Here is a 107,908-nt window from a genome sequence, read left to right as displayed (position 1 = left end):
TTAATTAATCTTCGTCGTCCGACGCCACATCGGCAAGGTCGTCGAGCGGTACTGTATCGTCATCATCGTCGTCATCGTCGAGGATGTCGTCGTCCAGATCCACATCGACCGCGTCATCGTCATCGACCAGCGATTCGTCGTCGGCCTTGTCGCCCTTCTTGGCTTTGGCTGTGACCGCATCCTCGGCATCCGCCGCGATCATGCGCGACTTGGAATTGTCGACCTCGACCTCTTCGCCCGTGTAGGGGCTGATGATCGGATTCTTGTTGAGGTCATAGAAGCGCTTGCCCGTAGTGGGGCACAGGCGCTTGGTTCCCCATTCTTCGTTGGGCATGAAACACCCCTTTATAATATTGCTGTTGCGTGTAGATGATTCCGGCCAAGTGCCATATGAGGGGGGCACTGTCAAAGGCTTTGGCCTCTATCTAGGGACGTTGCTCCGGTAATGAAAGACCCTGTGCTGCCCGGCAACCCGCCGATTCCGCTGATCCTGCGCCGTTCGGCGCGCGCGCGGCGCATCTCACTGCGCATCTCGCAACTGGACGGGCGGGTGACCCTGACGATGCCGAAACGGCTGGCGGAGCGTGAGGCGCTGGCCTTTGCCGAAAGCAAGCAAGACTGGATTCGCCAACACCTCGCCGCGCGGGGCGAGGATGTGATCGTGGCCCCGGGGGCAGAGCTTCCGGTGGGCGGCAAGCTGCTGCGCGTCCGCGGCGGGCAGGGGAGCGGTGTGCGGATTGGCCCCGAAGAGATCCTCGTGCCCGGCCCGGAGGAAAGCCTGGGCAAACGTCTGGCCGCACACCTGCGCGAGGTGGCGCGGGACCGCCTCGCTGGGGCCTGCGATGATTACGCCGCGCTACTGGGCAAACCCTATGCCCGCATCACCCTGCGCGATACGCGCTCCCGCTGGGGGTCTTGTTCAAGCGACGGGGCGCTGATGTTCTCTTGGCGGCTGATCATGACCCCGCCCGAGGTGCTGGACTATGTCGCCGCCCATGAGGTCGCGCATCTGGCACAGATGAACCACTCCCCCGCCTTCTGGGCCGAGGTCACGCGGATCTACGGCGATTATCAGGCGCCGCGCCAATGGCTGCGCGACCATGGCGGCGGGCTGCACCGCTATCGATTCTAGGCCAGCGTTGCGAAACGCGCCTTCAGCAGCGCTTCGGCATATTCATCCTCGGCCGTGCTGTCATGCACCACGCCGCCGCCCACGTTCAGCCGCAGCCGCCCCTCTGGGTGACAGGTCGCCGTGCGGATCGCCACATTGAACTGCATCGCACCCGTGGGGGCGATCCACCCCACCGCGCCGCAATAGGCATCGCGCGGGGCCGGCTCCAAGGCGCGCAGGATCTGCATCGCGCGGATCTTGGGGGCGCCGGTGATCGAGCCGCAGGGAAAAAGCGCGTGAAAAAGGTCGGTCAACCGCTTTCCCGGCAAGACCTGCGCCGTGATGCGCGAGGTCATCTGGTGCAGGGTCTCATAGGTCTCGATCTCGAACAGTTTCGGCACCTCGACACTGCCCACCTCGGCGATCCGGCTGATGTCGTTGCGCAAAAGGTCCACGATCATCAGGTTCTCGGCCATGTTCTTTTCCGAAGCCGCAAGGTTGGCGCACAGCTTCGCGTCCTCCGCAGCATCCCGCCCGCGCCGCGCCGTGCCCTTCATCGGACGGGCGGTGAGCTGTCCCTCGGCGGTGAGCGCAAAGAACAACTCCGGCGAGCGCGACAACAGCACAGGCCCGCCAAGATCGACGAAAGCCCCATGTGCCACGCTTTGCCGCTGGCGCAGCCGGGCATAAAGCGCCGCTGGCGTCCCGGTATATCGCCCCTCCATCCCAAAGGTCAGATTGGCCTGATAGATGTCCCCCGCGCTGATGAAATCCTGCACTTCAGCAAAGGCGGCCTGATACTGTGCAAAATCCCAATCCGGCGTGAGCGCCGACAGGCTGGCATCACCCGCATCTTCGGCAAAACCATAGGCCTCGGGCGCATCAAAGACGCCAAAACGCAGCAGGGGCAGCCCGCGCGCCGCAGGCATCAACGCACGCAGCTTGTGCGAGCCGAGATAGCCCAACTCATAACTCGCATAGCCCGCCAACCAGGCGCCGCTTTCCTGCGCCGCTTCAAGTGCTGCAAAGGCCGCAGGCACCTCAGCCGGGGTATCGGCACTGATGATCCGCCGCGGCGCGGTAAAGGCCGTGCCGTGCCCCAGCGGGCCAGTGTCGAAAAGAACGCGCGGGCCAGCCATGGCGCGCCTTAAAAGTCCGCAGGCACGCGCATATCGCGCAGAGGCCGCACGATATCGATGGATTCCTGGTAGATCGGATGCGCCTTATAGGCGGCCAGCGCCTCGGCATCCGGGAATTCGGCATAGACGACCACATCCACATCCCCCGACAGCGCATCAACACGGGTGTTCTCGCAGATCTCGAAAGTCGTCGAATGCGGAATGTCGGCCAGTTTCCAAAGCCCCGCCACGATCGTCGGAATGTCCTTGGGGTCCTTGGCCGAGAAAAAGACCACATGACGGATGAAGTTTCGTTTGGTCACGGCGCGTCTCCTTAAGGCAGTTTGACCTCCGATAAATCGCCGCAAGGCCCGCGACAACGGGTGATCGCGTCTTGGCTGCAAAATGCCGCGCTTGACGGGTGGCCGCTTTGTGATCACAACCGCATCATGAACCTGACCCCACGCCCTGTTGAGGCCACACCACTGGCCCATGATCGTGTCTACCGCCGCCTGCGCGCGCGGATCATGCATGGTGATCTGCCGCCCGGCCACGCCCTCACCCTGCGCGGCATCGGCAAGGAATATGAGGTCTCGATGACCCCGGCGCGCGAAGCGGTGCGGCGGCTGGCGGCAGAGGGGGCGCTGACCATGTCGACTTCCGGGCGCATCTCCACCCCCGAACTCAGCAACGAGCGGATCGAGGAGCTGGCCGCTCTCCGCGCGCTCTTGGAGGTCGAGCTTGCCTCACGCGCCCTGCCACGCGCCCATATGGCGCTGATCGAGCGGATGCAGACGATCAACACCAATATTGCCGAGGCCGTGGCCCACCGCGATGCCGTCAGCTACATCCGCACCAATCTCGAATTCCACCGCACACTTTATCTGCGCGCCCAAGCGCCCGCCATGCTCGCCATGGCAGAGACGGTCTGGCTGCAACTGGGCCCCACCATGCGCGCGCTCTATGGCCGCCTGCGCCGGACCGAGCCGCCGCATTTCCACCGTCTGATCATCGCCGCCCTGCGCGCCGGCGATGAGCCGGGGCTGCGGCTGGCAGTGCGTTCGGATGTGACACAAGGTCTGCGCATGCTGGCCAGCTGATCCCGCCCATGGCTTGACAGCCGGGCAGCAGCGGCGCATCAAAGGCATATGGAAAAGACCATCTTCACATCTGTCTATTACCCCCGTTCCTGATCGGCGCGGCACCCATTCCCATATCCACAAGCCGCCACAGCGCGGCTCTGCTTGTCTCCCTGTGGTGATCACAGAAAGAGACGACATGCCCCCCATTCGACCCGCCGTGAAATCCGACCTGCCGATGGTGCTCGATCTGGCCCACGCGCTGGCCGCCTACCACGGCGACACTGCCACCGTGACGCGCGCCGCGCTGGAACGTGACTGCTTCGGCCCCAACCCGTGGGTCACCCTTCTGGTGGCCGAAGGCGCAACCGGCCTGCATGGCTATGCCGCGCTCTGCCCGCGGATGCAGTTGCAATTCGGCGCAAGAGGGATGGACCTGCACCACCTCTTCGTCTGCGACACGGCCCGCGGTCGCGGCATTGGCCGCGCGCTGGTCGAAGCGGCGCTGGACCACGCCCAGAGCCAAGGATGCAGCTATGTCACCGTAGGCACGGATACAAAAAACCGACGTGCGCAGGGCTTCTACCGCGCCGCCGGTTTCGATCAAATCACGCCTGATCCGCGTTTTCGGCGGCGGCTGGCTTAGGCCGCCAGCCCCTTGCGCCCCATCTCAAGGAACTTGGTCCGGCGTTCCTGAACCAGCGTCTTGCCGTCCTTGCCGTCAAGCTCCTTGAGCATCGCTTCAATCGACTTGCCCACGGCCTTGATCGATTCCTCGGCATGGCGGTGCGCCCCGCCCATCGGCTCGGGAATGATCCGATCGATCACACCAAGCGTCTTGAGCTCTTCCGCCGTCAAACGCATTTGCTCGGCGGCTTCGCGCATCTTCTCGCTGTCTTTCCACAGGATCGACGCACAGCCTTCGGGCGTAATCACGGAATAAACCGAATGCTCCAGCATAGCGACGCGGTTCGCCGTGGCGAATGCCACCGCCCCGCCAGAGCCGCCTTCGCCTACGATCACGCTGACCAAAGGCACGCCGATCTGCAGACATTTCTCCGTCGAACGGGCAATCGCCTCGGACTGGCCGCGCTCTTCGGCACCCTTGCCGGGATAGGCGCCGGGCGTGTCGACGATGGTGACCACCGGCAGGTTGAACTTGTCGGCCAGTTCCATCAACCGCACCGCCTTGCGATAGCCCTCAGGCCGCGCCATGCCGAAATTACGCTCAATCCGGCTCTTGGTGTCATTGCCCTTCTCATGGCCAATCACCACCACCGGCGTATCGTTGAACCGCGCCAACCCGCCCATGACAGCCAGATCATCGGCAAAGTTCCGATCCCCCGCCAAAGGCGTGAATTCGGTGAAAAGCGCCTCGATATAATCCTTGCAATGGGGCCGCTCCGGATGGCGCGCCACCTGACATTTCCGCCAAGGCGTCAAAGAGCCATAAAGGTCTTCGAGCATCCCGGCGGCTTTCTTATCCAGCGCGCGGGCCTCATCGGTGATGTCCATCTCTTCATTGGACCGGGCCAACGCCCGCAGCTCTTCCGCCTTGCCTTCGATCTCGGCCAGTGGTTTTTCGAAATCCAGATATTGGGTCATTGCATGCTCCGGCTTGTTGCCTGTGTATATGGAGCGCCGCGCGCCGGTTTGCAACGCGGGTTTGCAAGGCAGGCGAGCCCACGCCCCTCCCTCTTCATCCTTTTTCAAATACCCTCGGGGGGCCGGGGGCAGGGCCCCCGGCGGCTTGCCAAAAGCGCTCAGCCCCCGGAGATCATCTCGGACTGGCGTACGATCACCTCCGCCTGTTTGATGCTGGCGATATCCACCAACCGCCCCTTATAGACGGTGGCCCCTTCGCCCTTGACCTTGGCCTCTTCCATCGCCGCGAGGATTTCGCGCGCCTCGGCCACAGCCTCTTCCGACGGGGTGAACACCTCGTTGCTCAGCGCCACCTGCTTGGGGTGGATCGCCCATTTGCCGACCATGCCCAAGGTGGCCGAGCGGCGCGCCTGTGCGCGGAAACCCTCGTCGTCCGAGAAATCGCCGAAAGGCCCGTCGACGGGCAGCACACCATGCGTGCGGCAGGCGGCGACGATGGCGGCCTGCGCCCAGTGCCACGGGTCCGACCAATGCTTCTGCTCGCCGCGCTGCATATAGTAGTTTTCTTGCGTGCCGCCGATGCCGGTGGTCTGCATGCCCATGGAGGCGGCGAAGTCGGCGGCCCCAAGCGACATGGCCTGCAAACGCGGAGAAGAGGCGGCGATCTCTTCCACATGGGCGATACCGGCGGCGGATTCAATAATGACCTCAAAGCTAATTTTCTTCTCGCGGCCCTTGGCGGTCTCAACCGCCGTCACCAGCGCGTCGACGGCATAGACATCCGCCGCGCAGCCCACCTTGGGGATCATAATCTGATCAAGCCGCGGCCCGGCCTGCTCCAGCAGTTCCACCACGTCACGATACCAATAGGGTGTGTCCAGCCCGTTGATCCGCACCGAAAGCGTCTTGTTGCCCCAGTCGATCTCGGAAATCGCCTTGATGATATTGGCGCGCGCGCTGTCCTTGTCCGAAGGTGCCACGCTGTCTTCGAGGTCGAGGTTGATCACATCGGCATTCGACGCTGCCATCTTTTCAAAGATTGCCGGGCGGGAGCCGGGGCCGAACAATTGGCAGCGGTTCGGGCGGGCAGGGGCGGCAGGCTGAATGCGGAAGCTCATGGGGCACCTATGGGTAATTTTGTTTCATCAAGCGTCTTCATTCTGGTATGAAATTGCGCCCCCAATCGCAAGAAGGTTTTCGCAGGCGCAGCATTTCGAAGGGTTTGCCTGCAAAACCAAGCTGCGCACGAATTTTGCGCAGCCAACGGTAATTTGCGAGAATTGCTGCGCATTTGCATGCAGATGCGTCGACAACGCCACGCACTTGCGTATTCTCGCGCGCAATATGCGGACAAATTCAATGCCGGAGGCTTGCCATGATCAAAACCCCCTATCTGCTCTTTCTGGGCGACGCACCTGACTCTCTGTCCGCCAAGGTCGCTCAAGGCATCAAGGATTGGCGGCCCGACAATGCGGTCGGCCAGTTCCGCATGGAGGGCTGCAAGGCCGATCTCGGTCTGCAAGACATGACGCTGGCCGAAGCGCGCGAGGCAGGGGCCGAGACATTGGTCATCGGTGTCGCCAACCGTGGCGGTAAAATCAGCGCGGCATGGAAAGAGGTGCTGATTGAGGCGCTGAACATGGGCTTCGACATCGCCTCGGGCCTGCACAACCTGCTACGCAACGAAGCCGATCTGGTGGCGGCTGCCGAGGCGAACGGCACCACATTGCATGACGTGCGCGTGCCCAGCGTCGAATACCCCATTGCCGACGGCAAGAAGCGCAGCGGCAAGCGGGTTCTGGCCGTGGGCACCGATTGTTCGGTCGGGAAAATGTACACCGCCCTCGCGCTGGACGAGGCGATGCGCGAAAAGGGCATGAAAAGCACCTTCCGCGCCACCGGCCAGACCGGCATCCTGATCACCGGCGAAGGCGTGCCGCTGGATGCCGTGATCGCCGATTTCATGGCGGGATCGGTGGAATATCTCACCCCCGCCAATGACGATGACCATTGGGACATCATCGAAGGGCAGGGCAGCCTGTTCCACGTCTCTTATTCCGGGGTGACTATGGCGCTGATCCACGGCGGCCAGCCCGATGCGCTGATCCTGTGCCATGAGCCGACCCGGACCCATATGCGCGGCCTGCCGGAATACAGCCTGCCCAGCCTCGAAGCGGTGCGCGACATGGCGCTGACGCTGGCGCAGGTGCCGAACCCCGACTGCAAGGTCGTCGGTATCTCGGTCAACACCTACCATATGTCCGAGGCCGAGGCGGATGCCTATCTGGCCGAGGTTGAAGAGCGTCTTGGCCTGCCTGCGGTCGATCCCTTCCGCCAAGGGGCAGCGCGACTGGCCGATGCGCTGGCGGCGCTGTGACCATGCAGATCGATGTTACCGCAGATACCTTCAAACTGGCGCAGGTCTTTACCATCAGCCGCGGCTCGCGGACCGAAGCCAAGGTGCTGACCGTCCGCGTGACGGAGGGCGGCGTGACCGGCTGGGGCGAGTGTGTGCCTTACGCCCGCTACGACGAGACCCTCGAATCGGTCACGGCTGAGATCAACGGCCTGCCGGGCGATATCACCCGGCAAGCGCTCTATGATCTTCTGCCTGCCGGGGCCGCGCGCAACGCGGTCGACTGCGCACTGTGGGATCTGGAAGCCAAACGCGCAGGCAAGCGGGTGTGGGAACTGGCCGGGCTGACCGCCCCGGGGCCGGAGATCACAGCCTATACCCTCTCGCTGGACGAACCCGAGGCAATGCGCGCGCAGGCGGCGAAACATGCGCAGCGGCCGCTGTTGAAGATCAAACTTGGCACCCCCGACGACATGCCGCGGCTCGAAGCGGTGCGCGCCGGGGCGCCCGATGCCACCATCATCATCGACGCCAATGAGGGCTGGTCGGCTGAGGTCTATGCCGACCTCGCCCCGCATCTGGTCCGTCTGGGTGTGGCGCTGGTCGAGCAACCTCTGCCCGCTGGCGAAGACGACGCGCTTTTGGGAATGGAGCGCCCGGTGCCGGTCTGCGCGGATGAAAGCTGCCATGACCGCGCCAGCCTGCCCGGCCTCAAGGGCAAATACGATGTGGTGAACATCAAACTCGACAAGACCGGCGGGCTGACCGAAGCGCTTTCCTTGCGCGATGCGGCGCGGGCGGAAGGCTTCGAGGTCATGGTCGGCTGTATGGTCGGCTCGTCGCTCGCGATGGCCCCCGCGACGCTGGTCGCCCAAGGCGCAAAGGTGGTGGACCTTGACGGCCCGCTGCTTCTGGCCGAAGACCGCGACAATGCTTTGAAATTCGACGGCGCGGGCGTGCATCCCCCCGCCGCAGCGCTCTGGGGGTGACCATGCGAACTGTCTATGTAAACGGCGAATACCTGCCCGAGGATCAGGCCAGGATCTCGATCTTTGACCGGGGATTCCTGATGGCCGATGGGGTCTATGAGGTGACGAGCGTGCTGGATGGCAAGCTCATCGCCTTTGACGGCCATGCCGAGCGTCTGACCCGCTCGATGAACGAGCTCGACATGCGCGCGCCTGCGACGACCGAAGAACTGCTGGAAATTCACCGCGAGCTGGTGCGGCTGAACGACATCAAAGACGGGCTGATCTATCTTCAGGTCACGCGCGGGTCGGATGGCGACCGCGATTTCGCCTTCCCCGATCCCGACACCACCGCGCCCTCGCTGGTGTTGTTCACCCAGTCCAAACCGGGTTTGGCCGACAACCCTGCCGCCCGTGACGGCATCCGCGTGATCAGCATCGAAGACATCCGTTGGGGCCGCCGCGATATCAAAACGGTGCAGCTGCTCTACCCCTCGATGGGCAAGATGATGGCCAAGAAAGCCGGTGTCGAAGACGCGTGGATGGTCGAAGAGGGTTTCGTGACCGAAGGCACCTCGAACAACGCCTATATCGTCAAGGACGGTAAGATCGTGACGCGCGAGACCTCGAACAACATCCTGCATGGCATCACCCGCAAGGCGGTGCTGGAACTGGCCCGCGAAGCGCAGATGCAGGTGGAGGAGCGCAACTTCACCATCGAAGAGGCGCAGCAGGCGGATGAGGCTTTTGTCACTTCAGCCAGCGCTTTCGTGACGCCGGTGGTTGAGATCGACGGGGCCAAGATCGGCAGCGGCACGCCTGGCAAATTGGCGCCCCGTTTGCGTGAAATCTATCTCGAAGAGATGCGCAAAACCGCGATCTGAGTTTCAGAACCGCGATAGAACCAGCCCCGCCGCCACCAGCGCGGCGGCGGCGATGCGGGTGGGGGTGATGGCCTGCACCGTCAGGCCCAAAAGCCCCGTGGCATCGATCACCAGCGCCGCGCTCAACTGCCCGAGGATCAGCGCCGAGATCACCGTCAGCGCCCCCAGCGTCGGGATCGCCCAAAGCACCGACCAGACGTAGAAGGCCCCCAGCACCCCGCCCAGCAGTAAGACGGGCGAGGCCGAGGCCGCGCGGGACAGGGCGCTCAACTCGCCGCGCAGCAGCAAGACCCCCAACAGGATCGCAAAGCCGACGCCAAAGGACACCGCCGCCGCAGCGACCCCGCTGCCGATGTTGCGCCCCAAGGCGGCATTGATCGGGGTTTGCAGGGCCACGGCGGCCCCGGCGATGGCGACGGTGATAAGGGCAAGGATGGGGGTGTTCATGGCGGCTCCGCTCTGCTTGGCCCCAGCATGAGAGATGTCGCGCCGGGCGCAAGGGCTTTCGCAGCGAGCGCCCGCGCGGCTAGACTGGCGCAAAGAGGAGGCCGCGATGCGCAAAGAGATTGACCGGGCAGAGATGGAGGCCGCCGTGGGCCGTGAGTTGGGCGTCTCGCCGTGGTTCATGATGGATCAGGCGCGGATCGACGCCTTTGCCGATGTGACCGAGGACCACCAGTTCATCCATGTCGACCCGCTCCGCGCGGCCAAGACGGATTTCGGCGGCACCGTGGCCCATGGGATGCTCACCCTGTCGATGATGTCGGGCATGGCTTACGGCGCGCTGCCGGTGGTGGCGGGCACGAAGGCGTCGATCAACTACGGGTTCGACAGCGTGCGCTTCATCGCACCTGTGCATTCCGGCAAGCGGATTCGGGGAAGGTTCACGCTGGCCGATGCGCAAAGGCGGGGGCGGGGTGACCTGATGACCCGCTTTGCCGCAACGGTAGAGATCGAAGGGGCCGCGCGGCCTGCGCTCAAGGCGGATTGGCTTGTGCTCTATCAGTTCTAGGCGAAGCGCTTTCAGCGCGCTTGGCCAAGGCAAAGGCGGGCGCACAGGGGGGGCACGCCCGCTTTGTGGCTTCACTTAAGCGGGTTGCTCAACCCTTTCCGACATTCTCTTCAAAGGCCGTTTTGAACGCCTCTTTCTGGCTGTCGTTCGCATCGGTCTGATAGTTGGCTTTCCATTCGTCCATCGTCATCCCGTAGAACAACTCGCGCGCCTCGTCCTTGCCCATCTCGATCCCGCGTTCGTTAGCGGCCTCTTGATACCAGCGCGACAGGCAGTTGCGGCAAAAACCGGCGAGGTTCATCATGTCGATGTTCTGCACATCCATCCGATCTTCCATCAGGTGTTTCTGCAACCGGCGAAAGGCGGCGGCTTGCAGTTCGATCTCTTGTTGGCTGGGCATGACAGCTTCCTTCTCATATCACTGGACGGGACCGCGATGGACCGTCATTCTGATGAAACCTTTGACAGGCACTCATGGGGGCGCTAGGCCACCGGACAGGCGATGTTATCGTTAACATTCGCTCTGGGGACATAGGACACGAAGGAACAGATATGAGACGTTTGCGCAATGTAAAGATCGTGGCCACCCTTGGGCCAGCCTCTGAAACCCGAGAGGTGATCGCGGCATTGCACAACGCCGGGGCGGATGTTTTCCGCCTGAACATGAGCCACGGAAGCCACGAAGAGATCCGGGAAAAACACCGGATCATCCGCGATATCGAGAAAGAGACCGGCGGCGCGATCGGCATTCTGGCGGACCTTCAGGGGCCGAAGCTGCGCGTTGGTGTGTTCGAGGGCGACGGGCCAACCTTGGAAGAGGGGGCATCCTTCCGGCTCGACCTTGATGAAACGCCGGGTGATGCGACCCGCGTCTGCCTGCCCCATCCTGAGATTTTCGCGGCCCTTGAGCCGGGCGCGAGCCTGTTGGTCAATGACGGCAAGATCCGTCTCAAGGTGCGCGACTGCGGCCCGGATTTCGCCGATTGCGAAGTGGTGACGGGCGGTGTCATCTCAAACCGCAAGGGCGTGAACGTGCCTGACGTGCTGCTGCCGCTGGCCGCGCTTTCCGAGAAAGACCGCGCCGATCTGGAGTTCGTCTGCGAATTGGGGGTCGACTGGCTCGCCCTCAGCTTTGTTCAGCGGCCCGAGGATGTGACCGAGGCGCGCGATCTGGTCAGAGGCCGGGCGGCGGTGCTCTCGAAGATCGAGAAGCCCGCGGCGGTGGAGCGGTTCGAAGCGATCTTGGACGTCAGCGATGGCATCATGGTGGCGCGGGGCGATCTGGGCGTGGAGCTGCCGGTGCAGAATGTGCCGCCGATCCAGAAACGTCTGGTGCGCAAATGCCGCGCGGCGGCCAAGCCGGTGATCGTGGCGACACAGATGCTCGAATCGATGATCGAAAGCCCGATGCCGACCCGCGCCGAAGTCTCGGACGTGGCCACCGCGATTTACGAAGGCGCCGACGCTGTGATGCTGAGCGCCGAATCCGCCGCCGGGGATTACCCGCTACAGGCCGTGGCGACGATGGACAACGTGGCCCAAGAGGTCGAAGCCGATGCGACCTATACGCAGATCATCGAATCCTCGCGCACGGCGGATCGCACCACCGTGGCCGATGGCATCGTCGCCGCCGCGCGTGAGATTGCCGAGACGACGGACATCAAGGCGATTTGCTGCTTTACTCAATCGGGCACCACCGCCCTACTGACCGCCCGCGAGCGGCCCCGCGTGCCGATCATCGCCCTGTCGCCGCTGGTCAACACCGCGCGCCGTCTGGCGCTGAGCTGGGGCACGAATTGCATCATCACCGATGGGCATGACCGGTTTAAACTGGCCGTGCTGAGCGCCGCGCGGGCCGCCTTGTCAGAGGGGTATGCCGGGCCGGAGGATCATATCGTCGTCACCGCCGGTGTGCCCTTCAACGTGCCGGGCAGCACCAATATTCTGCGCGTCGCGCCCTGTGACGAACGTTTGATTTACGCCTCCGATCCAGAGTAGCCTTTCCCTGGATAGGGGGATGTTGCGTGGACTCTGACTTGGCAATGGTGGTGGGCATCGTTCTGGCGGTGCTGTCGGTCCCCTCGATCCTGTCTGCGGTGACCGACCGTCGGTCGCCGCGTGCCTCGGCCATCACGATCTTAATCGCGGGCGGGCTGATCGTCTTTGCGCTGCGCGAAAATCCGGGGCGCTATTCCTTTGAGAACCTGCCGGAGGTCTTCGTCTCGGTCGCGGCGGACTTCTTGCCCTGAGGGGCCGTGCGAAACCTCTTGCATCCCCGACCGAGCGCGCCTATACGGCGCATCTTAGCCTGCACGACCGGCCTCAAGTGGCATGCCGAGTCGTGTTTATACCGAACTCAAAAGACGGAGACGGAAATGCCCAAGATGAAGACGAAATCGAGCGCCAAGAAGCGCTTCAAGGTCTCGGCGACCGGCAAGGTCATCGCCAGCCAAGCCGGCAAACAGCACGGCATGATCAAGCGGACCAACAAGTTCATCCGTAACGCACGCGGCACGACAACCCTGTCGGAAGCCGATGCAAAGATCGTCAAGGGCTTCATGCCCTACGCCCGCTGATTAAGGAGAGCCGAGATGTCCCGAGTTAAAGGTGGTACAGTCACCCACGCGCGTCACAAGAAGATCATCAAAGCCGCAAAAGGCTACTATGGTCGGCGCAAGAACGTCTTCAAGGTCGCCACGCAGGCGGTCGACAAGGCCAACCAATATGCAACGCGTGACCGCAAGAACCGCAAGCGCAACTTCCGCGCCCTGTGGATCCAGCGGATCAACGCCGCCGTGCGCAGCCACGACGAGGCGCTGACATACAGCCGCTTCATCAACGGTCTGACGCTGGCGGGCATCGAAGTGGACCGCAAGGTTCTGGCCGATCTGGCCGTGCACGAGCCCGAAGCCTTCGGTGCGATCGTCAAGCAAGCGCAGGACGCGCTGGCGGCCTAAGCCAAGATTGCTTTGAATTTGCGAAAGCCCTGCCGGATGGTGGGGCTTTTTGCGTTTGGGGGATCTGCGTTTCGGGCCGGCGTGCGGGCCTTGCCACAATCTTGCCCCGATAATCCCTTGCCACGGCCTTGCCTGCTCCTCACCCCCATGGACAATCTGCCTCAACGACAGGTCACTGTGCAGCCTATCTGCACCGGTGCCGCAGCAATTGGCGCTGTTTGTCGGCAAGTTATTTGTAAAAGGTGGGGAGGTTTATGCCCGGAATTGTAATCAATAGGTTGGACGAAGACCCCCACGAGACGGTCTATGGTATTCGCGATGATACCAGTTCGCGCGGCGTCGATCTGGAGGGCGCGCGGATCACGCTGACCTATGCCGATGGCTCGGTCGAGACGCTGACGTGGCATGCGACGGATCCCTATACGAATGGCGCGGCGGTGGGCGAGGATACGCAGATGTCCTTTGGCTATGACTGGCACCATCTGGAGACGACCAAACCGCTCGCCACGATGGAGATCGACCTTCAGCCCGCCAGTTCCGTTTTCGACACCACCACCACGGCGGACGACGATCCAAACGGCGGCTCGACCCCCACCTCGCTTGAGGGGTTTCCCTTCCGTGTGGAGTCCGGTTCGCGGGATTTGGCCGGTGATCTTGAGGTGACCTATTCCGGCATCGTCAATCTGGCGGGCAGCCCGGCTGCGGGGGATCTTTTCACCACCATGACCGTCGATTTCTCAGACCTGCCCGAGGGCGGGTTATTGGGAAATTTGGCATGGAAGTCCGACATCGACACGATGCGCGAGGCGGGCGATCTGGTCTCGACCGGCGTGGCCTGTTTCGCGCGCGGCACGCTGATCACCACCGAGGCAGGCGATCTTCCGGTCGAGGCTTTGGCCCCCGGCGTGCGCGTGCTGACCCAAGGCCACGGCTATCAGGAACTCGTCGGGGCGCTGCGCCGTTCGGTCGGGGCGGGGGAGTTGGCGAAGAACCCCAAGCTATACCCCATTCGGATCAGTGCCGGAGCCTTGGGCGCGGGGCTGCCGAAGCGTGACCTCATGGTCTCAAGACAGCATCGCATGGTCGCGCGTTCAGGCATCGTCAAGCGGATCTGCGGCGCGATGGCCGTGCTCGTCGCCGCGATCCGGTTGACCGAACTGCCGGGGGTGCATGTGGATGAGGGCGTCTCACAGGTGGAGTATTTCCACTTGGTCTTTGAAAAGCATCAGATCGTTTATGCCGAGGGCGCGCCGAGCGAGAGCTTTTTGCTGAATACCGAAACGGTGAAAACCCTCGGTCAGGCGCAGCGCGAGGAGTTTGCGACGCTCTTCCCCGCTTTGGTTGAGGATGACGGCTTCGGCACCCCCGCGCATCAGATCCCAGCGGGCCCCGTGCAAAAGCGGTTGATTGCAAAGCACAAAAAAAACGGGCGCGCCCTGCTATCGGTCTAGGGTGTCGGGGTCATAGGGATTGTGGCTGGCGGCGGTCAGGTTGATTCCATCCTGTGCTGCGCGATGCGCAATCGCCTCTTCGCTGCGGTTCAGTTGCACCGCGATCACGCTGGTCGCCGTGCCCTCTGCCGCAAGAATGCGAAGCTGTCCAAGGTCTTCGGCGCTCCATGGGGCGCCGGTGCTGCGGTCATAATCTGCCATGTCGGAGGCTCCTTTCACGGGCAAAACACGACGCGCCCTGTGGCGGTTCCTCCCATGGGGGAGCGGGGGCGCGGACTTGCGCCCCCTCCTGCCGTCACTTCAAAAGCGCCAGCATCTCTTTCGCCGCTTCCTCGGAAGAGGCGGGGTTCTGGCCGGTGACCAGCTTGCCGTCGACCAGCACATAGGACGCCCAATCGTCGCTCTTGCTATAGTCGCCGCCGTTTTTCTTCAGCATGTCTTCGACCAAGAAAGGCACCACATCGGTCAGGCCAACACCCTCTTCCTCGGTATTGGTGAAACCGGTGACGCGCTTGCCGGAAACCAGCGGCTTGCCGTCGGCTTGGGTGTCCTTGAACACGGCAGGCGCGTGGCAGACGGCCCCCACGGGGCGGTCGGAGGCCCAGAAGGTTTCGATCAGGCGCTTGCTGTCGGCGTCATTGGCCAGATCCCACAGGGGGCCGTGGCCGCCGGGGTAGAAGATCGCATCGAAACCGTCCGCGTCCACATCGCCCAGCACTTTGGTCGAGGCCAGCGCCTGCTGCGCGGCGGCGTCGTCTTTGAACCGGCGGGTGGCATCGGTCTGCGCGTCTTCGCTGTCGCTGTTGGGGTCAAGCGGCGGCTGCCCGCCTTTGGGCGAGGCGAGGGTCACATCCGCGCCCGCGTCTTTGAAAACGTAGTAGGGCGCGGCGAATTCTTCGAGCCAGAAGCCGGTCTTGTTGCCGGTGTCGCCCAATTCGTCATGCGATGTCAGAACCATCAGGATTTTCATCAGTCTCTCCTTTCGGGGGAGGTTGGGCGCGCCGCTGGGGACAGGGCGCGCCGAGGGGATGCGGCCTAACGCTTTGCAGAGGTGGTGGTTCCGCCACGACGCCACAACCCCTACGGCTTGCATTCGAGGGGCGAGAGGGCTAGCAGGACGGGGTATTATTCCAAGGGCCTGTCATGGACGATCTGAAGCAAAAGTACCTGAGCCAAATCGCCAATGCTGGCGACGAATCCGCGCTGGAAGACATCCGGCTGGCCGCCGTGGGCAAAAAGGGTGAAGTGGCGCTGAAAATGCGCGAGCTTGGCAAGATGACCCCCGAAGAGCGGCAGGTCGCTGGCCCCGCGCTGAACGCGCTGAAGGATGAGATCAACTCGGCCCTCGCCGCCAAGAAGGCCGGCCTTGCCGATGCCGCACTGGACGAGCGCCTGCGCAGCGAATGGCTCGACGTCACGCTGCCCACGCGGCACCAGCGTCAGGGCAGCATCCATCCGGTCAGCCAAGTGACCGAAGAACTGACCGCGATCTTTGCCGAGATGGGCTTTTCCGTCGCCGAAGGCCCGCGCATCGACACCGATTGGTACAACTTCGACGCGCTGAACATCCCCGGCCACCACCCCGCGCGGGCCGAGATGGACACCTTCTATATGGCGCGTGCCGAGGGCGACGAGCGCGCCCCCCATGTGCTGCGCACCCATACCTCCCCGGTGCAGATCCGCACGATGGAGGCCGAAGGCGCGCCGCTGCGCATCATCTGCCCCGGCGGCGTCTACCGCGCCGATTACGACCAGACCCACACGCCGATGTTCCATCAGGTCGAAGGTCTGGCGATCGACAAGGACATCTCGATGGCGAACCTCAAGTGGACGCTTGAGGAATTCTTTGCCGCCTTCTTCGAGATCGACGGCATCAAGACCCGCTTCCGCGCCTCGCACTTTCCGTTCACCGAGCCTTCGGCCGAGGTCGACATCCAATGTTCCTGGGTCGACGGCCAGCTGCGCATCGGCGAGGGTGACGGTTGGTTGGAAGTGTTGGGCTCCGGCATGGTGCACCCCAAGGTGTTGCAGGCGGGCGGAATCGATCCGAACGAGTGGCAGGGCTTTGCCTTTGGCATGGGGATCGACCGGATCGCGATGCTAAAATACGGTATTCCGGATCTGCGGGCGTTCTTTGATTCAGACCTGCGCTGGCTGCGGCACTACGGGTTCGCGAGCTTGGATCAGCCGAATTTGCATGGTGGGTTGTCGCGTTAAACTGCGCATGGAGCCTGCGACGACCGCCGTAAAAACATCAAAATGCACCGCGTGAGGCATGTCTGATATGAAACTCTTTCGACACGAGAACCGCGAGAACAACGCCCGATCTCGCGCGCTTTATGCGAAGTTCGAGATTGCCTACACGCTTATCGATTTCTGCGCGGCTGTCTGTTTCGTTGTCGGCTCCGTGCTGTTTTTCTTCGAAAGCACGCAGACCAGCGCGACATGGCTCTTTTTGATCGGGTCGATCTTCTTTGCGGCCAAGCCTTGTCTGCGGGTGGTCCGCGAAATCAAACTTTATCGGATGGGCGACATGGCCGATCTGGCCAAACGTTACGAGAATTAGGGAACGATCATGAAATTCACCCTCTCCTGGCTCAAGGACCATCTCGACACCACGGCGTCGATTGATGAGATCACCTATGCCCTGACCGACCTCGGCCTCGAAGTCGAAGGCGTCGAGAATCCGGCGGCGAAGCTGGCCGACTTTACCCTCGGCTATGTGCAATCCGCCGAGAAACACCCCGATGCCGACCGGCTGAACGTCTGTCAGGTCGAAACCGACGAGGGCGTGATGCAGATCATCTGCGGCGCGCCGAACGCGCGGGCGGGGATTACCGTCGTTGTGGCCAAGCCGGGCGTTTATGTGCCGGGGATCGACACGACCATCGGCGTGGGTAAAATTCGCGGTGTCGAGAGCTTCGGCATGATGGCCTCCGAACGCGAGATGGAGTTGAGCGAAGAGCACGACGGCATTATTGAGCTGCCCTCGGGCAAGCCCGGCGACCGGTTCATCGACTGGCTGGCCGAGAATGATCCCGCGAAGGTCGACCCGGTGATCGAGATCGCGATTACGCCTAACCGCCCCGATGCGCTCGGCGTGCGCGGCATCGCACGCGACCTCGCCGCGCGGGGTCTGGGCAAGCTGAAGCCGCGCGATTGCGATGCGGTCGAGGGCAGCTTTGCCTCGCCGATCAGCGTCAGCATTGATGACGACACGCTGGACGGCTGCCCGGTGTTCTATGGCCGCTTGATTAAAGGCGTGAAGAACGGCCCCAGCCCGCAGTGGCTGCAGGACCGGCTCCGCGCCATCGGGCTGCGCCCGATCTCGTTCCTCGTGGACATGACCAACTTCTTCACCTTCGACCGCAACCGCCCGCTGCATGTCTTCGACGCCGACAAGGTCGCGGGCAACCTGCGCGTGCACCGCGCCAAGGGCGGCGAGGCGATCGCGGCGCTCGACGAGAAGACCTACACCCTGCAAGAGGGCCAGATGGCCATCTCCGACGACAGCGGCGTGGAAAGCATCGCGGGCATCATGGGCGGCGAGGCGACCGGCGTGACCGAGGAGACCGTGAACGTCTTTGTCGAGAGCGCCTATTGGGACCCGGTTCAGATCGCCTATGCGGGCCGCGCGCTGAAGATCAATTCGGACGCGCGCTACCGGTTCGAGCGCGGCGTCGACCCGGCCTTCACCCCCGAGGGGCTTGAGCATGCCACGCGGATGATCCTCGATCACGCGGGCGGTGAGGCCTCCGAGGTCGTGGTCGCGGGGCAGGTGCCGGACACGTCGCGCGCCTACAAGCTCGATACCGCGCGGGTGCAGTCGCTCGTCGGCATGTCGATCCCTGAGAGTGACCAGCGTGAGACGCTGACCGCGCTCGGCTTCCAGCTCGACGGCGACATGGCGCAGGTACCAAGCTGGCGCCCGGACGTGCAGGGCGAGGCCGATCTGGTCGAGGAAGTCGCGCGTATCGCCTCGCTGACGCAGCTCGAAGGCAAGCCCCTGCCGCGCCTGACCACGGGCGTGCCGCGCCCGGTGCTCTCTCCCATGCAGCGCCGCGTGGTGACCGCCCGGCGCACGGCGGCGGCGCTCGGCTACAACGAATGCGTGAGCTACAGCTTCATCGACCAAGCCTCGGCGGCGCTCTTTGGGGGCGGCACCGATGCGACGCGGCTGGAGAACCCGATTTCGTCGGACATGAGCCACATGCGGCCCGACCTGCTGCCCGGCCTGCTGCAAGCTGCCGCCCGCAATCAGGCCCGCGGCTTTGCCGACATGGCGCTGTTCGAGGTTGGCCCCGCCTTCTCCGGCGGGGAGCCGGGCGAGGAGCAGGTCATTGTCTCCGGTCTTCTGGTGGGCCGCACCGGTCCGCGGGATGTGCATGGCGCGGCGCGTGCGGTGGATGTCTATGACGTGAAGGCCGATGCCGAGGCGGTGCTGGCCGCCATCGGCGCGCCCGCCAAGGTGCAGATCCTGCGCGGCGCTGATGAGTGGTGGCACCCGGGCCGTCACGGCAAGATCTGCCTCGGCCCCAAGAAGGTTCTCGGTGTCTTCGGCGAGGTGCACCCGCGGGTTCTGGCGGCGATGGACGTGAAAGGCCCGGCAATGGCCTTCACCCTCTACCCCGCCGAGGTGCCGCTGCCGCGCAAATCCGGCGCCACGCGCCCGGCGTTGCAGATCAGCGACCTGCAGGCGGTCGAGCGTGACTTCGCTTTTGTCGTCGATGCCGATGTCGAGGCGCTGGCGCTGGTCAATGCCGCTAAGGGTGCCGACAAGACCCTGATCGAAGACGTCCGCGTTTTCGATGAGTTCATCGGCGGCAGCCTCGGCGAAGGCAAGAAATCCCTCGCCATCACCGTGCGCCTGCAGCCCAGCGACAAGACGCTGAAGGATGCAGACATCGAAGCCGTGGGTGCTAAGGTGGTCGAAAAGGTGACCAAGGCCACCGGCGGCGTGCTGCGCGGCTGAACCAAGGAAGGACGGAAGCGATGAAAGTCTATCTCTCCGGTGAGATCCACACCGACTGGCGCGAACAGATCACCGAAGGGGCCAAGGATCTCGACGTGACCTTTACCGCACCCGTCACCGACCACGCCGCCTCTGATGACTGCGGCGTGGCGATCCTCGGCGCGGAGGACGACAAGTTCTGGCACGACCGTAAGGGCGCACAGATCAATGCGATCCGCACCCGCAAGGCGATTGCCGAGGCGGATGTCGTCGTGGTGCGCTTTGGCGACCAGTACAAGCAGTGGAACGCGGCCTTCGACGCGGGCTATGCCGCAGCACTTGGCAAATCGCTGATCACCCTGCACGGCCCCGACCACGCTCATGCGCTGAAAGAGGTCGACGCCGCGGCGCTCGCCGTGGCCTCCGAGCCTGCGCAGGTGGTCGAGATTCTGCGCTATGTCTTGACCGGTACGCTGCCGGGGTGACGCGGCAGCGGGGCTAGCCGCGTTAAAATTGAACATCTATCAAGGGTTTAAGCGCGAATCGATTCGGTAGCATGCTGGACGCCGCTGCTTTGCGGACTAAACCTTCACTAGCTGGAGGTTCATCAGCCGTGATCTGCCCCCCGAAAGGCAGGCCATATCCGACCCCCGCTGCCGTGCCATAGTCGCGCGGCGGGTTAACTTTGGAAGGAGAAGGTCCATTTTAGCCGACACGCCCGCAGAGCAGGACGAGCGTCTAGAGACGCTCTATTCCTATGATATTCTTGATACCGAAGCCGAAGCGGATTTCGACGATATCGTCGAGCTTGCGTCCAATATCTGCGAAACGCCCGTCTCTCTGATCAGTCTGGTTGATGAAAAGCGCCAATGGTTCAAGGCGCGCGTCGGGTTCGAGCCGCATGAGACGGCCCTTGATCAATCGGTCTGCTCTCATGCCATTCTTGACGAAGGCTATACCGAGATTGCGGATATGGGGGCGGATCCGCGCACCTCGGACAATCCGCTCTATGTTGGCGACCCTCGGGTGAAATTCTATGCCGGTGCCAATCTTGTCGCGCCGAACGGCCAGCCGATTGGCACGCTTTGCGTGCTGGATACCAAGCCGCGGACCCTGAATGATTTTCAACGCCAAGCGCTGCAAACCCTGTCGCGCCATGTGATGATGCAGTTGGAACTGCGCAAGAAAATCCGCATCGAAGCGGCGCTGCGCGCCGAGATGGACCACCGGGTGAAGAACTCGTTCCAGACCATCGCCTCATTGCTGCGCATGGCGACGCGCAAGGTGCAAGACCCAGACGCCAAGGATGTGCTTGCCCTTGTCGAGCGCCGTTTCGGCGCGGTGGCATCGCTGCACAGCGAGTTGATGGGGCAGGGTGGCCGAAGCAAGGTGCAAACCACCTCCTATCTCGAACAACTGAACAAGCTTCTCGCCGCCAGCGCGCCGGACCACGTTACTATCTTTTGTGCGGCTGAGCCGGGCGAGTTGCAGGCCGTGCAGGCCTCAGCGCTCGGCATGATCGTGAGCGAATTCGTGGCAAATTCGATCAAACACGCCTTCGCCGGGGACCGGGCGGGGGAGATCAAAATCTCCCTACGGCGGCAGGAGGGGGCCGAGGGCTGGCTTTTGGAATGCCGCGACAATGGCTGCGGCCATGCCGGTGCCGTCTCGGGGGCCGATAGCACGGGGCTTGGGCGGATGTTGATGGCCACGGCAGCCGAGCAGTTGAACGGGCGTCTGACGACCGATTTCAGCCCCGAGGGCGCGCTTTTGCGGGTCTGTTTTCGGGATTGAACGGACGCGGGCCATAAAACGCGCGATTTACCGTAAAACTTTATTGACCGTTCTATATGCTAGTCCGCACTATCGACCGTGATGGCGGGGTTATCGGCGCGCCTTAGAATAGGGACAGAACTGTGATTCAAGAATTCAAGGATTTCATCGCCAAGGGCAATGTCATGGACATGGCCGTTGGTATCATCATCGGCGCGGCCTTCACGGCGATCGTGTCGTCACTGGTGGCGGACCTGATCAACCCGATCATCGGGCTTTTCACCGGCGGGGTGGATTTCACCAATAACTATGCCGTGCTGTCGGGCGATGTGCCCGCGACGGCTTCGCTAGAGCAGGCGCGGGAGGCGGGGGCTTCGGTCTTCGCCTATGGCTCGTTCCTGATGGCCGTGATCAACTTTTTCATCATCGCCTTCGTGGTCTTCATCCTGGTGAAGATGGTGAACCGGGTGAAGGCGGCTGCGGAAAAGCCGGATGAGGTGGCACCAGAGGTCAAGACCGGCCCATCGCAGCTCGATGTATTGCTGGAAATTCGAGACGCTTTGAAGACGCGCTGAGCGCTGCTTTCGAAATGGAAAGGCCCGCCAATCTGGCGGGCCTTTTGTTTGGCCGCTGACGTTCAGCCCGCGATGGCCTGATCCGCGGTGATGCTGTCGAGCCCGAGCGCTTCGCCCACGGCGGCATAGGTCAGCTTGCCCGCGTGGACGTTCAGCCCGGCCTTGAGGTGCGGGTCATCCGCGCAGGCCTGTTTCCAGCCCTTGTCGGCCAGTGCCAGCATGAAGGGCATAGTGGCGTTGCCAAGCGCGATGGTCGAGGTGCGCGCCACTGCGCCGGGCATATTGGCCACACAGTAGTGCATGATGCCGTCGACCTCATAAACCGGGTCTTGGTGCGTCGTCGCCTTGGAAGTCTCGAAGCAGCCGCCTTGGTCGATGGCCACGTCGACCAGCGCCGCGCCGGGTTTGAGTTCGGATAGTTGCGCTCGGCTGATCAGTTTGGGGGCCGCGGCCCCGGGGATCAGCACCGCGCCGATGATCATATCGGCTTCACGCGCCAGTTCGATGGTGTTGCCCGCGCTGGCATAGGCGGTTTTGAAGGTGCCGCTATAGATGTCATCGAGATAGCGCATCCGGGGCAGGGACCGGTCGAGCACGGTCACATCCGCGCCCATGCCCGCGGCGATGCGGGCCGCATGGGTGCCGACCACGCCGCCGCCGATGACCATAACCTTAGCCGGGCCGACACCGGGCACGCCGCCCATCAGCACGCCGCGCCCGCCATTGGCCTTTTGCAGCGTCCATGCGCCGACCTGCGGTGCCAAACGGCCTGCGACCTCGGACATCGGGGCCAGAAGGGGCAGGCCGCCATTGCGGTCGGTCACGGTTTCATAGGCAATCGCCGTGCAGCCCGAGGCCAGCAGGTCGTGGGTTTGATCCGGGTCGGGCGCGAGGTGCAGATAGGTAAAGAGCAATTGCCCTTCGCGCAGCATCTTGCGTTCGCCCGCCTGCGGCTCCTTCACCTTGACGATCATGTCGGCTGTGGCAAAGATTTCCTCGGCCGTGTCGATGATGCGCGCCCCGGCGGCGGTGTAATCCGCATCTTCGAAGCCCGCGCCGACCCCGGCCCCCGCCTGCACGATAACCTCATGCCCATGGGCGATGGCTTCTTGTGCGGCATTGGGCGTCAGGCCGACGCGGAATTCCTGCGGTTTGATTTCTGTCGGGCATCCGATTTTCATGGGGGGTCCTCCTCCTCCGTAGTGGGACAGGATTATCATATCCGCCGTGCATATCGCTGCGAAATTGGGGTCGCCAAGGGGCGCATCCTTCGAATATAATCGCGCTGGGTTGCTTCCTCACGCGAAAGTATTGCGCATATGGCCTTGGATGAGATTGATCGGCGTGTTCTGCGGGCTTTGCAGCGCAATGGGCGGATGTCCAATGCCGAACTGTCAGAGGTTGTGCATCTGTCGCCCTCGGCCTGCCATCGCCGTGTACAGCGGTTGGAGAAGGAAGGGTATATCCGCGATTATGTGGCCCTTTTGGACCCGCGCAAGCTGGATATGCCGACGACGGTCTTTGTTGAGATCACTTTGCAGGCTCAGGCCGAAGAGGTGTTGGAGGCTTTCGAGAAGTCGGTCTCGCGCATTCCCGATGTCTTGGAGTGTCACCTGATGGCTGGCACGGCGGATTACCTGTTGAAGATCGTGGCCGAGAATACCGAAGATTTCGCCCGTATTCACCGGCAGCATTTGGCGCGGCTGCCGGGGGTGGCGCAGATGCAGTCGAGTTTCGCGCTCAGGACGGTGTGCAAGACCACGGCGCTGCCGGTGTAGTTGGAAAGCCCGGAATCAAGGCCGTAAGGCCGCCGGGCAGCGCCAGACCGCCCGGACGGGTTGGCGCTTTTGCTGAGGTCGTGCCGTCCTGAGGTATTTCTCAAGCGCAGCTACCATAAACTGCCTAATTGAAGGGATTTCGAGCGCCTTCCCGCGGTCTGGCGCTGCCCGGCTCGGTTGCGCTCCCCCGCAAAACAAAACCCCCGCTGCCATGGGCACCGGGGGTTCTATATCTGTCGCGTGTCGCGGGGATGATTTACATCATACCTTCGCGTTGCGCTTTTTTGCGTGCCAGCTTACGGGCACGGCGGATCGCTTCAGCTTTCTCGCGCGCTTTTTTCTCGGACGGTTTCTCGAAATGTTGCTTGAGCTTCATTTCACGGAAAACGCCTTCGCGCTGGAGCTTTTTCTTCAGAGCCCGGAGGGCCTGATCGACGTTGTTGTCGCGAACACTAACCTGCATGTGGTTGTCACCACCTTTCTAGGATAAAGTTGCAAGGAATTGCAGGAAATGGGCCTATAACAGCCTATATCACGTTTGTCCACCCCATCACGCCCCGATAGGAGCCCGCCATGACACCGCCCAAGGCCGACCCAAAGGACCAATTGCTGGATGCCGCATTGATGCATGTGCCGTTTGACGGCTGGTCGCCCGCGACCTTCAACGCCGCGATCAAGGACAGCGGTCTGGACCCGGCGCTGGCCCGTGCGGTCTGCCCGCGCGGGGCGGTCGATCTGGCGGTGGCCTATCACCGGTGCGGCGATGCCAAGATGGTCGATGGCTTGGCGCAGGCCGATCTGTCGGCGCTTCGCTTCAGGGGCCGTATCACCAAGGCGGTGCGCCTGCGGCTCGAAGCCGGGGATCGTGAGGCGATCCGGCGCGGTAGCACGCTTTTCGCTCTGCCGCATCACGCGCCCGAAGGGGCGGGGCTGATCTGGGAGACGAGTGATAAAATTTGGACCGCGCTCGGCGATACCTCGGATGATGTGAACTGGTACAGCAAGCGCGCCACGCTGTCGGGGGTCTACTCGGCCACGTTGCTCTATTGGTTGGGCGACGCCAGTGAGGGGCATCAGGCGACATGGTCGTTCCTCGACCGGCGCATCGACGATGTGATGCAGATCGAAAAGCTCAAATCCCATGTGCGCGAAAGCCCGACGCTGAGCCGTCTGATGGCCGGGCCGAACTGGCTGTTGAGCCATGTCAAAGCCCCGCGCGGGCAACGTGACCCCGATCTGCCGGGCCGTTGGTCGCCGCCAAGCTGAGGCGCGCTGCGGGCTTCCCCGCCCGCGCGGCAGGTGGTAGGGCGGGGCACCCGGTTTTACCACAGGCACCCGATGACCAACGCGACCCTTCCGCTCATCGATATCGACAGCATCAGCTACACCCCCGGCGGCACGCCGGTGCTGCAGGGCGTGAGCCTGAGCTCCGATGCCGCGCGGATCGGCATCGTGGGCCGCAACGGCTCGGGCAAGACCTCTTTTGCGCGAGTCCTGTCGGGGCTGGTGGCTGCCGATGAGGGGCAGGTGCGGATTGCCGGGGTCGATGTGGCCCGCGACCGCCGCCGCGCGATCGGGGCGGTGGGCATCTTGTTCCAGAACCCGGACCACCAGATCATCTTCCCCACGGTGGAAGAGGAAATCGCCTTTGGCCTGCGGCAAATGGGCCAATCCAAGGCCGAGGCCGCGCGGGGCGTGGCGGCGATCCTTGGTCAATTCGACAAGCGCCATTGGGCGCAGGCATCGATTCACCAACTCTCCCAAGGGCAGCGGCAGTTGGTTTGCCTGATGGCGGTCTTGGCGATGCAGCCACGGGTGGTGGTGTTGGACGAACCCTTTGCCGGGCTCGACATCCCCACGCGGTTGCACCTCGAACGGGTTTTGGCGGGGCTGGACCTGACGCTGGTCCATATCACCCACGATCCGGCGGCGGTGGCAGCATACGATCACGTCCTCTGGCTAGAGCGCGGCGAAGTCGTTCAGCAGGGCAGCGCCCGCCCGGTGCTGCGCGCCTTTGAGACGCGGATGAAAGAACTGGGGGCGAGCGATGATCTCTCTGACCTCGCCGGTTGAGACTCGCGCCCATGGCTGGCCTGCCGGGGCCAAGCTGGGGGCGCTCTGCCTGGCCACGCTTCTGCTCTTCGGGGTGGAGGAGCCGGTTTGGCAAATCCTCTTCTGTGCCGGGATGCTGTTGCTCTATGCCCTGCCGGGGCGGGCCTTCCTGCGGGCCGGGTTGGGGCGTCTGTGGATGCTTTGGCCTTTCGTCGGGTTGATCCTGCTGTGGCATGTCTTGACCGACGATGCGGAGGCGGGGCTTGTGATCGCGCTGCGGATGGTCACCGCCGTGGGGCTTGCGAACCTCGTCACCATGACCACCAAGCTCAGCGATATGATGGGGGTGGTGCATTGGCTCGCCGCCCCGCTGCGCCGTGTCGGGCTGCGCACGCGGAGCCTTGAGTTGGCCGTGGCAATGGTGGTGCGTTTCACCCCCGTACTGGCGGCCAAGGGGCAGATGCTGTCGTTGGCGTGGCGGGCGCGGTCGCGCAGGCGGGCGGGCTGGCGCGTGGTGATGCCCTTCACGGTTCTGGCCATCGACGACGCCGAACATGTGGCCGAGGCGTTGCGTGCGCGGGGCGGGCTGTAATGCTTGACCGGGGCAGGGGGGTGGCCTAGGCAATGGGAAATTCAACCCAAGGATCCTTCCAATGGAACGCAATCTGACCATGATCGCCCTCTTTGCCGCGTTGATCGCGGCGCTGGGCCTGATTCCGAAATTCACGCTTGGCTTCGGCGTGCCGATCACGGCGCAGTCGCTGGGTGTCATGCTCTGCGGCACGGTGCTGGGCGCATGGCGCGGTGGCCTTGCGGCGCTTTTGTTCGTGGCGCTGGTGGCGCTGGGTCTGCCGCTTCTGGCCGGGGGCCGTGGCGGTCTGGGCGTCTTTGCCTCGCCGACCGTGGGTTTCCTCGTCGGCTTCCCGATCGGGGCCTTCGTGACCGGCTTTATCATGGACCAGTGGCGCAGTGCCCCGGTGGGTCTCGCGGCTGGGGTGTCGGCGGTCCTGGGCGGCATCCTCGTGGTCTATGCCTTCGGCATCTTCGGCATGATGATGACGCTGAACAAAACGCTGGTCGAGGCGACCCTGCTGGTCCAAGCCTTCATCCCCGGTGACCTGATCAAAGCCGTGCTGGCGGGGTTCATCACCTCCGGTCTGGCCAAAGCGCGCCCTGCAAGCCTGCTGTCGCGCAGCTAAACGATTGGCCCGCTCCCCAAGGGGCGGGCCGCTACAGCCGCATCAGCGCGGCAGAGCCGATCCCCCCGGCGGCGGCAATCGCCACCAAGCCGGTGCCCGATCCCCGCGCCACCAATTCATGCCAAAGCCGCACCGCATTGATCGCGCCTGATGCGCCAATCGGATGCCCGCGCGCCAAAGCGCCGCCGCCCCTGTTGACGATCCGCGGCGCGATCTCCGCGCCGGTGACGCAGGCGATGGCCTGCACGGCATAGGCCTCCATGATCTCGGCGCGGTGCAGGCCGCTGGCTTGCAATCCGGTGCGGCGAAAGACTTCTCCGATGGCCACCAATGGGGCCAGCCCCGGCTCTTCGGGGCGGCTTCCCTTCGTCGCCGCTGCGATGAGTTCGACTTTCGGCAGGGCGAGGTCCGCCGCCACCCGCTCTGACACGACGACGCAAAAGGCCGCGGCATCGGCGGCGACGGCGGCATTGGCGGCGGTGATGTCGCCGGAAAGCGCCTTGGCCCGGCTGCAAAGCGCGGGGGTGAGGCGGCGGGTGAAGGCATCGGTTGAGACGCCTGCGAGCGGCACCAGTTCCGCTTCGGTTGGGGGCTGTGCGCGGGCCTTCGCATGGCTTTCCACGGCCCAGTCATCCTGTTCTGCGCGGGAAATGCCTTGGGACCGACCAAGCGCCGCGGCGGCCTCCGCCATGTCGGGGTCGCGGTCGGGCCATGGGGTGAAGGGCGCTTGGGCATAGGCCTCAGCCGGGCGGCCATCGGCGAAGGTGCGGTAGCGCAGCGGCTGGCGAGAGTAGCTTTCGGCCCCGCCCGCCACGACGATATCGGCGGCCCCGGAAAGGACCATCTGCCGCGCCAGCGCCAGCGCATCCAATCCCCCCGCGCATTGCCGGTCGATGCTAAGCCCCGCCACCTGTTCGGGCAGCCCCGTGGCCAAAGCGATGCTGCGCGTGGGGTTGCCGCCGGGGCCGAGGGCGGTGCTGCAAATCACCTCGTCGACCTGCGCAGGGTCCAGCCCCGCGCGGCTGAGGGCAGCAGAAAGGACCGGCGCTGCAAGCTCGGGTAGGGAAAGATGTGCCAACGCACCGCCGCGCGGGGCGACCGGGCTGCGGCAGGCCGAGACGATATAGGCGCGGGTCACCTTTGGCCCTCCACCCAGTCCGAGAGGGCGCGCAGGTCGGGCTTGCCCGAGGGCAGCAGGGGCAGATCGGAGCGGAAATAGACGCGCCGGGGCGAGGTGAGGGGCCCGAGCGTCGCGCGGCAATGGGCAATGATCTCTTCGGCGGGCGGCTCTCCTGCCGGGGCTTCGACCACCGCGACCAGATGCTGCCCTCGCAGCGCATCGTCTCGGGGCAGAACCGCGCAGGGCAGGCCGGTTTCGGCGCTGATCACGGCCTCTACCGTTTCGGGGAAAACCATCTGGTCGGCGATCTGCACCATGCGCTGCCGCCGCCCCTTGATCCAGAGGTTGCCCTTGGCATCCAGCGCGCCCATCTCACCCACGGTCACGAAGCCCTCCCGCCAGCGGGTCTCATCGCTGTGGCCCAGTGCGTAGCCATCGAAGAGGTAGGGGCTGCGCACCCAGATCTCGCCCACGCCAGTTGCGGGCTGGCCTTCCTCATTCATCAGACGCAGCTCGACACCGGGGTAGGGGCGGCCCACCGCGCCTTCGGGCGTATCGGCATCGGCCAGCGTGATAAAACTTGTCTCTGCCGCGCCGTAGAAAACATGCACTGCCGCTTGGGGGCAGAGCCGCCCCACCGCCGCCCGGGTCGCCGGATCGAGCGCGCCGCCGCCGCAAAGGACCAAGCGCAGCGATGGCAGCGGGGCGGCGGCAGCGCGGGCAAGCAGGCGCAGCTGGGTCGGCGTGGCGTAAAGGATCGTCGCCCCGGCCTCGGCGATCCGCTCTGCCTGCCGCCGAGGGGCGTGATCCGCCAGCACATGCGCATCAAGGCCAAGATGCAGCGCTTCCAGCACCGCATAGAGCGATAGCGAATGGCTGAGCTGCCCCAACACGGCGACGCTGTCGCGGGGGGTAAGGGCGAAACGGTCGGTATTGACCTCAAAACTGGCGATCCAAGAGGCTTGGCTGCGGCGGACCGCCTTGGGCCGCCCCGACGCGCCGCCGGTGAGGGTGAGAAAGGCCGCGGGCGGGCAGGAGATGCCATCGGGCAGGGGGCGGTCGCTGAGGCAAAAGGGGGCCTGCTGGGTGATCGCTGTGGTGAGGGCGGCCAGCGCGTCGAAGGCCGGAGTGGCGGGCAGGGCGCGGAAGCTGTTGTGCTGGCCTTCGGGCGCGCGGGGCAATTCGCGCTCCCCTGCGTAAAGCCGCGCGGCCTTATGCCATTTGAACCTGCCTTGCCCGCGCATCCGCCTCTCCCTCTTCCGTCGGGTCTCAAATTCCGGGTGCACGCCCCGGGGCCGCCCGTTAGGCTGCGGCGAAACCAGACCCGAGGATACTTCAGACATGACAGAGACCATGCGTGCAATCGAAATCACCGAACCCGGCGGTCCGGACGTTCTGCAAGGCACCACCCGCCCGCGGCCCCAGCCGAAACACGGTCAGGTCATCATCAAGGTCGCCTATGCCGGGGTGAACCGTCCCGATGCGCTGCAACGCGCGGGCCGCTACGCGCCGCCCGCCACCGCCAGCGATCTGCCGGGGTTGGAGGCCTCGGGCGAGGTGGTCGAAGTCGGGCCGGGGGTGACGACGCTGGCCCCGGGCGATCTGGTCTGCGCCCTGCTGCCGGGCGGCGGCTATGCCGAATATGTCGCCACCCCCGCGGCGCATTGCCTGCCCATTCCCGAAGGCATGGGGCTGAAAGAAGCGGCTTGCCTGCCTGAGACCTTCTTCACCGTCTGGTCGAACCTTTTCATGCGCGGTGGGCTGAAGGCCGGAGAGAAAGTGCTGATCCACGGCGGCTCTTCCGGGATCGGCACCACGGCGATCCAACTGGCGCGCATCTTGGGCGCGCGGGTTTTCGTGACCGCGGGCACTGATAGCAAATGCGCGGCCTGTATGAAGCTGGGGGCCGAGGTTGCGATCAACTACCGGGATACGGATTTCGTCGATGTCGTGCAGGCCGAGGGCGGCGCGGATGTGATCCTCGACATGGTGGGCGGCAGCTATATCAACCGCAACCTCAAGGCCTTGGCCGAGGATGGCAGGCTGGTGCAAATCGCGTTTCTGCAAGGGGCCAAGCAAGAGGTGAACTTCGTCACGCTGATGACCCGCCGCCTGACCATGACCGGATCGACCCTGCGCCCACAGAGCGATTTGGCCAAGGCGCGGATTGCAGAGGAGCTTTTGCAGAATGTCTGGCCCCTGTTGGAGCAGGGCCGCGTCGCGCCGGTGATGGACAGCACTTATGACCTGTCCGAAGCGAATGACGCCCACTGCCGGATGGAAGCCAGCGGCCATATCGGCAAAATCGTCCTGAAGGTGGGCGGTGAACTGCAAGGCGGAGAAGATCAGTAAAACTTGAGACAGTAACGAATTGTTAACCAGTAATTCGTTTACTGGAGGCACGGGTGGCCGGGACGCTGACCACCCGTGTTGGAGAGAGAGCCGAAAGGCGTTGAATGCGGGGGAGGAAATTACGCCTCTCCCGCTTTCGCCAGACTATAGGCCCGGATGGGTCTAGCGCAGAGGGGTGAACAGCGCGTTATCAAGCGTGCAGTCCCGCCGAGCGTCCGGCCCGCAGGGGATGAACTCAAGCTCGCGGGACAGGCAGATGCGCGCCTCTTGGATGTGCCCTTGCTTGCAGGAGATGGTGATCCCCCGCGCGGTCAGGTCCGGGTTCGCTTTGAGGAAGGCTTCTTCCACCACCGCGGCGGGGAGGGACACGGTACGGTCGAGCTTGCGAAAGACCTCGGGGCGCTTGATGCGGGCATATGCCTCCCGCGAGAGGGCGAAGTAATCCGCCGGGTCCAACCCGCTGCAAGACCCGTGTTTCTTCCACTGGTGCCATGCCAAGCCACCGGTGCCCATGATATCGGCCATCGCCCCGGTCTGGGCACGGCTGGGCGGGCGGCGGCCGCTTTGGCAATAGGACGGGTATCCCCGTGTAAACTGGGGCCAGAGGCCATGCAGGGTCCAGCCGTGGTCTTTCGCGGCATCGCATTGCGGAGATTGCCGCGCGTCGCCGGTCAATTCGCACCAATTGGGCGACCATGACAGGGACATGACGTAGTAGTCGAATTCGCCCGAACGCTCCCCTTCGGCCAGCGTGGCGGTGGGGGCGATCAGCCCGAGGATCAGCAGACAGGCGCGCAGTGGCCGCATTGGGTCTTCCCTTATGACGTTTGAGCCAGTATACAGCGGCCAACTTCCCCGACAATGGAGACCGTTCTGCCAAGCAGGACAGCCTTTCAGGCGACGGGAAAATTGCGTTTTTAGGAGAGTGACATGGCAAAACCGATTATGGCCAAAGCCACCGCCGTCTGGCTCGTGGACAACACCACCATCAGCTTCAAGCAGATCGCCGATTTCGTCGGCATGCATGAACTCGAAGTGCAGGGCATCGCCGATGGCGACGTGGCGCAGGGCGTGAAGGGTTTTGATCCGGTTGCCAACAACCAGCTGACGCAGGAAGAGATTGACGCGGCGCAGGACAACCCGCTGCACAAGCTGAAGCTCAAGTTCAACGCTGCCGCCGAGGGCGAAGAGAAACGCCGCGGCCCGCGCTATACACCGCTCAGCAAACGTCAGGACCGTCCCGCGTCGATACTGTGGCTGGTCAAGTTCCACCCCGAGCTTTCCGACGGTCAGGTCAGCAAACTGGTGGGCACCACCAAGCCGACGATCCAAGCGATTCGCGAGCGCACGCATTGGAACATCGCCAACATCCAACCGATCGACCCGGTCGCGCTGGGCCTGTGCAAACAGTCCGAGCTTGATGCCGCCGTGCAAAAGGCTGCCGCGAAAAAGGCCGCCGCGGGCGAGGTGATGAACGACGACGAGCGCCGCAAACTCGTCTCGACCGAGCAGAGCCTCGGCATGGAGAGCGAGCCGAAAATCCCCACGGCCATCGAAGGGCTGGAAACCTTCACCCTCTCCGGCAACAGCACGGATGACGAGGAAGAAGAGAGCCACACCAAGGGCGATTACTCTGACGCCGACAGCTTCTTCTCGCTGCCCGACAGCACCGATGAAGACGATGAGGACGAAGACAAAGCCAAGGGCTAAGCACCTTCAAGGCGGTGTGGCGAAAGGAACTTTCGCCGTAAAGATGTGTTAGATGACAGGGCGTCGGGTATTCCGGCGCCCTGTTTTGCTTTGTAGAAAGGGCGCGACGCGCCGGGGGATGGATTTGGAAACGGCATTGGACTGGATGATCTGGGGGCTGGCGGGCTTGCTAATACTGGGCAGCCTGCTGCCGCTGAGCAAATTGCCCTTCGGGGCGATCCGCGGGCTGGCCTTTCCTCGGGAACAATTCCTCGGCTTGGCACTGTTGCTGGCAATCGGGTTCGCACTGTCGCAGGGGGTGACGGCACCCTCGGGCATGGCCGGGATCGCGTTGATGCTGGGGGTCGCCGCGCTTCACGCGCTTTACATCACCAAGTTCACCCCGCTGTGGCGCAAACAATCCTTGGCGGCCTCGCCCGCGTTGCGTCGCGCGACGGACCGGCATTTCAGCCTGCTGGCCGCCAATGTCAAAATGTCCAACCGCGACTATGGCAAGCTGATCGCACTGGCCGAGGCGCGGGTGCCAGATATCTTCATGGCGATCGAGGTGGATCAGGCCTGGATCGACGCGCTGGATGACGGTCTGGGCAAGAACTACGAACACCGCGTCGACGTGCCGCTCGACAATGGGTATGGGCTTTGCCTCATGTCGAAACTGCCGTTGTCAGAGGTCGAGGTGCGCGAGCTGGTCACCGAAGAGGTGCCCTCCATCCGCGCCCGGGTGCACCTGCCGGTGGGGGAGGATTTCCGCCTATACGTCGTCCACCCCGAACCGCCCGTGATCGAACATGACACCAAGGGGCGCGACAGCGAGATCGCCTTGGTCGGTATCGAGGCTGAGAAGGACCCGCTGCCCGCCGTGGTCTCGGGGGATCTGAACGATGTGGCTTGGTCGACCACGACCCGGCGCTTTCAGCGGCTTTCTGGTCTTTTGGACCCGCGGGTGGGGCGCGGCATGTACAACACATTCAGCGCGACGATGCCTTGGATGCGCTGGCCTTTGGATCACCTCTTCCACGATCCGCAGTTTCGTCTGCTAGAGATGGACCGCCTGGACAAGATCGGGTCGGACCATTTCCCGATGTGGTTCGTCCTCGCCATGGCCGAGACCGAAGCCGCCGAGAGCGACCCCGAAGAAACCGACCCCGAAGAAGAGCGGGAAGCCAAGAATATGATCAAAGAAGAACGGAAAAGAGACCGCGACCCCATCGGCAGCGATTGGGAAGACGAGGAAAACTAACAATTTGCCGTAGGGGCAATTTTACCCCTTGTACGAATCCAAAAACGGCGTATGTGGCGCGTTACAGACGCCAACGCACGCGCCTCTGGCCGGTCAGTTCCCACTCTGACTGACCCGCGTTTATGTAGCGACGGTAACGTCTCTTGAAACGACACGCGGGGAACCAGCCCCACCTGCTCTTTGGAGATGACCATGAATGCTACAGTCCCCGGCGCCCTGCGCGCCGCACCGTCCTTTCACGCCGACCAGGCTGCAGCCTATATCGCCGCCAACAGCTTTGACAAGCCCACGCTGGTGATCAGTCGCGACCGTGTGGCCGCGCAATATGACGCGCTGCACAAGGGCTTGGGCGACGCGCATATCCACTACGCGGTCAAGGCGAACCCGGCCCCCGAGATCATTCGTCTGCTGGTCAAGAAAGGCTCTGGCTTTGATGCGGCCTCGCGGGCCGAGATCGAACTGTGCCTGAGCCAAGGGGCCAAGCCCGAGAATATCTCTTTCGGTAACACCATCAAACGTGCCTCGGACATCGCTTTTGCCCATTCGGCGGGGGTGACGCTGTTTGCGGCGGATAGCGAAGCCGAATTGGACAAGATCGCCGCCCATGCGCCGGGCGCGCGGGTCTACCTGCGCTTGATCGTCGAAAACTCCATGGCCGACTGGCCGCTGAGCCGGAAATTCGGCTGCGCCGGTTCGGCGTTGCCCGCGCTGCTGAACCACGCGGTTGCCGTGGGCCTCGTGCCCTTCGGCCTGTCCTTTCACGTCGGCTCTCAAACCCGCAAGGCGGAGTTTTGGAACCCGGTGTTGGATCAGGTGGCCCCCCTGTGGCACGCCGCCCGTGCGGATGGCCATGACCTGCAATTGCTGAACCTCGGCGGCGGTTTTCCGGCCTTCTATGGCGAGGATATCGAAGGCTCCCGCGCCTATGCCGCCGCTGTGATGCGCGCCGTCAAAGCCCGCTTTGGCGACGTGCCCCAGGTCATGGCAGAGCCGGGCCGTGGTCTGGTGGCCGAAGCCGGGCATATCGCTGCCGAAGTCATGCTGGTCAGCCGCAAATCCGCGGATGATCTGCACCGCTGGGTCTATCTGGATATCGGTCGTTTCTCGGGTCTGGCCGAAACCGAGGGCGAAGCGATTCGCTATCAGATCGTCACACCGCATGACGGGGAAGAGACCGGACCCTGCGTTTTGGCCGGTCCGTCCTGCGATTCGGCGGATATTCTCTACGAAAAACGCCCGATCCACCTGCCTCTGGCCCTGCGCGATGGCGATAAAGTGATGATTCGTGCTTGCGGAGCCTACACAAGCTCGTACAGTTCGGTTGGGTTTAACGGATTTCCGCCGCTTGATGTGATCGTGCTCTGACAGCGCGATCTGCGTCGCCCCGGAAAAGGGCCGTCTGCTTTGGGAGGAGCGGGCGGCCCGCTTTGATTCTGGGGGTTAAAGCGACTTGCGCGCCTGCATCGCGGCGGTGATCGTCCCGTCGTCGAGGTAGTCCAGCTCCCCGCCAATCGGCACGCCTTGGGCGAGGGAGGTGAGCCGCACTCGGCCCTCCAGCTGATCCGCGATGTAATGCGCCGTGGTCTGCCCGTCGATCGTGGCATTGAGCGCGAGGATCACCTCTGTCACCCCTTCGGTATCGATCCGGTCCACAAGGCGCGGGATGCGCAATTCCTGCGGGCCAATGGCGTCGAGCGCCGAGAGCGTGCCGCCCAGCACATGATAGCGCCCTTTGAACACGCCAGAGCGTTCCATCGCCCAGAGGTCGGCTACGTCTTCGACCACGCAAAGCTCTCCGTTCGCGCGTTTCTCGCTGGTGCAGATGTCGCAGATGTCGGCGGTGCCGACGTTGCCGCAGTTCAGACATTCGCGTGCCGTGGCGGCGACGGCCTGCATCAGGTCGGACAGGGGGGTCAGCAAAAGCGCGCGTTTGCGGATCAGGTGCAGCACCGCCCGCCGGGCCGAGCGCGGGCCAAGGCCGGGCAGTTTCGCCATCAGCTCGATCAGGGCGTCAATGTCGCGGGTAGAGCTCAAGAATGGCACCTATGGGCGTTGAAAGAGGGGCGGGACCGGCCCGCCCCAACCGGGATCAGAAGGGCAGCTTCATGCCCGCGGGAAGGCCCATGCCTTCGGTCAGCTTGCTCATCTCGGCCTGTGCGCGTTCCGAGGCTTTGCTCTGCGCATCTTTGATGGCGGCGAGGATCAGGTCTTCGACCACTTCCTTCTCGTCCTTATTGAAGATCGACGGGTCGATATCGAGGCCCTTCAACTCACCCTTGGCGCTACAGGTCGCTTTGACGAGGCCCGCACCGGATTCACCTTCGACGGTGATGTTGTGCATCTCCTCTTGCAGCTCGGCCATTTTGCCCTGCATTTCCTGCGCTTTTTTCATCATCCCGGCCATATCGCCGAGGCCGCCTAATCCCTTGAGCATCTGGGTCTCCTTGTTGCGTTGTCGTTTATATGTGGCGCGGGGGCCGGGGGATCAACCGTCCTCGAACGGATCCCATTCGTCTTCGACTTCGGGCAGCGCCTCTGCCGTGGCGGCGGCGGCGATGTCTTCTGGGGTTCGGATCGCGGTGATCCGGGCCTTGGGAAACTGCGCCAGCACCGCCTGCATCATCGGATGGTCCTGCGCCTGTTTCTTCAGCGCCAGTTCACGCGCATCGCGGACCTGCGCGATGGTCTCGGCCCCGCCCTCGTTCACCAGCGACACCGCCCAGCGGTTACCGGTCCAGAGTTGCAATTTCTGCCCCAGCCGCTGCGCGAGATCGCGCGGCGCGTCGTCGGTGGGGACAAACTCGATCCGGCCGGGCTGATAGGCGGCAAGCTGCACGCAGGTTTCCACCTCAACCAGCAGTTTCACGTCGCGGTTCACGCGGATCAACTCGACGACATGTTCGAACGTCGGGAAACGCGCCAGCGCAGCGTTCAGGTCTTGCGCCAGCGCGGTGGTCTGCCCCTGCGGACCGGGGTTCGAGGCCATCCGCTGCTGCGCCTGTTGCACGGCCTGCGCGCCGGTGCTGCCCTGCGCGGCGACATTGCCCCCGCCGTTGCCGCCACCGCCAACGGGGCCGGGGGCCGGGGGCGGGCTGCTGTTTTGCAGCTTGCGCACCAGTTCCTCGGGCGAGGGCAGATCGGCCACATGGGTGAGGCGGATCACGGCCATTTCGGCGGCCATCATGGCGTTGGGCGCGGCGGCGACCTCGTCCAGCGCCTTCAGCAGCATCTGCCAGAGCCGCGTCAGCACCCGCATCGGCAGGGTCTCGGCCATCTGCTGGCCACGGGCACGTTCCTCAGGCGCGATGGTGGGGTCTTCGGCGGCATCGGGCGTGATCTTCACGACCGAGACCCAATGGGTGATCTCGGCCAGATCGCGCAGCACCGCCATCGGGTCGGCCCCATCGGCATATTGCGCCGAAAGTTCGGTCAGCGCGGCACCTGCATCGCCGCGCAGCACCATGTCAAAGAGGTCCAGCACCCGGCCACGGTCCGCCAGCCCCAGCATGGCGCGCACCTGTTCGGCCCCGGTCTCGCCCGCGCCGTGGCTGATCGCTTGATCCAGCAGCGAGGTCGCGTCGCGGGCGGAGCCTTCGGCGGCGCGGGTGATGAGCGCGAGCGCGTCGTCGGTGATCTCGGCATTCTCGGCAGTGGCGATCTTGCGCAGCAGGGCGATCATCACCTCGGGCTCAATCCGGCGCAGGTCGAAACGCTGGCAACGCGAGAGCACCGTCACCGGCACCTTGCGGATCTCGGTGGTGGCAAAGATGAATTTGACGTGCTCCGGCGGCTCTTCCAACGTTTTCAGCAGCGCGTTGAAAGCGCCGGTCGAAAGCATGTGCACTTCGTCGATGATATAGACTTTGTACCGGGCCGAGGCGGCGCGATAATGCACCGAATCGATGATCTCGCGGATGTTGGCGACGCCGGTGTTCGAGGCCGCGTCCATCTCCATCACGTCGACGTGGCGGCCTTCCATGATGGCGGTGCAATGTTCGCAAACGCCGCAGGGGTCAGTCGTCGGCCCGCCGTTGCCGTCCGGCCCGATGCAGTTCATCCCCTTGGCGATGATCCGCGCCGTGGTCGTCTTGCCGGTGCCGCGAATGCCGGTCATCACAAAGGCCTGCGCGATCCGGTCGGCGGCGAAGGCGTTCTTCAGCGTGCGCACCATGGCGTCTTGGCCAACGAGATCGGCAAAGGTTTCGGGCCGGTATTTGCGGGCCAGAACGCGGTAGGCGGATGTATCTGTCATGGTGCCCCAGATCGGATTCGGTCAAGGCCGTAAACTATGCGCTCCGCGCCGTGGCGTCTACCGTGCTTGCGGAAGGCTCAGAGCATCCAAAGGATCACCCCGACCCCGGCAGAGGCGAAGGCAAGCAGGATCGCCAGAACCTTCATGCGGCTGTTGGGCTGGGCATTGGCGTGATGGTCGCTCAGCCGCCTTTGGGTTTTCGCCGCCGACGCCTGCGCGGCCCAGTAGACGTAAAGCGCGGCAAGAATGAAGACCGAGGCCACGGCTTTCGCCACCCAAGTCGGCTCGAACTCCCCAAACACGGCGCGCAGACCTATCGCCACGGCGACAGCGGCCATGCCGGTGCGCATCCAGCCCGCAAAGGTGCGTTCATTGGCGAGAATCGTGCGGTCCTCGGCCCAGTCGGTGCGGTCTTCGGCTAGGTCATTCTTATCACTCATTGAACCAAACTGCGCCTTGCGCGTTCATGTGGCAATAGGCTTTGACAAAACGAGGGACGGTTCATGCGGTTGGGTGGAATTGGGCGGAGCAAGAATGTCATCCGACGCAGTGGAAAGGCCGGCAAGGCGGGGGGGCTTGGATTGGTCGGCGTCTTGGCAGTAATGGCCATCGGCTATTTCACCGGCATCGACGTGACGCCGCTGTTGACCGGCCAAGGCGGCGGTCAGGTCCAACAGTCCCGCCCGTTGAGCGACAGCGAAGACCCGCAGGTCGATTTCGCCGCCCGCGTGCTGACCACGACCGAACAGGTTTGGAGCCGGATTTTCCAAGAGCAATTGGGTGAAACCTATAAACCGCCCAAGCTTGTGGTCTTTGAGAATGTGACGCAAAGCGCCTGCGGCGGGGCCTCTGGCGCAACGGGGCCGTTTTACTGCCCGGCGGACAATATGGCCTATCTCGACACCGCGTTTTTCCGCACGTTGGACCAGCGTCTTGGTGCCGGAGGCGATTTCGCGGCGGCCTATGTGATTGCCCATGAGGTCGCGCACCATGTGCAGAACGAAATTGGCGTTCTGCCGCAGGTCGCCCGGATGCGGCAGCAGGCTTCCGAGGTTGAGGCGAATGCCCTGACCGTGCGTCTTGAACTGATGGCCGATTGTTTTTCTGGCATCTGGGCCTCGAACGTCGAAGGCTTGATGGAGAAGGGTGACCTCGAAGAGGCGCTGAATGCTGCGCGGATGATCGGGGACGATCATTTGCAGCGACAGGCCGGTCAGGTGCCGCAGCCGCATACTTTCACCCATGGCACGTCAGAGCAGCGCGCGCGTTGGTTCGAGCGGGGGTTTGAGAGTGGCCAGATTGCGGCCTGCGATACGTTTGAGGCGGATCGGTTGTGAGGCGATGCCCGTGGTGCCCACGGGCTGGGCGTCTCGCCTCTCGAATGCATCATTTATTTGGAGAAGCTACCCCTCTCATCGCTTCTGCGAAGCGACTGCCGGGGCGTTGCATTGCTGCGCAATGCAACTGTGGTGAGAGGCTGATAACGACCCAAGCGGAGCTCGTTACGGCTGCTTCCTTCCGGATCTGACCGGGTTGGCGAGGCGCTTGCCCGCACCAACCTCTCAAGGCCCATATAGGAGGGCATGGAGCGAAGTGCAAGCCTCACAAGCGGATCGCGATTTGGGCGAAGCCCGAGGCGGTCATGCCGCGCGGGGTGGGCGACAGATGGGCGATGTCTTGTAAGAAGGGCAGGGCCTCGGGCGAGGTATAGAGAACCGCCTGCGCCCCCGCTGCATCGAAGCGCCATGGCGGCGCGTCGGACCATGGGCACTCCTGCGGCGTAGCGAGAGCGGCAATTAGGGCGTCGGACAGCGGAAGCGGGCTGCGCAGGGCGACGTCATCCCCCGCCGCGCGGTCAAACCCGCCGCCGCCCGCCGCGCGGAACTGGTTGGTCGCGAGTAGAAACTTCTGGTCTGGCCTCACCGGTGCCCCTTGCCATGAGAGCGCAGTGACCCGTCTGCCGCGGGGGCGGCAGGGGTCAATGGCATAGGTAACGCCAAAAATTGTGTCGCAGTGGAACGGCGGGCGGCAGGGGTCGAGTAGCGGGCCGGGGGTGCTACCGAGCGGGGCAAACACCTCTGCCGCTTTTTCCAAACGCCGGCGCAGGTCGGCACCGGTGAGGCGCAGCGCCCAGACCGCGTTCTGATAGGGAAGCAGCCCGGCGATATGTCGGCGTTGCACTGCGCCCGGCGGGATATGCAGGAAATGCCCCGGCCCGCCGCGCCCGCCTGCCGTATGCGCCGCCGTGGCGGCGAGGATCGGGAGTTCGCTATCCGCCGTGCCCGCGACCCCTTGGCGGATCACCTCGGCCTGCGCGCGGGCGCTCAGCGCGTCGATGGGGGTGGGCATGGCGAGGGCAAAGTAGTTGTGCAGCGCGGTGTCGGTATGGCCGACCACCTCCTCCAGATGCCTCCGCACGCCGATGTGGCTGACCCGGGCCGCGCTCAGCACCGTGGGATCGGCCAGCGTTTGTGTGCTGTTGTCGCGCAGGTGGCTTTGATGGCCCGAGACCGTCCAGCGCCCCTGCGCATCCCGTTCAAGCGCCAGATCCAGCACCGCCAAATCGGACCCGCCAAAGCCCGGCATCGCCGCCGGACGGTCGGACAGCGTGCCGGCCTGCGTATCAACCCCCTCGCGCGGGCCATGGTCATCTCCGGGAAAACGAAGATGGGTGTGGCCGGTGATCACCGCGTCGATCCCGTCGATCTGGGCCAAAGTGCAGATGTCTTCCTCGGTGGTGATTTCACCTTCATGGGCGATGCCCATATGGGCCAGCAGCACGGTCAGATCGGCCCCCTCTGCCCGCAGCGTCAGGGCGGCGCTGCGCAGGCTTTCGAGCGGGCAAATGATCTCGGCCTCATTCTCCAAAACCTCGCGGTTCCAGATCGCGGTTCGGCCCGGCAGGACCGAAAGCAGGCCCACCCGCAGCCGAGAAGAGGGATGCCCCGCAACGGCAGGCAGCAGGCACGAGACGACGGCCCAACGGCGCAGCGGGCCGGGGTCGGTCAAATGCAGATTGGTCGAGATCAGCGGCATGTCCAGCGCCCCGGCCACAGCGCGCAGATAGGGCAGCCCATGGTCGAGGTCGTGATTGCCAAGGCCCAGACCGTCATAATGCAGATGGTTCACACAGGCGACAAGGGGATGCGTATGGGTGACCGGCATCTGCGCCAGTTGATCGCCCAAGGCATTGCCCTGCAACAGATCGCCATTGTCGAGCAGGATACAGGCGGCCCCCTGTTCCGCCGCCTCTGCCCGGGCGGTGCGGATCAAGGTGGCGATCCCGGCCAGCCCGTGATGGCCCACCGAACGGTCGCCCACATAGTCATGCCCCACGATCTGCATATGCAGGTCCGTCGTGGCCAGTATGCGCAGACGTGCCTCGGCCGGGATGCCACCCTCAGGGGGAACGACACCGGTCGAGGCATATGTGCTGCGCCTGTTCACTGAAAAGGTAAGTACTCGTTAAATTTTGCAACTTAAAGATGTTTTGATACGACCAGATTTCAACCGATCTGGCAAGGGGGCTTGGGATTGCCAATCTCTCATGTGCCGTGGCATGGCTGGGCAAAACGCCAAAAGCCTGTATCGGGCCTGTATCGGGAGAGCGCCATGCGTCACGCGGAGACGGTAACCTTTGGAGGCTCGGCCCTTGATCGGGCGGGGGAGATACGCGGCAATCCGGAAGCCTTGGCGCAGTTGCGCGCCGACCCGGCGGCGCGGGCGGTGGTCTTTTGGCGCGGCAAGCCGCTGATCGCGCCCGAACGCCCCGCCGCTTTGGCGCGATTGGCGATGGATCACCCCGTCTTGCAAGAGGCCGAAGGCACGGCGATCTTGCTGGGGCGCGAGGATGGGGCGCCGCGCTTTGCGGTCGATATCTCCGGCTGGGAACCCCCCGATCTGGATCAATCGCAACTGGGCGCGTTCCTTGACCCCAGCGAACAGCGCCATCCGCTTTTGGGCGATGACATGGCCTTTGCCGAGTTGCGCAGGGTGATGACATGGCTTGATCCGCGCGATGCCGAACTGGCGGCCAGCGGCAAGGCGATCCTCGGCTGGCACGACACCCACCGCCATTGCGCGCGCTGCGGCAGCGCCACCGATCTGGCGCAGGGTGGCTGGCAACGGGTCTGCCCAGACTGTGGCGGCGCCCATTTCCCGCGCACCGATCCGGTGGTCATCATGCTGATCACACACGGAAACTCGGTCCTCATGGGCCGCTCCCCCGGTTGGCCCGAGGGGATGTATTCCCTGTTGGCGGGCTTTGTCGAACCGGGAGAGACGGTAGAGGCCGCTGTGCGGCGCGAAGTCTTTGAGGAGGCGGGCGTGCAGGTCGGCGCGGTGAGCTACCTCTCCAGCCAGCCATGGCCCTTTCCGGCGTCCCTCATGCTGGGCTGTGCGGGGCAGGCGCTGAGCCGGGAGTTGACCATCGACCCGGTTGAGATCGAAGACGCGCTTTGGGTCACCCGCGAAGAGATGATGGAGGTTTTTGCCGGAAGCCATCCGCGGCTTCTGCCCGCCCGCCGCGGGGCCATCGCGCATTTCTTGCTGGAAAACTGGCTTGCGGATAGACTGACCTGACACACCGCGCTGACGGGCCCGGACAAAGCGGCGCGGGTGGCAAATGCGAGCAGAAGAATTGGAACGGACCGAATGAAATTCTCCACCAAAGAAGACATCGAAGCGCCGATTGAGGCTGTCTTTGACATGTTGTGCGATTTTGAAAGCTTTGAGCGGGCAGCGATGCGGCGCGGGGCCGAGGTGCAGCGCGCCGATGCCCTGCATCAGCCCGGCGTCGGGATGACATGGAAGGCGGTCTTCCCCCTGCGCGGAAAGCGGCGCGAGTTGACGCTAGAGATGGTGACCTTCGACCGGCCCAACGAGATGGTGATCGACAGCATGTCGCAGGGGCTGGCGGGGCAGATGTCCTTTGAATTGATGCCCCTGTCGCGCAACAGCACGCGGGTTTTGGTCGCGCTTGAGGTCAAACCGCTGACCCTTTCGGCGCGGCTTTGGGTGCAATCGCTGAAACTGGCCAAGACGACATTGACCAAGAAATACAAAGATCGCGTGGCGGAATATGCCCGTGGGATGGAAGAGCGCTACGCGGGCGGCGTCAAGGTCTAAGCCCGCGCGGCCAGACTTACATCCCGGTCGGCGCGCCCCGGCCGGGATGGGCGGGGTAGGCGCCGAGAATCTCCAGCTTGTTGGTGAAATACCCCAGTTCATCCAGCGCGCGTTTCACCGCCGGGTCTTCGGGGTGGCCTTCGATATCGGCGTAGAACTGCGTTGCGGTGAAGGAGCCGCCGACCATATAGCTTTCCAGTTTGGTCATGTTGACGCCATTGGTCGCAAAGCCCCCCATCGCCTTGTAAAGCGCGGCGGGAATGTTGCGCACCTCGAAGACGAAGGTGGTCAGCATCCGCTCGGCCCGGCGCGAAAGGTCGATCTTGGGCGCCATCAGCAAAAAGCGGGTGGTGTTATGGTCCATATCCTCGATATCGCGGGCCAGCACGGTGAGGCCGTTGATCTCTGCCGCGACCTCGCCTGCGAGAACGCCATCGGTGCTGCCTTCGGTCGCGGCCAGTTCGGCGGCGGCCCCGGCGGAATCGGCGGCGGGTTCAGAGGTGATGCCATGTTGCTGCAAAAAGCTGCGTGCCTGCGGCAAAAGCACCAGATGTGCGCGGACATGTTTGATGTCTTCCAATGCCACGCCGGGGCGGGCCATCAGGGCGATGCGCACCCGCACGAAGGCTTCGCCGATGATATGCAGCCCGCTTTCCGGCAGCAGGCGGTGAATGTCGGCCACCCGGCCATAGGTCGTATTCTCGACCGGCAGCATGGCCAGTTCGGCGCGGCCCTCGTTTACGGCCCGGATCACGCCTTCGAACGATTGGCAGGGCACCGGTTCCATGTCGGGGCAGGCCTGAAGGCAGGCCTCGTGACTATAGGCGCCAAGGGCCCCTTGGAAGGCGATGCGCGGCGTGGTCTGGGCGGTCATGGATCGTATCCTGCTGCAAAAGGCGCGGAGAAGGGCAATTGGTCGCGGTAACTACACCTTGCCTGCGCCAAGGGAAAGCAATAGATACGCGGGCAACGATGCCAAGAACCATGGCCCGCCCATGGTGCCAATACCAAGTGATGGACCCTGACGCATGTTCGATACAATGACCCTGACCAAAATCGCAGCCGGCGTATTCGGCGCCTGGTTGGTACTTCTGCTGGGCAAATGGGCGGGTGAAGAGATTTACCACGCCGACGCACATGGGGAAGCGTCCTATGTCATCGAAGTGGCCGACGCCGGTGGTGACGAAGGCGGCGAAGAGATCGATTTTGCCGCCGTGATGGCCGAAGCCGATGCTGACAGCGGGTCGAAAGTCTTCCGCAAATGCGCCGCCTGCCACAAGGTCGACGGGTCCAACGCTGTTGGTCCGCACCTCGACGGTGTCGTTGGCCGCGATATCGCCTCGGTTGACGGTTTCGGCTATTCCGGCGCGCTGACCTCGCTCGAAGGCGATTGGACCCCGGAAGAGCTGAGCGCCTTCCTGCAAAGCCCCAAAGGCTACGCGCCCGGCACCACCATGGGCTTCGCCGGTCTGCGTAAGGTCGAAGACCGCGCCGACGTGATCGCTTACCTGCAAAGCGTTTCCAACTGATATCCCGCGCCATCGCGTGAGAGAAAGCCGCCCTCCGGGGCGGCTTTTGCGTTTGGGCGGGGCGGAACGTCTTATCCCTGGAGGTGTTGGGCCATGAAACGTCCACACCGAAAGGAGACGCGCCATGCAAAGTCACAAAACCACGGTCGATGGAATCGAAATGCGTTGGGAAGAGACGGGGGCGGGGGATCCCGTAATCCTGCTTCACGGCATTCCCACCTGTCCCGCGCTTTGGCGGGATGTCGCGCCCAAGATTACGGGCCGTCGGGTGCTCGCTTGGGAGATGCCGGGCTATGGGGCCTCAATCCCGCAGGGCGAGGGGCGCGATATTTCGGTCGCCAAACAGGCGGACTATCTGGTTGCTTGGATGCGCGATCAGGGCATCACGCGGGCGATCCTCGCGGCGCATGACCTCGGCGGCGGGGTCGCGCAGATCGCGGCGGTGCGTCACCCTGAGATGATCAGCGGGCTGCTTTTGACCAATGCGATCAGCTATGATTCGTGGCCCGTACCGCTGGTCAGCGCGGTGGCCAAGACCGGCGGCGTGGCGAAACATGCGCCCGATGGCTCATTCCACCAGTTGCTGAAGATGATGTTCTCGAAGGGGCATGAGACCGACGCCGCCGCCGAAGCGGCCTTTGACGCCCACGCCCCGCATTACGCGTAGCACGGAGAGGCCGAAGCCTTTGTCAGGCAGGCGCAGTCGCTGGACGTGGAAGACACGAAAGCCATCGCGGACAAGCTGCCCACCCTCAACATCCCCGCGCGGATCGTTTGGGGTGCTGCGGATGACTTCCAAAAGATCGAATATGGCGAGCGGTTGGCGAAAGATCTGAATGCGCCCCTGCGACGGATCGAAGGGGGCAAACACTTCACGCCGGAGGATCACCCCGGCGTGCTGGCGGATGAGATCAACGCGCTGATCCGCACGGTCGACGGGCAGTGATCGGATGCGGGGCGCGGCATAGTACGCGCCCCGTTTTGACTTTACTGAGCGGCGATCACCGGGGCGGTGGCATTCGCGGCGGCAATCCCGCCGATGTCGCAGCGCCAAGCGGGCAGGCGGATCACGGCGCGGCTTTGGCCCGCTTCCACATGCACCTCGAAATCCCCACCGTGCATTTCGATTAGTTTGCGGGTCAGCGGCAGGCCAAGGCCGAGCCCGCCCTTCGTGCTGCGGTGCTCCATCATGCCGCCGACGACGAAGGGTTTGTAAAGCTCGGCCAGATCGACGTGCTCATCGAATGAGCCGTTGTCGATGATCGAAATCTCGATATTGCCCTCGGCGTCTTTGAACGTCTCCAAGGCGATCTCACTGCCGCCATGCAGGACGGAGTTCAGCACAAGTGCCGTCACCGCCAATTCGATCTGGTCGCCGTCGATATGCATCTCCTCAAGCGGGAGACTGTCGCGCAGCGTGATGGTCTTGGGCGTCGCATCCGTGGTGGCGAAATGCAGGGCGGAGACCGATTGCAGAAGGTCGCTCAGGTTGCATTTCCGCTCGTTCAGGCGCAGCTCGCCGGTGCTGACATTGCTGTAGGAAATGATCGTCTCGATCAGGGCGCTCAGATGGTCGACAGACCGGCGGGCCGAGCGGATCAGGAGCGGATTGACCCCCTGTTCGGCCTTGGCCTCCAACATGCGCAGACTGCCGAAAAGAACCGTCAGCGGGGTGCGGAGTTCGTGGCCCACCAGCGTCAGGAAAGTGGCTTCGGCGCTGTTGTCGGCCTCTTGCTCGGACGCGTCCGGCTGGGAGCGTTCAAGGGCCGCGACCACCATGCGGCCCATATCTTCCAATAGGGCGATCTGCTTCTCGGAGGGCGCCTCATGCGGTTGCAGGTCCAGCGCGCACAGGCTGCCGAAGCGATGGCCCGAGGACAGGATCAGCGGCACACCGCAGTAATAGCGTGCCTCGGGGCCGCCCTCGGCGACCATGGGGTGACGCGCGAACCGGGGGTCTTTGCTGAGGTCGGGAACCACCAGCGGCGCGTCCGACATGATTGTATGGCTGCAAAACCCGGTATCTTTCGGCATCGGCCCCAACGGGTAGCCGACCACGGATTTGTACCATTGGGTATCTGCCTCCACGACGCTGATATGTGCGATCGGACAGTCAAGCAGGCGGCGCGTAGCCTCGCAAATGGTGTCGAACAGTGCTTCGTTCTCGGCCGTAAGACCGGGCACATCGAAAACGGCGCGCAGACGGGCTTCTTCGTTAAAGGGAATCGGGTAGGTTCTCATGCTCAGCTCCAGTTTACGCATCGTTAATCTGAGTGAAGAATCTGTTAACTTTAGGGCGAGAAACGGGCTGGGCCGCGAAGATACAGGGGCGGCGGGCTACACTTTGTCGCGAGCTGGGGCGGGGGAAACCGCCAATCCGCGGGGCATGCTTTGCGGTGGACCGCCCGTGCGGGGCAACCTTACATATTCGCAACTTGTATCTTGGCGTCGCACAGCGTTAGCCTAGATGACGCCTATCCGGACTACGCCACGCCAAGGAGTGACCTATGCCCCGTGCCCAGACCCGCGCCGCGACCCGTCCTTCGGTCATTGATGACCTGCCGCTCTGGCTCGCGACGCTGACGCTGATGGTGGCGGCCCTGCTGGCCGGTGCCGCTGCGGCACAGGAGCAGAAGATCATCAAAAGCCACGGTTATTCCTTTTACGGCGATCTGACCTATCCGGCGGATTTCGAGCATTTCGCCTATGTGAACCCGGATGCCCCCAAGGGCGGGGAAATCTCGATCCCCTTCGTCGGCACGCTGGATTCGATGAACCCCTATTCCGGCAAGGGCCGCGCGCATCTGTTTTCGATCTTCGGTTTCGAGAGCCTGCTGGGCGAGGCGCCCTCGGGCGAGCCGCTGCCCTCGGATGTCTATGGCGAGAGTTACTGCCTGCTCTGCGAGAGCCTCGAATACCCCGAGGACAAGTCTTGGGTGACCTTCCACATGCGCCCCGAGGCGCGTTTCTCGGACGGCACGCCAGTGACGGCGCATGACATCGTGTTTTCGCACAACCTGCTGCTGGACGAGGGGCTGAAATCCTACGCCGACGCGGTGCGCAAGCGCATTCCCAAGGTCGAGGCGCTGGATGATCATACAGTGAAATTCCACTTCGCCGACGGCATCTCGCGTCGCAGCCTGATCGAGACGGTGGGCGGCGTGCCAGCATGGCCGAAACATTGGTTCGAGGAAACCGGCAATACCCTCAAGGACAGCTGGATGGACCCGCCCCCCGGATCCGGCGCCTATATGGTCGAAAGCGTCGACCTGACCAAGCGCATCGTGCTGAAACGCAATCCGGACTACTGGGGTAAGGACCTGCCAATCAACCGCGGCCGCATGAACTTCGACCGTATCCGGCTGGAAATCTTCAGCGACGATACATCGGCTTTCGAGGCCTTCAAGGCCGGCGAATACACCTTCCGCGCCGAGGGGGACTCCAAGAAATGGGCCACGGGTTATGACTTCTCCAAGGTGAGTGAGGGTGCCATCGTCAAAGCAGAACTGCCCGACGGCTCGCCTCCGACGCCCTCGGGCATCATCTTCAACTTGGGCCGCGAGACGCTGCAGGACCGCCGCGTGCGCGAGGCCGTGGCGCTGATGTTTAATTTCGAGTGGACCAACGAGTCGCTGCAATACGGGCTGTTTAGTCACCGCGCTTCCTTCACGCAGGACACGCCGCTGATGGCGCAGGGCGCGCCCGAGGGGGCTGAACGGGCGCTTCTGGAAAGCCTCGGCGATCTGGTGGCGGAGGAGTTGCTAACCGAGCCCGCCGTGGTGCCGCATAGCTCCGACCCCGCGCGCCTGTTGGACCGCCGCAACGCGCGCCGCGCTTCCAAGCTGCTGGAAGAGGCAGGCTGGACCGTGCAGAACGGCATGCGCGTGAACGAGGCCGGCGAGCCCCTGCGGCTGAATTTCCTGATGAACTCCGCCGGGTCGCCGACGATTTCGGCAGTGATCGAGAACTTCGTCGGTAACCTCACCTCCATCGGCATCGACGCGCGGCTCGAGAAGGTGGACAGTTCGCAATACACCGCCCGCGAGCGTGACCGCGACTACGACATGATCTATGACGCCTATGCGGCCTTCCTCGGCACCGGCACCGGTCTGGCGCAGCGCTATGGCTCGGAGGCGGCGGAGTTCTCGCTCTTCAACCCGGCAGGCCTCGCCAGCCCCTTGGTGGACGCGATCATCGAGGCATCGCTCGATGCCGAAACGGCTGAGGAGGAAGACGCCGCCCTCATGGCCCTCGACCGGGCGCTGCGGCACGAGTTCTTCATGATCCCGACGTGGTACAACGACAGCTACTGGGTGGCCTATTACGACCAGTACGACCACCCCGAGATCCCGCCCTACGCTTTGGGGTACCTTGATTTCTGGTGGTACGACGAAGAGGCCGCCCAGCAGTTGCGCGCCTCGGGCGCCTTGCGGTAAGGCGACCAAATGGGAGCCTATATCCTCAGACGGCTATTGCTGGTGATCCCGACGTTGTTCGGCATCATGCTGGTCAACTTCGCACTGGTGCAATTCGTGCCCGGTGGCCCGGTGGAACAGGCCATCGCCCGGATTCAGGGCGGCGGTGACGTCTTTGGCGGTTTCGCCGGGGGCAACAACGATGCCGGTGTCGATACCATGGCCCGCGGGTCCGACAGCACCTATGTCGGCGCACGCGGCTTGCCGCCCGAGTTGATCGAGGAATTGGAGAAGGAATTCGGCTTCGACAAACCCCCGGTGGAGCGGTTCTTTCACATGCTGTGGAACTACATGCGGCTCGATTTTGGCGAGAGCTATTTCCGCGCCATCAGCGTGATCGACTTGATCAAGGAAAAGCTGCCGGTCTCGATCACGCTGGGGCTCTGGTCGACGCTAATCGCGCATCTGGTCTCCATCCCCTTGGGCATCCGCAAGGCGGTTCGGGATGGCTCGCGGTTCGACACGTGGACCTCGGGCGCGATCATCGCGGCCTACGCGATCCCCGGATTCCTTTTTGCCATCCTGTTGCTGGTGCTCTTCGCTGGCGGCTCCTACTGGCAGATCTTCCCGCTGCGCGGCCTGACCTCGGATAATTTCGACAGCCTAAGCCCCTTGGGCAAGGTGGCCGATTACTTCTGGCACATCACCCTGCCGGTGCTGGCCTCCACGATCTCGGCCTTTGCCACGCTGACGCTGCTCACCAAGAACAGCTTTCTGGACGAGATCAAAAAGCAATATGTCATCACCGCCCGCGCCAAGGGCCTGTCCGAGAGCAAGGTCCTCTACGGCCATGTCTTTCGCAACGCGATGCTGATCGTGATCGCCAGTTTCCCGGCAGTCTTCATCTCGGTTTTCTTCGGCGGGTCGATCATCATCGAGACGATCTTCAGCCTCGACGGGTTGGGGCGCCTCGGTTTCGAGGCCGCGGTGGCGCGGGACTATCCGATCGTCTTCGGCACGCTCTTCATCTTCGGCCTCATTGGCCTCGTGGTCGGCATCCTGTCTGACCTGATGTATGTGCTTGTCGACCCGCGCATCGACTTCGAGAAGAGGGAAGGCTGATGGCGCTCTCTCCGCTGAACCAGCGCCGCTGGCGCAATTTCACCGCGAACCGGCGCGCCTATTGGTCGCTGTGGATCTTCGCCATCCTGTTCGGGATTTCGCTGCTGGCCGAGTTCGTAGCCAACGACAAGCCGATCCTCGTGAGCTATCGCGGCGAATACTACACGCCGATCTTCAACTTCTACCCCGAGACCGCCTTCGGCGGCGACTTTCAGACCGAGGCCGCCTACCGCGATCCGGAGGTGCAATGTCTTATCGCCACCGGCGGGCTGGACCTCTGTTTCGACGATCCGGAGGGCTACATCCTCGACGCCGAGGATGGCGAGGTCGAAGGGGAGGCAATCGAGACAGGCTGGGCGCTCTGGCCCGTCATTCCTTATTCCTACGACACCGCCGTGGACCGCCCCGGTGCCGCACCCCTGCCGCCCAACTGGCAGAACTGGCTGGGGACCGACGGCACCAAGCGCGACGTCATGGCCCGCGTGATCCATGGTTTCCGCCTGTCGGTGGTCTTTACCCTGATCGTGACCGGGGCGGCCTCGCTCATCGGTATCCTCGCGGGCGCGGTGCAGGGGTTCTTCGGCGGCTGGCTCGACCTGATCTTCCAGCGCATCATCGAGATCTGGTCTTCGACCCCGTCGCTCTACGTCATCATCATCATGTTCGCCATTCTGGGCCGAAGTTTCTGGCTTCTGGTCGTGCTGCTGGTGCTGTTCTCATGGACCGCGCTGGTCGGTGTGGTGCGGGCCGAGTTCCTGCGCGCGCGCAACCTCGAGTACGTCCGCGCCGCCCGCGCGCTCGGGGTGGGCAACGGCACGATCATGCTGCGTCACATGCTGCCCAATGCCATGGTGGCGACGCTCACCATGCTGCCGTTTATCATCACCGGCACGATCTCGACGCTGGCGACGCTCGACTTCCTCGGCTTCGGCCTGCCGTCCTCGGCGCCGTCGCTGGGCGAATTGACGTTGCAGGCCAAGCAGAACCTGCAGGCGCCCTGGCTCGCCTTCTCGGCCTTCTTCACCTTTGCCATCATGCTGTCGCTTCTGGTCTTCATCTTCGAGGGCATCCGCGACGCATTCGACCCCAGAAAGACCTTCTCGTGACTGCATTGTTGGACGTCAAAGACCTGCAAGTCTCCTTTCGGCAGGACGGGCAGTTGATCCCGGCGGTACGCGGGGTGAGCTTTGCCGTGAACCGCGGCGAGACGGTGGCGCTGGTGGGCGAAAGCGGCTCGGGCAAGTCGGTCTCGGCACTGTCGACCGTGTCGCTGCTGGGCGAAAGCGCTGAGGTGAGCGGGTCGGTCACCTACAACGGCCAGCAGATGATCGGCGCCGACGACAAGCTGCTGCGCGACGTGCGCGGCAACGACATTTCCTTCATCTTCCAAGAGCCGATGACCTCGCTCAACCCGCTGCACACGATCGAGAAACAGCTGGCGGAATCGCTCGCGCTGCATCAGGGGCTGCAAGGAGAAGCGGCGCGGGGGCGGGTGCTGGAATTGCTCCAGCAGGTCGGCATCAACGACGCGGAAAGCCGCATGGGCGCCTATCCGCACCAGTTGTCAGGCGGGCAGCGGCAGCGCGTGATGATCGCCATGGCACTGGCCAACAAGCCCGACATCTTGATCGCGGACGAGCCGACGACGGCGCTCGACGTGACCATTCAGGCCCAAATCCTCGACCTGTTGAAGGATCTGAAAGACGAGATGGGCATGGGGCTTTTGTTCATCACCCATGACCTTGGCATCGTGCGGCGCATCGCTGACCGGGTTTTCGTCATGCAAAAGGGGCTGGTGGTAGAGGAAGGCCCGACGGCGGAGATTTTCGACAATCCGCAGCACCCCTACACGCGCAAACTGCTCGGCGCCGAGCCCACCGGTGCGCCCGCGCCCGTGGCCGAGGATGCGCCCGAAGTGCTGCGCACCGACAACCTCAAGGTCTGGTTCCCGATCCAGAAGGGCCTGCTGCGCCGCACCGTGGGCCATGTGAAGGCCGTCAACGACACCAGCCTCTCGATCCGCGCCGGCGAGACCTTGGGCATTGTAGGCGAAAGCGGCTCGGGCAAGACCACGGCGGCGCTGGCGATCATGCGGCTTATCGGCTCGGAAGGGGAGGTGACCTTTCGCGGCGAGGACCTGCGCAAATGGTCCACCAAGAAGCTACGCCGGCTGCGCGCCGACATGCAGATCGTCTTTCAGGACCCCTTCGGCTCGCTCAGCCCGCGGATGACCTGTTTCCAGATCATCAGTGAGGGGCTGGCGATCCACAAGATCGACAAGGGGCGCGACAAGCGCGAGTTGGTCGCCGAGGTGATGACCGAGGTTGGGCTCGACCCCGCGACGATGGACCGCTACCCGCATGAGTTTTCCGGCGGTCAACGCCAGCGCATCGCGATCGCGCGGGCCATGGTGCTGCGCCCGAAACTGCTGGTTCTGGACGAGCCGACCTCGGCATTGGACATGACCGTGCAGGTGCAGATCGTTGATCTTCTGCGGGATTTGCAGGCGAAATACGGGCTGGCCTATCTCTTCATCAGTCACGATCTGAAGGTGGTGCGGGCGATGTCGCACAAGGTGATGGTGATGAAACGCGGTGACGTGGTGGAATATGGGGACGTCGACGCGCTTTATGACAATCCGCAGACGGAATACACACGGAACCTGTTGCAGGCGGCAGGGTAAGCGGGCGTTGCATTTGCGGAGAGGGTAGGGGGGGGCGCTGCCCCCATCGCGCCGGGGGCGCGATTCCCCCGCGGTATTTTTAAAAGGATGAAGTTGGTTTGGGCGGGGCTTTGGCCGCCCGGTGGTAGTTTAGCCTTCGCTGGGGCCGATCATGAAGCAGCTGACGTTGCGCGCGGCCAGACGGCGGCAGGCGAGGTCGGCGCTTTCGCGGGACATGCCGAGGAAGTTCGCGTCAAAGCCTTGTGGGCGGCGCACCACTTTGCGCAGCGTGCCATCGAGGGTCGACATTTCGGCCAGTGCGGTTTTCAGCAGGACCTTCTCGGCGGCGTAGCGGCTGGGGAAACGGCCCACGTTCACGCCCCAGTGGCGCCCGCCGGAGGTGGAGACGCGGGTCACGATCTCTTGCTCTACCGCCTGTTGTACCGCCAGCGTCACGTCCTTGGGGCGCGGTTCGGGGCGGGGGGAGGCTTTGGCGGCGGCGATGACGACCTCGGCCTCATTGGCCTCTGGCGTGGGCGCGGCGGCGGGCGGGGTTGGCGCCGTCTCAACCGCTTCGCGCAGCGCTGCGGTGATATCGCTGTTGGAGACCACGCTGGTTGCTTCGGGCGCGGCGGCGGTGGCCACGACCACGACATCGCTGCGGGGGCGCAGTTGCGGGCGTTTGGAGGTGGTGACGGCGCCGACGAGGCGGATCGTTTTGCCTGCGGCGCCGGGGGCGGTTTCCACATCGGCGTAGACGGGCGGGACCGGTTTGCGCAGCGGCGCGGAGGAGGGCGCGCGGCGGAAGCCGAGGTCCATAAGCTCGGCCACTTTGGCGTTGCGCGAGGCGGTGGATTTGCCGCCGAAGACGGTCACGATGATGCGCTCATTGCCCCGTTCGGCCGAGGCGGTGAGGTTGAAGCCGGCGGCGCGGGTGTAGCCGGTCTTGATGCCGTCCGCCCCTTTGTAGGACCCCAGAAACCGGCGGTTTGTATGGGAGACCTTGCGCACGCCTGCGTCGGCGGTGATGCGCGAGAAGAGGTTGTAGTATTGCGGGTAATCATAGAGCAGGTGGCGGCCCATGCGGGTCATGTCGCGGGCGGTGGAGAGGTGGCCGCTCTCGGTCAGCCCGTGCATGTTTTTGAACGTGGTGCGCGTCATGCCAAGCTGTTTGGCAGTGCGGTTCATCCGGCGGGCGAAGGCGGCCTCAGAACCACCGATGGCCTCGCCGATCGCGGTGGCGGCGTCATTGGCGGATTTTACGGCGGCGGCGCGGATGAGATAGCGTAGGGCGATCTTTTGGCCCGGGCGCATGCCCAATTTGCTGGGCGGCTCGGAGGCCGCGTTTTTCGAGATCGTCACTTGGGTATCGAGAGAGATTTCCCCCCGTTCGACCGCTTGGAAGGCGATGTAGAGGGTCATCATCTTGGTCAGGGAAGCCGGGTGCAGGCGGGTATCGGCATTCTCGGCGTGGATTTCTTTGCCGGTGCGAGCGTCGATGACATAGGCGGCGTAGGGGGCAGCGATCGCGCTGAGGGGCAGGAGAACCAGAACCCAGAGTGCTGCGAATAGAAATAGCCCGTAACGGGCCGGCTGAATGCGCCGAGCCTTCATATTTGCCTGCCTTTTACTGCCTCAGGCCGCCGATTTCCGGCTGACCATTTATTAATTGGTTCAAGGCTAGCATAGGACGCCGCATCGCGGAAGCCGTCGAATCCAGTGAACAGGGGAAAAAGGGGCGGATCTCTCCTCCAATATGTAGAGGCTTGCACACATCAACCCACTATAAGCGCGAATAAGGCAAGAATTGGGCGTAAATTGGCCCGCAGTGCGGCATTTTCGGCGATGTGTCAGAACGACTCAGGCGCGGGGGCGAGTCACCCCGACACGATCTTTTCGATCGTTTCTGGGAGGGCTGAGAGGTCGCTGATCTCGGCAAAACGGGGGGAATTGGTTGGCGCTTCGGCATGTTCCATTGCCCATGTGAGGTCATGCGGCACATAGACGCCCCAGCCGCCTGCCGCGATCATCGGGCGCACGTCGGAGGCCATCGAGTTGCCAACCATCAGCCCCCGTTCGGCACCTTGGCCATGCTGCTCAAAAATGTGGCGATAGGCGGCTTCGGTCTTGTGAGAGACGATTTCGACCGCGTCGAACCTGTCGCGCAGGCCCGATTGGGCCAGTTTGCGCTCTTGGTCCAGCAGGTCGCCTTTGGTCACCACGATGAGCCGGTAGTCGCCGCGTAGGTTTTCCAGCACGTCTTCGACATGGGGCAGCAATTCGATGGGATGGTCCAGCATGTCACGTCCGGCGGCGAGCAGATCGCTGATCACCTCGGCAGGGACTTTGCCTTCTGTCACCTCGATCGCGGTCTCGATCATCGATAGGGTGAAGCCTTTGATTCCATAGCCGTAATGCGGCAGATTGCGCCGTTCGGCCTCCAGTAGCCGGGCCATCAGGTGGTCGCGTTCACTATGTTCGGCGAGAAGGGCTGCAAAACGGTCGTGAGAGAGTGCAAAGTAGCGTTCATTATGCCACAATGTGTCATCCGCATCGAAACCGATAGTGGTGAGTGCCCCGCCCATATGTGCTGCCTCTTTCCTAAATTGGTTCAGGGGTTATATAGACGGCTGCACGACGAACAAGCTCTACCCCCAGCCGCAGGAGCAGCAATGCACCGTGACGACGTGAAAGCAGATTGGACGATCCAGCCCGCAGGCCGGTCCGCGCCGGGCGCGTGGATGATGGCCGACGGCCCCAAGGATGACGACGACAGCGAGTTGCTGACCAAGACCCGCCCCAAGACCAAACGCCCGCCGCTCTACAAGGTGATGTTGCTGAACGACGATTTCACCCCGATGGAATTCGTGGTGCATGTTTTGGAACGTTTCTTTGGCCTGAACCACGCGCAGGCGTTCGAGATCATGTTGACGGTTCACAAGAAGGGGCTGGCCGTGGTTGGCGTCTTTAGCCACGAGATCGCGGAGACGAAAGTGGCGCAGGTGATGGATTTTGCCCGGCGTCACCAGCATCCGCTTCAATGCACCATGGAAAAAGAAGAATAACACGTGATTGATCCGCGACTGGAACTGGCCCTGAACGGCGGTGGGCTGGACCTGCCCGAAACTGGGGTGATCGCTGTCTTTCAGCCCCCCGTGGATGCGGATTTGGCCGGTCTTCCGCCCGAGCGTTGTAAGATCATTCACGATTTCAAACCTGCCTATGACGCATGGACGGCGCGGGGCTATGAGGCGGCGCATTCGATCGAGGGGCGCTATGCTGCGGCCATCGTCTGCCTGCCGCGCGCCAAACATGAGGCCCGCGCTTTGGTCGCCCAAGCTTGTGCCGTAAGCGATGGGCCGGTGGTGGTCGACGGGCAAAAGACCGATGGCGCGGATTCCATCCTGCGCGAGATGCGGGCGCGGGTGACGGTGCAGGGGCCGATCTCCAAGGCGCATGGCAAGCTTTACTGGATCGACGCGGGCGCGAGCGACTTCTTCACCGATTGGGAGGCCGGTCCGGCCCAAACAGAGGGTGGTTTTTGGACCGCGCCGGGGGTGTTCTCTGCCGATGGGGTCGATCTGGCCTCGGCGCTTTTGGTGGATGTGCTGCCCGATAACCTCGGGGCCGAAGTGGCCGATCTGGGGGCGGGCTGGGGGTTCCTTTCAGCGCATGTTTTGACGCGGCCCAAGGTGAAGACGGTGCATTTGGTCGAGGCCGGGCATATGGCGCTGGAATGCGCGCGCCATAACGTCACCGATGACCGCGCCGTGTTCCATTGGGAGGATGCCACCCAATGGCAGCCGCCGCACCGGATGGATACCGTGGTGATGAACCCGCCTTTCCACACAGGCCGCGCCGCTGAGCCGCAGATCGGTCAGGCCTTTGTCGCCGCTGCCGCGCGGATCCTCTCGGGGCAGGGCGATCTGTGGATGGTGGCCAACCGGCATCTGCCCTATGAGGCGGAACTGAAGAAACGCTTTGCTCAGGTGGCCGAGCTTGGAGGCGATGCGCGGTTCAAGATGTTCCACGCCACACGCCCGCTGACCCGGCGCCGCTGAGCCTAAAGGGGGTATCCCGATGTCATTCTCGATCTCTGGTAAAACAGCCATCATCACCGGCGCGGCGGACGGGATCGGCCTTGCCATCGCGCGGCATCTGGCCGACCGGGGCGCCAATGTCATGTGCGCCGATTCCAACGAGAAAAAGCTGATGGAAGAGCTGGGCGACACGCCGGACGACGGGAATATCCGCGTCTTCGCCGGTGATCTGCGCCAGCGGCTGACCATCGCCAACCTCGTCTCGGCCACGATCGATGCTTATGATCAGGTTGATATCCTCGTGAATGCCTCGCGGCAGGTGATGCCGACCGATCCGCTCGATGTGGAGGATGGCTCGGTCGAGACCCTGTTGCAGCAAAACCTGATGACGGCACTGCAACTGTCGCAGCAGGTGGCGCGGCGGATGATCAAACAAGCCGAGGGCCAGACCGAGGGGCAGGTGGGGTCGATCATCAACCTTAGCTCCATCGCGGCACAGCGCCACCAGCCGGATATGATGGGCTATGCCATCGCCTCGGCGGCGGTGCAGCAGATGACCCGCTCTCTGGCGCTGGTGCTCGCGCCGCATCGGATACGGGTGAACGCGATCTCTTTCGGTTCGGTGATGAGCGCGTCCCTCCGCGCTGCCGTGGCCGAAAACCGCGATTGGCGCGACGACATCCGCGCGCATACGCCGCTTGGCCGGATCGCCGGGCCGAACGAGCTTTGCGAGGCGGTGCAATTCCTCGCCGCCGAAAGCTCGGGCTTCATGACGGGCGAGATCATGACCATCGACGGCGGGCGCACGCTGCTCGATGTGGTCTCGGCCCCCGCGCATTGAGGGCGGGCGGCAGTTTTCTGCGGCAAAAGTGAAATCATCCAGATTTCGCCCTTGACCCCAATGCCAAGCTGCCTTATCCGACGCGCCACGGCGTTATAGCTCAGTTGGTTAGAGCGAACGACTCATAATCGTTAGGTCCCTGGTTCAAATCCAGGTAACGCCACCATCCTCCCCCCCCCCCTTTGTTTCAGATGAACATCCGGCGTCAGCGCTGCTGCGTGCGCGTCGCGCTTGGGTTGCGCATGGAGCTGGAAGGGATAGAAGATAGCCCATGCCCCGCGCGGGTTTGAGCAGATGAAAGAAGCCTTATGACCACGGAAAACTTCGTTCACGAGATCAACGTCACTTGGGGCGATTGTGACCCGGCGCAGATCGCCTATACCGCGCGGCTGCCCTATTTCGCATTGGATGCGATCAACGCGTGGTGGGAGGCGCATTTTGACGGTGACGGCTGGTTTCAGCTTCAGATCGACCGCAATATCGGCACGCCTTTCGTCAACCTGTCGATGGATTTCCGCAGCCCGGTCACCCCGCGGCACAAGCTGATGTGCGAAACCTATCCGACGCGGCTTGGTAATAAATCCATCACCTTCGGCATGAAGGCGCGGCAGAATGGGGTGCTGTGTTTCGAAGGGTCTTTCACCTGCGTCTTTACCATCGCGGATGTGTTCAAAAGCCAATCCGCGCCCGAAGAATTGGCTCGTGTGATCAAACCTTTGGTCCGCGCCGACCTCGCTTGAGGCAATTGCGCCGCGAGCAGTTGAAGTTCCCCCGATTGCAGCGTCTTATCGCGCAGCACATTGAGGGAGACGAAGATGACGATCAGGACTGCGGTAATCGGGTTGGGGATCATGGGGCGGCGCATGGCCGAGAAAATGGTGCTGCACCCTGACTTCACGGTCACCACTATGTGGGATCCCGACCCCGCGGCCTCTGCCGCCGCGCAAGAGGTCGCGCCGGAGGCGGTTGTCTCCGCCACGGCGTCCGAAGCGATGGCCGATGTCGATCTCGTCTATCTCGCCTGCCCCCCGGTGCCGCGCAAAGCCTATGCGCTTGAAGCCGCGGCGGCGGGCAAGGCGATCTTCCTTGAGAAACCGCTTGGCGTGGATATCGCTGAGAGCCGCGCTTTGGTCGCCGAGTTGCAGGCCGCAGGCGTTCCGGCGGCGGTCAACTTTACCCAAGCGGCGGGGGCGGCGCTGACCGATCTGACGCGGTCGATCCAAGAGGGCGCGCTTGGCGATCTCTGCGGCATCGACATCATCGTGACCTATCCGGCTTGGCCCCGGGCATGGCAGGTGGATGCCGATTGGCTGCGCTTTGCCGCTGAGGGGGGCATGACGCGTGAGGTGATCTCGCACTTCCTGTTCCTGAGCGAGCGGGTGCTGGGGCCGCTGACCCTACAATGGGCCCATGCGGAATACCCCGACGAAAAGCTATGCGAAACCCATGTGGCGGCGCGATTGGTTAACGCCGAAGGTTTGCCAGTTTCGATCCTCGGTTCTGTCGGCGGCGCGCAGCCGGACCGGCAGGAGGTGACGGTGAAAGGCGCGAAGGCCAGCCGCCGCATCTCGGAATTCTCCATCGATACCGTCTCGACCGGTGAGGATTTCGCGCCGACCAGTGACGCCCCCGCCGACACCCGCGCCACCAGCCTCAAGGCGCAGCTTGATGACATGGCACAGCTGATGGCGGGCAAGCCCAGCCGTCTGGCCACGCCAGAGGAAGCGCTGCGGGTGCAGGAACTGATCGAAGGCATCTTGGCCAACCGGGGGGCGCAGTCATGACCGCCACGCTGCATTCTTCGCCCGAGAGCTGCCATTGGGGCTATTTCGAGGCCAGCCGCCCGCCTGCGCTGACCATCCAAAGCGGCGAAGAGGTGATCATCAACACCGTCTCTGGCGCGCCCAATTGCCTGCCGCCCGAGGGCTTCCACGTCCCACCCGAACTCTACGACATCCACAAGGCAGGCCCGCCGCCGATGCCGGGCCATATCCTGACCGGGCCGGTCGCCGTCGAAGGCGCGATGCCCGGCGATGTGCTGAAGGTCGAAATCCTTGATGTCGCGCTGCGGCAGGACTGGGGGTATAATTTTATCCGCCCCTTGGCAGGCACGCTGCCGCAGGATTTCCCCGAGACCTATCACAGCAACATCCCGCTCGACGCAGAGCGGGGCGTCGCCCGGCTGCCTTGGGGGCTGGAACTGCCCTTGGCCCCGTTCTTTGGCGTGATGGCCGTGGCGCCGCCGCCCGAATGGGGCCGGATCGCCACCATTGAGCCGCGCAAGCATGGGGGCAATCTGGACAACAAGGAACTGGGGGCGGGCAGCACGCTTTACCTGCCGGTCTTCAACGAAGGGGCGCTGTTTTCCTGCGGGGATGGGCATGGCGCGCAGGGCGATGGGGAGGTCTGCGTCACGGCGATTGAGACGGCGCTACAGGGGCGCTTCCGTCTGACCGTGTTGAAGGACCGCACAGTCAGCTATCCGCAGGCCGAAACGCCGAGCCATGTGATCACGATGGGCATGGCCCCCGACCTCGACCGCTGCGCGGAGATGGCCCTGCGCGAGATGATCACATTGGTCTCAGCACGCGCGGGGATCAGCCGCGAGGATGCCTATGTGCTCTGTTCGCTGGCGGGCGATCTGCGGATCACCCAGACGGTGAACCGTGAAAAGGGCGTGCATATGATGATGGCGAAAGAGTTGATCGGCGGTTAACCGCGCCGCCGCGCCAAGAAAAAGGGCCGCATCGCTGCGGCCCTTTCGCGTGTCTACTTAGCGGCAGATCACTCTTCCGCCCAAGCCATCCGCGCCGGGTGATATTCGAACCCGATGTGATGCGCGGCACCCACCAGCCCCTCGCGGGTGTGGTTGTAGAGCGAGCGCCAGTAGGGCTGGATCGTGACGCCATCGTCTTGCAGCATCTTCTCACCCTTCGCCATGATCTCGCGGCGCGCTTCGACATCCGCCGTTGCCAGCGCCTCTGACAGCAGGGCGTCGAACTCGGGGTTGGCATAGCCAAACTCGTTCCACGCCTCGCCCGAGCGGTAGGCCAGCGCCCAGATCTGCACGCCCAAGGGCCGCGCGTTCCAGTTGGTGGAGGAGAAGGGGTATTTCACCCAGTCGTTCCAGAAGGTCGAGCCGGGCAGGATGGTGCGTTTGACCTTGATGCCTGCGTCGCGCAGTTGAGCGGCCACGGCATCGGTCGTGTCTTTGCGCCATGCATCGTCGATCGAGAATAGCTCATGCTCGTAATCCGCCATGCCCGCCTCTTCCATCAGCGCGCGGGCGGCTTCGGGGTCGGTCTTGGGCGGCTCGATCTCGGCGTATTCGGGATGCATCGGGCCGACGTGGTGGTTCTCGGCGACGAGGCCGCGCCCGGCGTAGCCGAGTTCCAGCAGCACGGCATTGTCGACCGCGAGTTGCAGCGCGTTGCGCACGCGCTTGTCCTCATAGGGTTTCATGCCATCGACTTCGGCCAATTGGTTGGGGCGGATCACGATGGTCGCCGCCGTGGCGATTTCATTCTCGACCCAGCCGTCCAGCGTGCTCATCACGTCGATATATTCGCCTTCCATGGAGTAGAAAGCGTCGACCTCTTCGGCCTCGGCCGCGGCGATCCATGCGGAGGGGTCGGTGCCGTAGTCGATGTATTCCAAGCGATCAATGTAAGGCCCGCCGAAGACTTCAGTGCCCCACCAAGTGTGATCGGGGTTCTTGACCAGCACGCTTTTCACGCCAACTTCGAGGGACTCAGGCAGGTAGGGGCCGGTGCCTTTGGGGTTTTCCAGCATCGTGTCGGGGTCGAACCCTTCGGGCGTGATGGCGGCGGGGTAGTCGGCCATGCCGGGGATCAGCGTGATGTCGGATTTGGGCAGCGTGAGCTTGACGGTGTGGTCGTCCACCACCTCGATCGCGCCTTCGATGGCCTTGCCGGTTTCCTCATCCACCAGCGTGGCGAAACGGCCCGCCATGGAGTTGCCTTCGAGCGACTTGTCGCACCAGCCTTCGATGTTGCGTGCCACGTCCTGCGCGGTGAAGGCGGTGCCGTCGTTCCACGTCACGCCCTTGCGGACGTTCAGCGTGTATTCGGTGGCGTCGTCGTTGATCTCCCAGCTTTCCAGCAGGCCGGGGGTGAAGGTGCCATCATTCTCCCAGATGGCGAGGTATTCCAGCCAGCCACGGCTGAAGTTCGCGATCTGCGACCAGTCATAGGTGCGCGGGTCTTTCAGGGCACGCACCTCCATCTGCATCCGCACGGTGCCGCCTTCCTTGAGGTTGGCATGGGCCGCCGCACGCGCGGGCGCGGCCATGCCGAGCATCCCGTAGGCTGTGGCGGACGTGGCCCCGAAGGCGCTCGCAATCGCCAGAAACTCGCGTCTGCTGACGGGGTCTTTCTTGGCGTTCTCGGCTGATGTCAGCACGGATTGCGGCAGCGGTTTTCCGGTGCGTGTCAAAAATTCCATGATTTTCCTCTCTGTTGGTGCGTTGGCCGGGCCATCGCGGATCCCCACTTTTCACGGTGGGGCAGGTGATGCAGTTGACCTGCTTTTGTCGCCTCTTGAGGTGGGCGCGGGGTGTTTAGTCTGCCGATCAGGCGCGTTGCGTCAAGCCTGTCGCGGGAAGTTGAGCAGCAAGCTAGCGCAGGAAAGCGGCCCGGCAAGCGCGGGCGTGGGGGAAAAGTGCTGTGAGGCTGGCGGGTTAGGCCAGATCGCGCGCGGCTTTGAAAAGCGCCGCAAGCCGGGCCGGGTCGCCGAGTTCATTGGCCAGCATCAGAACCAATCGGGCGTTGAGGGCGTGGCTTTCCGCCTCGGTCAGCCCTTCGTGGGCGGCCATGAGGGCGGCATAGACGCTGTCGCCCTCGGTGCCGAGGTTGTCTTCGAGGATCATGCGGTGGCTCCTTTCGCACGGTCATAGGCGCGGGCAATCGCGGCGCTGTCGGGCTGGTCGAAGACGGCGCAAACATGGCCATCGGGGCGCAGCAGATAGAGGAACCCGCTGCCATAGCGCCTTTGTGCGTGGCTGTCCTTGCCTTGAAAGCAGGGGTAGGCGTCATGTGATTGGTCGATGCCGATCCGGGCGACGCCGGGGATATCGGGGGCGGTGATCGCTCCCACGGCAAGTAGGGTGAACTGGCTTTGAACCGCGCCCAGTAGCCAGCAATCCCCCGCGGGCCCCGTCAGCGGCGCGTCGATCAGCGCGCTGCCGGGGCGCAGGGGCGCGTCGCCTACGGTTTGCAGCGGGCTATGGGCCAGCGTGCAGGGCTGCGACAGCCGGCCCGAGTTAATCAGCTTGCGCGCGAAAGGGTGCTTTGCTGCGAGGGTCAGAACCTCGTTGCGAAACAGGGTCTCGACGGGCGATTTCGGCGTCATGAAATTGGTCGCGCGGGCGGAGTTGCGCATGTTTTCATCCGCGCCATGGCCGCGTTCGATGTCATAGCTCTCGATCAGGCTTGGCGGCGCATCGCCCTGCACCACAGCGGCCAGTTTCCAGCCAAGGTTGTCGACATCCTGCACCCCGCCATTGCCCCCCCGCGCCCCGAAGGGGCTGACCACATGGGCGCTGTCGCCGACAAAGACGACGCGATCATGCACGAACCTCTCCAGCCGTGCGCAGCGAAACTTATAGACGCTCATCCAATCCAGCCGGAACGGCGCATCGCCCAGCATTTGTTTCAGGCGGGGGACGACCTTCTCTTCGGTCGCTTCGGCTTTTGGGTCGGTCTCTGGCCCCAGTTGTAGGTCGATGCGGTAGATGTTATCGGGCTGTTTGTGCAGCAGCGCGGATTGGCCGTTGTGAAAGGGTGGGGCGAACCAGAACCACCGCTCGGGCATGTCATGGTCGCCGAAGGGGGAGGTCTCCATCTCCACATCGGCAATGAGGAAGTGTTCGTCGAAGGTCTGCCCCTCGAAGGGCAGTCCCATCCGCTTGCGCGTGGCCGAGCCTGCGCCATCGCAGGCGATGTACCAGTCGGTCTCAAGCCGGTAGGGGCCATCCGGCGTCTCGACCGTCAGTTCAACATGGTCGGCGTGGCCATTGTGATCGGTGACCTTGTTGAGAAAACGCAGGTCGATCAGGTCGGGGAATTCCTGCGCGCGTTCAATGAGATACTCTTCGACGTAATATTGTTGAAGGTTCACGAATGCCGGGTATTTATGCCCCGGCTCTGGCAGCAGGTCGAAGTTATAAACCTCCTGTTCCCCGTGAAACTGGCGGCCCACTTTCCATGTCACGCCCTTTTCCAGCATCCGCTCGCCGATGCCGAGCCTGTCGAAAATCTCCAGCGTCCGTTTCGCCCAGCAGATCGCGCGCGAACCGAGGGAGACGACGTTGTTGTCATCCAGCACGACCGATTTGACCCCGCGCAGGGCCAAGTCCACGGCCATCGACAGGCCGATAGGGCCAGCACCTACGATCACCACCGGGTGCCGCGGCTCGGGCGCGGTCAGACCGGCTGGGGGGCTGTAGGGGAAGGGGGTGTAGGCATAGGCCATGACGGTATCCTCAGAGAAAGGCGCGCAAGAGCAGCAGGGCCAGCAAGGCCAGCGACACCAGCGCCACCCGGCGGTGCGCACCGCGGTATTCGGGCGCGCGCAGCATCTTTGACCAAACCTGCGCCGCATCGCGCAGCCCGGCGTAGGGCTGCCCGCTGCGGCGCGCCGCATGGCGGCGGTGCTCCATCACCAGCGCGAAGACCAGATAGAACCAGAGCGCCAGCGCCAGAGCGATCAGGGCAGGAAGAAGCGCGGGACGGGACATCAGTCCGACAGCGCCTCCCACATCTCTTTGTCGCGCGCCGCCGTCCAGATGCGTGGCGTGTCGATGTCCAGCGCCTCGTCATAGGCGCGGGCGACGTTGAAGGGCAGGCAGTGCTCATAGATAGCATAGTCGCCGAACTTGGGGTCGCATTCGGCGCGCACGGCGTCCCATGCCTCTTTCAAGGTGCCGCCACGCAGGGCCACGCGGGCCGCCGGGCGGTAGGTGGAGCGGACGAAATCGGCGGTGCTGTCAATTGCGGCATTGACCATCTCGCGGCCCACCAGCGCGTCCCCGCGGCCCGGCGCGATGGCGTCGAGGTCGAAGGCGCGGATGCGTTCCAGCGTGTCGGGCCAGTCGTGGAAATGCCCGTCGCCGCAGTAGCAGGCGGAGTGATATTCCACGATGTCGCCGGTGAACATGACGTTCTGGTCCGGCACATAGACCACCGCGTCACCCGCCGTATGGGCGCGGCCCAACTGCATGATATCGACCCGGCGTTTGCCGAGGTAGACGCTCATCCGCCCGTTGAAGGTGGTGGTGGGCCAGGTCAGCCCCGGAATGCTCTCATGACCTTCGAAGAGGCGGGGGAAACGCTCGAATTCGCTGTCCCAATCCTCTTGCCCGCGCTCGGCGACCATGGCGCGGGCCTTCTCGGACATGATGATCTGCGGCGCACCGAAGGCAGAGGCCCCGAGCACGCGCACGGCGTGGTAATGGGTCAGCACCAGATGGCTGATCGGCTTGTCGGTGACCGAGCGGACGCATTCGATGACCTTATTCGCCAGTCGCGGTGTCGCCTGTGCTTCGATGATCATCACGCTGTCGTCGCCGATGATCACGCCCGAGTTCGGGTCGCCCTCGGCGGTAAAGGCGTAGAGCCCCTCACCCACCTCGGTAAAGGAGATTTCCTTTTCGGTCATGTCGCCTTGGGATGCGAATTGCTTGGCCATGTGTTGTCCTTCTGTCTTGCTTCGCCGGCGCGGATGCGCGGGTTGTTCAGGAAAAGTCGATTGCCGGGCGGACCTTGCCGGTGCAGGCGCCGAAACCCACGCGAAAGCCATCGCCCTGCGCGTGGCCGGTGAGGGTCAGCGTGTCGCCGTCTTCGACAAAGCTGCGGGTGCTGCAGTCTGCGAGGGTGATCGGCTCCTTGCCGCCCCATGACAGTTCCAGCAGCGACCCGCGCTGCGATTTTTCGGGGCCGGAGATCGTGCCGGAACCGAGCAGATCGCCCGCGTTCATCGCACAGCCCGAAGAGGCATGATGGGTCAACTGCTGCGCGGCGGAGTAATACATCTCGCGGTAGTTGGTGCGGGCGATTTCCTCGGCCTCGCCGCCCTCGGGCTGGAGCATCACCGACAGGTCGATGTCATAAAGGCCGGGTTTGCTCTCGCGCAGATAGGGCAGCAGGTCTTTCTCACGCTCCGGCGTCGAAGTGCGGAATGGCTCAAGCGCGTCACGGGTCACGATCCACGGGGAGATTGACGTGGCGAATGCCTTGGCCTGAAACGGGCCGAGCGGTTGGTATTCCCACGCCTGAATGTCCCGCGCCGACCAATCGTTGAGCAGGACGTAGCCAAAGATCATCTCATCCGCCTCAATGATGCTGACGGGCTGGCCCATCTCGGTCGAGGTGCCGACGATCGCGCCCATCTCCAACTCGATATCGAGTTTCTGGCAGGGACCGAAATGCGGTGCTTCGGCGTCGGGGGCTTTCAACTGACCGTTTGGCCGCGTGATTTCTGTCCCCGAGACCACGACGGTCGAGGCGCGACCATTATAGCCGATGGGGATGTGCAGCCAGTTCGGCGGCAGCGCGTTCTCGGCCCCGCGAAACATGGTCCCGACATTCGTGGCGTGATGCTTGCCTGCGTAGAAATCTGTGTATTCCGACACCATCATCGGCATGTGCAATTGCGCCGCGTCCATCGGCACCAGATGCGGGGCAACGGCGGCTTGATCCGGCGCATCGGCGCTGAGCAATTCGATCAGCCGGGACCGCAAAGAGGCCCAAGCCGTGGGGCCAAGCTCCATCACATCGTTCCAATAGGGCACATCGAACACCGGCTCTTCGGCGAGGGCGATCAGCCCCTCTTCCTCAAGCGCGGCCATGTCCACGATCTGATCGCCGATCGCCACGCCGCAGCGCGCCTCCAGCCGGTTGGTCGAAAAGACGCCGTAGGGCAGGTTGTTCAGCGGGAAATCGGTGGTGGCCGAATTGGCGCTTTCAACCCAAGAGGTCATCAGGGTCATATCGGTCCTTTCGGGAGCCGCGGGGGCACTTCTTGCCCGGCGTGCCGTCGAATTTCTTCTCAAGGCTTTCCCAGCAGTCGATGTAATCGTCCTGCAAGGGCGCTTCCTTGGCGGCGAATTCGGTCAGATGTTGGGGAAAGCGGGTCTCGAACATGAAAGACATCGTGTTGTCGAGCTTGTGGGGTTTTAACTCGGCGTTCGACGCGCCTTCAAAGGCATTCCGGTCCGGCCCATGCGGCAGCATCATATTGTGCAGGCTCATGCCGCCGGGGACGAAACCCTTGGGCTTGGCGTCATACTGGCCGTGAATGTTGCCCATGAGTTCGGACATGATGTTCTTGTGATACCACGGCGGGCGGAAGGTATCCTCAGCCACCATCCAACGGTCACGGAACAGCACGAAGTCGATATTGGCGGTGCCTTCGACGCCCGAGGGCGCGGTCAGCACGGTAAAGATCGACGGGTCCGGGTGGTCGAAGAGTACCGCGCCCACCGGGCAATAGGTGTTCAGGTCGTATTTCACCGGTGCGTAGTTGCCGTGCCATGCCACCACGTCGAGCGGCGAATGCCCGATCTTGGTCTCATGGAACTGGCCGCACCATTTGATGGTGACGGTGGAGGGCACCTCGCGGTCCTCGAAAGCCGCCACGGGGGTTTTGAAATCACGCGGGTTCGCCATGCAGTTGGCGCCGATCGGGCCGCGCGCGGGCAGGTGGAACTTCTGGCCGTAGTTCTCGCAGACAAAGCCGCGCGCGGGGCCGTCCAGCACCTCCACCCGGTAGACCAGCCCGCGCGGAATGATGGCGATCTCCTGCGGGGCGACGTCCATGACGCCCAACTCGGTGCAAAAGCGCAGACGGCCCTCCTGCGGGACGATCAGAAGCTCGCTGTCGGCGGAGTAGAAATAGCTGTCCACCATGCTCTCGGTCACCAGATAGATATGGCTCGCCATGCCGACTTGGGTGTTCACATCCCCCGCCGTGGTCATCGTGCGCATGCCGGTCAGCCAAGTCAGCGGCGTGTCGGAATGCGGCACCGGATCCCAGCGGTATTGGCCAAGGCTGGTCACATCCTGCGGCTGATGCGGTGCGGACTTCCAATAGGGCAGGTCGATCCGCGTGTAGCGCGACGAATGTTTGACCGAGGGCCGGATGCGGTAGCACCACGTTCGCTCGTTCTGATGAGAGGGCGCGGTAAAAGCCGTGCCGGACAGCTGTTCGCCATAGAGGCCGTAGTTGCATTTCTGCGGGGAGTTCATGCCCTGCGGCAAGGCGCCGGGCAGGGCTTCGGTTTCGAAATCATTGCCGAAACCCGGCATATAGCCCGGATGCGTGCCCGATGTGGTGGCCGCGGTTGTCATCGTCGATGGCTTGGACTGGCTGGTCATCTGTGCCCCCTTGCAGAATCTGTTACAAGCGTAATAGTTGGATTTGTAACTAACAAGCGGCGCAGCATGGCGGACGGTGACTTTCAGCTTCAGTATTTTCTGCCCTACCTGCTGAACCAAGCGGCGGAGGCGTCATCGCTTGAGTTTCAGCAGATCTACAAAAGCCGCTACGGCATGCTGCGCACCGAATGGCGGGTCTTGTTCCACCTCGGCCTCTATGGGCAACTCACGGCAAGCGAAATCGGCCAGCGCGCGCGGATGCATAAGACCAAGATCAGCCGCGCCGTGCACCGCCTGACCGAGCGCCGCTTCGTCACCCGCAGCCGCGACCCAGAGGATCGGCGGGTAGAGCATCTGTCGCTGACCCGGCAGGGCCAAGCGGCCTATGACGATCTGCGCGCCGTGGCGCAGCGCTACAATGCCGCGCTGATGGATGCGCTCGACCCTGCCGAGGCGGCGGTGCTGCGGCGGGCGCTGCTCAAGCTGTCGGATGTGGGGCAGGGGGGCTTTACTTAGCCCGTGGAAACCGCCACCGATGGCGCATGACCGATCAGACCAAAGGCCTCCTGCTCACCTTTCTTGGGGTGATGTGCATCGTTCCCGAAGCGCTTTTCGTGCGCGTCATCGACGCGCCGATGCTGACGCTCGCCTTTTGGAAGGTGACCCTCGTGGGCATGGCGATTGGCGCGGGCCTGCTGCTGGCCCAAGGCACCGCCCCCTTCCGCGCCCTCAGCCGCGCCGGATGGGCGAGCGCGATCTACATCGGCGGCGTGGCCTGCGCGGGGGTCGGCTTCGTGCTGGCCGTGCGCCTGACCTCGGTCGCGAATGTGGTCTTCATCCTCGCCTCGCTGCCGGTCTTTGCCGCGATCTATAGCCGGGTCTTTCTGAGCGAGCCGATCAGCCGCCGCATGTTCTTTACCATCGCAGCGGTGCTTGCCGGGCTGGCCGTGATCGCCTTCGGCTCGGGCGAGACCGAGAATGCCTCGCGCGCGGGCGATCTGCTGGCCCTGTCGATCTCGGCCATCTTCGCCGGAGCGCTGACAGCGGCGCGCCATGCGCGCGCGGTGTCGATGGTGCCGGCGGTGGCATTGGCCTATCTGCTGGCCGGGGCGGTGCTGCTGCCCGTGGCCCAGCCGCTGCACATGCCCACCGCAGAACTGCTGCAGATGCTGCTCTACGCGGCGTTCATGGCTGCCAGCGCCGGGCTCATCGCGCTTGGCCCGCGCTATATCTCAAGCGCTGAAGTGGGCCTGCTCGTTTTGTTGGAATCCGTGCTGGCGCCGCTGCTGGTCTGGGCGGTGCTGGGAGAAGACCCCGGGATCTACGCGTTGATCGGCGGGGGGATCGTGGTGGGCGCGCTGTTCCTGTCGAACCTCATCGCCCTGTCGCGCCGCCGCCGGGTCGTGCCCCCGCTGCCGCGCCACTAGGATCAAAAGTCGGGGCTGACGCCCGGCAACTCCAACGCCTTGATCAGCTCACGCAACTCCTGCCGCGCGGCGATGTTCGAGATATTGAGCTGTTTCACGCCAATATCCTTGAGGTCCAGCAAGGTCAGACCGCGCGGGAATAACTCCCGAAAGATCACCCGCTCATTGAACCCCGGCGCGGTGCGAAAGCCGATCCGCTTGCTGAGGTTGTTGATCGCGCGCTCCATCTTCTCCTTATTGACCATGCGCTGCGCCCCCAAACGGTTGCGCACCACGATCCAATCAATCGCCGACAGCCCGGCCTGCGCCCTGAGCTGCCGCGCGTTCCAAACCATCTCGGAATAGACGGAGGGGCCGGTGATCTTTTCGCCATTGGCATCGATATGGGCCAAAAGATCAAAGTCGATGAAACTGTCGTTCAACGGCGTGATCAATGTGTCCGCCAGCGAATGGGCCACCTGACTGAGCCGCGTGTGCGATCCGGGGCAGTCGATCAGAATGAAATCATTGTCCGGCTCCAGCGCGGCCACGGCGGCGCTCAGGCGATGGTCATACATGTTCTCACCGGGGCGCAGGCTGCTGGCCTCTACATCCGGCAATTCGCAAAGCGTCGGACTGGCCAGCGTCAGGCCGGACTCGCGCATGAAGGCCCGGCGGTTCTCGATATAGCGCCCAAAGGTCCGTTGCCGCAGGTCGAGGTCCAGCCCGCTGACCTTATGGCCAAGCCGCGCCAGCGCCGTCGCCACATGCATGGAAACGGTTGATTTGCCCGCGCCGCCTTTTTCGTTACCGACGACGATAATATGCGCCATACTGCTGTCCCTTCGCGCCTGCCCTTCAAGGCAGGATATTGTTGAGCCGCACTATATGTAGGGTTCACGCCTTTGGAAAGTGGCGAGGCCGCTTGTTCAGCCCGACCGTGGCAGCCCTGCCGCGTTTGGACATCGCGCACATTTGCGCTATTTTCACCGGTTAAGGCGCCGTGTAACACCGTGCCTTACCGCGCGCCGCGCACCCCAACGAACCGCTCAAGCAAGGCCTCCCCCATGCCAGATCACCACCCCGCCACATCGAAACCAACAACTGCCCGCGGCGTGCTGCCGTCTCTGGGCATGGTGATCGCGGAATTCGCGCTGGTTTGCCTGCTGGTGGCGCTGGTGCCCGTGACAGTCTACCTTGATACGGCCGTTCTGGGCGATGGCGTCACCGAAGACTCGCTGACCGAACATATGCACAACACCCTGCTGGCCATCGCGGCTGGGATTTTCATGATGGGCGCTTATCAACATGCGGGCATGCGGGGGTATCTGACACTGGCGGCCACGCTCTTCGCCTGCATGTTCCTGCGCGAATATGACGCCGCGCTGGACCGTATCCAACACGGATTTTGGATCTACCCCGCCCTCGTGACACTGGCGGTGGGCAGCTTCATCGCATGGCGCAATCGCGGCACCACGCTGCTGCCCATGCTGCACCACCTGCAAACCCGCTCCGCCACCTTCGTCTATATCGGCGTGGTGCTGCTGCTCTTCTTCTCGCGGATCTTCGGCACCGGCGCCCTGTGGGAGGCCGTCATGGGCGCCGCCTATGACTCGCAAATCAAAACCACCGTCCAAGAGGGCACGGAACTGCTCGCCTATCTGCTGATCGCCTATGGCGCGGTGCTGTCCCACCTGCACGGCTACGGCGCCCAAGCCGCCCTACAAGAGCGCCGCCTCTAACCCGGCCGCCCCCATGCGCGCCGGCCCCCACCGGCACGCATACCCCCTTAACTTCATCCTTTTAAAAATACCTCCACACCGCTTGCCGCACACACCCGGCCCCGGCCCCATCCACTGCCCCATCCCCCAAACGCAAAAGGCGCGACCCCCGAGGGGCCGCGCCTTTGTTTCGCACTGTCGGTAAGGCTTAGAAGCCCAGACCTGCGTATTTGTTCTTGAACTTCGACACGCGGCCGCCGGTGTCCATGATGCGGCCAGTGCCGCCGGTCCAGGCAGGGTGCACGGAGGGGTCGATGTCGAGCGACAGCTGGTCCCCTTCTTTGCCCCATGTCGATTTCATTTCCACAACGGTGCCGTCGGTCATCTTGACGTTGATGATGTGGTATTCGGGATGTGTATCGGTTTTCATCGACCAGTCCTTTATGCGTTCGCGCCGGAAAGCGGCTTGTAGTGGACGTTTTCGGCGATCCGTGCGGATTTGCCGCGACGGCTGCGCAGGTAGTACAGCTTGGCACGACGCACGCGACCACGGCGCACGACGGTGATGCTGTCGATGTTGGTCGAATGCAGCGGGAACACACGCTCCACGCCTTCGCCAAAGGAAATCTTGCGCACGGTGAAGGACCCGGCGATGCCGTGACCGTTCTTGCGCGAAATGCAGACGCCTTCGTAGTTCTGCACACGGGTGCGGGTGCCTTCGGTGACTTTGAAGCCAACACGAACGGTATCACCGGCACGGAAGTCGGGGATCTCTTTCCCCAGTTCGGCGACTTGTTCCGCCTCGATCTCTGCGATCAGGTTCATCTGACCATTCTCCTATGATGTTCGCGGTATTCCACGAAATTATGTCGCGACCCAGAGCTTCGGGTTCTATCGGGCAGCGCCGGGATCGTTTCCGATCAAGGCCCCCCGCCGGAGGTATCGTCGTCATTACTTAGTTTGCTGCGTTAAACGCAAAGCGCCGGAGCCGCCAAAGCGATTCCGGATGCGCGGGGTATAGGGGGCAAAAGCGATAGGATCAAGGGGGCTGTGGCCACCTTGATCCCCAGTATTTCAGACCTCTGCGCGCTGTCGCGTCAGGCCAGCGCGATCACGCCCAAGACAACGAGCAGGAACAGCACCAGAACGATGCCGATCAGCACTTTCGCCCCGGTCATCGCGGCACCCGATACGCGGCCAAAGCCCAAGAGGGCAGCAACGGCGGCGACGATCAGCAGAATAAGAATAAGTTCAAGCATTTGGATTCTCCCTCCGATATGGGAGATCAACGCGCCGCGCAGGGGCGGGTTCCGTATCGGGGCGCGGGCTCAGGTCTTGCTCTCGAACGCGGCCCACATGTCGGGGCGGCGCTTGCGGGTCAGCTCTTCGGCCTGCGCTTGTCGCCATTTCGCAATCTCGCCATGGTTGCCCGACATCAAAACGGGCGGAATCTCGCGCCCTTCCCATTCGGCGGGGCGGGTATATTGCGGATGTTCCAGCAAGCCCGAGGCGTGGCTTTCTTCTTCGATGCTCTCGGCATTGCCCAGCACGCCGGGCAAGAGGCGCACAGTGGCGTCGATCATCGCTTGGGCGGCCAACTCGCCCCCCGTCATGACGAAATCGCCCAGGCTGACCTCGGTGATGCCGAAATGCTCGATCACCCGCTCGTCGACGCCCTCGAATCGCCCGCAGAGCATTGTCACCCCCGCGCAGCTTGCCAAATCGCGCGCCATGGTCTGATCGAACCGCCGCCCGCGCGGCGACATGTAGAGGATCGGCCAGCGCCCATGGGCGTGGCTTTGCGCGCGCGCCAGCGCCGGGCCAACCACATCGGCGCGCATGACCATGCCCGCGCCGCCGCCTGCGGGGGTGTCATCGACATTGCGGTGCTTGCCGATGCCAAAGTCGCGCAGGTCATGGGTGTGCAATTGCCAACGCCCTTCATGCAGCGCCTTTCCGGTCAGGCTGGCCCCCAGCACACCGGGGAAGAGATCGGGAAACAGCGTGACGATCCGGGCCTGCCAGACATCGGCGTAATCGGGCGCGTCTTGCATCAGGGCGCGGGGTTTAAGGCTGGGCCGTGCGCTTTGACGTCCGTGAGAGCGGGTGGGTTTCATGCGGTTCCTGCCTGTTGCAATAGAGCGGTCTTGGCGCGGCGGCGCGCCTCGGGGTCATCGGCGTGTTGGCGGTTGGCGTCAAGCAGAGCCTGCAAAAGTTCCGCAGGCAAGCGCTGGTTCTCGGGCGGGGGCACGGTCATCTGCGCCAAGACCTCAGGCGGCAATGCGCAAAGGTCTAGAAGGGGCGTCGCGGGGCCGAGCGGCAGGTCGCGGCAGGCCTCCAGCCGCGTGTGATGCACCGGGCAGGGCAGGCGATGAGCAATCGTTTCGGCCACCCCATCCAAATCTGCCGCTGGGGCGTAGCGGGCAGTGAAAGTGGCAAGGTCGAGCATCATGGAAGAGGCTTTGACATGCTCCCAATAGGCCGAAGTGATCCACTCCGCCGGATCGCGGGTCGAGAGGTAGACCATGATCTCCGCCCGGGGGAAACGGCGGCGCAGGCTGCGGGTAAAGATCTCCAGCAGGTCGGGCGCGGCGCTGTAATCGGCCAGAGCGCCACGTCCGGGCATGTGACCGGCCAGTTCCTCGGCCGAGAGGACCAGCGTGCGGCGCGGCATCCGGGGCAGGGTGTCGAGAAGGGCGTCGAAGCGGTATTCGGCCTTGAGCAACGTGAGCGGGTCGCGCCATGTGGAATAGCCGCGCGCGGCATGCAGCAGGTCTTTCATCTGCCAGCGCAGGCGCAGGGCGACATGGGGTTTCAGCAGGGCGCGGTTGGCGCGCAGGGTGGCTTGAACGGAACTGGTCCCGGTCTTGTGAAAGCCGGGATGCAGGATGATCCGGCGGGGCATCATCCGGCTCCGGTCTCAGCCATCCTTGCCCTCGGGCAGCACGCCCAAAGGCGGGTCGGCGATGATCCGGCCCGAGGCGAGATCGACCGTCGGCACGGCGGCTTTGGTGAAGGGCAGGAAGGTGGTGGCCGAGGTGCCTGCAAGTTGCAGTTCCAACAGATCGTCCGCCCCGTGGTTCTGCACCGTTTTCACGCGCCCCAGCAGTACGCCCCCGGTGTCATAGACCTCAAGCCCGATGAGATCGGCGTGGTAGAATTCGTCATCCGGCAGGCCCGGCAATTGATCCCGCGCGGCAAAGAGCGAGGCACCGCGCAGATCGTCGGCCTCTTCCTTGGTGGTGATTTCGGCGATGCGCGCGGCAAAGCCGTTTTTGACCGGGTGCAGCAGGGCGAGGTTGAACTGGCGGCTGCCGTCCTCGGTGCTCAGCGGGCGGTAGCTTTCGATGTCTTCGGGCACGGCGCAGTAGCTTTTCACGCGCACTTCGCCGCGCACGCCATAGGCGCCCGCGATGGCACCGACGCAGATCAGGTCTTGGTCACTCATTGCAACAACTCCGAATTCACGCAGATCGTCCCGGTCCATTCACCGGCCCCGGCTCTGCACTCGTCCTGCATTAACTGCCGATCGTAGCGGATGCCAAGGACAAAGCCGAGCACGAGCACGGACAGAAGGAACAGTAGCTTTCTCATTAGCGGGTCTCGACCTTGAGGCGGGGGGCGCGGGTCTCCCAACCCTTGGTTTCCAGTTCCGGCGTCAGGCTGTTTTCCTCGGGCCAGCCCATACAAAGATAGGCCACCAGCGACCAGTCCTCTGGCACCGCAAGGTCACGGTTCAGCCGGGCGGGGTCAAGCACCGAGACCCAGCCCAGCCCGAGGCCATGAGCGCGGGCGGTGAGCCATAGGTGGGTGATCGCCCCCACCACCGAATAGCGCCGCATCTCTGGCATGGTGCCCGCGCCGAGGCCGCTGCCCTTTTCGGTGCTCTCATCACAGTAGATCGCCAATTGCTCGGGCGCGTCGCTCATTCCCGAGAGTTTGAGCCCGGCATAGAGCGCGGCCTTTTCACCCTCGTATCCGGCGAGGGCGCGGGCATTGGCGGATTGGAAATTCTCAAGCGCGGCTTGGCGCGCGGTGTCGGAGGCAACGCGGATGATCCGCCAAGGTTCCGACAGGCCCACAGAGGGGGCAAGATTGAAACTGTCGAGGCAGCTTTGCACCAGCGCCTCGTCCAGCGGGTCTGTGCGAAAGCGGCGCACGTCGCGCCGCCATCGCATCAGGTCGTGCAGCCCGGCACGGAAGTCATCAGAGAATGTATCCATGCCGGGCGCTCGAAGCTTATTCTGCGGAAGCTTCTTCGGCAGGGGCGTTGGCAGCTTCGGCAGCGGCAGCGGCCTTGTCGGCTTTCTCCTGCGCGCGCTCTTGGGCTTTCTTGCCCGGTGCGCCCTTCTTGGGGTTGTTACGCTCGGTCTTTTCGCGGATGCCAGCGGCTTCCAGCATGCGAACGACGCGCTCGGTAGGCTGGGCGCCTTTGGCGATCCATTCCTGAACCTTTTCAACGTCCATTTTCACGCGGTCTTCGCTGTCTTTGGGCAGCAGCGGGTTGTAGGTGCCCAGCTTCTCGATGAAGCGGCCATCGCGCGGCATGCGGCTGTCGGCGGCCACGATGCGGTAGAAGGGGCGCTTTTTGGAACCGCCGCGGGCGAGACGAATTTTCATTGCCATGGTGTTTAATCCTTTAGGTTGGTTGGGGGGACGGGAGGCCGTCCTATTCTTGGTGGGTTTTGTGGTGCCGAATGACTTCGGCGATGATGAAGTTCAAGAACTTCTTGGCGAAGACGGGGTCGAGGTCCGCCGCTTCCGCCAAATCTTCGAGCCGCTCGATCTGGGCCGCTTCGCGGGCCGGATCGGAGGGGGGAAGGTCGTGCGTGGCCTTGAGTTTCCCCACGGCCTGCGTGTGTTTGAACCGCTCGCCCAGCGTATAGACGAGGATCGCATCGAGCCGGTCGATCGAGGCGCGGTGCTCTTTCAACAGCTCGGCGGCGCGGGCGGCGGTATCCGTGAGGGGCTCGGTCATTTTTTCTTCCCGAAACCGCTGAGGCCGCCGGGCAGGCCCATGCCGCCGCCGAGGCCACCGCCCATGCCACCCAGACCGCCGGGCAGCTTGCCGCCCATTTGCTTGGCCGCCGCTTCCAGCGCCTTGGGGTCCATCTGGGAGGGGTCCATGCCGCCGGGCATGCCGCCCTTGCCCATCATGCCCTTCATGGCCTGCTTGAGCATACCGCCTTTGCCCATCTTGCCCATCTTCTTCATCATGTCGGACATCTGGCGGTGCATCTTCATCAGCTTGTTAAGGTCAGAGACCTCCATGCCGGCACCCTTGGCGATCCGCTTCTTGCGGCTGGCCTGCAGCAGGGCAGGGTTGGCGCGCTCTTTCTTGGTCATGGACTGGATGAGGGCGATCTGCTGCTTGAGGATCTTGTCGTCGAAACCGGCATCTTCGACCTGTTTCGCCATTTTCCCCATGCCGGGCATCATGCCCATCATGCCCTGCATGCCGCCCATCTTGATCATCTGTTCAAGCTGCATCTTCAGGTCGTTCATGTTGAACTGACCCTTGGCCATGCGCTTCATCATCTTCTCGGCCTGTTCGGCCTCGATGGTTTCCTGCGCCTTTTCGACCAGCGCCACGATGTCGCCCATGCCGAGGATGCGGCCCGCGATACGCTCGGGCTCGAAGGTCTCAAGCGCGTCCATCTTTTCGCCCAGACCGACGAACTTGATCGGCTTGCCGGTCACGGCCCGCATCGAGAGCGCAGCACCGCCACGGCCATCGCCGTCCATCCGGGTCAGGACAACGCCGGAGATGCCGATACGCTCGTCAAAATTCTCAGCCGTATGCACGGCGTCTTGGCCGGTCAGGCCGTCGACGACCAGCAATGTTTCACGTGGATTGGCCACGTCGCGCACGGCTTCGACTTGGCTCATCAACTCTTCGTCGATGGACAGGCGGCCCGCGGTGTCGAGCATATAGACGTCGTAGCCGCCCAAGCCCGCCTGCGTTTTGGCACGTTTGGCGATCTGGACGGGGCTTTCGCCTTTGACGATCGGCAGCGTGTCGACGCCGATCTGCGTGCCGAGGATTGCCAACTGCTCCATCGCCGCGGGGCGGTTCACGTCGAGCGAGGCCATCAGCACGCGCTTGCCCTCACGGTCTTTCATCCGTTTGGCGAGTTTCGCGGTGGTGGTGGTTTTACCGCCACCCTGAAGGCCGACCATCAGGATCGGCGCGGGCGGGCTGTCGATCTTCAGCGCGCCGGGCTCGCCTTCGCCTTTCAGCACATCGATCAGCGCGTCATGGACAATTTTTACGACCTGCTGGCCCGGCGTGACCGATTTGGTCACCGCTTGGCCGGTGGCCTTTTCCTGTACCGTTTTGACGAACTCACGCGCCACGGGCAGCGAGACGTCGGCCTCCAACAAGGCGACGCGCACTTCGCGCAGGGCGGTTTTGACGTCTTCGTCGCTGAGCGCGCCTTGTTTGGTCAGGCGGTCAAAGACACCAGAGAGCCGTTCGCTTAGATTTTCAAACATGGGCACAGGGCCTTTCGGGTCGGTTGCACTTGCCCCTATTTAAGGACGCGCGCGAAAATGCACAAACGCCCCAGTGGGCGCAACGCGCTGACTGGGGGCGATCCCGACGACAAGCCGGGACCGGAAGGCAATGCTTCCGGAGATTGGGTGGCGTTTACGCGCTGCGGGGCTGTGAGTCAAGCCGCGTGGGGTGGCTGGCGAAAGGCCGCCACGCAAAAGCCGCGCCCCCGGTGTGGGGACGCGGCCGATTTGGAGGAGAGGGCGGGGCGCTTAGGCCGCGTCGCGCAGCGCGTCGATCTGCGCATGGGCGCGGGCGATGGTGCCTTCGGCGTCCACGGCCAGCTGGTCCGCTGCGACGAAGGTCACATCGGTGATGCCCAGAAAGCCCAGCACGAAACGCAGGTAGCCGCTGGCGAAATCGGCGGCGGAATCGATGCCCGTCCCGCCCGAGGCGAAGGCCACGATGACGCGTTTGTCCTCCAGCAGCCCTTGGGGGCCGTCTTCGGTGTAGCGGAAGGTCACGCCGACGCGGGCGATCAGGTCAATCCACGCTTTCAGCGAGGCGGGAATGGTGAAGTTATAGATGGGCGCGCCGATGACGATCGTATCGGCAGCCTGCACTTCGGCGACCAGCGCGTCGGAGAGAGCGAGGGCTTCTTGATCCAACTCTGAACGCTCTTCGGCGGGTTTCACCCGGGCGCTGGCCCATGTCGAATCGATCAGCGGCAGGGGTTCGCTGGCGATGTCGCGGGTGACGACGTCACTGTCGCCGAGCGTCGCTATGATCCGGTCTGTCAGTTTGCGGGTGACGGAGTTCTCGCGGTTCACCGAGGTTTCGATGCGCAATGTGGCCATGGTGTTGATCCTTGTTCCAAGGGTAAATCTGATGCCATTGAATTGGCCATTGTGCTCGCGAACGCAACTGCCAGAATGAACGTTACCATGTTCGTAAATGCACAAGTCGGGAAGGCGAGGTGAACAATGGACAATTGGGATGAAATCAGGACCGCCTATCAGGTCGCCCAGCTTGGCACCGTCAGCGGCGCGGCAGAGGTGCTGGGCGTGCACCATGCCACCGTGATCCGCCATATCGACGCGCTGGAGGGGCGGCTCGGCGTGAAGCTGTTTCAGCGCCATGCCCGCGGTTACACGGCCACCGAAGCGGGGGAGGACCTTCTGCGGGTGGCGCGGGCGACCGACGATCAGTTCAGCCAGTTGGCCGGGCGGATCAAAGGGCGCGGCAGCGATGTTTCGGGGGAGTTGGTAATCACCTCGCTCGATTTCCTCGCCCCGCAGCTTGCGCCCTTGCTGACCGAGTTCCAACGCCAGAACCCCGAACTGGTGGTGCGCTATCTGATCGGAGACCGCTTGTTCCGGCTGGAATATGGCGAGGCGCATGTCGCCATCCGTGCCGGGGCCGCGCCGGATCAGCCCGACAATGTGGTGCAGCCCTATGCGCAACTGGCGGTGGGCGCCTATGCCAGCCGAGATTATGTGGCGCAGTACGGCATCCCGCAGGGGCCGGAGGATTACCACAAGCATCGTTTCATCGCCGCCGACAACCGCGACAGCCGCGCGCCCTATCACAAGTGGCTCTGGTCTACGGTGCCAGAGGAGAGCGTGACATGGCGCAGCACCAGCGGCGCGGCGATGGAGGCGGCATTGCGGGCCGGGGCCGGAATCGGCGGCCTGCCCGCCGCCATGGGGCGCAACGATCCGCAATTGGTCGAGATTCACGCGCCGCGCCCCGATTGGGGCAGTGCGCTTTGGCTGGTCACCCATGTCGATCTACACCGCACCAGCAAGGTGCAGGCGGTGCTGCGGTTCCTCAAGGAACATGCCGAGGAAGCGGTCGCATGTCCCGAATAAGCGCCTCGGCGCAGGGGCATCTGGCGATGCTTTGCTTCTCGGCTTTGGTGGCCGGGTCGTTCTCGCTCGGGTCGCAGGTGGCGAATGAGATCACGCCGACGGCGTTGAACGCCGTGCGTTTTGCCTTGGCGACGGTTTTGGTCGGGGCTTTGGCATGGGGGCGGGGCGATATCAGTCGCGCGGGCTTTGCAGCGCCTTGGCGCTACTTCGTGCTGGCGGGGCTGTTCACGCTCTATTTCGTTTTGATGTTTGAAGGGCTGAAGACCGCGCCCCCGGTGGCCGCGGCGGCGGTCTTTACCCTCGTGCCGGTCATGGCGGCGGGTTTCGCGTGGCTGCTGATGCGACAGGTTATGACAGGGCGGATGGCGCTGGCACTGGCCATCGGCGGGGCGGGGGCGCTTTGGGTGATCTTTCGCGGCGACCTTTCGGCGCTTCTGGCCTTCGACATCGGGCGGGGGGAGGCGATTTATTTCGTCGGCTGCATCAGCCACGCGCTCTATACCCCCATGGTAAGGCGGCTGAACCGCGGAGAAAGCGCGGTGATGTTCACCTTTGGCACCCTGTTGGCGGGCACGGTGCTTTTGGGGCTTTACGGCTGGGAAGACCTCCGCGCGACCGATTGGAGCGCGCTGCGTGCCTTGGTCTGGATCACCATCCTCTATGCCGCGGTCTTCGCCACGGCGGCCACGGTGGTTCTGCTGCAATTCGCGGTGCTGCGGCTGCCTTCGGCCAAGGTCATGGCCTATACCTATCTCACGCCCAGCTGGGTAATCCTGTGGGAGTTGGGCTTTGGCAATGCCCTGCCGGGGGCGCTGGTCTGGGGCGGGGTGCTGCTGACGATCCTCGCGCTTTCGCTGCTGCTGCGCGCGGATGGCGAAGAAAAGTCATAAAAAATTCAAAAAGTTGCGGAATCGGCGGAACCTAAGCGCGACGCCCGGCGTTGGGGCGTGAATTAACAGTGAAGGACACCACCATGCGTAGTATTATTTACCTGATCGGGTTGATCGTCGTGGTTTTGGCTATTTTGCGTTTCGCATTCGGCGTCATCTGACCGTCGATTGATCCTCCCCTTGTCTTATTTACCTCGTGGCAAGGGGGGATCACTCTATCTATATAATCTTCACCTACTCTGACCCTGAGCGCATCTCGCCTTCGCCGCCCTCAGGCAGTTCGATCTCCAAGAAACGTTCGAAGGCATCAAGGTTCACCGGCTCGAATTGCCCGAACCCCTGCATCCAAACCGACGCATCGCGCAGCGCATCCGGTTCCAGTTTGCACCATTTCACCCGCCCCCGCTTTTCCTGACTGATCAGCCCCGCCGCTGTCAGCACGCCTAAATGTTTCGAGATCGCCGCAAGCGACATCTCGAAGGGCTCGGCGACATCGGTCACGGCCATATCATCCTCCAGCAGCATGGCGAGGATGGCGCGACGTGTGGGGTCGGCGAGGGCGGCAAACACCTGATCGAGGTCTTGGGTCATACGCTTGAATAGCGCGGGGCGCGCACAGGCGAAAGCGGGCATTGCGGCTAACTTAACCGCTGAGTTGAATAACCCTTCGGCGCGATTTCCGTGGGATTTGCCGGGCCCATTTCAAGTGCCAGCGGGCTCCGCCTACCGTAAGCCCTTGTAAACGAATAAAAACCCGCGGCGGCCAAGGTTGTTGACTCTAACCCGCCCTGACAGTAGCACCGCAGCAGATATTCCTAAGGGGAATTTGGTGTGACCAGCCCGGACCAACGGCAGCAGATGGAGCAGCTTGAGGCCAGACTGGCGGCTGCGAAAGAACGCGGCGCACCCAAGCCCCGGGCGGATGAACATTACTCGCAGGCCAATATGGCATGGCGAATGGTGATCGAACTTGTGGCCGGTCTTGGGATCGGTTTCGGCATCGGATACGGGCTTGATGTGCTCTTTGGCACGCTGCCCATCTTCATGGTGCTATTTGTAATGCTGGGCCTTGCGGCGGGGGTGAAGACGATGCTCCGCACCGCTGAGGAAATCCAGGGTAAACAACAGGCCGAACCGGCCGAACAGGATACGCCCCATTCGGGCAAGGACGAGGGAGCCTGAGATGGCAACAGAGACACACGGCGCTGAAACAGGCGGTCTGGAATTCCACCCGATGGACCAGTTCATCGTATCGCCGCTCTTTGGCGACGATGCTTCCGTTGCTTGGTACACCATCACCAACGCGACCTTCTGGATGGCGCTGGCGGTTCTGGCCACTTTCGCGATGCTCGTTCTGGGCAGCGCGCGCCGCTCGGTCGTTCCGGGCCGTATGCAGTCGGTGGCTGAACTGGCCTATGGCTTCATCCACAAGATGGTCGAAGATATCTGCGGCAAAGAGGGGCTGAAGTTCTTCCCCTATATCATGACCCTGTTCATGTTCATCGTCATGGCCAACTTCCTCGGCCTGATCCCGACAGCCTTCACCCCCACCGCGCATTTCTCGGTGACCGTGGTGCTGGCGCTGGCGGTGTTCATCACCGTGACCGTCGTCGGTTTCGTCAAGAATGGCGCGGCGTTCCTGAGCCTCTTCTGGGTGTCCTCGGCGCCTCTGGCCCTGCGCCCCGTGCTGGCGATCATCGAGCTGATCAGCTACTTCGTGCGCCCGGTCAGCCACTCCATTCGTCTGGCGGGCAACGTCATGGCGGGCCACGCGGTGATCAAGGTTTTCGCCGGTTTCGCCGCCATCGCTGTCATCTCACCGGTTTCGGTCGTCGCGATCACCGCGATGTACGGTCTCGAAGTGCTGGTGGCCTTTATTCAGGCCTATGTCTTCACCATCCTGACATGCGTGTACCTCAAGGACGCGCTGCACCCCGCACACTAACAACCCCAACAACGGCGGGGCTTCCCGTCAAAGTTTTAACTTCCAATCGTAAGGAGATACCCCAATGGAAGGTCAACTCGCACATATCGGCGCAGGCATCGCAGGTCTCGGCACAGGCATCGCAGCCCTGGGTGTCGGCAACGTTGCCGCCAACTTCCTGTCCGGCGCACTGCGCAACCCCTCGGCAGCCGCAAGCCAGACAGCGACCCTGTTCATCGGCATCGCTTTCGCAGAAGCTCTGGGGATCTTCTCGTTCCTCGTCGCTCTGCTGCTGATGTTCGCTGTCTAAGCTCTCGGAACTGTAATCCTTACGAGCGGGCAGGCGCGCATCGCCGTGTCTGCCCGGCTGTAACGGCAAAGTTTCCAAGGAGAAGCCACGATGGCAACTGTAACAACCAGCGACGGGCTGGCCGACGCGACCGGCATTGCGACCCATGCTGCCGAAACGCCGGGCATGCCGCAGCTGAACTTCGATCACTGGGGCAACCAGATTTTCTGGCTGATCCTGGCGCTGATCGCCACCTACCTGATCCTGTCGCGCGTGGCTCTGCCTCGTATCGGTGCGGTTTTGGCTGAACGCCAAGGGACCATCACCAATGACATCGCGGCTGCCGAAGACCTCAAGGTCAAGGCGCAGGAAGCCGAAGCCGCCTATGACAAGGCCCTGATCGACGCCCGTGCCGAGGCACAGCAGATCGTGGCTCAGGCAAAAGCGGACATGCAGGCTGATCTGGATGCCGAAATGGCCAAGGCCGATGCCGAGATTGCCGCGCAAGTGGCGGAATCGGAAAAAGCCATCGCCGAAATTCGCGCGGGCGCCATGGACAACGTACAAGCCGTTGCCAAGGACACCGCCGAGGCCCTCGTCGCCGCTCTGGGTGGCACGGCCGATACCGCAACCGTCAGCGCTGCCGTCGACGCGCGGATGAAAGGATAAGCCATGACCAAATCCATGCGCCTGACACTTTCGACCCTGCTCGCCGGTCTCGCCGCTTCGCCGGCGCTTGCCGCCACGGGGCCGTTCTTTTCGCTGCGCAACACCGATTTCATCGTGTTGCTGGCCTTCCTGCTGTTCCTTGGGATCCTGATTTACTTCAAGGTGCCAACGCTTTTGATCGGCATGCTCGACAAACGCGCCGACGGCATCAAGACCGAGCTGGAAGAAGCCCGCGCCCTGCGTGAAGAAGCGCAAACCCTGCTGGCCTCTTACGAGCGCAAGCAGAAAGAGGTGCAGGACCAAGCGGACCGGATCGTGTCTTCTGCCAAGGAGGACGCCCGTCTTGCCGCCGAACAGGCGCGGGCGGATATGGCCAAGTCGCTTGAGCGTCGCATGGCCGCCGCGAAAGACCAGATCAGCTCGGCCGAGGCCGCCGCTGTGAAGGAAGTCCGCGACCAAGCCGTGACCATCGCCGTGGCCGCCGCGCGCGACGTGATCGCCAAGCAGATGACCGCCGCACAGGGCAACAAGCTGATCGACGAAGGCATCGCCCAAGTCGAAGCCAAACTGCACTGAACCAGCGTTTTATAGAGTTTTGAAAGTCCCGGCCCCGCCGGGGCTTTTTCTTTTGCGTTAGGCTTTTGTTAACTCTGCAGGGGCAGGGTTGAGCCATGCGGTTGCTCGTTATCATTGTAGTCTTATTCAGCCTCGCGGCCTGTACGGCGCCCAGTCGGGAGTTTCGGGGGCTGCCAGCGCAGCGGATCACCGTGGAGGGGTCGGTGTTCGATGTCCGCGTTCGAGGGGAGCGGGCAGAGGCGGTGCGGGTAAACACCCAATACGCACCGCGCTTTGGCCCCATCCGCGCGCGGGCCGGGCGCGCGATGGCACTGGTTAGCGGCTGTGAGGTGAAGGAGGTTCTGGGCGATCAGGCGCTGGCGCTTGGGGTGTTGGATTGTGATTAGCCCGGGCTTTGTATTGCGGCATCGCATGGGGCGAGGGGCGCGGAATGGGCGAAGCGTGCTATCGACCCGATCCAACCGCGTGCCCGATAGGGCAACCTCGCCGATCAAGACAATATCTTGTGGATAACCGCCGACCGCCCCCTCTCCCTTGGGGCTTTTGATTGACTCGGACCCATGCCAAACGGCAAGTTCGCCGCTCAGGCGAGAATCAATCACGGCAGGGCTAACTTGCGCTTTTCCAAACTCAGATTAACCGGCTTCAAAAGCTTTGTGGACCCGACCGACCTCGTCATTTCCGACGGGTTGACCGGGGTCGTGGGGCCGAACGGCTGTGGCAAATCCAACCTGCTCGAAGCGCTACGGTGGGTGATGGGCGAAAACCGCCCCACGGCCATGCGCGGCGGCGGTATGGAAGATGTGATCTTCGCCGGAGCCTCCTCCCGGCCCGCACGCAACTTCGCCGAAGTGGCGCTGCACCTAGACAACAGCGACCGGCTCGCGCCTGCGGGGTTTAACGAGCAAGACGCGCTTGAAATCGTCCGCCGGATCACCCGCGACGTGGGCAGTGCCTATAAGGTGAACGGCAAGGATGTGCGTGCCCGCGATGTACAGATGCTTTTCGCCGATGCCTCGACCGGGGCGCATAGCCCCGCTTTGGTGCGGCAGGGGCAGATTGCCGAGTTGATCAACGCCAAGCCGAAAAGCCGCCGCCGCATTTTGGAAGAGGCCGCTGGCATCTCGGGGCTGTATCAGCGCCGCCATGAGGCCGAGTTGAAACTCAACGGGGCGGAGCAAAACCTCGCCCGCGTAGATGATGTGGTCGAACAACTGGCCGCGCAATTGGCCACGCTGGCCCGGCAAGCCCGGCAGGCGGCGCGGTATCGTGAGATTGGCGAAGCATTGCGCAATGCCGAGGGCTTGCTGCTGTATCGCCGCTGGCGCGAAGCCGATGAGGCGCGTGCGAAAGCCGAGGGGGAACTGCGTGCCCGCATCGCCGCCACGGCAGAGGCCGAAGCGCAGGTGCGCCGCGTGGCCGAAGGGCGTGAGGAGGCCGAAGCCGCCTTGCCGCCCCTGCGCGAGGAAGAGGCGATTGCGACTGCGATCCTGCAACGTTTGACCACGCAGCGCGACACGTTGACTGAGGAAGAGGCACGGGCGGCGTCGCTGATCGAAACCCTGACAGGCCGCATTGCCCAACTGACCCGCGATATCGACCGCGAAGGCGGGCTGAATCGCGACGCGGAAGAAACGATCGCGCGGCTCGAAGAGGAAGCGGAAGACCTCACCAAGGCGGACAAGGGGCACGACAGCGCGGTTGAGGCGGCGGAACAGGCTGCGCGGGAGGCAGCCGAAGTCTTGCAAACCCGCGAGGCCGATCTTTCGCAGCAGACCGAAGACGTGGCCCGTTTGGCGGCGCGCCACAGTTCGGCGGAACGCCTGCTTCAGGACAGCCGCAAGACGTTGGAAAAGTCGGAAGCCGAGGCCCGCAAGGCCCGCGATGCGGTGGCGCAAAGCCAAGCGACCCTCGACAAGGCCGGGCTAGATTTCGCGGCGGCTGAGAAGGCCGAAGCCGCTGCCGTCACCGCCTCGGCGGCGGCGGATGCCGCCCTTTTGGCTGCCGAAGAGACTCGCGCCGACACGCAATCGCGCGAGGCTGAGGCCCACGCGGAGCGCTCTGAGGCGGAGGGCGAGGCCAAGGCTCTGCGCGCCGAGGTTGGCGCGCTGGCAAAGCTGGTGGAGCGTGACAGTGCCGAAGGCGGGCAGGTTCTCGACCGGTTGCAGGTGGAACAGGGCTTTGAGAAAGCGCTCGGCGCGGCCTTGGCCGATGACCTGCGCGCGCCTGAGGTAGAGGCCGATCGCCCCTCAGGCTGGGCGCATTTGCCGAGCTACCCGGCGCCTCAGCCACTGCCCGCCGGGGTGACGCCGCTCACACAGCATGTCACCGTGCCGCAGGTGCTAGAGCGCCGGATGGCCCAAGTCGGACTCGTTGACGCCGACGCGGGCGCTGAGCTTCAGGCGCAGTTGCAGCCGGGGCAGCGCTTGGTGTCGAAGGAGGGGGACCTCTGGCGGTGGGACGGTTTCCGTGCCATGGCCGAAGATGCGCCATCGGCCGCCGCGCTGCGCTTGCAGCAGTTGAACCGGTTGGAAGTCCTGAAACAGACGTTGGAACAGGCCAGCACCCGTGCCGATGCCGCGCGGGCGGCGCATGAGACCCTCCAGCAGCAATTGGCCGAACAGGCCGAGGCCGACAAACGGGCCCGCGAGGCGCGGCGCGATGCGGACCGGCAGGTCGCCGAGGCGGGCCGCGCGTTAAGTCGGGCAGAGGCGGATCGCAACCTCGCCCAAAGCCGGTTGGAATCCCTCGGCCTTGCCGTGAAGCGCCATGAGGAAGCCGCGATCACCGCGCGGGCCGAGGTGATGGACGCCGAGCGCACGCTGGCGGGCTTGGATGACCTTTCCGCCGCCCGTGCGACTGTCGAGGATGTCCGCATGACGGTCGAGGCGTCGCGGATCACCATGATGTCGCGCCGCTCGGCCCATGACGAATTGCGCCGCGAGGGCGAGGCGCGCAGACGGCGGCTGCAAGAGGTCGCGAAAGAGGTCAGCGGCTGGCGAAATCGCTTGGAGACGGCGGGCAAGCGCAGCGCTGAATTGGTCGAGCGCAAGACCGCGTCGGAGGCCGAATTGACTGAGGCGAGCGCCGTTCCGGCGGAGATCGCGGCGAAGCGGGAAGACCTGTCAGGCGCGATCACCTCTGCCGAGGCCCGCCGCGCCCATGCCACGGAAACGCTGGCCGCCGCGGAAGCCGCCTTGAAAGCCGCGACGGATGCCGAGCGCGACGCGGAGCGGCAGGCATCGGATGCGCGGGAGGCCCGTGCCCGGGCCGAGGCCCGCAGCGATGCCGCCCGTGAAACGGTGACCCATGCGGCAGAGCGCATTCAGGACGAACGGCAAAGCACGCCCGAGGCGCTGCGCGATGCGCTTGATGTCGAGACGGATCAGATTCCACCGGTGGAAACGCTTGAAGAGGACGTGAACCGATACAAGCGGCAGCGGGATTCCTTGGGCGCAGTGAACCTGCGCGCCGAGGATGATGCGAAAGAGATACGCGAAGAGCACGAAGCGCTGCTGACTGAGAAGGCCGATCTGGAAGAAGCGATCAAGACCCTGCGCAGCGGCATTGCGGGCCTCAACCGCGAGGGGCGGGAGCGGCTGCTGACCGCCTTTGATCAGGTGAACGCGAATTTCTCGATGCTGTTCACCCATCTCTTCGGCGGCGGTGAGGCGAACCTTGTGATGGTCGAAAGCGACGATCCCTTGGAAGCCGGGTTGGAGATCATGTGCCAGCCGCCGGGCAAGAAGCTGAGCACCCTCAGCCTGCTGTCGGGTGGGGAGCAGACATTGACCGCGATGGCGCTGATCTTTGCCGTCTTCCTCGCCAATCCGGCCCCGATCTGTGTGCTGGATGAGGTCGACGCGCCGCTTGATGACGCAAATGTGACCAGGTTCTGTGATCTGCTGGATGAGATGTGCCGTCAGACCGACACGCGCTTTCTGATCATCACGCACCATGCGGTGACGATGGCCCGGATGGACCGGCTCTTTGGCGTCACCATGGCGGAGCAGGGGGTGAGCCAGTTGGTTTCTGTCGATTTGAAAAAGGCGGAAACGCTGGTCGCGTAAAGGTGGGAGACGCCGGTTCCTTTAACCGGCCCTTAAAGCGGGTGCGCATCAGTTTGCCGCGGGCTGTATTGGCCGCTGGTCAGTTGTTATGAGCCGTATGTTTGTTATCGGTATGTGCGTAAACGAACTTCTGCGTTCAGCCTTTCCGCGACACGGTGACGCCGGAAACATCCTCAATAAACGTTAAAATTCGGGCCTTTACGGCATCGTCCTTGATAGAGCCGATGGCGCTTACGATGTCGAGAGAAGGGTCGTTTCTGCTCTCGGGGGTGTCATCGTCAAGCCCTTCGAAGAAATAGCTGGGGGTGACATCCAGTATACGGGCCAGCTCATGCAAACGGCTGGCGGCGATCCGGTTGGAGCCGATTTCATACTTCTGGATCTGCTGAAAGGACAGTTTGAGTTCGCGTGCCACATCGGTCTGGGATTGCCGTCGCAGGGTGCGTGCCTGCTTGAGCCGGCGACCGACGTGAACGTCTACGGGGTGGGACATGGTTCAATACCTCAGGTTGAGTACAATATATTCACTACCCGCAATGTATTGAGGATCAATTGCCTAGTTCTGGCCTCTTTGCGTTAACCAATTCACCCTAGCTGTATGGATTATGTTGCGTTACCGGGTGATTCATGTACCATCTCTTGCCTATGAACCAGCATATGTCGGATATTGAGCGGGTCGCACCCGTGCCCCAAGCCTTGCAGAAGGACCCCGCTCCGGCGCTTCTGTTCGAGATGATGCGCTCTTTCGTGACGCTGGCGCATACTTTGAACCTCAGCCATGCGGTCGCCGAATTGGCCAGCACGCGGCAAACGGTACGGCGACATATCCAGCAGTTGGAAGAGGCGATGGCCGCGCCGCTGTTTACCATCGAAAATCGCCGCTATTCCCTGACCAAGGTCGGCCTGGAAGCCTTGCCCGAGGCACGCGATATTCTCGATCGGGGCAAGCTGTGGCTGGATGGCAAAACGCGCCATGCCGATGGCATGCTGCGCCTTTCGCATGAAGAGCCGAACGGTTGGTCCTTTCACCAACAACAGCAGCCTCTGTCGCTGATCTGGGACGGTGGCTCTGCCATGCTTCAGGCCGTGTTGCAGGCGTGGAGCTTGAGCCGGGGTGAGTTGGAAAGCGAAGCCTTTCGCGCCATGCGCCCCTATGTGTTGGTGTATCGCGATTCGCCCAATGGATGGATTTGTACCGAAGTGGGGGAGAAATCCTTTTACACGCAATGGTGGGGCTGGACCAACGCGCGCAGCAGCATAGGACGGCCGATCAAGCTGTTTCCGGGCGGGCCTGAGTTCGAGAATATGCTGAACTACCCCTTTCGGGAGGTCGAAGCGACCTGTGGCGTTCGCTTGGACGAGGTGGTCACCGAAATCCCGCGGGAGGAGGGGGGCGCGCCGGTGCCTTTGGCCTATAAACGTTTGCTGATGGCCGGGCGCTATCCGGATAAGAGCTTTGCCCTGATCGCGGCGGTTGATCGGTCGACCTCGGTCAATATCGTCGGCGTCGATGATAGTTTCCTGCGCGAGATGCCTTTGGATGCGAAGGTGACTTTCGCAGGCTAAGGGTTACGGAGCGTGAGATGCGAAAAGGGCCGCCCAACAGGGGCGGCCCTTTCTGTTTCATCCTTGGCGAAAGGCTCAGCTGATCGCCGCGGCTTTCACGTCGTCGTCGATATGGGGCAGGTACTGCTCGAAGTTGTCCGAGAACATCTTGACCAGTTTTGCCGCCTGACGGTCATAGGCTTCCGGGTCGTCCCAAGTGCGGCGCGGGTCGAGCAGAATGTCGGCGACGCCGTTCACCTCGACAGGGACATCGAAGCCGAAGTTCGGATCCTTACGGAACTCGGCATCCGCCAGACGGCCCTCGAGGGCGGCACTCAGCAGGGCGCGGGTCGCCTTGATCGGCATCCGCGAGCCGGTGCCGTATGCGCCGCCGGTCCAGCCGGTGTTCACCAGCCAGCAGGTGGCGCCGTGCTGGGCGATCTTTTCGCGCAAGAGGTTGCCGTAAACCTCGGGCCGGCGCGGCATGAAGGGGGCGCCGAAACAGGTGGAGAATGTGGGCTCCGGCTCGGTTACGCCACGCTCGGTGCCCGCCACCTTGGAGGTGAAGCCCGACAGGAAGTGATACATCGCCTGCGCCGGGCTCAGCCGTGCGATCGGGGGCAGCACGCCGAAGGCATCGCAGGTCAGCATGATGATGTTTTTCGGGTGGCCGCCGACGGCCTTCTCACTTGCGTTCGAGATGTAGTGCAGCGGGTAGGCGGCGCGCATGTTGGCGGTGAGCGAGTCGTCGTCGAAGTCGAGCTCGAAGGTGTCGGGATCGAAGACCATATTCTCGATCACGGTGCCGAACTTGGAGGTCGTTGCGTAGATCTCCGGCTCCGCCTCGGGGTTGAGGTTGATGGTCTTGGCATAGCAGCCGCCTTCGAAGTTGAAGGTGCCATTGTCGGACCAACCGTGCTCGTCATCGCCGATCAGCGTGCGCTCGGGATCGGCGGAGAGGGTGGTCTTGCCGGTGCCCGAGAGGCCGAAGAAAACCGCGGTATCGACCGGGTTGCCGTTGGCGTGGTTGGCCGAGCAGTGCATCGGCATGATGCCTTTTTCCGGCAGCAGGTAGTTCAGCAGGGTGAAGACCGACTTCTTGTTCTCGCCCGCGTATTCGGTGCCGCCGATGAGGATCATCTTACGGTCGAAGTTCATCGCGATCACGGTTTCGCTGCGGCAGTCATGCTTGGCCGGATCGGCTTGGAAGCTGGGGCAGTTGATGACGGTGAAATCGGCGGTGAAGTCCTTCAACGCTTCGGCATCGGGGCGGCGCAGCATGGTGCGGATGAAAAGACCATGCCAAGCCAGCTCGGTAACCATGCGCACGTTGATCGCATGTTTGGGGTCCGCCCCGCCGACGAGGTCTTGGACGAAGTAGTCCTTGCCTTGCATATGTGCGAGCATGTCTTCGTAAAGCGCGTCGAAGCCCTCGGGCGACATCTCGGCGTTGTTTTCCCACCAGATGCTCTCGGCCACGCTGTCGGTCTTGACCACGTGTTTGTCCTTGGGCGAGCGGCCCGTGAACTTGCCGGTGGTCACGAGGAAGGCCCCGCCTTTGCCAAGGCTGCCTTCGCCCCGTTTCAATGCCGCCTCGACCAGCGCAGGCTCGGTCAGGTTGTAATAGACATCGCCAAGCCCGCTGATCTTTTGATCCTCAAGGCTGAACTGCGGGTTTACCCGTCCAAATGTCATATGATGTCTCCTGTGGTAGCGCGTGAGCAGCGCAGAACGTGTCCGAGCGGGCGCAATTGCCCTGGGCGTCGGGGGCCTTGAGAGCCTCTTAACACGGGCGTTTTCTGGTTGAACAGGCAGCTTTGTCACAGTTAGCGCCATCATCTAAAACTTTGTTTCCGAGCGCTTAGAACCCGGCCCAATGCGGCGCGCGGGGCCCCGGCTTCCTCTTGGAGCGGGCCGGTCAAAGTGCGGCAATTTAGCCATTCCTAACCAAATTATGACGGAATTGGTGCATCTCAGAGGCACGATTCGCACTTAAGGATTGATTCGATCTGGAATATTGGAGATCACTGACTCCAAAAATAAGAACGAATTGAGCAGCATAAGGAAGCAGGCAATGTCAAAGATCGCATTGGTAGACGATGACAGGAACATCCTGACATCCGTTTCGATGACTCTTGAAGCTGAAGGTTTCGAAGTGGAAACCTATAACGATGGCCAAGCGGCGCTGGACGCCTTCAACAAGAAACTGCCCGATATGGCGGTGCTGGACATCAAGATGCCCCGTATGGACGGCATGGATCTGCTCCAACGTCTGCGCCAGAAAACAGCGATGCCGGTGATCTTCCTGACCTCCAAAGACGATGAGATCGACGAGGTGCTGGGTCTGCGCATGGGGGCTGACGATTACGTCAAAAAGCCCTTCAGCCAGCGCCTGTTGGTCGAGCGTATCCGCGCTCTTCTGCGCCGCCAAGACGCGGTCGAGACCAATGAGGTCGGCGATACCGAAGAGACCAAGGTGATGGAACGCGGCGATCTGCGGATGGACCCGCTGCGCCACGCGGTGAGCTGGAAGGGCAAGGATGTGTCGCTGACCGTGACCGAATTCCTGCTGCTGCAAGCCCTCGCGCAGCGCCCCGGTTTCGTGAAATCGCGCGACCAACTGATGGATGTGGCCTATGATGATCAGGTCTATGTGGATGACCGCACCATCGACAGCCACATCAAGCGCCTGCGCAAGAAGATGCGCAGCGCGGATGATGAATTCTCGGCGATCGAGACGCTTTACGGCATCGGCTATAGATATAACGAAGAGTAAACCCGTCGGTTAACGCGGGTCGAAAGGAAGCTTGTGCGGGACATGGCTGCTGGCAGGGACGGTGATGTTGTACTGGGGGACGATTGGGTCACTCCCGACAGTGCCGCGCCGGATGAAATTCGGGTCAAGCGCGAACGGCGGGGGCTGTTCTCGCTCCGCTCCTCGCCGCTGACGCGCAAGATCATTACCTTCAACCTGATCGCGCTGAGCGTTCTGGTGGCGGGGATCCTCTACCTCAATTCCTCGCGCGACAGTCTGGCGCTGCAACGCGCTGCGGCGCTGGTCTCTGAGACCGAGCTGATCGCCGATGTGATCGAAGCGCAACTGCCCGCGGGTGCGCCGGTGAACCTGACCACCGGCGATGGCGTCGATGTGGCTGCCACGCTCGACGGGCTGGACCTGCGCGGCGGTATCGAAGTCTTTGTCTATGATCCGGCGGAAACCTTGGTCGCCCGCACCGCAGGCAGCCTCACCGTGGCCGAGGCCCTCGCCGCCTCCGAGGCGGGTGAGCGGACCTTGCTGAACGACGGGTTGAATTGGCTTTGGGACCGGGTCTCGGCCCCCTTCAGCACCGATGAGCTCACCGCCACCCCGCCGCTTGAAGAGCAATTGCGCGGCATGGTTGGCACCAGCGTGATCAGTGGCACCCGGCGCGAAGGCACGCTTGCCATCGAAGGCGGCACGCTTTTCAGCGTGGTGACTCCCATCATGCAGGGCGAGACCCCCGTCGGCGTGGTCGCCGTGGCCAGCGCCGCGGGAGAGATCGACCGCCTTGTGCGCAGCGAACGCGAGCGCGTCTTGCAGATTTTCGTCATCGCGACCCTCGTCTCCATCGGCCTCAGCCTCGTTCTGGCCTCGACCATCGCCAATCCGCTGGCCGACCTCTCTGCCGCCGCCGAACTGGGCCGCGACAAGGACGCGCGCAAAATGAACCCCGGCCGCATCCGCATTCCCGATCTGACCGCGCGGCCTGATGAGATTGGCCGCCTGTCAGGCGCGCTGCGCGGCATGGTCTCGGCGCTCTACAACCGGATCGACGGCAACGAACAATTCGCCGCCGATGTGGCCCATGAGATCAAGAACCCGCTCGCTTCGCTCCGGTCTGCCGTGGGCACGCTGCGCATGGTCAAGCGCGACGACCAGCGCGAGAAACTGCTGGATGTGATCGAACATGACGTGCGCCGCCTCGACCGTTTGGTGAGCGACATTTCCAATGCCTCGCGGCTCGATTCCGAACTGGTCAAGGAAGAGGAAGAGCCCTTCGACCTGCTGCAAATGCTGGGCAATCTGGGCCAGTACCTCGGCGAAGACGCGAAATCCAAAGGCATCGATTTCATCACTGATCTCCCCGCTGCGCCGATCACCGTGCATGGGCTGGAAGCCCGTTTGGCGCAGGTCTTTGTGAACCTGATCACCAACGCGATTTCCTTTTGCGAAGACGGCGACGCGATCCGGGTCTGGGCCCGCAAACGTGCCAATCGCGTGTTGATCGTGGTCGAGGACACCGGCCCCGGCATCCCCGAGCAGGCGCTCGGCAAAATCTTTAAACGCTTCTATTCGCAGCGCCCCGAAGAGCATTTCGGCAATAACTCCGGCCTCGGCCTCGCAATCTCCAAGCAGATCGTCGAAGCCCATGGCGGCGTGATTTGGGCCGAGAACATCCGCCCGACCGAAGCCGACATTACCTCCGAACCGCTCGGCGCGCGTTTTGTCGTGGGGCTGCCCACCTGAATCCCGGGCGCGGGGCCTGATATGACCGTCGAGCGCGAAAACCTCCACGCCAGCTGCGTGGCGATCAATGGGCGCGGGGTGCTGATCCTTGGGCCGTCGGGTGCAGGCAAATCGGCGCTCGCCCTGCAACTGATCGCCCTCGGTGCCAAGCTGGTGGCCGATGATCGCACCGATATCATGCGCGAGGGGGATCAGGTGATCGCCAGCGTCCCCGAGCCGATCCGTGGCCTGATCGAGGCACGCTATGTGGGCATTCTGCGGGCCGAGGATCACGGCCCCGTGCCGCTGGCCCTCGTCGTCGATCTGGCCCGCACCGAAGACCAGCGTCTTCCCGAAGGGCACAGCCATATGCTACGGGGTGTCACGTTGCCCTGTTTTCACAAATGCGATAGCGCTCATTTTGCGGCAGCAATTCATCTGTATATGTCAGGTGTGGAAGAACCGAATTGATCAGTCAGACCTCATCAACAGACCCCGCCCCCCGGCGGTTGGTCCTTGTCACCGGCCCTTCGGGCGCCGGGCGGTCCTCCGCGCTCAACGTGCTGGAGGATGCGGGGTTTGAGGCGATCGACAACCTGCCGCTGCGGCTGCTGCCCGCGCTGCTTGACCGCCCCGGCGATGCGCAATCGGTGGCCTTGGGGATCGACGCCCGCAACCGGGACTTTTCCACCGAAGGCGTGCTGGAGCTGATGGGCCGCCTAACGGCTGAACCGGGGTGGCGCGCGGAACTGCTCTATCTCGACTGCGCGCCCGATGTGCTGCTGCAACGCTTTTCCGAAACCCGCCGCCGCCATCCGCTGGCCCCGGCTGACCGCCCAGTCGACGGGATCGCACGCGAGCAGGAACTGCTCCACCCGATCCGCGCCCGTGCCGACGTGCTGATCGATACGACAACGCTGAACGTTCACGAGCTGCGCGCCGAGGTCGAGCAATGGTTCGCCCCCGGCGGGCAACGCCAACTCACGGTCTCGGTACAAAGCTTTTCCTACAAGCGGGGCCTCCCGCGTGGCGTTGATGTGGTGCACGACTGCCGCTTTCTGAACAATCCCTATTGGGTGCCCGAATTGCGCAGCAGCGACGGGCGCGACCCTTCCGTCGCGGCCCATGTGGCGGGGGACAAACGCTACGCGGATTTCGCCGACAAGGTGCTCGACCTCAGCCTCCTGCTCCTGCCCGCCTACCGCGAAGAGGGCAAATCCCATATCTCCATCGCCTTTGGCTGCACGGGCGGGCAACACCGCTCTGTCGCCATGGCCGAAGATCACGCTTTGCGCCTTGCAGAGCAGGGCTGGCAGGTGTCAATTAGGCATCGAGAGCTGGACCGTCAGCATCGTGAAGGAAGCAAGCCGTGATCGGGATCGTCATCGTCGCACATGGGGGGCTGGCGCAAGAATATCTTGCCGCCATCGAACATGTCGTGGGATCCCAATTCGGCGTGCGCGCCATCGCCATCGAAGCCGACCATGACCGCGCAGACAAAGAACGCGAGATCTGCAGCGCCGCCGATGCGGTGGACCAAGGCGCCGGTGTGGTGGTTGTCACCGATCTTTTTGGCGGCTCCCCCTCGAACCTCAGCCTCTTGGCCTGCCGCCCGGAAAACCGCCGGATCATCTACGGCGCGAACCTGCCCATGCTGATCAAACTCGCCAAATCGCGGCATATGGATGTGCCCGATGCCGTGCGTGCCGCGCTCGAAGCTGGTAAGAAGTATATCGACAGCCAGAATGTCAGCGCAGGTTAGAAGGCCCCAAGACGTCATGCCCGAATTTTCTTTAAAGATCGTTAACGAAAAAGGCCTGCACGCGCGCGCCTCCGCCAAATTGGTCGAGGTGGTCGAGGCGTTTGATGCCCGCGCTGAAGTCAGCAAGGATGGCATGTCGGCCTCGGGCGACAGTATTATGGGGCTCTTGATGCTCGGCGCGTCGCGCGGCACCACCATCGATGTCCAAACCTCCGGCCCCGATGCCGAGGCCTTGGCCGAAGCTTTGACCGCCCTCGTGGCGGATAAGTTCGGCGAAGGGTTTTAGGCCCGCCAAGCGGGAAAAAGGATCCGCCGACCCCATGGAAGACGTGCAAAACATCGCGGCCGAGCCGGCCCAGACAGGCGACGGCACGGTGACCTTCACCAAATACGACCGCCGCAGCCTGTCCTATGCCTCGACCTTCGATGACCCATGGAAGGCGCGGGTGATCTCCGCGATGGAGCTTTTCACCGGCAAGCTCAAAATCCTGCGTCTGATCCGTAAGTTCGAACAACGCGGCACCCCCTCGGGCCAAGCCTTTTGGCGCGCGGCACTCGACACGATGGGCATCGACCTCACAACCCCGCAAGAGCAGTTGGACCGCATCCCGAAAGAAGGACCGGTCGTGGTCGTGGCAAACCACCCCCACGGCATGGTCGACGGTATGATTTTCGCCGATCTCATCGGCCGCGTGCGCCCCGATTACCGTATCCTCACCCGGTCGCTGCTCACTTCCATCGACGAGGTGGCGGGCAGCTACATGATCCCGGTGCCCTTCCCACATGACCCGGATGCGCAGCGCAAAGGCGTGGAAATGCGCGCCAAGGCCATGGCCCACCTCAAAGAAGGCGGCGTCGTGGCGCTCTTCCCCTCCGGCGTCGTCGCAGCCTCGGAAAGCTGGTGGGGCCCGGCGGTCGAAGCGGAATGGAACGTCTTCACCGCCAAGATGATCCGCCGTTCCGGTGCGCAGGTGGTGCCGATGCGCTTCCCGGGCCAGAACAGCCGCGCCTATCAGATTGCCAACAGGCTCAGCCCGATGCTGCGCCAAGGGCTCTTGCTGCATGAAATCGCCCACGCCTGCGACAAACCCCAAGGGCCCATCGTCGGCCACCCGCTCGCCCGCGAAGAGATCGACCGCTGGGCCGACGACCCGCGCGGCTTCATGGCCTGGCTGCGCGCCCATACTCTGGCGCTCACCAACTAAACTTCATCCTTTTAAAAATACCCTCGGGCGCGATGGGGGCAGGGCCCCCAACACCCTCGCAACTCAGCGCGTCGGAACGGGCTTTTCGCCGCGGTAGTCATAGAACCCGCGCTGCGTCTTGCGCCCCAACCACCCGGCTTCGACATATTTGGTCAGCAGCGGGCAGGGGCGATATTTCGTATCCGCCAACCCGTCATGCAGAACGTTCATAATGGCAAGGCAGGTGTCCAGACCAATAAAGTCCGCAAGCTCCAGCGGCCCCATCGGATGGTTCGCCCCCAGCTTCATCGAACTGTCGATCGACTCGACGTTGCCGACCCCTTCGTAGAGCGTATAGACCGCCTCGTTGATCATCGGCATCAGGATGCGGTTCACGATGAAGGCGGGGAAATCCTCGGCCGAGGCGGCGGTCTTGCCCAAACGGTCCACCACGGCTTTGCAAGCGTCATAGGTCTCGCTGTCCGTGGCGATGCCGCGGATCAATTCGACCAGCTGCATCACCGGCACAGGGTTCATGAAGTGAAAGCCCATGAATTTCTCGGGCCGGTCTGTGCGGCTGGCAAGGCGGGTGATCGAGATCGAGGAAGTGTTCGAGGTCAGGATCGTCGTCGGTTTCAAATGCGGGATCAGGTCTTCAAAGATCGCCTGTTTCACCGTTTCGCGCTCGGTCGCGGCTTCGATCACCAGATCGCTTTGGCCCAGATCGCTTAGCGTCTGCGTCGTGGTGATCCGCGCCATGGCGGCGTCCCGGTCGGCGGCGGTGATCTTCTCGCGGCTGACTTGGCGGTCCATATTGCCGGTCACGGTTTTCATCGCTTTGGCCAGCGCATCGGCGCTGACATCGTTCAGCAGCACGTCGTAGCCTGCCAGCGCCATGACATGGGCGATCCCATTGCCCATTTGCCCCGCTCCCACGATACCGATTGTCTGGATGTCCATGGCCTGTCCTTTGCTTGAGTTCGGCGCACAATAGGGCGCGTAGCGGGGGTGCCGCAAGGGCAGCTGTTTACGAAATATCACGACAAATTCGCCCGTTAACAGAATCGCAGCCCCTGCTGTGCAATCTGGCTTTGGGTGAACAAAAAGGTGGGTTCGATGACCTATGATGCAGTGGGGCCAGCGCCTCTGGACTATTTGCCATGCCGCTATGGCACGTCAAAGCTGATGTTTCGCGGCCCGCGCCGCAGGTTGGAGGCGCCCTATATCGCCTTTCTCGGCGGGACGGAGACCTATGGAAAATTCATTGAAGAGCCGTTTCCCGCACGGGTCGAGGCCGAGATCGGCAAGACCTGCGTGAACTTCGGCTTTCCCAATGCGGGGATCGACGCTTTTGCCCATGACCCTTTCGTTGCACAGGCCGCCTCGCAGGCAGATGTGACGGTGGTTCAGGTCATGGGGGCGCAGAACATGACCAACCGTTTCTATTCCGTGCACCGGCGTCGGAACGACCGTTTCGTCGGGGCCTCCGCGCTGTTGCAGACGATCTACCGCGAGGTCGATTTCTCGCAGTTCCACTTCAACCGGCACATGCTGACGCACCTCATGCAGGTCTCGCCCGAACGGTTCGAAGCGGTGCGCGCGGAGCTTCAGCAGGCGTGGATGGCACGCATGCGCTTGATGTTGGGGCAGATACAGGGGCGCACGCTGCTGCTTTGGCTGGCTGACCGCCCGCCGGTCGCAATAGCAGCGCAGCCGCTGGGAGAGTTGGGCCATGATCCGCTGTTCGTGACACGAGAAATGTTGGACGCGGTGGCCCAGCACGCCACGGCCAAGATCGAGGTCGTCACTCCAAAAGACCCCTCTGCCGGGCCGACGGCTGGAATGGTCGTCAGTGAGTTCGAGGCGCAGGCCGCGTCGGAAATGCTGGGCCCAATGGCTCATGCCTCTGCCGCCGCCGCTTTGACCGATGCGCTGCAAAGCATGTCCTGACGCTCCCGGTAGGGGCATGCACGAAAAAGGCCCGCCGAGAACGGCGGGCCTTTGGTGTCTCATATGAGAAGCCTTACAGCTTTTCGATCAGTTCCGGCACCGCGTCGAAGAGGTCTGCCACAAGGCCGTAGTCGGCAACTTGGAAGATCGGCGATTCTTCGTCTTTGTTGATCGCGACGATGATCTTGGAGTCTTTCATCCCGGCAAGGTGCTGGATCGCACCCGAGATGCCAACCGCGACATAGAGGTCGGGGGCGACCACTTTGCCGGTCTGACCCACCTGCCAGTCGTTCGGGGCATAGCCCGAATCGACCGCCGCGCGGGAGGCGCCAACGGCCGCGCCCAGTTTGTCGGCAAGTTTCTCGATCAGGGCAAAGTCCTCTTCGGAGCCGACACCGCGACCACCGGAAACCACCACGCCCGCGCTTGTCAGCTCGGGGCGGTCCGATTCGGCGACCTTGTCTTCGACCCATGTGGACAGGCCGGGGTTCTCGGCTGCCGAAATGGTCTCGACCGAGGCGGACCCGCCGTCACCGGCGGCATCGAAGGTCGATGTGCGGAAGGTGATGACTTTCTTAGCGTCGTTGGACTTCACGGTCTGCACCGCGTTGCCCGCGTAGATCGGGCGCTCAAAGGTGTCGGCATCGACAACACCGGAGGCATCCGAGATGACCATGACATCAAGCAGGGCCGCAACGCGGGGCATGATGTTTTTGGCGTCCGTAGTGGCGGGCGCGACGATGTGGTCGTAGTCACCGGCAAGGCTGACGATCAGCGCCGCGGTGGCTTCGGCCAGACGGTGGCCCAGCATCTCGTCTTCGGCAACCAGCACCTTGGAGACGCCGTCGATCTTGGCCGCCGCTTCGCCTGCCGCCGCGGCAGAGCTGCCCGCCCCCAGAATGGTCACGTCGCCCAGTTGCTTGGCCGCGGTCACCGCCTTGGCGGTTGCGTCCATCGACAGTTCGCCGTCGGAAATCTCTGCAATCAGAAGAACAGCCATTACACAGCCCCCGCTTCTTTGAGTTTCGCCACAAGCTCGTCGACCGAGCCGACCTTGATGCCAGCGGCGCGTTCCGCGGGCTCTTCGGTCTTCACGATTTCCAAGCGGTTGGAGACGTCGACGCCGTAGTCCTCGGCGGTCTTCTCATCCAGCGGCTTTTTCTTGGCCTTCATGATGTTGGGCAGCGAGGCGTAGCGCGGCTCGTTGAGGCGCAGGTCCACGGTGACCACGGTCGGCATGGTGACTTCGATGGTCTGCAAGCCGCCGTCGACTTCGCGGGTCACTTTCGCCTTGTCGCCTTCGATGGCGATGTCGGAAGCAAAGGTCGCTTGCGACCAGCCCATCAGCGCCGAGAGCATTTGCCCGGTGGCGTTCATGTCGTTGTCGATCGCCTGCTTGCCGCAGAGCACGAGGCTCGGCTGTTCCTCGTCGACCACGGCTTTGAGGATTTTGGCCACGGCCAGCGGTTCGATGTCCTTGTGCACATCGTCCGAGGCCACCACGAGGATCGCGCGGTCGGCACCCATGGCGAGGGCGGTGCGCAGCGTTTCCTGCGCTTGCTTCACACCGATGGAGACGGCGACGACCTCATCAGCCTGACCGGCTTCCTTCAGACGAATCGCCTGTTCGACGGCGATTTCGTCGAAGGGGTTCATCGACATTTTCACATTGGCAAGATCAACACCCGATCCGTCCGCTTTGACACGAACTTTCACGTTATAGTCGATCACGCGTTTGACAGGCACCAGTACCTTCATGAGCGGTCTCTCTCCTCAGTTTGCGACGCGGGCTGGTGGCCCGGTCTCCCTAATTCTCCAGACGGGTGTAACGAAGCGGATCGGATCAAAACAGGCCAAAATCGGCAGGTTGGCAGTTTTGAACGCGGCGTTTTCCCGGTTTTTCGTCTGTTAGCGCTATTTTACGCCCGGTTCGCCCCCGGCACCCAAAGCACGTCTTCCTTGCCCGCGTTATTTGCCATCCGCGCGGCGACGAAGAACCAATCGCTTAGCCGGTTCAGATAGGTCACGCAGGCGGGGTTCACCGCCGTTTGCTCAGCCAGCAACACCGCCAGCCGCTCGGCGCGGCGCGCCACGGTGCGGCAGACATGCAGATGCGCCGCCAGCGCGCGCCCGCCGGGCAGGATGAAGCTGCGCAGCGGCTCCAACTCGGAATTCATCACGTCGATCTCACGCTCCAGCCGGTCGACCTGTTCTTGGGTGACCCGCAGGGGCGGGTATTCCGCATCCTTATCGGCTTCCATATCGGGGCGGCAGAGGTCGGCGCCCAGATCGAAAAGATCGTTCTGAATGCGCGCCAGCGCTTCATCCGTGGCGCCCTTAGTCTCAAGCCGTGCCACCCCGACAAAGCAGTTCAGCTCATCCGAAGTGCCATAGGCCTCGACCCGCGCGTCATGTTTGGCGACACGGTCGCCATTGCCAAGGGCGGTGGTGCCCTTGTCCCCGGTGCGGGTGTAAATCTTGTTCAGTACAACCATCAGATCGTGCCCCCTCGGAAATAGACATAGGCAAGGATCAGCAGCACGGCGATGAACTGCGCGATGATCCGCCAGCGCATCAGCTTATTGGCGTTGCGTTTGTTGAATTTGCCCCCGGTGGCAAAGCCGCCCAGCCCCATCAGGAGCACAACGGCGACCGCCACGACAGAGATCAGGACGATCACGAAAAACGGATCATTTGGCATGGGCTGTCCTTTCGTTGCCCCGAGATGTAGCGGCACCGTGCAGCCGCGCAACCAAAATCAGCGGCTGGTGACCCAGTCCAGCGCGCGCGTCGGCAGGATACGCCGTAAAACACCGCCGATATGCGTTGGGGTTGTGACGAAATAGCGCGGGCGGGGTCGGGGGGATTCGACGGCGTGCACCAGCTTCTCGACCACCGCCTCGGGCGGGAGTTCGAAGCGGTCCTTCTTGCCGCTGTCGTCATAAAGCCGGGGGCGCATGGTGCTTTCATACTCCGCCGCGCGGGGGCTGCTTTTCCAGTCGATCCAGCGCTCGAAACGCGGAATGGCCTTGGTCCGCAGTTTCGAGGTGACAGGGCCGGGTTCGATCAGGATCACCGCGACCCCGGTGCCGCGCATCTCAAGCCGCAGGGTATCGGTCAGCCCTTCAAGGGCGAATTTCGTGGAATTATACGCCCCGCGCCACGGCATCGCCACCATGCCAAGCACCGAGGAACATTGCACGATCCGCCCATGCCCCTGCTTGCGCATCACCGGGATCACCGCGCGGGTCAGGCTGTGCCAGCCAAAGAAATTCGCCTCGAATATCTCGCGCAGGGCATCGGTGGGGAGGTCTTCGACCAACCCGGGCGTGGCGTGGGCACCGTTGTTGAACAGCGCGTCGAGCGTGCCGCCGGTTTGGTCCAGCACATGGGCAAGCGCCGCTTGGATGCTGGCCTCATCGGCGTAATCGAGGCGCGGCGCGTCGAATCCTTCGGCTTGCAATCGGTCGCAATCCGCTTGTTGGCGGCAAGCAGCGAAAACGCGCCAGCCACGGGCGCGCATACCCTGCGCGGCGGCATAGCCGATGCCGCTGGAACAGCCGGTGATGAGGATGGAGCGGGTCGCAGACATGCAAAGGGCCCTTCGTGTGAAAGGCCCTTCATCGCGCGATGATATGGGATTGGCAAGTTAGCCGTTGCTGAGCAGGAAGTCGGCCATCCAGCCGGATTCGCTGCCGTCGACGCTGCGGAAACGCACCCAGCCTGCGCCATTGTCTTCGATCACTTCGACGGCGTCGCCTTTGCCGAGCTTGCCGACCACGCCGAAGTTGGTGCCCGGACCGCCGCGGACATTGACGCGGGTGCCGTTGACTTCGCGAATGTCGGCCTGGGTCGTGCTGACAAAGGTCGCGCCGTTGTCAGCGCCTTCGATCAAGCTCGGGATAACAGCGGGCGCATTGGCGCTTGTCGTCGTGTAAGCGGCCTTTTCCACTTTGGGGGTGCTGACGGCCTTGGCCTTCACCACTTTCGCCCCGGCGCGGTTCGCGGGGGTGGCCACGGCTTTTTGCACCATCCCGTCATTGGCCTGCGGCAGGTCCCCGTCATTGGCCTGCGGCAGGTCGCTCAGCGTCGTAAGGTTCAGCGCCACGCGGGTTGCTGTGGCATCACGCGCAGGGGTCCGTTCGGCGAAGGGGGTGATCGGGCTTTCCGCCTTGCGGGCCGCGTTCGCGGCAGTGGCAGTGACAAGGTTGGAAGAGGGGTTTGCGCTGGCGATCAGGGCCGCCTCGGCCGCCTCGGCCGCTTCGGCACTGGCCGTTTGCGAGCCTGCGGGCACGAAGTCGGCCCCGCCGCTCATTTCGTAGAATGCCCAGCCCATGAAACCAAATGTCAAAAAGATGAACCGTTTCATTTTTGCTGTTCCTCGTCCCGTGTCAAACCATGTTGCTGTTGAGAGACCAACGCGAAACCTCGCGAATGGTTCATTTCCGATTGGCAAGAATTCGCATAGCCGGAAAGTATTGCTTTTTTCTCACTTGAAACCGTGCCAGCGGCCATCTTGCCGAGTCGTTTGCGGGTAATCTGTCGCTTGCCCGCTCTGGCGTGCTTGGCTAAAAGACCCGTCATGTCAGACACAAGCACACCCCCAGAACTCGACCCGAATGACCTGTCCGAGCCGCTGCGCCGCGCCTTGGGGGATCGTTACCTGACCTATGCGCTGAGCACGATCATGCACCGGGCGCTGCCCGATGCCCGTGACGGGCTGAAGCCGGTGCACCGCCGCATCCTCTACGCGATGCGCGAGTTGCGGCTGTCGTCCACCGGGGGCTTTCGCAAATCAGCGAAGATTTCGGGCGACGTGATGGGTAACTATCACCCGCATGGCGATGCCGCGATCTACGACGCGATGGCGCGTCTGGCGCAGGATTTCAACGTGCGCTACCCGCTGGTCGACGGGCAGGGCAATTTCGGCAACATCGACGGCGACAACCCGGCGGCCTCGCGATACACCGAGGCGCGGATGACCGCCGTGGCCGAGGCGATGCTGGAAGGGCTGAACGAGAATGCCGTCGATTTCCGCGAAAACTACGATGGCACGCTGACCGAGCCTGCTGTGCTGCCCGCTCAGTTCCCGAACCTTTTGGCCAATGGCTCCTCAGGCATCGCCGTGGGCATGGCCACGAACATCCCGCCGCATAACATCGCCGAACTTTGCGACGCCTGTATCCACCTGATCAAGACGCCGGACGCACGCGACGACACGCTCTTGAACTACGTCCCCGGCCCGGATTTCCCCACCGGCGGCATCATCGTCGAGCCGCCCGAGAACATCGCCAACGCCTATCGCACGGGCCGCGGCTCCTTCCGGCTGCGCTGTCGTTGGGAGGTCGAGGATCTGGGCCGTGGCGCGTGGCAGATTGTCGTCACCGAGATTCCCTATCAGGTCCAGAAGTCCAAGCTGATCGAGAAGATCGCCGAGCTGATCCAGACCAAGAAGATCCCGATTCTCGCCGACATCCGCGACGAATCCGCCGAAGACATCCGCATGATCATTGAGCCGCGGTCCAAAAACGTCGAACCGAATGTGCTCATGGGGATGCTGTTCCGCAACTCCGATCTGGAGGTGCGATTCTCGCTCAACATGAACGTGCTGATCGACGGGCAGACGCCCAAGGTCTGTTCGCTCAAGGAAGTGCTGCGCGCTTTCCTCGACCACCGGCGCGAGGTGCTGCAGCGCCGTTCGCGGCACCGGATGGACAAGATCGACCACCGGCTTGAGGTGTTGCAGGGCCTGATCACGGCGTTTCTGAACCTCGACCGGGTGATCGAGATCATCCGCTACGACGAAGACCCCAAGGCCGCGTTGATGTACGAGGACTGGAGCCGTGCGCATCAGGACACGCTCAGCCGCGCCATGGACGAGGCCGCTTATGTCTCGCCGCTCGCGGGGGTCGATGTCTCGAAACTGGCGGTCATCGCCGATGCCGAGGCGCAGGCCACCGGCGTGCTGGCCGAGAGCGGCGACACCCGCGCGATCCCGCACAGCTACGCAGGCCGCGAGAACGGTCTGTCGGACGTGCAGGCCGAGGCGATTCTCAACATGCGCCTGCGGTCCTTGCGGCGTCTGGAAGAAGACGCGCTGGTCGCCGAGCGTGACGCGCTGATGACCGAGCGTGCGGGGCTCGAAGACCTGTTGGAAAGCGAGGACCTGCAATGGTCCACCATCGCCGACCAGTTGCGCGCGACGAAAAAGCAGTTCGGCAAGGATTGGGTGATCGACGGCGTGAAGCGCGGCCAGCGTCTGACCGAGTTCGACACCGCCGGAGAGGTCGAAGACGTGCCGATCGAGGCGATGATCGACCGCGAGCCGATCACCGTGGTCTGCAGCCAGATGGGCTGGATCCGCGCCATGACCGGCCATATCGACCTGAACCGCGAGTTGAAGTTTAAGGACGGCGACGGCCCGCGCTTTATCTTCCATGCCGAGACGACGGACCGGCTGCTGGTCTTCGGCTCGAACGGGCGGTTCTACACCGTCTCCGCCGCCAATCTGCCCGGCGGGCGCGGCATGGGCGAGCCGCTGCGCTTGATGGTCGACCTGCCCAACGAGGTGCAGATCGTCTCGCTCTTCATCCATCAGCCGGGGCGCAAGCTTTTGGTGGCTTCCACGGCGGGCGACGGTTTTGTCGTGCCCGAGGATGACGTTGTGGCCCAGACCCGCAGCGGCAAACAGGTGCTCAACGTGCGCGGCGAGGGGGTCACGGCGCTGGTCTGTCACCCCGTCTCGGGCGATAGCGTCGCCACGGTGGGCGAGAACCGCAAGGTGCTGGTCTTCGGCCTCGACGAGCTGCCCGAGATGGGCCGGGGCAAGGGCGTGCGACTGCAGAAGTTCAAGGACGGCGGCCTATCGGACGCCATCACCTTCACGCGCGAGGCGGGTCTCACTTGGCAGGACCCGGCGGGCCGCACGCGGACCGAGGCCGATCTGGCCGAGTGGACCGGCAAGCGCGCAAGTTCGGGCCGCATGGCCCCCCGCGGCTTCCCGCGCGACAACAAGTTCACGTGAAACACCCGCGCCCCTCGGGGCGCGGTCAGTCCAGCGGCTCGGCGGTCATCCAGACGCCGCCCTCGGGGCGCAGGGTCAGGATCATCACCGGCTCCGGGTCGCGGCCCGGCACCGGGGTGAATTTGAACCGCCCCAGCAGGGTGGCGAGGATGATCACCGCCTCCTGCAGCGCAAAGCTCGCCCCGATGCAGATGCGCGGCCCGTCCCCGAAGGGCAGATAGGCGTAGCGGTCGATCGCCTTGCGGTCAGCGAAACGCTCAGGCTGGAAGGCATCCGGGTCCTCCCAGAGCAATTCGTTGCGGCCAAGCGCGTAGATCGGGATCATCACCGTGTCCCCGGGCCGGATCTCGCGGTCGCAGAGCGTGTCGTGCTTCTGCGCTGTGCGTGAGATGATCCCGGCGGCGGGGTAGAGGCGCAGCGCCTCGTCGATGATCATCCGCACCAGCGGCAATTTATCTACGTCCTCGCCGGTGCAGGCACGGCCCTGAAGCACGGCGCGCACCTCGCCCCGGGCGCGTTCTTGCATCTCGGGGTCGAAGCCCATCAGGTACATCGACCACGCCAGCGTCAGCGCCGTGGTTTCATGGCCCGCGACGATGAAGGTCAGCAGGTTGTCGCGCAGCTCGCTAGTGTTCATCTGGCGCTTGGTCTTGGGGTCCTCGCCCTCCAGCAGCAGATCCAGCAGGTCGGGCGTGCCGTCATGGCCGCGCGCGACTCGCGCCTCGATCGCCTGATCGGCCATGGCCTTCATCTGCTTCAGCGCCTGACCGGACATCATCCGCCCCGGGCGCGGCAGCCAGTCGGGCAGGCCGAGGATGTCGAACAGGCTGATCTTGCCGGCCTCGGCGATATAGTCGTCGATGGCGCCATGCACCTTGTCGCGGTCGAAGGTGCCGTCGCCCGAAAAAGTAACGTCGCCGATCACCTCGAAGGTCGTCGTCACCATCTCGTCGAGCATGTTGACCGCGCGTGGCCCGGCGGCGGCGATGCGCTCGGCTGAGCGGTCAGCGGCGGCGCTCATCACCGGGGCGAGGTTGCGCACGTTGCGTTGTGAGAAAACGGGTGCAGCCGCCCGACGCTGCCAGCGCCAATGCGCGCCCTCTGCGATGAAGAGCGACTCGCCGATGGCGGGGCGCAACAGGTTCTTGGTGACGTCGGACTTGGGGTAGTCCTCCAGCCGGTCCAAGAGGATCTGCCGGATCGCGCCGGGGTCCATCACCATATGCCAACGCTTGCCGGTCTTGCCCGAGACCATGGGCTGGGTGGTGGCGATCTTGGGAATGATGCTGAGCACATTGTGACGCGCCATCTGCAGGCTGCCGAGCATGCCGACAGGCTCGGTAACGAGCGGCACGCGAACGGGCAGGGGGCGGGCTTGGGTCATCTTGCTGTCCTCACTTTGAGTCTAAGATAGACCGGCCCGGGGACTGCGCAACTGCGGCAAATGATTGCGCCCCTTGGGCCCATCGGCTACCCCTTTTCGAAACCTTAACACCCCTGAGGGATTGCCCATGCTGAGAGTTCTTGCCCTGTTGACCTTCGTCGCGACGCTGGCCGCCTGCAACGGGGCATCCGACCTCGACAAGGCGCCGACCCCGCTGGGGGATTTCAACCTGCACCACAATATCGTGGTGGCCCCCAAGGCGCAGAAGGGGCCGCTCAGCCGCGAGGTGAGCAAGGACGAACTGGCCGAGGCCGTGCGCGCCGCCACCGCCGAGCGCTTTGACCGCTACGAGGGCGAGCGGCTTTATCACTTCGGCATCAGCGTCGAGGGCTACGTCCTGGCCCAGCCGGGCATTCCGCTGGTCTTTGCGCCCAAATCGATCCTGATCCTCAACCTGACGGTCTGGGACGACGCCAAGAACAAGAAGCTGAACCCCGAGCCGCATCAGATCACCGTCTTCGAATCCCTCGATCAGGGGCCGGTGGTGGGCTCGGGCTATACCAAATCCGCCGAGGAGCAGCTGAAGAACCTCAGCCAGAACGCGGCCAAGGCGATTGAGACCTATCTGGTTAAGAAAAACCGCGAAGAAGGTTGGTTCAACGGCGGCACAGCGCTGTCCCCCGCCGGGGAGCCGGAGGATAAATAGCCCATAGCCGGGGCGCGCCCGACCGATGCGGCAGGCCCACGGTGGGCTTTAAGTGGCGCCAAGACGCAAGTCTCGCTTGATTTTACCGCTCGAACCCAATACATCGCCCGCCAGATAGGGTTCGGGTCCCCGTTGGGGCCCCTCAATTAAAAGGGCGCCACCATGGCAAAGGCAAAGTTTGAACGCACCAAACCGCACGTCAACATCGGCACGATCGGCCACGTTGACCACGGTAAAACCACGCTGACCGCGGCGATCACCAAGTACTTCGGTGACTTCCAAGCG

123 protein-coding genes, 1 tRNA gene and 1 other RNA gene are annotated in these 107,908 nt (G+C 63.4%); 68 read left to right on the top strand and 57 right to left on the bottom strand.

The window, feature by feature from the left end; genetic code table 11:
* Positions 1-4: 4 nt before the first annotated feature.
* Positions 5-334: a TIGR02300 family protein gene (locus HKX24_RS00625; RefSeq protein WP_269342735.1), complete on the bottom strand. Its 330-nt coding sequence runs from the start codon at positions 332-334 to the stop codon at positions 5-7.
* 111 nt (positions 335-445) lie between these two features.
* Between HKX24_RS00625 and HKX24_RS00620 the strand changes: the two genes are divergently transcribed.
* On the top strand, positions 446-1,132 hold the full coding sequence (locus HKX24_RS00620; protein WP_271692480.1) for a SprT family zinc-dependent metalloprotease: 687 nt from the start codon (positions 446-448) through the stop codon (positions 1,130-1,132).
* Here the strand turns inward: HKX24_RS00620 and HKX24_RS00615 are convergent.
* Positions 1,129-2,250 (bottom strand): aminodeoxychorismate synthase component I, encoded by a 1,122-nt coding sequence (locus HKX24_RS00615; RefSeq protein ID WP_271692478.1) that lies wholly within the window; start codon positions 2,248-2,250, stop codon positions 1,129-1,131. The two genes, HKX24_RS00620 and HKX24_RS00615, sit on opposite strands and share 4 nt — an antisense overlap.
* Before the next feature lie 8 nt (positions 2,251-2,258).
* Positions 2,259-2,552, bottom strand: coding sequence for a Dabb family protein (locus tag HKX24_RS00610; protein WP_007118141.1), 294 nt, complete (start codon positions 2,550-2,552; stop codon positions 2,259-2,261).
* Positions 2,553-2,678: 126 nt separating this feature from the next.
* On the opposite strand from HKX24_RS00610, the gene HKX24_RS00605 reads away from it, so the two are divergent.
* Both HKX24_RS00605 and HKX24_RS00600 read left to right on the top strand, forming a co-directional pair.
* Positions 2,679-3,329, top strand: a complete 651-nt coding sequence (locus HKX24_RS00605) for a GntR family transcriptional regulator (protein WP_067264652.1) — start codon at positions 2,679-2,681, stop codon at positions 3,327-3,329.
* Positions 3,330-3,507: 178 nt separating this feature from the next.
* On the top strand, positions 3,508-3,954 hold the full coding sequence (locus tag HKX24_RS00600) for a GNAT family N-acetyltransferase (RefSeq protein ID WP_271692476.1): 447 nt from the start codon (positions 3,508-3,510) through the stop codon (positions 3,952-3,954).
* Here the strand turns inward: HKX24_RS00600 and HKX24_RS00595 are convergent.
* On the bottom strand, positions 3,951-4,913 hold the full coding sequence (locus HKX24_RS00595) for an acetyl-CoA carboxylase carboxyltransferase subunit alpha (protein ID WP_271692475.1): 963 nt from the start codon (positions 4,911-4,913) through the stop codon (positions 3,951-3,953). The two genes, HKX24_RS00600 and HKX24_RS00595, sit on opposite strands and share 4 nt — an antisense overlap.
* 158 nt (positions 4,914-5,071) lie before the next feature.
* Positions 5,072-6,031: an L-malyl-CoA/beta-methylmalyl-CoA lyase gene (locus HKX24_RS00590; protein ID WP_271692473.1), complete on the bottom strand. Its 960-nt coding sequence runs from the start codon at positions 6,029-6,031 to the stop codon at positions 5,072-5,074.
* 257 nt (positions 6,032-6,288) lie between these two features.
* Between HKX24_RS00590 and dgcN the strand changes: the two genes are divergently transcribed.
* From dgcN to HKX24_RS00575, 3 genes are read left to right on the top strand one after another with little or no spacing between them, the layout of a single operon-like run.
* Positions 6,289-7,290, top strand: coding sequence for an N-acetyltransferase DgcN (dgcN, locus tag HKX24_RS00585; protein WP_067264538.1), 1,002 nt, complete (start codon positions 6,289-6,291; stop codon positions 7,288-7,290).
* Between the two features lie 2 nt (positions 7,291-7,292).
* The gene (gene dgcA / locus HKX24_RS00580) at positions 7,293-8,258 is read left to right on the top strand and encodes an N-acetyl-D-Glu racemase DgcA (RefSeq protein WP_271692472.1); all 966 of its coding nucleotides are present in this window, start codon (positions 7,293-7,295) and stop codon (positions 8,256-8,258) included.
* Positions 8,259-8,260: 2 nt separating this feature from the next.
* Entirely contained in the window at positions 8,261-9,121 is an 861-nt protein-coding gene (locus HKX24_RS00575; RefSeq protein WP_271692471.1) for a D-amino-acid transaminase, read from the top strand.
* Positions 9,122-9,124: 3 nt separating this feature from the next.
* Here HKX24_RS00575 and HKX24_RS00570 read toward each other — a convergent pair whose 3' ends face one another.
* A complete protein-coding gene (locus tag HKX24_RS00570; protein WP_271692470.1) occupies positions 9,125-9,568 on the bottom strand; it encodes a DMT family transporter in 444 nt (147 codons plus the stop codon).
* 106 nt (positions 9,569-9,674) lie between these two features.
* Here HKX24_RS00570 and HKX24_RS00565 point away from each other — a divergent pair, with 106 nt between their 5' ends.
* Positions 9,675-10,133, top strand: coding sequence for a MaoC family dehydratase (locus tag HKX24_RS00565; RefSeq protein WP_271692468.1), 459 nt, complete (start codon positions 9,675-9,677; stop codon positions 10,131-10,133).
* 88 nt (positions 10,134-10,221) lie between these two features.
* Here HKX24_RS00565 and HKX24_RS00560 read toward each other — a convergent pair whose 3' ends face one another.
* Complete coding sequence (locus HKX24_RS00560) at positions 10,222-10,533, bottom strand: DUF1244 domain-containing protein (protein WP_271692466.1); 312 nt, start codon at positions 10,531-10,533, stop codon at positions 10,222-10,224.
* Between the two features lie 152 nt (positions 10,534-10,685).
* Here HKX24_RS00560 and pyk point away from each other — a divergent pair, with 152 nt between their 5' ends.
* The 5 genes from pyk to HKX24_RS00535 all read left to right on the top strand — a co-directional run bounded on the left by pyk (position 10,686) and on the right by HKX24_RS00535 (position 14,541).
* Entirely contained in the window at positions 10,686-12,131 is a 1,446-nt protein-coding gene (gene pyk, locus HKX24_RS00555) for a pyruvate kinase (protein WP_271692464.1), read from the top strand.
* Between the two features lie 26 nt (positions 12,132-12,157).
* Positions 12,158-12,382, top strand: a complete 225-nt coding sequence (locus HKX24_RS00550) for a hypothetical protein (protein WP_271692463.1) — start codon at positions 12,158-12,160, stop codon at positions 12,380-12,382.
* Between the two features lie 126 nt (positions 12,383-12,508).
* Positions 12,509-12,709 carry a 50S ribosomal protein L35 gene (gene rpmI, locus HKX24_RS00545; protein WP_067264506.1) on the top strand — a complete coding sequence of 67 codons (201 nt, stop codon included), beginning with the start codon at positions 12,509-12,511 and terminating at the stop codon, positions 12,707-12,709.
* Between the two features lie 15 nt (positions 12,710-12,724).
* Positions 12,725-13,090 carry a 50S ribosomal protein L20 gene (gene rplT / locus HKX24_RS00540; RefSeq protein WP_067264504.1) on the top strand — a complete coding sequence of 122 codons (366 nt, stop codon included), beginning with the start codon at positions 12,725-12,727 and terminating at the stop codon, positions 13,088-13,090.
* Positions 13,091-13,344: 254 nt separating this feature from the next.
* The gene (locus HKX24_RS00535; RefSeq protein WP_271692461.1) at positions 13,345-14,541 is read left to right on the top strand and encodes a Hint domain-containing protein; all 1,197 of its coding nucleotides are present in this window, start codon (positions 13,345-13,347) and stop codon (positions 14,539-14,541) included.
* On the opposite strand, the gene HKX24_RS00530 is transcribed toward HKX24_RS00535, so the two are convergent.
* Positions 14,530-14,742, bottom strand: a complete 213-nt coding sequence (locus HKX24_RS00530; protein ID WP_271692460.1) for a hypothetical protein — start codon at positions 14,740-14,742, stop codon at positions 14,530-14,532. The genes HKX24_RS00535 and HKX24_RS00530 overlap by 12 nt on opposite strands.
* Positions 14,743-14,836: 94 nt before the next feature.
* Positions 14,837-15,511 carry a type 1 glutamine amidotransferase domain-containing protein gene (locus HKX24_RS00525; protein WP_271692459.1) on the bottom strand — a complete coding sequence of 225 codons (675 nt, stop codon included), beginning with the start codon at positions 15,509-15,511 and terminating at the stop codon, positions 14,837-14,839.
* Positions 15,512-15,684: 173 nt separating this feature from the next.
* Between HKX24_RS00525 and pheS the strand changes: the two genes are divergently transcribed.
* The 4 genes from pheS (at position 15,685) to HKX24_RS00505 (ending at position 19,977) form a co-directional block, all read left to right on the top strand.
* Positions 15,685-16,758 (top strand): phenylalanine--tRNA ligase subunit alpha, encoded by a 1,074-nt coding sequence (gene pheS / locus HKX24_RS00520; RefSeq protein WP_271692458.1) that lies wholly within the window; start codon positions 15,685-15,687, stop codon positions 16,756-16,758.
* 67 nt (positions 16,759-16,825) lie between these two features.
* Entirely contained in the window at positions 16,826-17,107 is a 282-nt protein-coding gene (locus tag HKX24_RS00515) for a YrhK family protein (protein ID WP_271693862.1), read from the top strand.
* 9 nt (positions 17,108-17,116) lie between these two features.
* Positions 17,117-19,513 (top strand): phenylalanine--tRNA ligase subunit beta, encoded by a 2,397-nt coding sequence (pheT, locus tag HKX24_RS00510; protein WP_276153752.1) that lies wholly within the window; start codon positions 17,117-17,119, stop codon positions 19,511-19,513.
* A gap of 20 nt (positions 19,514-19,533) precedes the next feature.
* Entirely contained in the window at positions 19,534-19,977 is a 444-nt protein-coding gene (locus tag HKX24_RS00505) for a YtoQ family protein (protein ID WP_276153751.1), read from the top strand.
* A gap of 253 nt (positions 19,978-20,230) precedes the next feature.
* On the opposite strand, the gene HKX24_RS00500 is transcribed toward HKX24_RS00505, so the two are convergent.
* A complete protein-coding gene (locus HKX24_RS00500; RefSeq protein ID WP_271692454.1) occupies positions 20,231-20,395 on the bottom strand; it encodes a hypothetical protein in 165 nt (54 codons plus the stop codon).
* Here HKX24_RS00500 and HKX24_RS00495 point away from each other — a divergent pair.
* On the top strand, positions 20,333-21,286 hold the full coding sequence (locus HKX24_RS00495; protein WP_333909712.1) for a histidine kinase dimerization/phosphoacceptor domain -containing protein: 954 nt from the start codon (positions 20,333-20,335) through the stop codon (positions 21,284-21,286). The two genes, HKX24_RS00500 and HKX24_RS00495, sit on opposite strands and share 63 nt — an antisense overlap.
* 122 nt (positions 21,287-21,408) lie before the next feature.
* On the top strand, positions 21,409-21,840 hold the full coding sequence (gene mscL, locus HKX24_RS00490) for a large conductance mechanosensitive channel protein MscL (RefSeq protein ID WP_209216569.1): 432 nt from the start codon (positions 21,409-21,411) through the stop codon (positions 21,838-21,840).
* A gap of 62 nt (positions 21,841-21,902) precedes the next feature.
* Here mscL and ald read toward each other — a convergent pair whose 3' ends face one another.
* Positions 21,903-23,021 (bottom strand): alanine dehydrogenase, encoded by a 1,119-nt coding sequence (ald, locus tag HKX24_RS00485; RefSeq protein WP_271692452.1) that lies wholly within the window; start codon positions 23,019-23,021, stop codon positions 21,903-21,905.
* 138 nt (positions 23,022-23,159) lie between these two features.
* Here ald and HKX24_RS00480 point away from each other — a divergent pair, with 138 nt between their 5' ends.
* Positions 23,160-23,618, top strand: coding sequence for an Lrp/AsnC family transcriptional regulator (locus HKX24_RS00480; protein WP_120351940.1), 459 nt, complete (start codon positions 23,160-23,162; stop codon positions 23,616-23,618).
* Between the two features lie 256 nt (positions 23,619-23,874).
* Here HKX24_RS00480 and rpsU read toward each other — a convergent pair whose 3' ends face one another.
* Entirely contained in the window at positions 23,875-24,081 is a 207-nt protein-coding gene (gene rpsU / locus HKX24_RS00475; protein ID WP_007118112.1) for a 30S ribosomal protein S21, read from the bottom strand.
* A gap of 110 nt (positions 24,082-24,191) precedes the next feature.
* Between rpsU and HKX24_RS00470 the strand changes: the two genes are divergently transcribed.
* The 4 genes from HKX24_RS00470 (at position 24,192) to HKX24_RS00455 (ending at position 26,869) form a co-directional block, all read left to right on the top strand.
* The gene (locus HKX24_RS00470) at positions 24,192-24,884 is read left to right on the top strand and encodes a COQ9 family protein (protein WP_276153750.1); all 693 of its coding nucleotides are present in this window, start codon (positions 24,192-24,194) and stop codon (positions 24,882-24,884) included.
* A gap of 72 nt (positions 24,885-24,956) precedes the next feature.
* A complete protein-coding gene (locus tag HKX24_RS00465; RefSeq protein ID WP_271692450.1) occupies positions 24,957-25,691 on the top strand; it encodes an ABC transporter ATP-binding protein in 735 nt (244 codons plus the stop codon).
* Positions 25,666-26,262, top strand: coding sequence for an energy-coupling factor transporter transmembrane component T (locus HKX24_RS00460; RefSeq protein WP_271692448.1), 597 nt, complete (start codon positions 25,666-25,668; stop codon positions 26,260-26,262). The genes HKX24_RS00465 and HKX24_RS00460 overlap by 26 nt, the downstream gene beginning before the upstream one ends.
* A 61-nt stretch (positions 26,263-26,323) precedes the next feature.
* Entirely contained in the window at positions 26,324-26,869 is a 546-nt protein-coding gene (locus HKX24_RS00455) for a biotin transporter BioY (RefSeq protein ID WP_209216564.1), read from the top strand.
* A gap of 31 nt (positions 26,870-26,900) precedes the next feature.
* On the opposite strand, the gene HKX24_RS00450 is transcribed toward HKX24_RS00455, so the two are convergent.
* A complete protein-coding gene (locus HKX24_RS00450) occupies positions 26,901-28,007 on the bottom strand; it encodes a thiolase family protein (RefSeq protein WP_271692447.1) in 1,107 nt (368 codons plus the stop codon).
* Positions 28,004-29,233, bottom strand: coding sequence for a fatty acid--CoA ligase family protein (locus HKX24_RS00445; RefSeq protein WP_271692446.1), 1,230 nt, complete (start codon positions 29,231-29,233; stop codon positions 28,004-28,006). The genes HKX24_RS00450 and HKX24_RS00445 overlap by 4 nt, the downstream gene beginning before the upstream one ends.
* Before the next feature lie 97 nt (positions 29,234-29,330).
* On the opposite strand from HKX24_RS00445, the gene HKX24_RS00440 reads away from it, so the two are divergent.
* Positions 29,331-30,341 (top strand): NAD(P)H-quinone oxidoreductase, encoded by a 1,011-nt coding sequence (locus HKX24_RS00440; protein WP_276153749.1) that lies wholly within the window; start codon positions 29,331-29,333, stop codon positions 30,339-30,341.
* Positions 30,342-30,503: 162 nt separating this feature from the next.
* Here HKX24_RS00440 and HKX24_RS00435 read toward each other — a convergent pair whose 3' ends face one another.
* Positions 30,504-31,148: a ribonuclease T2 gene (locus HKX24_RS00435; protein ID WP_271692444.1), complete on the bottom strand. Its 645-nt coding sequence runs from the start codon at positions 31,146-31,148 to the stop codon at positions 30,504-30,506.
* A gap of 123 nt (positions 31,149-31,271) precedes the next feature.
* Here HKX24_RS00435 and HKX24_RS00430 point away from each other — a divergent pair, with 123 nt between their 5' ends.
* From HKX24_RS00430 to HKX24_RS00420, 3 genes are all read left to right on the top strand, one after another.
* Positions 31,272-32,051, top strand: a complete 780-nt coding sequence (locus tag HKX24_RS00430; RefSeq protein WP_067268570.1) for a cell cycle transcriptional regulator TrcR — start codon at positions 31,272-31,274, stop codon at positions 32,049-32,051.
* Between the two features lie 118 nt (positions 32,052-32,169).
* Entirely contained in the window at positions 32,170-33,291 is a 1,122-nt protein-coding gene (locus HKX24_RS00425) for an endonuclease/exonuclease/phosphatase family protein (RefSeq protein ID WP_271692442.1), read from the top strand.
* A gap of 186 nt (positions 33,292-33,477) precedes the next feature.
* A complete protein-coding gene (locus HKX24_RS00420) occupies positions 33,478-34,656 on the top strand; it encodes a type III PLP-dependent enzyme (protein WP_271692440.1) in 1,179 nt (392 codons plus the stop codon).
* Positions 34,657-34,731: 75 nt separating this feature from the next.
* On the opposite strand, the gene recR is transcribed toward HKX24_RS00420, so the two are convergent.
* From recR to HKX24_RS00400, 4 genes are all read right to left on the bottom strand, one after another.
* Positions 34,732-35,325: a recombination mediator RecR gene (recR, locus tag HKX24_RS00415; RefSeq protein WP_271692439.1), complete on the bottom strand. Its 594-nt coding sequence runs from the start codon at positions 35,323-35,325 to the stop codon at positions 34,732-34,734.
* 55 nt (positions 35,326-35,380) lie between these two features.
* The gene (locus tag HKX24_RS00410) at positions 35,381-35,725 is read right to left on the bottom strand and encodes a YbaB/EbfC family nucleoid-associated protein (RefSeq protein ID WP_007118099.1); all 345 of its coding nucleotides are present in this window, start codon (positions 35,723-35,725) and stop codon (positions 35,381-35,383) included.
* Positions 35,726-35,776: 51 nt separating this feature from the next.
* Entirely contained in the window at positions 35,777-37,543 is a 1,767-nt protein-coding gene (locus tag HKX24_RS00405; protein ID WP_271692438.1) for a DNA polymerase III subunit gamma/tau, read from the bottom strand.
* Positions 37,544-37,620: 77 nt separating this feature from the next.
* Positions 37,621-37,983 carry a DUF202 domain-containing protein gene (locus tag HKX24_RS00400; RefSeq protein ID WP_276153748.1) on the bottom strand — a complete coding sequence of 121 codons (363 nt, stop codon included), beginning with the start codon at positions 37,981-37,983 and terminating at the stop codon, positions 37,621-37,623.
* 63 nt (positions 37,984-38,046) lie between these two features.
* On the opposite strand from HKX24_RS00400, the gene HKX24_RS00395 reads away from it, so the two are divergent.
* Complete coding sequence (locus HKX24_RS00395; protein WP_271692436.1) at positions 38,047-38,880, top strand: neutral zinc metallopeptidase; 834 nt, start codon at positions 38,047-38,049, stop codon at positions 38,878-38,880.
* Positions 38,881-39,010: 130 nt separating this feature from the next.
* On the opposite strand, the gene ffs is transcribed toward HKX24_RS00395, so the two are convergent.
* An RNA gene (gene ffs / locus HKX24_RS00390) (signal recognition particle sRNA small type) lies at positions 39,011-39,108 on the bottom strand.
* 37 nt (positions 39,109-39,145) lie between these two features.
* Positions 39,146-40,990, bottom strand: a complete 1,845-nt coding sequence (locus tag HKX24_RS00385) for a 5'-nucleotidase C-terminal domain-containing protein (protein ID WP_271692434.1) — start codon at positions 40,988-40,990, stop codon at positions 39,146-39,148.
* Positions 40,991-41,155: 165 nt separating this feature from the next.
* Here HKX24_RS00385 and nudC point away from each other — a divergent pair, with 165 nt between their 5' ends.
* Both nudC and HKX24_RS00375 read left to right on the top strand, forming a co-directional pair.
* Entirely contained in the window at positions 41,156-42,124 is a 969-nt protein-coding gene (gene nudC, locus HKX24_RS00380) for an NAD(+) diphosphatase (protein WP_271692432.1), read from the top strand.
* 72 nt (positions 42,125-42,196) lie between these two features.
* Positions 42,197-42,670, top strand: a complete 474-nt coding sequence (locus tag HKX24_RS00375) for an SRPBCC family protein (protein ID WP_271692431.1) — start codon at positions 42,197-42,199, stop codon at positions 42,668-42,670.
* A 16-nt stretch (positions 42,671-42,686) separates the two neighbouring features.
* Here the strand turns inward: HKX24_RS00375 and HKX24_RS00370 are convergent, their stop codons facing one another.
* Positions 42,687-43,544, bottom strand: coding sequence for a prephenate dehydratase (locus HKX24_RS00370; RefSeq protein ID WP_209216552.1), 858 nt, complete (start codon positions 43,542-43,544; stop codon positions 42,687-42,689).
* Between the two features lie 154 nt (positions 43,545-43,698).
* Between HKX24_RS00370 and HKX24_RS00365 the strand changes: the two genes are divergently transcribed.
* The 3 genes from HKX24_RS00365 (at position 43,699) to HKX24_RS00355 (ending at position 45,145) form a co-directional block, all read left to right on the top strand.
* Positions 43,699-44,199: a cytochrome c family protein gene (locus HKX24_RS00365; protein ID WP_271692430.1), complete on the top strand. Its 501-nt coding sequence runs from the start codon at positions 43,699-43,701 to the stop codon at positions 44,197-44,199.
* A gap of 124 nt (positions 44,200-44,323) precedes the next feature.
* The gene (locus HKX24_RS00360; RefSeq protein ID WP_271692429.1) at positions 44,324-44,866 is read left to right on the top strand and encodes an alpha/beta fold hydrolase; all 543 of its coding nucleotides are present in this window, start codon (positions 44,324-44,326) and stop codon (positions 44,864-44,866) included.
* A 45-nt stretch (positions 44,867-44,911) separates the two neighbouring features.
* Positions 44,912-45,145, top strand: coding sequence for an alpha/beta hydrolase (locus tag HKX24_RS00355; RefSeq protein WP_271692428.1), 234 nt, complete (start codon positions 44,912-44,914; stop codon positions 45,143-45,145).
* A 41-nt stretch (positions 45,146-45,186) separates the two neighbouring features.
* Here HKX24_RS00355 and HKX24_RS00350 read toward each other — a convergent pair whose 3' ends face one another.
* Positions 45,187-46,440: a GAF domain-containing sensor histidine kinase gene (locus HKX24_RS00350; RefSeq protein WP_271692427.1), complete on the bottom strand. Its 1,254-nt coding sequence runs from the start codon at positions 46,438-46,440 to the stop codon at positions 45,187-45,189.
* Positions 46,441-46,787: 347 nt separating this feature from the next.
* Here HKX24_RS00350 and HKX24_RS00345 point away from each other — a divergent pair, with 347 nt between their 5' ends.
* The 4 genes from HKX24_RS00345 to HKX24_RS00330 are packed head-to-tail and all read left to right on the top strand — an operon-like array spanning position 46,788 to position 52,419.
* Complete coding sequence (locus tag HKX24_RS00345; RefSeq protein WP_271693860.1) at positions 46,788-48,635, top strand: extracellular solute-binding protein; 1,848 nt, start codon at positions 46,788-46,790, stop codon at positions 48,633-48,635.
* Positions 48,636-48,644: 9 nt separating this feature from the next.
* Positions 48,645-49,736: a microcin C ABC transporter permease YejB gene (locus HKX24_RS00340; protein ID WP_067268603.1), complete on the top strand. Its 1,092-nt coding sequence runs from the start codon at positions 48,645-48,647 to the stop codon at positions 49,734-49,736.
* Positions 49,736-50,842, top strand: a complete 1,107-nt coding sequence (locus HKX24_RS00335) for an ABC transporter permease (RefSeq protein WP_271692426.1) — start codon at positions 49,736-49,738, stop codon at positions 50,840-50,842. Before HKX24_RS00340 ends, HKX24_RS00335 begins: the two co-directional genes overlap by 1 nt.
* Positions 50,839-52,419 carry an ABC transporter ATP-binding protein gene (locus HKX24_RS00330; RefSeq protein WP_271692425.1) on the top strand — a complete coding sequence of 527 codons (1,581 nt, stop codon included), beginning with the start codon at positions 50,839-50,841 and terminating at the stop codon, positions 52,417-52,419. The genes HKX24_RS00335 and HKX24_RS00330 overlap by 4 nt, the downstream gene beginning before the upstream one ends.
* Before the next feature lie 129 nt (positions 52,420-52,548).
* Here HKX24_RS00330 and HKX24_RS00325 read toward each other — a convergent pair whose 3' ends face one another.
* On the bottom strand, positions 52,549-54,012 hold the full coding sequence (locus HKX24_RS00325; protein WP_271692424.1) for a D-alanyl-D-alanine carboxypeptidase family protein: 1,464 nt from the start codon (positions 54,010-54,012) through the stop codon (positions 52,549-52,551).
* A gap of 263 nt (positions 54,013-54,275) precedes the next feature.
* Complete coding sequence (locus HKX24_RS00320) at positions 54,276-54,983, bottom strand: HAD family hydrolase (protein ID WP_271692423.1); 708 nt, start codon at positions 54,981-54,983, stop codon at positions 54,276-54,278.
* 156 nt (positions 54,984-55,139) lie between these two features.
* Between HKX24_RS00320 and clpS the strand changes: the two genes are divergently transcribed.
* The 7 genes from clpS (at position 55,140) to HKX24_RS00285 (ending at position 59,995) form a co-directional block, all read left to right on the top strand.
* On the top strand, positions 55,140-55,463 hold the full coding sequence (clpS, locus tag HKX24_RS00315; protein ID WP_067268646.1) for an ATP-dependent Clp protease adapter ClpS: 324 nt from the start codon (positions 55,140-55,142) through the stop codon (positions 55,461-55,463).
* A 3-nt stretch (positions 55,464-55,466) separates the two neighbouring features.
* On the top strand, positions 55,467-56,459 hold the full coding sequence (locus HKX24_RS00310; RefSeq protein WP_271692422.1) for a class I SAM-dependent methyltransferase: 993 nt from the start codon (positions 55,467-55,469) through the stop codon (positions 56,457-56,459).
* Positions 56,460-56,478: 19 nt separating this feature from the next.
* The gene (locus tag HKX24_RS00305) at positions 56,479-57,279 is read left to right on the top strand and encodes an SDR family oxidoreductase (protein WP_067268615.1); all 801 of its coding nucleotides are present in this window, start codon (positions 56,479-56,481) and stop codon (positions 57,277-57,279) included.
* 89 nt (positions 57,280-57,368) lie between these two features.
* A tRNA-Met gene (locus HKX24_RS00300) sits at positions 57,369-57,445 on the top strand.
* Between the two features lie 142 nt (positions 57,446-57,587).
* Entirely contained in the window at positions 57,588-58,019 is a 432-nt protein-coding gene (locus tag HKX24_RS00295) for a thioesterase family protein (RefSeq protein WP_067268618.1), read from the top strand.
* Positions 58,020-58,094: 75 nt separating this feature from the next.
* Positions 58,095-59,063 carry a Gfo/Idh/MocA family oxidoreductase gene (locus HKX24_RS00290; RefSeq protein ID WP_271692421.1) on the top strand — a complete coding sequence of 323 codons (969 nt, stop codon included), beginning with the start codon at positions 58,095-58,097 and terminating at the stop codon, positions 59,061-59,063.
* Complete coding sequence (locus tag HKX24_RS00285; RefSeq protein ID WP_271692420.1) at positions 59,060-59,995, top strand: acetamidase/formamidase family protein; 936 nt, start codon at positions 59,060-59,062, stop codon at positions 59,993-59,995. The genes HKX24_RS00290 and HKX24_RS00285 overlap by 4 nt, the downstream gene beginning before the upstream one ends.
* Before the next feature lie 68 nt (positions 59,996-60,063).
* On the opposite strand, the gene HKX24_RS00280 is transcribed toward HKX24_RS00285, so the two are convergent.
* The 7 genes from HKX24_RS00280 to hmgA form a co-directional block, all read right to left on the bottom strand.
* On the bottom strand, positions 60,064-61,743 hold the full coding sequence (locus HKX24_RS00280; RefSeq protein ID WP_271692419.1) for an ABC transporter substrate-binding protein: 1,680 nt from the start codon (positions 61,741-61,743) through the stop codon (positions 60,064-60,066).
* A 235-nt stretch (positions 61,744-61,978) separates the two neighbouring features.
* Positions 61,979-62,167 (bottom strand): DUF2783 domain-containing protein, encoded by a 189-nt coding sequence (locus HKX24_RS00275; protein ID WP_276153747.1) that lies wholly within the window; start codon positions 62,165-62,167, stop codon positions 61,979-61,981.
* Positions 62,164-63,771: an FAD-dependent oxidoreductase gene (locus HKX24_RS00270; RefSeq protein ID WP_271692417.1), complete on the bottom strand. Its 1,608-nt coding sequence runs from the start codon at positions 63,769-63,771 to the stop codon at positions 62,164-62,166. The genes HKX24_RS00275 and HKX24_RS00270 overlap by 4 nt, the downstream gene beginning before the upstream one ends.
* 10 nt (positions 63,772-63,781) lie before the next feature.
* Entirely contained in the window at positions 63,782-64,036 is a 255-nt protein-coding gene (locus HKX24_RS00265; RefSeq protein ID WP_271692416.1) for a hypothetical protein, read from the bottom strand.
* Complete coding sequence (locus tag HKX24_RS00260; RefSeq protein ID WP_271692415.1) at positions 64,036-64,986, bottom strand: MBL fold metallo-hydrolase; 951 nt, start codon at positions 64,984-64,986, stop codon at positions 64,036-64,038. The genes HKX24_RS00265 and HKX24_RS00260 overlap by 1 nt, the downstream gene beginning before the upstream one ends.
* 46 nt (positions 64,987-65,032) lie before the next feature.
* A complete protein-coding gene (fahA, locus tag HKX24_RS00255; RefSeq protein WP_271692414.1) occupies positions 65,033-66,286 on the bottom strand; it encodes a fumarylacetoacetase in 1,254 nt (417 codons plus the stop codon).
* A complete protein-coding gene (gene hmgA, locus HKX24_RS00250; protein WP_271693859.1) occupies positions 66,261-67,646 on the bottom strand; it encodes a homogentisate 1,2-dioxygenase in 1,386 nt (461 codons plus the stop codon). The genes fahA and hmgA overlap by 26 nt, the downstream gene beginning before the upstream one ends.
* Before the next feature lie 93 nt (positions 67,647-67,739).
* On the opposite strand from hmgA, the gene HKX24_RS00245 reads away from it, so the two are divergent.
* Positions 67,740-68,189 (top strand): MarR family transcriptional regulator, encoded by a 450-nt coding sequence (locus tag HKX24_RS00245; RefSeq protein WP_067268636.1) that lies wholly within the window; start codon positions 67,740-67,742, stop codon positions 68,187-68,189.
* Positions 68,190-68,215: 26 nt separating this feature from the next.
* Positions 68,216-69,100 (top strand): DMT family transporter, encoded by an 885-nt coding sequence (locus HKX24_RS00240; protein ID WP_271692413.1) that lies wholly within the window; start codon positions 68,216-68,218, stop codon positions 69,098-69,100.
* A gap of 2 nt (positions 69,101-69,102) precedes the next feature.
* Here the strand turns inward: HKX24_RS00240 and HKX24_RS00235 are convergent, their stop codons facing one another.
* A complete protein-coding gene (locus HKX24_RS00235) occupies positions 69,103-69,912 on the bottom strand; it encodes a division plane positioning ATPase MipZ (RefSeq protein WP_271688345.1) in 810 nt (269 codons plus the stop codon).
* A 234-nt stretch (positions 69,913-70,146) separates the two neighbouring features.
* Between HKX24_RS00235 and HKX24_RS00230 the strand changes: the two genes are divergently transcribed.
* A complete protein-coding gene (locus HKX24_RS00230; RefSeq protein ID WP_271692412.1) occupies positions 70,147-70,821 on the top strand; it encodes a hypothetical protein in 675 nt (224 codons plus the stop codon).
* 187 nt (positions 70,822-71,008) lie between these two features.
* Here HKX24_RS00230 and rpmE read toward each other — a convergent pair whose 3' ends face one another.
* The 12 genes from rpmE to HKX24_RS00170 form a co-directional block, all read right to left on the bottom strand.
* Positions 71,009-71,230 carry a 50S ribosomal protein L31 gene (gene rpmE / locus HKX24_RS00225; RefSeq protein ID WP_067262252.1) on the bottom strand — a complete coding sequence of 74 codons (222 nt, stop codon included), beginning with the start codon at positions 71,228-71,230 and terminating at the stop codon, positions 71,009-71,011.
* An 11-nt stretch (positions 71,231-71,241) separates the two neighbouring features.
* Complete coding sequence (gene rplS, locus HKX24_RS00220) at positions 71,242-71,625, bottom strand: 50S ribosomal protein L19 (protein ID WP_067262249.1); 384 nt, start codon at positions 71,623-71,625, stop codon at positions 71,242-71,244.
* 272 nt (positions 71,626-71,897) lie between these two features.
* The gene (locus HKX24_RS00215) at positions 71,898-72,059 is read right to left on the bottom strand and encodes a DUF1328 family protein (protein WP_082849512.1); all 162 of its coding nucleotides are present in this window, start codon (positions 72,057-72,059) and stop codon (positions 71,898-71,900) included.
* A 69-nt stretch (positions 72,060-72,128) separates the two neighbouring features.
* Positions 72,129-72,917 carry a tRNA (guanosine(37)-N1)-methyltransferase TrmD gene (gene trmD, locus HKX24_RS00210; protein ID WP_271692411.1) on the bottom strand — a complete coding sequence of 263 codons (789 nt, stop codon included), beginning with the start codon at positions 72,915-72,917 and terminating at the stop codon, positions 72,129-72,131.
* Positions 72,914-73,705 carry a hypothetical protein gene (locus HKX24_RS00205; protein WP_271692410.1) on the bottom strand — a complete coding sequence of 264 codons (792 nt, stop codon included), beginning with the start codon at positions 73,703-73,705 and terminating at the stop codon, positions 72,914-72,916. Before HKX24_RS00205 ends, trmD begins: the two co-directional genes overlap by 4 nt.
* A 15-nt stretch (positions 73,706-73,720) precedes the next feature.
* The gene (rimM, locus tag HKX24_RS00200; RefSeq protein WP_271692409.1) at positions 73,721-74,248 is read right to left on the bottom strand and encodes a ribosome maturation factor RimM; all 528 of its coding nucleotides are present in this window, start codon (positions 74,246-74,248) and stop codon (positions 73,721-73,723) included.
* Positions 74,245-74,394, bottom strand: coding sequence for a hypothetical protein (locus HKX24_RS00195; protein WP_271692408.1), 150 nt, complete (start codon positions 74,392-74,394; stop codon positions 74,245-74,247). The genes rimM and HKX24_RS00195 overlap by 4 nt, the downstream gene beginning before the upstream one ends.
* A complete protein-coding gene (gene bluB, locus HKX24_RS00190) occupies positions 74,394-75,023 on the bottom strand; it encodes a 5,6-dimethylbenzimidazole synthase (protein ID WP_067262242.1) in 630 nt (209 codons plus the stop codon). The genes HKX24_RS00195 and bluB overlap by 1 nt, the downstream gene beginning before the upstream one ends.
* Before the next feature lie 16 nt (positions 75,024-75,039).
* A complete protein-coding gene (gene rpsP, locus HKX24_RS00185; protein WP_067262240.1) occupies positions 75,040-75,426 on the bottom strand; it encodes a 30S ribosomal protein S16 in 387 nt (128 codons plus the stop codon).
* A 43-nt stretch (positions 75,427-75,469) separates the two neighbouring features.
* On the bottom strand, positions 75,470-75,778 hold the full coding sequence (locus HKX24_RS00180; protein ID WP_067262239.1) for a chorismate mutase: 309 nt from the start codon (positions 75,776-75,778) through the stop codon (positions 75,470-75,472).
* Positions 75,775-77,295: a signal recognition particle protein gene (gene ffh / locus HKX24_RS00175; RefSeq protein WP_271692407.1), complete on the bottom strand. Its 1,521-nt coding sequence runs from the start codon at positions 77,293-77,295 to the stop codon at positions 75,775-75,777. The genes HKX24_RS00180 and ffh overlap by 4 nt, the downstream gene beginning before the upstream one ends.
* Positions 77,296-77,565: 270 nt before the next feature.
* Positions 77,566-78,150 carry an NAD(P)H-dependent oxidoreductase gene (locus HKX24_RS00170; RefSeq protein ID WP_271692406.1) on the bottom strand — a complete coding sequence of 195 codons (585 nt, stop codon included), beginning with the start codon at positions 78,148-78,150 and terminating at the stop codon, positions 77,566-77,568.
* 126 nt (positions 78,151-78,276) lie between these two features.
* Between HKX24_RS00170 and HKX24_RS00165 the strand changes: the two genes are divergently transcribed.
* Positions 78,277-79,164 (top strand): LysR family transcriptional regulator, encoded by an 888-nt coding sequence (locus tag HKX24_RS00165; RefSeq protein ID WP_271692405.1) that lies wholly within the window; start codon positions 78,277-78,279, stop codon positions 79,162-79,164.
* Complete coding sequence (locus tag HKX24_RS00160) at positions 79,152-80,054, top strand: DMT family transporter (RefSeq protein WP_271692404.1); 903 nt, start codon at positions 79,152-79,154, stop codon at positions 80,052-80,054. The genes HKX24_RS00165 and HKX24_RS00160 overlap by 13 nt, the downstream gene beginning before the upstream one ends.
* Positions 80,055-80,288: 234 nt before the next feature.
* On the opposite strand, the gene HKX24_RS00155 is transcribed toward HKX24_RS00160, so the two are convergent.
* Positions 80,289-80,645, bottom strand: a complete 357-nt coding sequence (locus HKX24_RS00155; protein ID WP_271690001.1) for a metalloregulator ArsR/SmtB family transcription factor — start codon at positions 80,643-80,645, stop codon at positions 80,289-80,291.
* A 240-nt stretch (positions 80,646-80,885) separates the two neighbouring features.
* Between HKX24_RS00155 and HKX24_RS00150 the strand changes: the two genes are divergently transcribed.
* From HKX24_RS00150 to smc, 7 genes are all read left to right on the top strand, one after another.
* A complete protein-coding gene (locus HKX24_RS00150; protein WP_067260640.1) occupies positions 80,886-81,236 on the top strand; it encodes an AtpZ/AtpI family protein in 351 nt (116 codons plus the stop codon).
* Between the two features lies 1 nt (position 81,237).
* A complete protein-coding gene (locus HKX24_RS00145; RefSeq protein WP_067260637.1) occupies positions 81,238-81,999 on the top strand; it encodes a F0F1 ATP synthase subunit A in 762 nt (253 codons plus the stop codon).
* A 64-nt stretch (positions 82,000-82,063) separates the two neighbouring features.
* Positions 82,064-82,288, top strand: coding sequence for a F0F1 ATP synthase subunit C (locus tag HKX24_RS00140; RefSeq protein ID WP_007118046.1), 225 nt, complete (start codon positions 82,064-82,066; stop codon positions 82,286-82,288).
* 90 nt (positions 82,289-82,378) lie between these two features.
* Complete coding sequence (locus HKX24_RS00135) at positions 82,379-82,936, top strand: F0F1 ATP synthase subunit B' (RefSeq protein ID WP_136720208.1); 558 nt, start codon at positions 82,379-82,381, stop codon at positions 82,934-82,936.
* A 15-nt stretch (positions 82,937-82,951) separates the two neighbouring features.
* Positions 82,952-83,512, top strand: a complete 561-nt coding sequence (locus HKX24_RS00130; protein ID WP_168613456.1) for a F0F1 ATP synthase subunit B — start codon at positions 82,952-82,954, stop codon at positions 83,510-83,512.
* Between the two features lie 95 nt (positions 83,513-83,607).
* The gene (locus tag HKX24_RS00125; protein ID WP_168613455.1) at positions 83,608-83,898 is read left to right on the top strand and encodes a hypothetical protein; all 291 of its coding nucleotides are present in this window, start codon (positions 83,608-83,610) and stop codon (positions 83,896-83,898) included.
* A 228-nt stretch (positions 83,899-84,126) separates the two neighbouring features.
* The gene (smc, locus tag HKX24_RS00120) at positions 84,127-87,582 is read left to right on the top strand and encodes a chromosome segregation protein SMC (protein WP_271692403.1); all 3,456 of its coding nucleotides are present in this window, start codon (positions 84,127-84,129) and stop codon (positions 87,580-87,582) included.
* A 136-nt stretch (positions 87,583-87,718) separates the two neighbouring features.
* Here the strand turns inward: smc and HKX24_RS00115 are convergent, their stop codons facing one another.
* Positions 87,719-88,075: a helix-turn-helix transcriptional regulator gene (locus HKX24_RS00115; protein ID WP_271692401.1), complete on the bottom strand. Its 357-nt coding sequence runs from the start codon at positions 88,073-88,075 to the stop codon at positions 87,719-87,721.
* 164 nt (positions 88,076-88,239) lie between these two features.
* On the opposite strand from HKX24_RS00115, the gene HKX24_RS00110 reads away from it, so the two are divergent.
* On the top strand, positions 88,240-89,148 hold the full coding sequence (locus HKX24_RS00110) for a LysR family transcriptional regulator (protein WP_271692400.1): 909 nt from the start codon (positions 88,240-88,242) through the stop codon (positions 89,146-89,148).
* A gap of 75 nt (positions 89,149-89,223) precedes the next feature.
* Here HKX24_RS00110 and HKX24_RS00105 read toward each other — a convergent pair whose 3' ends face one another.
* Positions 89,224-90,822 carry a phosphoenolpyruvate carboxykinase gene (locus HKX24_RS00105; protein ID WP_271692399.1) on the bottom strand — a complete coding sequence of 533 codons (1,599 nt, stop codon included), beginning with the start codon at positions 90,820-90,822 and terminating at the stop codon, positions 89,224-89,226.
* 379 nt (positions 90,823-91,201) lie between these two features.
* Here HKX24_RS00105 and HKX24_RS00100 point away from each other — a divergent pair, with 379 nt between their 5' ends.
* Genes HKX24_RS00100 through HKX24_RS00070 form a run of 7 tightly spaced genes read left to right on the top strand, consistent with a single transcriptional unit; the run spans position 91,202 to position 96,580 of the window.
* Positions 91,202-91,903 (top strand): response regulator transcription factor, encoded by a 702-nt coding sequence (locus HKX24_RS00100; protein WP_067260621.1) that lies wholly within the window; start codon positions 91,202-91,204, stop codon positions 91,901-91,903.
* A 42-nt stretch (positions 91,904-91,945) separates the two neighbouring features.
* A complete protein-coding gene (locus HKX24_RS00095) occupies positions 91,946-93,634 on the top strand; it encodes a sensor histidine kinase (RefSeq protein WP_271692398.1) in 1,689 nt (562 codons plus the stop codon).
* A gap of 21 nt (positions 93,635-93,655) precedes the next feature.
* Positions 93,656-94,084 (top strand): HPr kinase/phosphatase C-terminal domain-containing protein, encoded by a 429-nt coding sequence (locus tag HKX24_RS00090; RefSeq protein ID WP_271688325.1) that lies wholly within the window; start codon positions 93,656-93,658, stop codon positions 94,082-94,084.
* The gene (gene rapZ / locus HKX24_RS00085) at positions 94,081-94,986 is read left to right on the top strand and encodes an RNase adapter RapZ (protein WP_271692397.1); all 906 of its coding nucleotides are present in this window, start codon (positions 94,081-94,083) and stop codon (positions 94,984-94,986) included. The genes HKX24_RS00090 and rapZ overlap by 4 nt, the downstream gene beginning before the upstream one ends.
* Entirely contained in the window at positions 94,983-95,375 is a 393-nt protein-coding gene (locus tag HKX24_RS00080; protein WP_271692396.1) for a PTS fructose transporter subunit IIA, read from the top strand. Before rapZ ends, HKX24_RS00080 begins: the two co-directional genes overlap by 4 nt.
* Positions 95,376-95,391: 16 nt before the next feature.
* Positions 95,392-95,661, top strand: a complete 270-nt coding sequence (locus HKX24_RS00075) for an HPr family phosphocarrier protein (protein ID WP_067260603.1) — start codon at positions 95,392-95,394, stop codon at positions 95,659-95,661.
* Positions 95,662-95,695: 34 nt separating this feature from the next.
* Positions 95,696-96,580 carry a lysophospholipid acyltransferase family protein gene (locus HKX24_RS00070; protein ID WP_271692395.1) on the top strand — a complete coding sequence of 295 codons (885 nt, stop codon included), beginning with the start codon at positions 95,696-95,698 and terminating at the stop codon, positions 96,578-96,580.
* 63 nt (positions 96,581-96,643) lie between these two features.
* Here the strand turns inward: HKX24_RS00070 and HKX24_RS00065 are convergent, their stop codons facing one another.
* Positions 96,644-97,519 carry a 3-hydroxybutyryl-CoA dehydrogenase gene (locus tag HKX24_RS00065; protein ID WP_168612495.1) on the bottom strand — a complete coding sequence of 292 codons (876 nt, stop codon included), beginning with the start codon at positions 97,517-97,519 and terminating at the stop codon, positions 96,644-96,646.
* Between the two features lie 156 nt (positions 97,520-97,675).
* Here HKX24_RS00065 and HKX24_RS00060 point away from each other — a divergent pair, with 156 nt between their 5' ends.
* Complete coding sequence (locus HKX24_RS00060; RefSeq protein WP_271692394.1) at positions 97,676-98,509, top strand: DUF6473 family protein; 834 nt, start codon at positions 97,676-97,678, stop codon at positions 98,507-98,509.
* Positions 98,510-98,582: 73 nt separating this feature from the next.
* Here the strand turns inward: HKX24_RS00060 and HKX24_RS00055 are convergent, their stop codons facing one another.
* The 7 genes from HKX24_RS00055 to HKX24_RS00025 all read right to left on the bottom strand — a co-directional run bounded on the left by HKX24_RS00055 (position 98,583) and on the right by HKX24_RS00025 (position 103,102).
* Complete coding sequence (locus HKX24_RS00055) at positions 98,583-99,509, bottom strand: FAD-binding protein (RefSeq protein WP_276153746.1); 927 nt, start codon at positions 99,507-99,509, stop codon at positions 98,583-98,585.
* Positions 99,509-100,267 carry an electron transfer flavoprotein subunit beta/FixA family protein gene (locus tag HKX24_RS00050; protein ID WP_271692392.1) on the bottom strand — a complete coding sequence of 253 codons (759 nt, stop codon included), beginning with the start codon at positions 100,265-100,267 and terminating at the stop codon, positions 99,509-99,511. Before HKX24_RS00050 ends, HKX24_RS00055 begins: the two co-directional genes overlap by 1 nt.
* 161 nt (positions 100,268-100,428) lie before the next feature.
* Positions 100,429-101,004 (bottom strand): cob(I)yrinic acid a,c-diamide adenosyltransferase, encoded by a 576-nt coding sequence (locus HKX24_RS00045; RefSeq protein ID WP_271692391.1) that lies wholly within the window; start codon positions 101,002-101,004, stop codon positions 100,429-100,431.
* The gene (locus tag HKX24_RS00040) at positions 101,004-101,210 is read right to left on the bottom strand and encodes a twin transmembrane helix small protein (RefSeq protein WP_067260586.1); all 207 of its coding nucleotides are present in this window, start codon (positions 101,208-101,210) and stop codon (positions 101,004-101,006) included. Before HKX24_RS00040 ends, HKX24_RS00045 begins: the two co-directional genes overlap by 1 nt.
* Before the next feature lie 57 nt (positions 101,211-101,267).
* Positions 101,268-102,101 carry an SDR family oxidoreductase gene (locus HKX24_RS00035; RefSeq protein ID WP_271692390.1) on the bottom strand — a complete coding sequence of 278 codons (834 nt, stop codon included), beginning with the start codon at positions 102,099-102,101 and terminating at the stop codon, positions 101,268-101,270.
* A 57-nt stretch (positions 102,102-102,158) separates the two neighbouring features.
* The gene (locus tag HKX24_RS00030) at positions 102,159-102,878 is read right to left on the bottom strand and encodes an SH3 domain-containing protein (protein WP_271692389.1); all 720 of its coding nucleotides are present in this window, start codon (positions 102,876-102,878) and stop codon (positions 102,159-102,161) included.
* A complete protein-coding gene (locus tag HKX24_RS00025) occupies positions 102,875-103,102 on the bottom strand; it encodes a hypothetical protein (protein WP_271692388.1) in 228 nt (75 codons plus the stop codon). The genes HKX24_RS00030 and HKX24_RS00025 overlap by 4 nt, the downstream gene beginning before the upstream one ends.
* Here HKX24_RS00025 and HKX24_RS00020 point away from each other — a divergent pair.
* On the top strand, positions 103,092-105,533 hold the full coding sequence (locus HKX24_RS00020; protein WP_271692387.1) for a DNA topoisomerase IV subunit A: 2,442 nt from the start codon (positions 103,092-103,094) through the stop codon (positions 105,531-105,533). The two genes, HKX24_RS00025 and HKX24_RS00020, sit on opposite strands and share 11 nt — an antisense overlap.
* 25 nt (positions 105,534-105,558) lie before the next feature.
* Here the strand turns inward: HKX24_RS00020 and HKX24_RS00015 are convergent, their stop codons facing one another.
* Positions 105,559-106,917, bottom strand: coding sequence for a cytochrome P450 (locus tag HKX24_RS00015; RefSeq protein WP_271692385.1), 1,359 nt, complete (start codon positions 106,915-106,917; stop codon positions 105,559-105,561).
* A gap of 127 nt (positions 106,918-107,044) precedes the next feature.
* Here HKX24_RS00015 and HKX24_RS00010 point away from each other — a divergent pair, with 127 nt between their 5' ends.
* Positions 107,045-107,623: a hypothetical protein gene (locus HKX24_RS00010; RefSeq protein ID WP_271692384.1), complete on the top strand. Its 579-nt coding sequence runs from the start codon at positions 107,045-107,047 to the stop codon at positions 107,621-107,623.
* Positions 107,624-107,785: 162 nt separating this feature from the next.
* A partial coding sequence (locus HKX24_RS00005; protein WP_276153375.1) for a GTP-binding protein occupies positions 107,786-107,908 on the top strand: 123 nt, incomplete at its 3' end.

It is taken from the genome of Sulfitobacter sp. M85 (assembly GCF_029285915.1).
In the GTDB taxonomy this organism is placed as follows: Bacteria; Pseudomonadota; Alphaproteobacteria; order Rhodobacterales; family Rhodobacteraceae; genus Sulfitobacter; species Sulfitobacter faviae.
The sequence above is the reverse complement of the archived record's forward strand: the minus strand, read 5'-3'. Positions and strand labels throughout refer to the sequence as shown.

Bases quoted from the DNA above. Each gene is read 5' to 3' on its own strand.
- dgcN (WP_067264538.1), top strand. From the start codon at position 6,289: ATGATCAAAACCCCCTATCTGCTCTTTCTGGGCGACGCACCTGACTCT.
- ald (WP_271692452.1), bottom strand. From the start codon at position 23,021: ATGAAAATCGGATGCCCGACAGAAATCAAACCGCAGGAATTCCGCGTC.
- HKX24_RS00110 (WP_271692400.1), top strand. From the start codon at position 88,240: ATGTCGGATATTGAGCGGGTCGCACCCGTGCCCCAAGCCTTGCAGAAG.
- nudC (WP_271692432.1), top strand. From the start codon at position 41,156: ATGCGTCACGCGGAGACGGTAACCTTTGGAGGCTCGGCCCTTGATCGG.
- HKX24_RS00325 (WP_271692424.1), bottom strand. From the start codon at position 54,012: ATGAAGGCTCGGCGCATTCAGCCGGCCCGTTACGGGCTATTTCTATTC.
- HKX24_RS00420 (WP_271692440.1), top strand. From the start codon at position 33,478: ATGACCATGAATGCTACAGTCCCCGGCGCCCTGCGCGCCGCACCGTCC.
- HKX24_RS00145 (WP_067260637.1), top strand. From the start codon at position 81,238: ATGGCAACAGAGACACACGGCGCTGAAACAGGCGGTCTGGAATTCCAC.
- HKX24_RS00100 (WP_067260621.1), top strand. From the start codon at position 91,202: ATGTCAAAGATCGCATTGGTAGACGATGACAGGAACATCCTGACATCC.
- pheT (WP_276153752.1), top strand. From the start codon at position 17,117: ATGAAATTCACCCTCTCCTGGCTCAAGGACCATCTCGACACCACGGCG.
- rplS (WP_067262249.1), bottom strand. From the start codon at position 71,625: ATGAACCTGATCGCAGAGATCGAGGCGGAACAAGTCGCCGAACTGGGG.
- HKX24_RS00525 (WP_271692459.1), bottom strand. From the start codon at position 15,511: ATGAAAATCCTGATGGTTCTGACATCGCATGACGAATTGGGCGACACC.
- HKX24_RS00305 (WP_067268615.1), top strand. From the start codon at position 56,479: ATGTCATTCTCGATCTCTGGTAAAACAGCCATCATCACCGGCGCGGCG.
- HKX24_RS00505 (WP_276153751.1), top strand. From the start codon at position 19,534: ATGAAAGTCTATCTCTCCGGTGAGATCCACACCGACTGGCGCGAACAG.
- HKX24_RS00135 (WP_136720208.1), top strand. From the start codon at position 82,379: ATGGCAACTGTAACAACCAGCGACGGGCTGGCCGACGCGACCGGCATT.
- HKX24_RS00440 (WP_276153749.1), top strand. From the start codon at position 29,331: ATGACAGAGACCATGCGTGCAATCGAAATCACCGAACCCGGCGGTCCG.
- trmD (WP_271692411.1), bottom strand. From the start codon at position 72,917: ATGAAACCCACCCGCTCTCACGGACGTCAAAGCGCACGGCCCAGCCTT.
- HKX24_RS00620 (WP_271692480.1), top strand. From the start codon at position 446: ATGAAAGACCCTGTGCTGCCCGGCAACCCGCCGATTCCGCTGATCCTG.
- HKX24_RS00360 (WP_271692429.1), top strand. From the start codon at position 44,324: ATGCAAAGTCACAAAACCACGGTCGATGGAATCGAAATGCGTTGGGAA.
- HKX24_RS00590 (WP_271692473.1), bottom strand. From the start codon at position 6,031: ATGAGCTTCCGCATTCAGCCTGCCGCCCCTGCCCGCCCGAACCGCTGC.
- dgcA (WP_271692472.1), top strand. From the start codon at position 7,293: ATGCAGATCGATGTTACCGCAGATACCTTCAAACTGGCGCAGGTCTTT.
- HKX24_RS00055 (WP_276153746.1), bottom strand. From the start codon at position 99,509: ATGGCTGTTCTTCTGATTGCAGAGATTTCCGACGGCGAACTGTCGATG.
- HKX24_RS00230 (WP_271692412.1), top strand. From the start codon at position 70,147: ATGCCAGATCACCACCCCGCCACATCGAAACCAACAACTGCCCGCGGC.
- HKX24_RS00050 (WP_271692392.1), bottom strand. From the start codon at position 100,267: ATGAAGGTACTGGTGCCTGTCAAACGCGTGATCGACTATAACGTGAAA.
- HKX24_RS00560 (WP_271692466.1), bottom strand. From the start codon at position 10,533: ATGCCCAGCCAACAAGAGATCGAACTGCAAGCCGCCGCCTTTCGCCGG.
- HKX24_RS00285 (WP_271692420.1), top strand. From the start codon at position 59,060: ATGACCGCCACGCTGCATTCTTCGCCCGAGAGCTGCCATTGGGGCTAT.
- rpmE (WP_067262252.1), bottom strand. From the start codon at position 71,230: ATGAAAACCGATACACATCCCGAATACCACATCATCAACGTCAAGATG.
- HKX24_RS00435 (WP_271692444.1), bottom strand. From the start codon at position 31,148: ATGCGGCCACTGCGCGCCTGTCTGCTGATCCTCGGGCTGATCGCCCCC.
- HKX24_RS00160 (WP_271692404.1), top strand. From the start codon at position 79,152: ATGTCCCGAATAAGCGCCTCGGCGCAGGGGCATCTGGCGATGCTTTGC.
- HKX24_RS00260 (WP_271692415.1), bottom strand. From the start codon at position 64,986: ATGGCCAAGCAATTCGCATCCCAAGGCGACATGACCGAAAAGGAAATC.
- HKX24_RS00515 (WP_271693862.1), top strand. From the start codon at position 16,826: ATGAAACTCTTTCGACACGAGAACCGCGAGAACAACGCCCGATCTCGC.
- HKX24_RS00245 (WP_067268636.1), top strand. From the start codon at position 67,740: ATGGCGGACGGTGACTTTCAGCTTCAGTATTTTCTGCCCTACCTGCTG.
- ffh (WP_271692407.1), bottom strand. From the start codon at position 77,295: ATGTTTGAAAATCTAAGCGAACGGCTCTCTGGTGTCTTTGACCGCCTG.
- HKX24_RS00165 (WP_271692405.1), top strand. From the start codon at position 78,277: ATGGACAATTGGGATGAAATCAGGACCGCCTATCAGGTCGCCCAGCTT.
- HKX24_RS00350 (WP_271692427.1), bottom strand. From the start codon at position 46,440: ATGAGAACCTACCCGATTCCCTTTAACGAAGAAGCCCGTCTGCGCGCC.
- HKX24_RS00430 (WP_067268570.1), top strand. From the start codon at position 31,272: ATGGCAAAACCGATTATGGCCAAAGCCACCGCCGTCTGGCTCGTGGAC.
- HKX24_RS00155 (WP_271690001.1), bottom strand. From the start codon at position 80,645: ATGACCCAAGACCTCGATCAGGTGTTTGCCGCCCTCGCCGACCCCACA.
- HKX24_RS00180 (WP_067262239.1), bottom strand. From the start codon at position 75,778: ATGACCGAGCCCCTCACGGATACCGCCGCCCGCGCCGCCGAGCTGTTG.
- HKX24_RS00290 (WP_271692421.1), top strand. From the start codon at position 58,095: ATGACGATCAGGACTGCGGTAATCGGGTTGGGGATCATGGGGCGGCGC.
- clpS (WP_067268646.1), top strand. From the start codon at position 55,140: ATGATGGCCGACGGCCCCAAGGATGACGACGACAGCGAGTTGCTGACC.
- HKX24_RS00570 (WP_271692470.1), bottom strand. From the start codon at position 9,568: ATGAACACCCCCATCCTTGCCCTTATCACCGTCGCCATCGCCGGGGCC.
- HKX24_RS00170 (WP_271692406.1), bottom strand. From the start codon at position 78,150: ATGGCCACATTGCGCATCGAAACCTCGGTGAACCGCGAGAACTCCGTC.
- HKX24_RS00340 (WP_067268603.1), top strand. From the start codon at position 48,645: ATGGGAGCCTATATCCTCAGACGGCTATTGCTGGTGATCCCGACGTTG.
- HKX24_RS00275 (WP_276153747.1), bottom strand. From the start codon at position 62,167: ATGATCCTCGAAGACAACCTCGGCACCGAGGGCGACAGCGTCTATGCC.
- fahA (WP_271692414.1), bottom strand. From the start codon at position 66,286: ATGACCCTGATGACCTCTTGGGTTGAAAGCGCCAATTCGGCCACCACC.
- HKX24_RS00010 (WP_271692384.1), top strand. From the start codon at position 107,045: ATGCTGAGAGTTCTTGCCCTGTTGACCTTCGTCGCGACGCTGGCCGCC.
- HKX24_RS00090 (WP_271688325.1), top strand. From the start codon at position 93,656: ATGACCGTCGAGCGCGAAAACCTCCACGCCAGCTGCGTGGCGATCAAT.
- HKX24_RS00065 (WP_168612495.1), bottom strand. From the start codon at position 97,519: ATGGACATCCAGACAATCGGTATCGTGGGAGCGGGGCAAATGGGCAAT.
- HKX24_RS00370 (WP_209216552.1), bottom strand. From the start codon at position 43,544: ATGACCGCCCAGACCACGCCGCGCATCGCCTTCCAAGGGGCCCTTGGC.
- HKX24_RS00045 (WP_271692391.1), bottom strand. From the start codon at position 101,004: ATGGTTGTACTGAACAAGATTTACACCCGCACCGGGGACAAGGGCACC.
- HKX24_RS00335 (WP_271692426.1), top strand. From the start codon at position 49,736: ATGGCGCTCTCTCCGCTGAACCAGCGCCGCTGGCGCAATTTCACCGCG.
- HKX24_RS00070 (WP_271692395.1), top strand. From the start codon at position 95,696: ATGGAAGACGTGCAAAACATCGCGGCCGAGCCGGCCCAGACAGGCGAC.
- HKX24_RS00595 (WP_271692475.1), bottom strand. From the start codon at position 4,913: ATGACCCAATATCTGGATTTCGAAAAACCACTGGCCGAGATCGAAGGC.
- HKX24_RS00040 (WP_067260586.1), bottom strand. From the start codon at position 101,210: ATGCCAAATGATCCGTTTTTCGTGATCGTCCTGATCTCTGTCGTGGCG.
- HKX24_RS00425 (WP_271692442.1), top strand. From the start codon at position 32,170: ATGGATTTGGAAACGGCATTGGACTGGATGATCTGGGGGCTGGCGGGC.
- rplT (WP_067264504.1), top strand. From the start codon at position 12,725: ATGTCCCGAGTTAAAGGTGGTACAGTCACCCACGCGCGTCACAAGAAG.
- HKX24_RS00600 (WP_271692476.1), top strand. From the start codon at position 3,508: ATGCCCCCCATTCGACCCGCCGTGAAATCCGACCTGCCGATGGTGCTC.
- HKX24_RS00480 (WP_120351940.1), top strand. From the start codon at position 23,160: ATGGCCTTGGATGAGATTGATCGGCGTGTTCTGCGGGCTTTGCAGCGC.
- HKX24_RS00375 (WP_271692431.1), top strand. From the start codon at position 42,197: ATGAAATTCTCCACCAAAGAAGACATCGAAGCGCCGATTGAGGCTGTC.
- HKX24_RS00400 (WP_276153748.1), bottom strand. From the start codon at position 37,983: ATGAGTGATAAGAATGACCTAGCCGAAGACCGCACCGACTGGGCCGAG.
- hmgA (WP_271693859.1), bottom strand. From the start codon at position 67,646: ATGACAACCGCGGCCACCACATCGGGCACGCATCCGGGCTATATGCCG.
- HKX24_RS00075 (WP_067260603.1), top strand. From the start codon at position 95,392: ATGCCCGAATTTTCTTTAAAGATCGTTAACGAAAAAGGCCTGCACGCG.
- pheS (WP_271692458.1), top strand. From the start codon at position 15,685: ATGGACGATCTGAAGCAAAAGTACCTGAGCCAAATCGCCAATGCTGGC.
- HKX24_RS00615 (WP_271692478.1), bottom strand. From the start codon at position 2,250: ATGGCTGGCCCGCGCGTTCTTTTCGACACTGGCCCGCTGGGGCACGGC.
- HKX24_RS00575 (WP_271692471.1), top strand. From the start codon at position 8,261: ATGCGAACTGTCTATGTAAACGGCGAATACCTGCCCGAGGATCAGGCC.
- HKX24_RS00060 (WP_271692394.1), top strand. From the start codon at position 97,676: ATGACCTATGATGCAGTGGGGCCAGCGCCTCTGGACTATTTGCCATGC.
- HKX24_RS00205 (WP_271692410.1), bottom strand. From the start codon at position 73,705: ATGCCCCGCCGGATCATCCTGCATCCCGGCTTTCACAAGACCGGGACC.
- HKX24_RS00605 (WP_067264652.1), top strand. From the start codon at position 2,679: ATGAACCTGACCCCACGCCCTGTTGAGGCCACACCACTGGCCCATGAT.
- HKX24_RS00445 (WP_271692446.1), bottom strand. From the start codon at position 29,233: ATGCGCGGGCAAGGCAGGTTCAAATGGCATAAGGCCGCGCGGCTTTAC.
- HKX24_RS00500 (WP_271692454.1), bottom strand. From the start codon at position 20,395: ATGCGGCTCGAACCCGACGCGCGCCTTGAACCATTGGCGCTTTTCATC.
- HKX24_RS00215 (WP_082849512.1), bottom strand. From the start codon at position 72,059: ATGCTTGAACTTATTCTTATTCTGCTGATCGTCGCCGCCGTTGCTGCC.
- HKX24_RS00535 (WP_271692461.1), top strand. From the start codon at position 13,345: ATGCCCGGAATTGTAATCAATAGGTTGGACGAAGACCCCCACGAGACG.
- HKX24_RS00565 (WP_271692468.1), top strand. From the start codon at position 9,675: ATGCGCAAAGAGATTGACCGGGCAGAGATGGAGGCCGCCGTGGGCCGT.
- HKX24_RS00395 (WP_271692436.1), top strand. From the start codon at position 38,047: ATGCGGTTGGGTGGAATTGGGCGGAGCAAGAATGTCATCCGACGCAGT.
- HKX24_RS00465 (WP_271692450.1), top strand. From the start codon at position 24,957: ATGACCAACGCGACCCTTCCGCTCATCGATATCGACAGCATCAGCTAC.
- rpsU (WP_007118112.1), bottom strand. From the start codon at position 24,081: ATGCAGGTTAGTGTTCGCGACAACAACGTCGATCAGGCCCTCCGGGCT.
- HKX24_RS00625 (WP_269342735.1), bottom strand. From the start codon at position 334: ATGCCCAACGAAGAATGGGGAACCAAGCGCCTGTGCCCCACTACGGGC.
- HKX24_RS00365 (WP_271692430.1), top strand. From the start codon at position 43,699: ATGTTCGATACAATGACCCTGACCAAAATCGCAGCCGGCGTATTCGGC.
- HKX24_RS00530 (WP_271692460.1), bottom strand. From the start codon at position 14,742: ATGGCAGATTATGACCGCAGCACCGGCGCCCCATGGAGCGCCGAAGAC.
- HKX24_RS00270 (WP_271692417.1), bottom strand. From the start codon at position 63,771: ATGGCCTATGCCTACACCCCCTTCCCCTACAGCCCCCCAGCCGGTCTG.
- rpmI (WP_067264506.1), top strand. From the start codon at position 12,509: ATGCCCAAGATGAAGACGAAATCGAGCGCCAAGAAGCGCTTCAAGGTC.
- HKX24_RS00320 (WP_271692423.1), bottom strand. From the start codon at position 54,983: ATGGGCGGGGCACTCACCACTATCGGTTTCGATGCGGATGACACATTG.
- rimM (WP_271692409.1), bottom strand. From the start codon at position 74,248: ATGAGTGACCAAGACCTGATCTGCGTCGGTGCCATCGCGGGCGCCTAT.
- HKX24_RS00195 (WP_271692408.1), bottom strand. From the start codon at position 74,394: ATGAGAAAGCTACTGTTCCTTCTGTCCGTGCTCGTGCTCGGCTTTGTC.
- HKX24_RS00295 (WP_067268618.1), top strand. From the start codon at position 57,588: ATGACCACGGAAAACTTCGTTCACGAGATCAACGTCACTTGGGGCGAT.
- HKX24_RS00015 (WP_271692385.1), bottom strand. From the start codon at position 106,917: ATGACCCAAGCCCGCCCCCTGCCCGTTCGCGTGCCGCTCGTTACCGAG.
- HKX24_RS00410 (WP_007118099.1), bottom strand. From the start codon at position 35,725: ATGCTCAAGGGATTAGGCGGCCTCGGCGATATGGCCGGGATGATGAAA.
- bluB (WP_067262242.1), bottom strand. From the start codon at position 75,023: ATGGATACATTCTCTGATGACTTCCGTGCCGGGCTGCACGACCTGATG.
- HKX24_RS00130 (WP_168613456.1), top strand. From the start codon at position 82,952: ATGCGCCTGACACTTTCGACCCTGCTCGCCGGTCTCGCCGCTTCGCCG.
- HKX24_RS00115 (WP_271692401.1), bottom strand. From the start codon at position 88,075: ATGTCCCACCCCGTAGACGTTCACGTCGGTCGCCGGCTCAAGCAGGCA.
- HKX24_RS00265 (WP_271692416.1), bottom strand. From the start codon at position 64,036: ATGTCCCGTCCCGCGCTTCTTCCTGCCCTGATCGCTCTGGCGCTGGCG.
- HKX24_RS00470 (WP_276153750.1), top strand. From the start codon at position 24,192: ATGACACCGCCCAAGGCCGACCCAAAGGACCAATTGCTGGATGCCGCA.
- HKX24_RS00035 (WP_271692390.1), bottom strand. From the start codon at position 102,101: ATGTCTGCGACCCGCTCCATCCTCATCACCGGCTGTTCCAGCGGCATC.
- HKX24_RS00345 (WP_271693860.1), top strand. From the start codon at position 46,788: ATGGTGGCGGCCCTGCTGGCCGGTGCCGCTGCGGCACAGGAGCAGAAG.
- HKX24_RS00020 (WP_271692387.1), top strand. From the start codon at position 103,092: ATGTCAGACACAAGCACACCCCCAGAACTCGACCCGAATGACCTGTCC.
- HKX24_RS00235 (WP_271688345.1), bottom strand. From the start codon at position 69,912: ATGGCGCATATTATCGTCGTCGGTAACGAAAAAGGCGGCGCGGGCAAA.
- rpsP (WP_067262240.1), bottom strand. From the start codon at position 75,426: ATGGCAATGAAAATTCGTCTCGCCCGCGGCGGTTCCAAAAAGCGCCCC.
- HKX24_RS00030 (WP_271692389.1), bottom strand. From the start codon at position 102,878: ATGAAACGGTTCATCTTTTTGACATTTGGTTTCATGGGCTGGGCATTC.
- HKX24_RS00095 (WP_271692398.1), top strand. From the start codon at position 91,946: ATGGCTGCTGGCAGGGACGGTGATGTTGTACTGGGGGACGATTGGGTC.
- HKX24_RS00125 (WP_168613455.1), top strand. From the start codon at position 83,608: ATGCGGTTGCTCGTTATCATTGTAGTCTTATTCAGCCTCGCGGCCTGT.
- HKX24_RS00405 (WP_271692438.1), bottom strand. From the start codon at position 37,543: ATGACAGATACATCCGCCTACCGCGTTCTGGCCCGCAAATACCGGCCC.
- HKX24_RS00280 (WP_271692419.1), bottom strand. From the start codon at position 61,743: ATGGAATTTTTGACACGCACCGGAAAACCGCTGCCGCAATCCGTGCTG.
- HKX24_RS00140 (WP_007118046.1), top strand. From the start codon at position 82,064: ATGGAAGGTCAACTCGCACATATCGGCGCAGGCATCGCAGGTCTCGGC.
- HKX24_RS00455 (WP_209216564.1), top strand. From the start codon at position 26,324: ATGGAACGCAATCTGACCATGATCGCCCTCTTTGCCGCGTTGATCGCG.
- HKX24_RS00105 (WP_271692399.1), bottom strand. From the start codon at position 90,822: ATGACATTTGGACGGGTAAACCCGCAGTTCAGCCTTGAGGATCAAAAG.
- HKX24_RS00240 (WP_271692413.1), top strand. From the start codon at position 68,216: ATGACCGATCAGACCAAAGGCCTCCTGCTCACCTTTCTTGGGGTGATG.
- pyk (WP_271692464.1), top strand. From the start codon at position 10,686: ATGAGACGTTTGCGCAATGTAAAGATCGTGGCCACCCTTGGGCCAGCC.
- HKX24_RS00460 (WP_271692448.1), top strand. From the start codon at position 25,666: ATGATCTCTCTGACCTCGCCGGTTGAGACTCGCGCCCATGGCTGGCCT.